The organism is Haloferax sp. S2CR25 (genome assembly GCF_031624535.1).
GTDB lineage: Archaea > Halobacteriota > Halobacteria > Halobacteriales > Haloferacaceae > Haloferax > Haloferax massiliensis.
Genome location: NZ_JAMQOO010000007.1, coordinates 1 through 113,473 on the forward strand (window position 1 = coordinate 1; position 113,473 = coordinate 113,473).

General features: G+C 66.3%; 102 protein-coding genes and 2 pseudogenes (1 of these 104 cut by a window edge). 59 read left to right on the forward strand and 45 right to left on the reverse strand.

Annotated features, from left to right (window positions below; genetic code table 11):
* Together NDI65_RS15635 and NDI65_RS15640 are read right to left on the reverse strand one after the other, a co-directional pair.
* Window positions 1–68, reverse strand: a pseudogene (locus tag NDI65_RS15635) (IS6 family transposase); the annotation flags it as partial.
* Window positions 69–531: 463 nt separating this feature from the next.
* The gene (locus NDI65_RS15640; protein WP_089776737.1) at window positions 532–813 is read right to left on the reverse strand and encodes an HPr family phosphocarrier protein; all 282 of its coding nucleotides are present in this window, start codon (window positions 811–813) and stop codon (window positions 532–534) included.
* Between the two features lie 128 nt (window positions 814–941).
* Here NDI65_RS15640 and ptsP point away from each other — a divergent pair, with 128 nt between their 5' ends.
* Entirely contained in the window at window positions 942–2,624 is a 1,683-nt protein-coding gene (gene ptsP / locus NDI65_RS15645; RefSeq protein ID WP_310893833.1) for a phosphoenolpyruvate--protein phosphotransferase, read from the forward strand.
* Window positions 2,625–2,681: 57 nt separating this feature from the next.
* Here ptsP and NDI65_RS15650 read toward each other — a convergent pair whose 3' ends face one another.
* The 6 genes from NDI65_RS15650 to NDI65_RS15675 all read right to left on the reverse strand — a co-directional run bounded on the left by NDI65_RS15650 (window position 2,682) and on the right by NDI65_RS15675 (window position 7,190).
* A complete protein-coding gene (locus NDI65_RS15650) occupies window positions 2,682–3,143 on the reverse strand; it encodes a PTS sugar transporter subunit IIA (RefSeq protein ID WP_042666454.1) in 462 nt (153 codons plus the stop codon).
* 115 nt (window positions 3,144–3,258) lie between these two features.
* The gene (locus NDI65_RS15655; RefSeq protein ID WP_089776735.1) at window positions 3,259–4,701 is read right to left on the reverse strand and encodes a PTS transporter subunit IIC; all 1,443 of its coding nucleotides are present in this window, start codon (window positions 4,699–4,701) and stop codon (window positions 3,259–3,261) included.
* 179 nt (window positions 4,702–4,880) lie between these two features.
* A complete protein-coding gene (locus tag NDI65_RS15660; RefSeq protein WP_089776734.1) occupies window positions 4,881–5,177 on the reverse strand; it encodes a PTS sugar transporter subunit IIB in 297 nt (98 codons plus the stop codon).
* 102 nt (window positions 5,178–5,279) lie between these two features.
* Complete coding sequence (locus NDI65_RS15665; RefSeq protein ID WP_089776733.1) at window positions 5,280–5,957, reverse strand: triose-phosphate isomerase; 678 nt, start codon at window positions 5,955–5,957, stop codon at window positions 5,280–5,282.
* Between the two features lie 28 nt (window positions 5,958–5,985).
* Window positions 5,986–6,762 carry a fructose-bisphosphate aldolase gene (locus NDI65_RS15670; protein WP_042666448.1) on the reverse strand — a complete coding sequence of 259 codons (777 nt, stop codon included), beginning with the start codon at window positions 6,760–6,762 and terminating at the stop codon, window positions 5,986–5,988.
* A 2-nt stretch (window positions 6,763–6,764) separates the two neighbouring features.
* Window positions 6,765–7,190, reverse strand: coding sequence for a secondary thiamine-phosphate synthase enzyme YjbQ (locus NDI65_RS15675; protein WP_004967184.1), 426 nt, complete (start codon window positions 7,188–7,190; stop codon window positions 6,765–6,767).
* 212 nt (window positions 7,191–7,402) lie between these two features.
* On the opposite strand from NDI65_RS15675, the gene NDI65_RS15680 reads away from it, so the two are divergent.
* The 3 genes from NDI65_RS15680 to NDI65_RS15690 all read left to right on the forward strand — a co-directional run bounded on the left by NDI65_RS15680 (window position 7,403) and on the right by NDI65_RS15690 (window position 11,447).
* On the forward strand, window positions 7,403–8,164 hold the full coding sequence (locus NDI65_RS15680) for an IclR family transcriptional regulator (protein ID WP_042666446.1): 762 nt from the start codon (window positions 7,403–7,405) through the stop codon (window positions 8,162–8,164).
* A 347-nt stretch (window positions 8,165–8,511) separates the two neighbouring features.
* Window positions 8,512–9,972 (forward strand): FGGY family carbohydrate kinase, encoded by a 1,461-nt coding sequence (locus NDI65_RS15685; protein ID WP_089776732.1) that lies wholly within the window; start codon window positions 8,512–8,514, stop codon window positions 9,970–9,972.
* Window positions 9,973–10,682: 710 nt separating this feature from the next.
* Complete coding sequence (locus tag NDI65_RS15690; protein ID WP_042666443.1) at window positions 10,683–11,447, forward strand: IclR family transcriptional regulator; 765 nt, start codon at window positions 10,683–10,685, stop codon at window positions 11,445–11,447.
* 69 nt (window positions 11,448–11,516) lie between these two features.
* Here NDI65_RS15690 and pdxA read toward each other — a convergent pair whose 3' ends face one another.
* A complete protein-coding gene (gene pdxA / locus NDI65_RS15695; RefSeq protein WP_089776731.1) occupies window positions 11,517–12,524 on the reverse strand; it encodes a 4-hydroxythreonine-4-phosphate dehydrogenase PdxA in 1,008 nt (335 codons plus the stop codon).
* Window positions 12,524–13,762 carry a four-carbon acid sugar kinase family protein gene (locus NDI65_RS15700; protein WP_089776730.1) on the reverse strand — a complete coding sequence of 413 codons (1,239 nt, stop codon included), beginning with the start codon at window positions 13,760–13,762 and terminating at the stop codon, window positions 12,524–12,526. The genes pdxA and NDI65_RS15700 overlap by 1 nt, the downstream gene beginning before the upstream one ends.
* 102 nt (window positions 13,763–13,864) lie before the next feature.
* Between NDI65_RS15700 and NDI65_RS15705 the strand changes: the two genes are divergently transcribed.
* Both NDI65_RS15705 and NDI65_RS15710 read left to right on the forward strand, forming a co-directional pair.
* On the forward strand, window positions 13,865–15,280 hold the full coding sequence (locus tag NDI65_RS15705; RefSeq protein ID WP_226908655.1) for an extracellular solute-binding protein: 1,416 nt from the start codon (window positions 13,865–13,867) through the stop codon (window positions 15,278–15,280).
* Between the two features lie 133 nt (window positions 15,281–15,413).
* Window positions 15,414–16,349: a dihydrodipicolinate synthase family protein gene (locus NDI65_RS15710; protein ID WP_089776728.1), complete on the forward strand. Its 936-nt coding sequence runs from the start codon at window positions 15,414–15,416 to the stop codon at window positions 16,347–16,349.
* A 238-nt stretch (window positions 16,350–16,587) separates the two neighbouring features.
* On the opposite strand, the gene NDI65_RS15715 is transcribed toward NDI65_RS15710, so the two are convergent.
* A complete protein-coding gene (locus NDI65_RS15715; RefSeq protein WP_089776727.1) occupies window positions 16,588–17,385 on the reverse strand; it encodes an aldo/keto reductase in 798 nt (265 codons plus the stop codon).
* A 158-nt stretch (window positions 17,386–17,543) separates the two neighbouring features.
* On the opposite strand from NDI65_RS15715, the gene NDI65_RS15720 reads away from it, so the two are divergent.
* The 5 genes from NDI65_RS15720 (at window position 17,544) to NDI65_RS15740 (ending at window position 22,698) form a co-directional block, all read left to right on the forward strand.
* The gene (locus NDI65_RS15720) at window positions 17,544–18,488 is read left to right on the forward strand and encodes a sugar ABC transporter permease (RefSeq protein WP_042666432.1); all 945 of its coding nucleotides are present in this window, start codon (window positions 17,544–17,546) and stop codon (window positions 18,486–18,488) included.
* Window positions 18,485–19,405, forward strand: coding sequence for a carbohydrate ABC transporter permease (locus NDI65_RS15725; RefSeq protein ID WP_004967173.1), 921 nt, complete (start codon window positions 18,485–18,487; stop codon window positions 19,403–19,405). The genes NDI65_RS15720 and NDI65_RS15725 overlap by 4 nt, the downstream gene beginning before the upstream one ends.
* A 124-nt stretch (window positions 19,406–19,529) precedes the next feature.
* The gene (locus NDI65_RS15730; RefSeq protein ID WP_042666467.1) at window positions 19,530–20,633 is read left to right on the forward strand and encodes an ABC transporter ATP-binding protein; all 1,104 of its coding nucleotides are present in this window, start codon (window positions 19,530–19,532) and stop codon (window positions 20,631–20,633) included.
* 11 nt (window positions 20,634–20,644) lie between these two features.
* Window positions 20,645–21,478, forward strand: coding sequence for a hypothetical protein (locus NDI65_RS15735; protein ID WP_226908654.1), 834 nt, complete (start codon window positions 20,645–20,647; stop codon window positions 21,476–21,478).
* Between the two features lie 62 nt (window positions 21,479–21,540).
* Complete coding sequence (locus NDI65_RS15740; RefSeq protein ID WP_310893834.1) at window positions 21,541–22,698, forward strand: sialidase family protein; 1,158 nt, start codon at window positions 21,541–21,543, stop codon at window positions 22,696–22,698.
* 544 nt (window positions 22,699–23,242) lie between these two features.
* Here NDI65_RS15740 and NDI65_RS15745 read toward each other — a convergent pair.
* The 6 genes from NDI65_RS15745 to NDI65_RS15770 form a co-directional block, all read right to left on the reverse strand.
* Window positions 23,243–23,452: a hypothetical protein gene (locus NDI65_RS15745; protein ID WP_089776725.1), complete on the reverse strand. Its 210-nt coding sequence runs from the start codon at window positions 23,450–23,452 to the stop codon at window positions 23,243–23,245.
* The gene (locus tag NDI65_RS15750; protein ID WP_089776724.1) at window positions 23,449–24,555 is read right to left on the reverse strand and encodes a dipeptide ABC transporter ATP-binding protein; all 1,107 of its coding nucleotides are present in this window, start codon (window positions 24,553–24,555) and stop codon (window positions 23,449–23,451) included. Before NDI65_RS15750 ends, NDI65_RS15745 begins: the two co-directional genes overlap by 4 nt.
* A complete protein-coding gene (locus NDI65_RS15755) occupies window positions 24,552–25,628 on the reverse strand; it encodes an ABC transporter ATP-binding protein (protein ID WP_089776723.1) in 1,077 nt (358 codons plus the stop codon). The genes NDI65_RS15750 and NDI65_RS15755 overlap by 4 nt, the downstream gene beginning before the upstream one ends.
* Complete coding sequence (locus tag NDI65_RS15760; RefSeq protein WP_089776722.1) at window positions 25,625–26,629, reverse strand: ABC transporter permease; 1,005 nt, start codon at window positions 26,627–26,629, stop codon at window positions 25,625–25,627. The genes NDI65_RS15755 and NDI65_RS15760 overlap by 4 nt, the downstream gene beginning before the upstream one ends.
* Window position 26,630: 1 nt before the next feature.
* Window positions 26,631–27,590 (reverse strand): ABC transporter permease, encoded by a 960-nt coding sequence (locus NDI65_RS15765; protein WP_007275956.1) that lies wholly within the window; start codon window positions 27,588–27,590, stop codon window positions 26,631–26,633.
* Between the two features lie 75 nt (window positions 27,591–27,665).
* Window positions 27,666–29,417, reverse strand: a complete 1,752-nt coding sequence (locus tag NDI65_RS15770; protein WP_089776721.1) for an ABC transporter substrate-binding protein — start codon at window positions 29,415–29,417, stop codon at window positions 27,666–27,668.
* 185 nt (window positions 29,418–29,602) lie between these two features.
* Between NDI65_RS15770 and NDI65_RS15775 the strand changes: the two genes are divergently transcribed.
* From NDI65_RS15775 to NDI65_RS15785, 3 genes are all read left to right on the forward strand, one after another.
* A complete protein-coding gene (locus NDI65_RS15775; protein ID WP_089776720.1) occupies window positions 29,603–30,865 on the forward strand; it encodes an amidohydrolase in 1,263 nt (420 codons plus the stop codon).
* Between the two features lie 129 nt (window positions 30,866–30,994).
* Window positions 30,995–32,251: a hydantoinase/carbamoylase family amidase gene (locus tag NDI65_RS15780; protein WP_089776719.1), complete on the forward strand. Its 1,257-nt coding sequence runs from the start codon at window positions 30,995–30,997 to the stop codon at window positions 32,249–32,251.
* A gap of 611 nt (window positions 32,252–32,862) precedes the next feature.
* Window positions 32,863–33,681: an IclR family transcriptional regulator gene (locus NDI65_RS15785; RefSeq protein WP_089776718.1), complete on the forward strand. Its 819-nt coding sequence runs from the start codon at window positions 32,863–32,865 to the stop codon at window positions 33,679–33,681.
* A 239-nt stretch (window positions 33,682–33,920) separates the two neighbouring features.
* On the opposite strand, the gene NDI65_RS15790 is transcribed toward NDI65_RS15785, so the two are convergent.
* Together NDI65_RS15790 and NDI65_RS15795 are read right to left on the reverse strand one after the other, a co-directional pair.
* Complete coding sequence (locus NDI65_RS15790; protein WP_089776717.1) at window positions 33,921–35,018, reverse strand: TrmB family transcriptional regulator; 1,098 nt, start codon at window positions 35,016–35,018, stop codon at window positions 33,921–33,923.
* A gap of 995 nt (window positions 35,019–36,013) precedes the next feature.
* On the reverse strand, window positions 36,014–38,245 hold the full coding sequence (locus NDI65_RS15795; RefSeq protein ID WP_226908653.1) for a glycoside hydrolase family 3 N-terminal domain-containing protein: 2,232 nt from the start codon (window positions 38,243–38,245) through the stop codon (window positions 36,014–36,016).
* Between the two features lie 517 nt (window positions 38,246–38,762).
* Between NDI65_RS15795 and NDI65_RS15800 the strand changes: the two genes are divergently transcribed.
* The 6 genes from NDI65_RS15800 (at window position 38,763) to NDI65_RS15825 (ending at window position 45,005) form a co-directional block, all read left to right on the forward strand.
* Window positions 38,763–40,361: an ABC transporter substrate-binding protein gene (locus NDI65_RS15800; protein WP_089776716.1), complete on the forward strand. Its 1,599-nt coding sequence runs from the start codon at window positions 38,763–38,765 to the stop codon at window positions 40,359–40,361.
* A gap of 21 nt (window positions 40,362–40,382) precedes the next feature.
* The gene (locus tag NDI65_RS15805; RefSeq protein WP_089776715.1) at window positions 40,383–41,387 is read left to right on the forward strand and encodes an ABC transporter permease; all 1,005 of its coding nucleotides are present in this window, start codon (window positions 40,383–40,385) and stop codon (window positions 41,385–41,387) included.
* 100 nt (window positions 41,388–41,487) lie between these two features.
* Window positions 41,488–42,450, forward strand: coding sequence for an ABC transporter permease (locus NDI65_RS15810; protein WP_089776714.1), 963 nt, complete (start codon window positions 41,488–41,490; stop codon window positions 42,448–42,450).
* A 42-nt stretch (window positions 42,451–42,492) separates the two neighbouring features.
* The gene (locus NDI65_RS15815) at window positions 42,493–43,539 is read left to right on the forward strand and encodes an ABC transporter ATP-binding protein (protein ID WP_089776713.1); all 1,047 of its coding nucleotides are present in this window, start codon (window positions 42,493–42,495) and stop codon (window positions 43,537–43,539) included.
* Window positions 43,536–44,639, forward strand: coding sequence for an oligopeptide/dipeptide ABC transporter ATP-binding protein (locus tag NDI65_RS15820; RefSeq protein ID WP_089776712.1), 1,104 nt, complete (start codon window positions 43,536–43,538; stop codon window positions 44,637–44,639). Before NDI65_RS15815 ends, NDI65_RS15820 begins: the two co-directional genes overlap by 4 nt.
* Before the next feature lie 132 nt (window positions 44,640–44,771).
* Window positions 44,772–45,005, forward strand: a complete 234-nt coding sequence (locus NDI65_RS15825; protein WP_089776711.1) for a hypothetical protein — start codon at window positions 44,772–44,774, stop codon at window positions 45,003–45,005.
* Window positions 45,006–45,867: 862 nt separating this feature from the next.
* Here NDI65_RS15825 and NDI65_RS15830 read toward each other — a convergent pair.
* Together NDI65_RS15830 and NDI65_RS15835 are read right to left on the reverse strand one after the other, a co-directional pair.
* Window positions 45,868–46,737, reverse strand: coding sequence for a class 1 fructose-bisphosphatase (locus NDI65_RS15830; RefSeq protein ID WP_089776710.1), 870 nt, complete (start codon window positions 46,735–46,737; stop codon window positions 45,868–45,870).
* 957 nt (window positions 46,738–47,694) lie between these two features.
* Window positions 47,695–48,861, reverse strand: a complete 1,167-nt coding sequence (locus NDI65_RS15835) for an AAA family ATPase (protein WP_310893835.1) — start codon at window positions 48,859–48,861, stop codon at window positions 47,695–47,697.
* Between the two features lie 244 nt (window positions 48,862–49,105).
* Between NDI65_RS15835 and NDI65_RS15840 the strand changes: the two genes are divergently transcribed.
* Together NDI65_RS15840 and NDI65_RS15845 are read left to right on the forward strand one after the other, a co-directional pair.
* Complete coding sequence (locus NDI65_RS15840; RefSeq protein WP_042663631.1) at window positions 49,106–49,339, forward strand: DUF2249 domain-containing protein; 234 nt, start codon at window positions 49,106–49,108, stop codon at window positions 49,337–49,339.
* A gap of 102 nt (window positions 49,340–49,441) precedes the next feature.
* Window positions 49,442–50,782, forward strand: coding sequence for a hypothetical protein (locus NDI65_RS15845; RefSeq protein ID WP_089776708.1), 1,341 nt, complete (start codon window positions 49,442–49,444; stop codon window positions 50,780–50,782).
* Between the two features lie 32 nt (window positions 50,783–50,814).
* Here the strand turns inward: NDI65_RS15845 and NDI65_RS15850 are convergent, their stop codons facing one another.
* Window positions 50,815–51,114: a hypothetical protein gene (locus tag NDI65_RS15850; RefSeq protein ID WP_089776707.1), complete on the reverse strand. Its 300-nt coding sequence runs from the start codon at window positions 51,112–51,114 to the stop codon at window positions 50,815–50,817.
* A 142-nt stretch (window positions 51,115–51,256) separates the two neighbouring features.
* Here NDI65_RS15850 and NDI65_RS15855 point away from each other — a divergent pair, with 142 nt between their 5' ends.
* The gene (locus NDI65_RS15855) at window positions 51,257–51,562 is read left to right on the forward strand and encodes a cupin domain-containing protein (protein WP_089776706.1); all 306 of its coding nucleotides are present in this window, start codon (window positions 51,257–51,259) and stop codon (window positions 51,560–51,562) included.
* 35 nt (window positions 51,563–51,597) lie between these two features.
* Here NDI65_RS15855 and NDI65_RS15860 read toward each other — a convergent pair whose 3' ends face one another.
* The gene (locus NDI65_RS15860; RefSeq protein WP_089776705.1) at window positions 51,598–52,209 is read right to left on the reverse strand and encodes a hypothetical protein; all 612 of its coding nucleotides are present in this window, start codon (window positions 52,207–52,209) and stop codon (window positions 51,598–51,600) included.
* Between the two features lie 206 nt (window positions 52,210–52,415).
* On the opposite strand from NDI65_RS15860, the gene NDI65_RS15865 reads away from it, so the two are divergent.
* Window positions 52,416–52,649 carry a hypothetical protein gene (locus tag NDI65_RS15865; RefSeq protein ID WP_226908652.1) on the forward strand — a complete coding sequence of 78 codons (234 nt, stop codon included), beginning with the start codon at window positions 52,416–52,418 and terminating at the stop codon, window positions 52,647–52,649.
* Window positions 52,650–53,181: 532 nt separating this feature from the next.
* Here NDI65_RS15865 and NDI65_RS15870 read toward each other — a convergent pair.
* The 4 genes and pseudogenes from NDI65_RS15870 to NDI65_RS15885 form a co-directional block, all read right to left on the reverse strand.
* Window positions 53,182–53,502 carry a hypothetical protein gene (locus NDI65_RS15870; protein ID WP_089776703.1) on the reverse strand — a complete coding sequence of 107 codons (321 nt, stop codon included), beginning with the start codon at window positions 53,500–53,502 and terminating at the stop codon, window positions 53,182–53,184.
* 153 nt (window positions 53,503–53,655) lie between these two features.
* Window positions 53,656–54,729, reverse strand: coding sequence for a copper-containing nitrite reductase (nirK, locus tag NDI65_RS15875; RefSeq protein WP_089777276.1), 1,074 nt, complete (start codon window positions 54,727–54,729; stop codon window positions 53,656–53,658).
* A 168-nt stretch (window positions 54,730–54,897) separates the two neighbouring features.
* The gene (locus NDI65_RS15880) at window positions 54,898–55,050 is read right to left on the reverse strand and encodes an HVO_2142 family zinc finger protein (RefSeq protein ID WP_167344076.1); all 153 of its coding nucleotides are present in this window, start codon (window positions 55,048–55,050) and stop codon (window positions 54,898–54,900) included.
* Window positions 55,051–55,204: 154 nt separating this feature from the next.
* Window positions 55,205–55,565: pseudogene (locus NDI65_RS15885) on the reverse strand (DUF2249 domain-containing protein).
* A gap of 32 nt (window positions 55,566–55,597) precedes the next feature.
* On the opposite strand from NDI65_RS15885, the gene NDI65_RS15890 reads away from it, so the two are divergent.
* The 3 genes from NDI65_RS15890 to NDI65_RS15900 all read left to right on the forward strand — a co-directional run bounded on the left by NDI65_RS15890 (window position 55,598) and on the right by NDI65_RS15900 (window position 58,052).
* On the forward strand, window positions 55,598–56,770 hold the full coding sequence (locus NDI65_RS15890; RefSeq protein ID WP_089776701.1) for a TIGR04053 family radical SAM/SPASM domain-containing protein: 1,173 nt from the start codon (window positions 55,598–55,600) through the stop codon (window positions 56,768–56,770).
* A gap of 87 nt (window positions 56,771–56,857) precedes the next feature.
* The gene (locus tag NDI65_RS15895; protein WP_089776700.1) at window positions 56,858–57,424 is read left to right on the forward strand and encodes a halocyanin domain-containing protein; all 567 of its coding nucleotides are present in this window, start codon (window positions 56,858–56,860) and stop codon (window positions 57,422–57,424) included.
* Window positions 57,425–57,518: 94 nt separating this feature from the next.
* Complete coding sequence (locus tag NDI65_RS15900) at window positions 57,519–58,052, forward strand: hypothetical protein (RefSeq protein ID WP_089776699.1); 534 nt, start codon at window positions 57,519–57,521, stop codon at window positions 58,050–58,052.
* 130 nt (window positions 58,053–58,182) lie between these two features.
* Here the strand turns inward: NDI65_RS15900 and NDI65_RS15905 are convergent, their stop codons facing one another.
* Complete coding sequence (locus NDI65_RS15905) at window positions 58,183–60,465, reverse strand: cbb3-type cytochrome c oxidase subunit I (protein WP_089776698.1); 2,283 nt, start codon at window positions 60,463–60,465, stop codon at window positions 58,183–58,185.
* Between the two features lie 118 nt (window positions 60,466–60,583).
* Here NDI65_RS15905 and NDI65_RS15910 point away from each other — a divergent pair, with 118 nt between their 5' ends.
* Together NDI65_RS15910 and NDI65_RS15915 are read left to right on the forward strand one after the other, a co-directional pair.
* Window positions 60,584–60,904: a CGCGG family rSAM-modified RiPP protein gene (locus NDI65_RS15910; RefSeq protein ID WP_089776697.1), complete on the forward strand. Its 321-nt coding sequence runs from the start codon at window positions 60,584–60,586 to the stop codon at window positions 60,902–60,904.
* 84 nt (window positions 60,905–60,988) lie between these two features.
* A complete protein-coding gene (locus tag NDI65_RS15915; protein ID WP_089776696.1) occupies window positions 60,989–61,186 on the forward strand; it encodes a DUF1427 family protein in 198 nt (65 codons plus the stop codon).
* Between the two features lie 58 nt (window positions 61,187–61,244).
* Here the strand turns inward: NDI65_RS15915 and NDI65_RS15920 are convergent, their stop codons facing one another.
* Window positions 61,245–62,342, reverse strand: coding sequence for a halocyanin domain-containing protein (locus tag NDI65_RS15920; RefSeq protein WP_089776695.1), 1,098 nt, complete (start codon window positions 62,340–62,342; stop codon window positions 61,245–61,247).
* 156 nt (window positions 62,343–62,498) lie between these two features.
* Between NDI65_RS15920 and NDI65_RS15925 the strand changes: the two genes are divergently transcribed.
* Window positions 62,499–63,140, forward strand: a complete 642-nt coding sequence (locus NDI65_RS15925) for a helix-turn-helix domain-containing protein (protein ID WP_089776694.1) — start codon at window positions 62,499–62,501, stop codon at window positions 63,138–63,140.
* Between the two features lie 4 nt (window positions 63,141–63,144).
* On the opposite strand, the gene NDI65_RS15930 is transcribed toward NDI65_RS15925, so the two are convergent.
* Window positions 63,145–63,513, reverse strand: coding sequence for a helix-turn-helix domain-containing protein (locus NDI65_RS15930; RefSeq protein ID WP_089776693.1), 369 nt, complete (start codon window positions 63,511–63,513; stop codon window positions 63,145–63,147).
* 258 nt (window positions 63,514–63,771) lie between these two features.
* Between NDI65_RS15930 and NDI65_RS15935 the strand changes: the two genes are divergently transcribed.
* Both NDI65_RS15935 and NDI65_RS15940 read left to right on the forward strand, forming a co-directional pair.
* Entirely contained in the window at window positions 63,772–64,926 is a 1,155-nt protein-coding gene (locus NDI65_RS15935) for a multicopper oxidase domain-containing protein (protein WP_089776692.1), read from the forward strand.
* A gap of 392 nt (window positions 64,927–65,318) precedes the next feature.
* A complete protein-coding gene (locus NDI65_RS15940; protein WP_089777275.1) occupies window positions 65,319–66,296 on the forward strand; it encodes an ABC transporter substrate-binding protein in 978 nt (325 codons plus the stop codon).
* A gap of 97 nt (window positions 66,297–66,393) precedes the next feature.
* Here the strand turns inward: NDI65_RS15940 and NDI65_RS15945 are convergent, their stop codons facing one another.
* Window positions 66,394–66,594 carry a hypothetical protein gene (locus NDI65_RS15945; RefSeq protein WP_089776691.1) on the reverse strand — a complete coding sequence of 67 codons (201 nt, stop codon included), beginning with the start codon at window positions 66,592–66,594 and terminating at the stop codon, window positions 66,394–66,396.
* Between the two features lie 176 nt (window positions 66,595–66,770).
* Between NDI65_RS15945 and thiC the strand changes: the two genes are divergently transcribed.
* Together thiC and NDI65_RS15955 are read left to right on the forward strand one after the other, a co-directional pair.
* Entirely contained in the window at window positions 66,771–68,219 is a 1,449-nt protein-coding gene (gene thiC / locus NDI65_RS15950; RefSeq protein ID WP_089776690.1) for a phosphomethylpyrimidine synthase ThiC, read from the forward strand.
* Window positions 68,220–68,340: 121 nt separating this feature from the next.
* Window positions 68,341–69,375: a sodium:calcium antiporter gene (locus tag NDI65_RS15955; RefSeq protein WP_089776689.1), complete on the forward strand. Its 1,035-nt coding sequence runs from the start codon at window positions 68,341–68,343 to the stop codon at window positions 69,373–69,375.
* Window positions 69,376–69,421: 46 nt separating this feature from the next.
* Here the strand turns inward: NDI65_RS15955 and NDI65_RS15960 are convergent, their stop codons facing one another.
* The 5 genes from NDI65_RS15960 to NDI65_RS15980 all read right to left on the reverse strand — a co-directional run bounded on the left by NDI65_RS15960 (window position 69,422) and on the right by NDI65_RS15980 (window position 74,111).
* The gene (locus NDI65_RS15960) at window positions 69,422–70,324 is read right to left on the reverse strand and encodes a universal stress protein (protein WP_089776688.1); all 903 of its coding nucleotides are present in this window, start codon (window positions 70,322–70,324) and stop codon (window positions 69,422–69,424) included.
* Window positions 70,325–70,401: 77 nt separating this feature from the next.
* A complete protein-coding gene (locus tag NDI65_RS15965) occupies window positions 70,402–70,599 on the reverse strand; it encodes a hypothetical protein (protein WP_004967129.1) in 198 nt (65 codons plus the stop codon).
* A 102-nt stretch (window positions 70,600–70,701) separates the two neighbouring features.
* On the reverse strand, window positions 70,702–72,957 hold the full coding sequence (locus NDI65_RS15970) for an NADP-dependent malic enzyme (RefSeq protein ID WP_089776687.1): 2,256 nt from the start codon (window positions 72,955–72,957) through the stop codon (window positions 70,702–70,704).
* A gap of 177 nt (window positions 72,958–73,134) precedes the next feature.
* Window positions 73,135–73,425, reverse strand: a complete 291-nt coding sequence (locus tag NDI65_RS15975; protein ID WP_089776686.1) for a hypothetical protein — start codon at window positions 73,423–73,425, stop codon at window positions 73,135–73,137.
* Between the two features lie 434 nt (window positions 73,426–73,859).
* Entirely contained in the window at window positions 73,860–74,111 is a 252-nt protein-coding gene (locus NDI65_RS15980) for a hypothetical protein (protein WP_089776685.1), read from the reverse strand.
* 514 nt (window positions 74,112–74,625) lie between these two features.
* Here NDI65_RS15980 and NDI65_RS15985 point away from each other — a divergent pair.
* Together NDI65_RS15985 and NDI65_RS15990 are read left to right on the forward strand one after the other, a co-directional pair.
* Window positions 74,626–81,339, forward strand: a complete 6,714-nt coding sequence (locus NDI65_RS15985) for a PGF-pre-PGF domain-containing protein (protein WP_310893849.1) — start codon at window positions 74,626–74,628, stop codon at window positions 81,337–81,339.
* A gap of 112 nt (window positions 81,340–81,451) precedes the next feature.
* Window positions 81,452–82,567, forward strand: coding sequence for a cell surface protein (locus NDI65_RS15990; protein WP_089776684.1), 1,116 nt, complete (start codon window positions 81,452–81,454; stop codon window positions 82,565–82,567).
* Window positions 82,568–82,612: 45 nt separating this feature from the next.
* On the opposite strand, the gene NDI65_RS15995 is transcribed toward NDI65_RS15990, so the two are convergent.
* Entirely contained in the window at window positions 82,613–83,140 is a 528-nt protein-coding gene (locus NDI65_RS15995; RefSeq protein WP_089776683.1) for a metal-dependent hydrolase, read from the reverse strand.
* A 157-nt stretch (window positions 83,141–83,297) separates the two neighbouring features.
* Here NDI65_RS15995 and NDI65_RS16000 point away from each other — a divergent pair, with 157 nt between their 5' ends.
* The 6 genes from NDI65_RS16000 to NDI65_RS16025 all read left to right on the forward strand — a co-directional run bounded on the left by NDI65_RS16000 (window position 83,298) and on the right by NDI65_RS16025 (window position 88,927).
* Entirely contained in the window at window positions 83,298–84,047 is a 750-nt protein-coding gene (locus NDI65_RS16000; protein ID WP_089776682.1) for an ABC transporter ATP-binding protein, read from the forward strand.
* Window positions 84,040–85,275 (forward strand): FtsX-like permease family protein, encoded by a 1,236-nt coding sequence (locus NDI65_RS16005; protein WP_310893836.1) that lies wholly within the window; start codon window positions 84,040–84,042, stop codon window positions 85,273–85,275. The genes NDI65_RS16000 and NDI65_RS16005 overlap by 8 nt, the downstream gene beginning before the upstream one ends.
* A complete protein-coding gene (locus NDI65_RS16010; protein WP_089776680.1) occupies window positions 85,268–86,575 on the forward strand; it encodes an ABC transporter permease in 1,308 nt (435 codons plus the stop codon). Before NDI65_RS16005 ends, NDI65_RS16010 begins: the two co-directional genes overlap by 8 nt.
* Window positions 86,576–86,651: 76 nt before the next feature.
* Complete coding sequence (locus tag NDI65_RS16015; protein ID WP_089776679.1) at window positions 86,652–86,927, forward strand: hypothetical protein; 276 nt, start codon at window positions 86,652–86,654, stop codon at window positions 86,925–86,927.
* Window positions 86,928–87,833, forward strand: a complete 906-nt coding sequence (locus NDI65_RS16020) for a DUF4350 domain-containing protein (protein ID WP_310893837.1) — start codon at window positions 86,928–86,930, stop codon at window positions 87,831–87,833.
* Between the two features lie 104 nt (window positions 87,834–87,937).
* Complete coding sequence (locus NDI65_RS16025; protein WP_089777273.1) at window positions 87,938–88,927, forward strand: MoxR family ATPase; 990 nt, start codon at window positions 87,938–87,940, stop codon at window positions 88,925–88,927.
* 15 nt (window positions 88,928–88,942) lie between these two features.
* Here NDI65_RS16025 and NDI65_RS16030 read toward each other — a convergent pair whose 3' ends face one another.
* From NDI65_RS16030 to NDI65_RS16040, 3 genes are read right to left on the reverse strand one after another with little or no spacing between them, the layout of a single operon-like run.
* Window positions 88,943–89,986: a hypothetical protein gene (locus NDI65_RS16030; protein ID WP_089776678.1), complete on the reverse strand. Its 1,044-nt coding sequence runs from the start codon at window positions 89,984–89,986 to the stop codon at window positions 88,943–88,945.
* A complete protein-coding gene (locus NDI65_RS16035) occupies window positions 89,983–90,477 on the reverse strand; it encodes a hypothetical protein (protein ID WP_089776677.1) in 495 nt (164 codons plus the stop codon). The genes NDI65_RS16030 and NDI65_RS16035 overlap by 4 nt, the downstream gene beginning before the upstream one ends.
* A gap of 18 nt (window positions 90,478–90,495) precedes the next feature.
* Complete coding sequence (locus NDI65_RS16040) at window positions 90,496–91,941, reverse strand: DUF58 domain-containing protein (protein WP_089776676.1); 1,446 nt, start codon at window positions 91,939–91,941, stop codon at window positions 90,496–90,498.
* Window positions 91,942–92,200: 259 nt separating this feature from the next.
* Here NDI65_RS16040 and NDI65_RS16045 point away from each other — a divergent pair, with 259 nt between their 5' ends.
* The 12 genes from NDI65_RS16045 (at window position 92,201) to NDI65_RS16100 (ending at window position 102,719) form a co-directional block, all read left to right on the forward strand.
* Window positions 92,201–94,378, forward strand: a complete 2,178-nt coding sequence (locus tag NDI65_RS16045) for a DUF4129 domain-containing protein (protein ID WP_310893850.1) — start codon at window positions 92,201–92,203, stop codon at window positions 94,376–94,378.
* Between the two features lie 62 nt (window positions 94,379–94,440).
* On the forward strand, window positions 94,441–95,448 hold the full coding sequence (locus tag NDI65_RS16050; RefSeq protein ID WP_310893838.1) for a DUF1616 domain-containing protein: 1,008 nt from the start codon (window positions 94,441–94,443) through the stop codon (window positions 95,446–95,448).
* A 191-nt stretch (window positions 95,449–95,639) separates the two neighbouring features.
* Window positions 95,640–96,284, forward strand: a complete 645-nt coding sequence (rdfA, locus tag NDI65_RS16055; RefSeq protein WP_089776674.1) for a rod-determining factor RdfA — start codon at window positions 95,640–95,642, stop codon at window positions 96,282–96,284.
* Between the two features lie 35 nt (window positions 96,285–96,319).
* Window positions 96,320–98,281 (forward strand): archaea-specific SMC-related protein, encoded by a 1,962-nt coding sequence (locus tag NDI65_RS16060; protein WP_089776673.1) that lies wholly within the window; start codon window positions 96,320–96,322, stop codon window positions 98,279–98,281.
* Window positions 98,282–98,637: 356 nt separating this feature from the next.
* Window positions 98,638–98,937: a HalOD1 output domain-containing protein gene (locus NDI65_RS16065; protein ID WP_167344098.1), complete on the forward strand. Its 300-nt coding sequence runs from the start codon at window positions 98,638–98,640 to the stop codon at window positions 98,935–98,937.
* A gap of 269 nt (window positions 98,938–99,206) precedes the next feature.
* Window positions 99,207–99,485 (forward strand): ubiquitin-like modifier protein SAMP3, encoded by a 279-nt coding sequence (gene samp3, locus NDI65_RS16070; RefSeq protein WP_089776671.1) that lies wholly within the window; start codon window positions 99,207–99,209, stop codon window positions 99,483–99,485.
* A gap of 1 nt (window position 99,486) precedes the next feature.
* A complete protein-coding gene (locus NDI65_RS16075; protein WP_089776670.1) occupies window positions 99,487–99,744 on the forward strand; it encodes a hypothetical protein in 258 nt (85 codons plus the stop codon).
* On the forward strand, window positions 99,741–100,181 hold the full coding sequence (locus tag NDI65_RS16080; RefSeq protein WP_089776669.1) for a hypothetical protein: 441 nt from the start codon (window positions 99,741–99,743) through the stop codon (window positions 100,179–100,181). Before NDI65_RS16075 ends, NDI65_RS16080 begins: the two co-directional genes overlap by 4 nt.
* Before the next feature lie 67 nt (window positions 100,182–100,248).
* Complete coding sequence (locus tag NDI65_RS16085) at window positions 100,249–100,944, forward strand: AzlC family ABC transporter permease (RefSeq protein WP_089776668.1); 696 nt, start codon at window positions 100,249–100,251, stop codon at window positions 100,942–100,944.
* The gene (locus tag NDI65_RS16090) at window positions 100,945–101,283 is read left to right on the forward strand and encodes an AzlD domain-containing protein (protein WP_089776667.1); all 339 of its coding nucleotides are present in this window, start codon (window positions 100,945–100,947) and stop codon (window positions 101,281–101,283) included.
* 75 nt (window positions 101,284–101,358) lie between these two features.
* The gene (locus NDI65_RS16095; protein WP_089776666.1) at window positions 101,359–102,042 is read left to right on the forward strand and encodes a hypothetical protein; all 684 of its coding nucleotides are present in this window, start codon (window positions 101,359–101,361) and stop codon (window positions 102,040–102,042) included.
* A gap of 50 nt (window positions 102,043–102,092) precedes the next feature.
* Window positions 102,093–102,719 carry a hypothetical protein gene (locus NDI65_RS16100; protein WP_089776665.1) on the forward strand — a complete coding sequence of 209 codons (627 nt, stop codon included), beginning with the start codon at window positions 102,093–102,095 and terminating at the stop codon, window positions 102,717–102,719.
* 14 nt (window positions 102,720–102,733) lie between these two features.
* Here NDI65_RS16100 and NDI65_RS16105 read toward each other — a convergent pair whose 3' ends face one another.
* The gene (locus NDI65_RS16105; RefSeq protein ID WP_089776664.1) at window positions 102,734–104,665 is read right to left on the reverse strand and encodes an aldehyde ferredoxin oxidoreductase family protein; all 1,932 of its coding nucleotides are present in this window, start codon (window positions 104,663–104,665) and stop codon (window positions 102,734–102,736) included.
* A 126-nt stretch (window positions 104,666–104,791) separates the two neighbouring features.
* Window positions 104,792–105,871 (reverse strand): hypothetical protein, encoded by a 1,080-nt coding sequence (locus NDI65_RS16110; protein WP_310893839.1) that lies wholly within the window; start codon window positions 105,869–105,871, stop codon window positions 104,792–104,794.
* 115 nt (window positions 105,872–105,986) lie between these two features.
* Between NDI65_RS16110 and NDI65_RS16115 the strand changes: the two genes are divergently transcribed.
* Both NDI65_RS16115 and NDI65_RS16120 read left to right on the forward strand, forming a co-directional pair.
* Entirely contained in the window at window positions 105,987–106,853 is an 867-nt protein-coding gene (locus NDI65_RS16115; protein ID WP_089776662.1) for a DICT sensory domain-containing protein, read from the forward strand.
* Window positions 106,854–106,931: 78 nt separating this feature from the next.
* The gene (locus NDI65_RS16120) at window positions 106,932–108,014 is read left to right on the forward strand and encodes an archaeosine biosynthesis radical SAM protein RaSEA (protein WP_089776661.1); all 1,083 of its coding nucleotides are present in this window, start codon (window positions 106,932–106,934) and stop codon (window positions 108,012–108,014) included.
* 488 nt (window positions 108,015–108,502) lie between these two features.
* On the opposite strand, the gene purQ is transcribed toward NDI65_RS16120, so the two are convergent.
* The gene (purQ, locus tag NDI65_RS16125; protein WP_089776660.1) at window positions 108,503–109,177 is read right to left on the reverse strand and encodes a phosphoribosylformylglycinamidine synthase I; all 675 of its coding nucleotides are present in this window, start codon (window positions 109,175–109,177) and stop codon (window positions 108,503–108,505) included.
* 1 nt (window position 109,178) lies between these two features.
* Window positions 109,179–109,430, reverse strand: coding sequence for a phosphoribosylformylglycinamidine synthase subunit PurS (gene purS, locus NDI65_RS16130; protein ID WP_004969187.1), 252 nt, complete (start codon window positions 109,428–109,430; stop codon window positions 109,179–109,181).
* A gap of 278 nt (window positions 109,431–109,708) precedes the next feature.
* Here purS and NDI65_RS16135 point away from each other — a divergent pair, with 278 nt between their 5' ends.
* From NDI65_RS16135 to NDI65_RS16145, 3 genes are all read left to right on the forward strand, one after another.
* Window positions 109,709–111,130: a gluconate:H+ symporter gene (locus NDI65_RS16135; RefSeq protein WP_089776659.1), complete on the forward strand. Its 1,422-nt coding sequence runs from the start codon at window positions 109,709–109,711 to the stop codon at window positions 111,128–111,130.
* A 145-nt stretch (window positions 111,131–111,275) separates the two neighbouring features.
* Window positions 111,276–112,259 carry a formyltetrahydrofolate deformylase gene (locus tag NDI65_RS16140; RefSeq protein ID WP_089776658.1) on the forward strand — a complete coding sequence of 328 codons (984 nt, stop codon included), beginning with the start codon at window positions 111,276–111,278 and terminating at the stop codon, window positions 112,257–112,259.
* 61 nt (window positions 112,260–112,320) lie between these two features.
* A complete protein-coding gene (locus tag NDI65_RS16145; protein WP_089776657.1) occupies window positions 112,321–112,536 on the forward strand; it encodes a hypothetical protein in 216 nt (71 codons plus the stop codon).
* A gap of 42 nt (window positions 112,537–112,578) precedes the next feature.
* Here the strand turns inward: NDI65_RS16145 and NDI65_RS16150 are convergent, their stop codons facing one another.
* Window positions 112,579–113,473, reverse strand: the 3' portion of a protein-coding gene (locus NDI65_RS16150; protein ID WP_089776656.1) for a phosphoribosylaminoimidazolesuccinocarboxamide synthase. The gene runs 125 nt beyond the window's last position; 895 of the gene's 1,020 nt are visible here — the last part of the coding sequence; its start codon lies beyond the right edge, outside the window; its stop codon occupies window positions 112,579–112,581.

Consider the following 113,473-nt stretch of genomic DNA (forward strand, 5'->3'; position numbering starts at 1 on the left):
GTCCGCTCACGCTCCCAAGTTTCTTCTAAATCCGTCGCAAAGCACTCGCTGAGCAGGTCTGCGAGCATCTTGACCAACTAACTCAACGACCTGCTCGTTCCTCAAACTGGCTTAACTAGACAGTGCCTATAGTTGAAATATTTAATCGACGTAGTACCTACAGTTGAGACATTGATTCGCCGAGATAGCTTCTCAGGTGCGTCGCTCGCGTTCTCGAATCAAACTGCGATTCGAAACTGACGACACACGAGCTGAAAGAGCAGTTTGCGTGCTGTTCGAAGTAATATCTCAACTACCATCTCGACACATATGTTCGTTGTTACGACTGTTGAATACTCAAAATACTGTCTTGAATACGCGGCCCGTGCGACGGTGTTCACGCCGGGCGACAGCGGCGGCAACAGCTCACAGTAGAACCACAATTGTCGACCGTCAGGAGAGGCGGAGCATCGTCCTGACGGCGATGCTCAGCTGTCGTCGTCACTCCGGCCGTCGGTCGCGAGCGTCGCGGTCGGTGGCGAGTTCGGTTGTCTACTGATCGAGGTCGAAGTCGTTCTCGACGAGTTTGACGAGTCGCTCGACGGCCTGCTCGCCGTCGCTGCCGTCGGCGGTGATGACGATTTCCTCGTCCGGGCCGACGCCGAGCGAGAGAACGGCGATGCTGCTTTTCGCGTCTACTTCCGTCTCCCCGCCGGCTTTCCGCACGGAGATGTCCGTCTCGAACTTCGACGCCGTCTGGACGAACATCGACGCGGGTCGTGCGTGGAGACCGGTCTCGTGCTCTACGACTACTGTCGCTGATTTCGCTGCCATCCGTGCCACCATTTCCCACGCCGGTACTAAGGCCTTTCCGCTTGGCGAGCGTTTTTGCCGGCGGACGTGGACTAGTCGCGTGCCATGTTCGCAAGCGCAGCGTATCCAGCGGTAGCTACGAGGGACCGATGAGCGACTGCATAATCTCGGGCGTCGGCGTGACGCCGCTACGCGGTGTCGGCACGGTCGTCCAGTACGATTCGACGGTCGACCTCGACGACGACGAACGGTCGGCGGCCGACCCCGAAACTGAGCTTCAGCGGTTCGAAGAGGCACGGGAGACGGCGGCGGACGAACTCGCCCGCGAGCGGTCTCGGACGGCCGAGCGCGTCGGCACCGAAGAGGCGGAGATATTCGACGCGCACCAGCAGTTCCTCGGCGACCCGCAGATCACCGGGGGCGTCGAAGCCGCGGTCAGCGAAGGCGGCGTCACCGCCGAACGAGCCGTCTCGCGGGCGTTCGAGGATCCAATCGCCACGTTCGAGGGGGCAGACGGGATGTTCGCCGAGCGCGCGGACGACCTTCGCGACGTCCGCGACCGAGTGCTCCGTATTCTGCTCGACCGCGACCGGGTCGACCTCTCGGCGCTCCCCGAGGGAACCGTGCTCGTCGCGGAGCGACTCACCCCGAGCGACACCGCACAGTTAGACCCCGACGCAGTCGCCGGGTTCGTCACGGTCGAGGGGGGCCGCACCTCGCACGCCGCCATCATGGCTCGGTCGCTGGCGATTCCGGCGGTGGTCGGCGTCGCCCCCGACGCGCTCGACCTCGCCGACGATACGCGTCTCGTCGTCGACGGCACCACGGGCGACGTGACCGTCGACCCGGACGACGACGCCGTCGCCGCGGCGCGAGAATCGGGCGGTGCGACGGTTCACCACGACCCCGTCACGACGGCCGACGGCCGGCACGTCGAAGTCGCCGCGAACGTCGGAACGCCGCGGGAAGCGGTGGCGGCCGCCGAACGCGGTGCGGACGGCGTCGGGCTCTTTCGAACGGAGTTCCTCTTTCTCGACCGGGAGACGCCGCCGGACGAAGACGAGCAGTACGAGGCGCTCCACGAGGTGTGCGAGGCGTTCGCCGGGTCGCGCGTGGTCGTCCGAACGCTCGATATCGGGGGCGACAAGCCGATTCCGTACGTCGACTCTGCCCCCGGCGACAACCCGTTTCTCGGCGTTCGCGGCGTCCGGTTCGCACCGGGCGAGCGGCCCGAACTGTTCGAGGAACACGTCCGCGCGATTCTGCGCGCGGCCGCCGGCCCGGCGCAGCTCGCCGTGATGTTCCCGCTGGTGTCGACGGTGACTGAGCTCGACGCGCTCCTCGACGAAGTGAGCGCAATCGCCGCGGACCTCGACGACGCGGGCGTCGACTACGCGGTCCCCGAACTCGGCGCGATGGTCGAGACGCCGGCGTCGGTCTTCCTCGCCCGCGAGTTCGCCGACCGCCTCGACTTCCTCAGTATCGGGACGAACGACCTCACCCAGTACGTGATGGCCGCGGCCCGCGACGACGACCGCGTCGCCTCGTTACACGACCCGCTTCACCCGCCGGTCCTCCGCGCCATCGCGCGGACGGTCGAGGCCGCCCACGAGGGCGACGCCTGGGTCGGCATGTGCGGCGAGATGGCCGGCGACCCGGACCTCACCGAACTGCTCGTCGGACTCGGTCTCGACGAACTGAGCATGAGCGCCGTGACGATTCCCGACGTGAAGGCGGGCGTCCGGGACGTCGACGACGAGTCGGCGGCGGCGCTCTCCGAGGCGGCCCTCAGCGTCGAGACCCGCGAGGACGCGCGAGCACTCATCGACTGAGCGACCGACGACCGGGCGCTCGTCCGGGGAGAACCGGCCGCCCGCAGCGTGTTTTTCTCAGCCGTCGAAATCGACACAGCGCTCGACGACGAGGTCGAGCAGGCCGTCGGCGTCGCGGCGCTTCGTCAGCTCGGCGAACTCCTCGGCCTGAAAGAGTTTGGCGAGGTTCGAGAGGAACGACGAGTAGCCCTCGGTGTCTGTCACCAGGAGCAACACGACGACTTCGGCGTCGACGCGCTCGTCGGGGTTGTCCATGCTCCGGAAGGCGACCGACTCGCCCGCGGGCGGCAGTCCGAGGAGCACGGCCTGTTCGGAGACGTGGTCGGGGTCGGCGTGGGGGATGGCGATGCCGAAGCCCATCGTCGGGATGTCGAGCCCCGTCGGGTAGTCGGCTTCGCGTGCCAAGAGGGCGTCCGCGTAGCTCTCGTCGGCCCAGCCTCGGTCGTAGGCGTACGCGCCGAGTTCCGTGAGGACCGCTTCGTCCGTCTCGCCAGTCAGTTCGAGGCTTTCGGTTCGCATCGATGAGTCGTACGCGGGTCTCCGAGAAAAGTGTTGGTACCGGTTCGCCGACGGTTCGGCGAAGCACGGTGGCTCGTCGCGGTCGGGCCGCGGACGCCAACGGGGAACTGTCCGGTCAGTCGTCGGAGCGATTCTCCGCGCCCGCCGTGTCGACGGTCGAGCCGAGTTTGTTGGGAAGGAGGCCGCCGCCCTTGCCGGTGTGACGACGCTCGACGGTCTCCCGCGCCTTCTCTTCGGACGCGCCGGCGACCATGTACATCCGCTGGGGCCACATCCGGAGTGCGACCCAGATACCGAGGACGATGACGAGTCCGACCGCGAGGGCGACCGGCGCCGGGATGAGCGCCAGGATGCCCGTCGCGGGCGACCCCGCGTCAGCGACGGGCGACGTGATGAGCCCGCGACCACCGAGGTCGAAGCCCGCGCTCCCAGCCGCCTGCGTCAGGAGCGGAGCCACCGCGGAGGAGATGTAGTGCAGCGGAATCAGCAGGATGGTCCCCGTGACGACCATCTTCACGATGTTGCCGTTCATGATGGGGACCATCAGCGCGAAGAAGAACGGGAACGTCGCCAGGTCGATGCCCCACAGCACGTCGTTGCCGGGGAGGATGATCGACATCACGATGGCGATGGGGACGATGAGCAGGCTGGACGCGATGACCGACTCGTGGCCGATGAGGATGGCCGAGTCGAGGCCGATTGCCATGTCGCGGTCTTCGAACCGCGAGGTCATGTAGTTCCGAATCGACTCCGAAAGCGGCGTCAGCCCCTCCATGAGGATACCGACCATCATCGGGAGGATGTGCATCACCGCGGCGAACGAGATGCCGGCGGTGAGGATGGCGTACCAGCTCTCGGCGACGAAGAGCGCGTTACTGTAGGCGGCGATACCGATGACGAGCCCGATAGCGAGGCCGACGAAGATGGGCTCGCCGAGGATGCCGAACCGGTCTTGAATCGCGTCGGGGTCGGCTTCGATGTTTCCGAGGGGCGTCTTGTCGACCGCCCAGTGAATCGGAATCGCGGCGACGGCGTACGGCGCCGAGGTCCCGTGCGGGATGGAGATACCGGGCGTATCGAACGTCTCTTCGACGGCCGGTTGCGTCCAGTCCGCGGCCACGAGGACGAACAGCCCCAGCGTCAGCCCGACTGCAACCGAGTACAGCCAGTTGTTCGTGCTCATGTAGACCAGCCCGCCGATGAAGGCGAAGTGCCAGTAGTTCCAGATGTCCACGTTGAGCGTGTAGGTGAACCCGATTGCGAAGAGGACGAGGTTCATCACGACGAACAGCGGAATCATCCAGACGCCGAGTTCCGCGATACCGAAGGCGATGGCGGCGGCGGCGGGCCAGCCGACGTCGACCGCCGGAAGCGTGATGCCGGTCACCTCGACCATCTGTTGGGCCAGCGGGCTGATGTTCTCGCTGAACAGCCCGATGACGAGATTGATTCCGATGAAACCGATACCGATGAGGATGGACGAACGCGCCGCCTTCAACACGTCCACCCGGAACGCGAGCGCGATGAGGAAGATGATTATCGGAAGGAGGACGCTCACGCCCAACGATTGGATTACGCTGTTGATGGAATTCAACAGGGAGCTTACACCACTCTGTAAGAATACGTCTGGTACTACCATGTTATTAACTCACAACCCTGTCTCAGGATGAGGGCGTTCCCACATAAATATTACTATCGTTCGTGAAAAATCGGTGTCATCGTCGACTCGCCAACCCGTCAGTCTTCGAGCGCCGCGGCGATGTCGTCGAGGACCTCGTCTTGGCCGATGCCGGTCATGAACGCCGTCGTGTGGATGACCGGAATGTCGAACTTGTCTTCGTTGAGTTGCGTCGTGGTGACGATGAGGTCGAAGTTCCCCGAAGAGACCTTGCCGGGGGCCTCCGTCGCCTTCGCCTTGGCGATGGTTCCGATGTCGAGGCCACGCTCCGGGAGCTTCTCTTTCAGCGCTTCCTTGACGACCGTCGACGTCGCGACCGATGTGCCACACACTACGAGGATATTCTTGGTTGTCATTGACGTGTATTGCACATCATCGATGATCACTAAAAAGATTGCGCCGGTCCGCCGCGCCGCAGTCGCCGAGCGGAGCGGCGCGTCCCGCCGTTGGCGGTCGTCTCAGGGGAAACTCGCTGCGATGTCGCGGAGGAGTGACTCCGGGTCCGACGCGAGCGACACGGCCGACGCGGCACCGGTCGCGTGGCCACCTTGTTCGAAGGCGAGGCGGACGTCTTCGGCGGTGGAGATGCCGCCGCCGACGAGGACGCGAGTGCGCGGGTTCTCCGTCTCGACCATCGCCACGAAGTCGCGAACGCGGTCGGGGTGGGTCTGCGTGATCGCTCGGTCCGACGAGATGTCTTCGGGCATCTCGTATATCATCGAGTCGGGGTCGAACTCCGCGACTGCGCGACCCATCTCGATGCTGTCGACGCAGACGACCGAGTCGAGATCGAGGTCGCGACAGCGCTCGATTTTCCACACGAGGTCGGACAGCGTGTCGCGGTTCTCCGCGTGGTTGATGACGACGCCGTCGGCCCCCGCGTCTGCGACGGTCTCCGGGAGGATTTTCCCCATCCCGCGACCGGGCTCGACGGCGTCCATCGCGGGCGCGGTGACGGCGAGGTCGGTGTGCTCGGTTATCAGCCGGATGTCCGGCAGTTGCGGCGTCAACACGAAGCGCGCGTCGGTCTCCGCCTCTATCGTTTCGAGCATCCGCGCGAACGACAGCGCGTCCTCGCCGCTCGTGTTCGGATACACCTTGAAGTTGACCTGAAAGTGGGGGTACGGGAGGTTCATGGGCGGGTTCGGGTGGTGCTTCGGGAAGTCATAGCAGCGTCTCCGCCTCCTCGATGGTCGCGCCCTCGTGGACGATGGCCGAGAGCGCGTCGATGATGGCCGCGGGGTCGTCCCGCTGCCAGACGTTGCGGCCGAACATCACGCCCTGCGAGCCGGCTTCGACGGCACCGTGAACCATCTCCAGTACCTCTCGGTCCGTCTCGACGGCGGGACCCCCGGCGATGTACGTCGGCACCGGCGCGTTGTGCACGATGCGCTCGAAGCCCGTCGGCGGGTACGGCGTCTTCAGGATGTCCGCGCCGAGTTCGAAGCCCAGACGGTTGGCGTTGACGAGGTAGTCGGTGTCGAACTCGTCGTCGGCGCGCTGGCCCCAGAGGGTCGGCTCGACGATGAGCGGAATCCCCGCGTCGTCGCAGTCTTCGGCCGCGGCGGCGACGAACTCGGCGTTCTCCTTCAGCACGTCGGGGCTCTCCCGTCCGAAGACGAGCGCGACCTTCGCGGCGTCGGCCACGTCGGCGCAGTCCTCGACGCTGAACACCTGGGAGTGGATTTCTGCGTTCTCGATGTCGCCCGGCATCGTCGAGTCGTACAGGAGGTCGAGCGTGCCGATGGTGTGGACGTCGGCGGCGTCGATTCGGTCCTCGAAGCGCTTCAGGAACGGCACGCTCGCCAAGATGCCGTCGGGGCCGGCGTCCAACACCGTATCGAGGAGCGCCGCGGGGTCCTCGAACCCTTCGAGGGAGCCCCAATGGAGGCCGTGGTCGATAGCGACAGTCACCGATCGTCCGAGTGGTTGGTCCGTCATGGCTATTGGAGAATCGTCGTGGTAATCGTTCGCTCGCGCGGGCCGCACAGTTCGAAGAACATGACCTCCTCCCAGGTCCCGAGGTCGAGCTCCCCGTCGCGGAGGACGAGAAGGACCGGCCGCTTGATCATCGCGGAGATGAGGTGCGCGTGGGCGTTCGGCTGCTCGCCCGCGGTGATGTGGTCGAGGTCGTGGTAGTAGCCCTCGTCCGGGGGGGCTATCTCCTTGAACTTGTCAATCATGTCGTCGAGGAGCTTCTCTTCGTACTCGTTGGTCGAGAGCGCCGCAGACGTGTGCGGCGTCGACACGTACACGAGTCCATCGGTCACGCCGAGGTCCTCGATGGTCGCTTCCACCTCGGGAGTGACGCTCAGAATCTCGAACCTGCTGTGGCTCTCGATGGAGAAGCTCTCTGTCTGTATCTCCATACTCCGTAGCTCAGAGAGTGAGCGTAAATAGTTTTTGCCGCCCTGTCCCCGAATACGCCACAGCGACCCTATTTCCCCCGATTTCCAGCGCTGACAGTTTTACGCCCGCCGTTCGAACGGTGTCGCCGGTCCGTCCCACCGTCGCTCCGAGCCGAACAATCGTTCTACTGAGTAGAACAAACTATTTAGGACCGTCTCGACGACACACAGTCATGACAGAGAACGCGCCCCACCGGGTCGAAACGAGTCGGAAGACGATTCAGATTCTCGACGCGCTTCGAGAACACGGGTCGAGCAGCGTGACGTTCATCGCGCGGGAACTCGAAATGAACAAGAGCACGGTCCACAACCACCTCAGCACGCTCGAAGCCGAGAAGTTCGTCGTCCGCAACGGGACCGATTACGAACTCAGTCTCCGCCTGCTCGGGTTCGGAGGGTACGTACAGCACCGCCACCCGCTGTATCAGGTGGCGAAGCGCGAGGTCCACCGATTGGCGTCCCAGACCGGCGAGCTGGCGAACCTGATGGTCGAGGAGTACGGACAGGGCGTCTACCTCGCCTCCGAACAGGGCGAGCAGGCGGTCGATTTGGACATCTACCCCGGTCTCAGACGGCCGCTACACGCCATCGGCCTCGGAAAGGCGATACTGGCGCACCTCCCGTCCGAGCGCGTCGACGAAATCGTCGAGGAACACGGCCTTCCCGCGGAGACCGACCAGACCATCACCGACAGAGCGGAACTCGACGCGCAGTTGGCGACGGTCCGTGACCGCGGCTACGCCGTCGACAACGAGGAACTCATCCGAGGACTCCGGTGCGTCGGTGCGCCCATCATCGCGAAAGACGGGACCGTGCTGGGTGCAATCAGCGTCTCACAACCCGTCAGCCGCACGAACAGCGAACACTTCACCGACGAGGTTCCCGATATCGTTCAGAGCGCCGCGAACGTCATCGAACTTCACGCGAACCACTGAAGATTACGGACCTATATCTGTAATCTACATCTTGGCGACCGCTGCCCGTCTGCGGGGGGCTTCGTCCACACAGTTCATCTGAAGTGAACGACCGTTCCCAGATATAGAATACTATGGTGGCCGCCGGAGATTGGCGTTTGTCCGCTAACTGCACCGAACGTCGTCAATTATCGTGAAATAGCGGCGTCTTCGCTTCGTCTGTCAATCGAACGCGATTCCAGGCCCACCATGTGACAATCGTTACCAATCGAACGTCGTTGCGGCCGACCGGCCGGACTGCGCCCTCGCGCGCTCGTTGGGGTACCATCCTCGGAAGGATTTAATTGCATCCTGTGTGACGGCGTGGTATGGAGAGCCCGCAACTGGTCGGCGTTCATCTCGGTACCGCGAGCGTGCATGTCGATGTGTACAGCACCGACGGCGAACGACTCGCCGGCGGCGAGGCACCCGTGGCCGAGCAGACGACGCTCGCGTGGGAGCGAGCGCTCCACGAAGCGGCGCCGGCGCTCCCGCAGACCGGCATCGGCTCGGTCGCGAGTACGTCGGGGACCGCCGTGCTCGTCGATAAGTACGGCGAGCCGGTGTTTCCCCCGCAGATGTACTTCGATTCCGCGCCCGAACAGGCGTCGAAGCTCCAGGACCTCGACCTCTCCGACCTCTCGATTAACCAGAACATCGCGTTTTCTCCGACCAGTCCGCTTCCGAAGATTCTGAAGCTGCGGGCGGAGTATCCCGACAAGTTCCAGACGGTCGAGTGGATTCTCAGCCCGACGACGTGGCTGTTGTACCGGCTCCGGTTCGACGCGTCGACGCCGTGGCGCGATATCGAGACCGACTGGACGAACGCGCTGAAGTTCGGTGCCGACGTGACGACGCCCCTGCCCACGTGGTTCGAGTCGCTGTTCGAGACGCTCGACCTGCCTCGGTCGCTCTTTCCGGCGATTCGACCACCCGGCTCGTTCATCGGCGTCGCCGACGGCCAGTTGGCCGAGCGGACCGGCTTCGACGGCATCAAACTCTTTCAGGGGCTCACTGACGGCAATGCCTCGGTGCTGGCGAACGGCGGCGTCAAACCCGGGGACTTCAGCATCACCTTCGGCGCCTCGAGCGTCGTCAAGTACGTCTCGGAGTCCGTCTCGCCGCACCCGGCGCTGTACTACCACCGTCACCCTATCGACGGCTACCTGCCCGGCGCGTCGTTCGACACCGGCAACCTCCTTCGGTGGTTCTTCGACCGCGTCCTCAACTGCACGCCGGAGCGCGGGCTCGAACTCGCCCGGCAAGTCCCGAGTGGCCACGGCTACGAGGTGTTCCTCAAGGGCAACCGAAGCCCGTTTTTCGACGCCGACGTCGCGGGGTCGCTCCTCGGCCTCAACTACGACAACTCCCTGTCGACCGAGGAGGTCCACGGCCGACTGGCGCGCGGGCTCATCACCGGCATCATCCTGACCGAGTGGACGTACATCTCGCTGGTCGAAGAGCACTTCGACACCGACATCGACCGCGTGCTCGTCATCAACGACGGGACGCCGACGCTCGACGGCAACTACGACTGGTGGAACACGCTCCGGGCGTCGATATGGGACCGCCCGGTCGTCGAGATGGAGCCGCGGACGACTGCCGGCGCGGTCATGGCTCCCGCGCTCATCACGTCGATTTACAGCGACGTCGAGACGGCGGCGGAAAACCTCCTCCGGGAGCGCGACGTTATCGAACCGGACCCGTCGGTCGGCGCGGACTTCGATACCCAGAAAGAGACGTACTTCGACCGCTGGCGGGACATCGCGGAGTTCTATCAACGGGAGTGACCCCGACCGCGACGGCGTAGCCCGCCGACTGGACGACAATCGGCCGCGTCGGTGGCACGGACGCGGGAACCGTAGACGACCACGTCGCACGCGTGCCGATGCGATCGAGCGCGTTCTGCGTTTCGTGACCTGACTCCCGGAGTGTTACAAGCGTATATCTGTAATCTATGCTGTCCATCGCGCATCCGAGCGAAGCACGTGACCGCCCGGTCCGAAACGGTTTCCAACCCACATGGAAAGTGATGCACACCGACCCCGACCAGCGGCGACCATTCCAACCGGCGTTGCGGTTCCGCTGGTCGCCCGCTCGCCGCCGAGCCACTCCAACGACGCTCAAAACGTGCGCTCGCGCGGTTATCGCGGACCAAGTCCCCGCGCAGTGCACCCGACACGTCTAGTGCTTTCACCCGGAGTGGAAACGCAAGCATCGACCCAAAACGCTCGTAATCGTGGCATTACAACGCAGAGGACGCCGGAGATGTCCACTTGTCGCACACAGAGGCGGACGTTCAGAAAGCGGTTCCCCGCGTGCAACGGTTCCGTTTCGAGGCGGAGACGCAGAGCCCTCCGCCGAACGGTGGCCGGCGAGACAGCCGACAACCCGTCCCAGGGTCACGTTCTCGACCAGCGTTCGATTCAGCAGTCGCGACCGTGCTAACCCACGCCCCAAACCCAAATATTTAATCAGGGTGGAAATAGTGTGTTATCGTATGGCAACCAACGAACCACGAACGCTTGAGGCGGTTGAGCGGACCCTCGAACTCGTCGAGGCGCTGGTGGAGGAGGACTCGCTGGGGGTAACGGAACTGTCGGAGCGAACCGGACTTCCGACGAGCACCGTCTACGTCCACCTACAGACGCTCCGAGAGAACGATTACGTCGTCAAGGAGGGCAGCAAGTACCGACTCTCGCTTCAGTTCCTCCACTACGGGGGCAAGATCAGAGAGCGGCTTCCGGTCTACCGACACGGGCGAAAGGTCGTCCACGACCTGGCGAAAGAGACCGGTGAACTGGTCAATCTCGCAATCGAGGAGAACGGTCGCGGCGTCGTGATATTCATGGCGCGCGGCGACAACGCCGCCGTCGACCTCGCGCCCGTGGGGAAGCACTCGTACCTCCATCGACCGGCATTCGGGCGGGCCATCCTCTCGTGTTTCTCGGACGACGAGGTGAACGACATCGTCGACAAGTGGGGGCTTCGAGCGGTCACCGAAAACACCGTCCGCACGCGCGAGGCGCTCTTCGAGGAACTCGACGCCACGCGGGAACGCGGGTACGCTATCGAGCGAGACGAAGGCGACGTCGGCATCAGCTGTGTCGGCGCGCCGATTCAGGACATCGAGGGCAACCCCGTCGGCGCGATCAGCGTGACCGTCCCGTCGAACAAGCTCCGGGACGACCGCGTCGAAGAGGAACTCTCACACAAGATCCTCAACGGGACCAACATCATCGAACTCAAGATAGAACACGCGTAACCGACGACACGATGTTTCCACGTCAGTTGGAAACGCCACCGAAACCACTCGACGGGTTCTCCGCGTTCGTCACGCTCGCTCGACGGCGACGCGGGCGGCGGTCCGAATCGCGTCGACCATGCTCGACTCGGATGCGATGCCCTGCCCCGCGATGTCGAACGCCGTGCCGTGGTCGACGCTCGTCCTGATAATCGGCAGTCCGACCGTCATGTTGACGCCGCTGACGGTGTCGGTACTGTCGAAGCCGAGCATCTTGATGGGGATGTGTCCCTGGTCGTGGTACATCGAGACGACGCAGTCGTAGTCGCCGGCGGCCGCCTTGACGTAGACGGTGTCCGGCGGAATGGGGCCTTCGGCGTCGATGCCCGCCTCGCAAGCCTGTTCGACCGCCGGTTCGATGGCGTCGTCGTCCTCCGTGCCGAGGAGTCCGCCCTCTCCGGCGTGGGGATTCAAGCCGGCGACGGCTATCGTCGGGTCGTCGATTCCCAGGTCGTGCAACCCCTGAGCGGTGACCGTGATGGTGTCGAGGACGTTCTCCGTCGTCACGAGGTCGCAGGCCTCGCGGAGCGGGACGTGCGTGCTCACGTGCGTGACGCGCAGTCCCCCCTCGATGAGCATCATCGAGTAGTTGTCCGTCTCGGTGTACGCCGCGAGCATTCCGGTGTGGCCCGCGAATTCGCTTCCGGCCCGTGCCGTCGCCTGCTTGTGAATCGGAGCCGTCGCGATGGCGTCGATGTCGCCTTCGATGGCGAGTTCGATGGCGCGTTCGATGTACTCCAGCGAGGCTCGTCCGTACGCTTCGTCGATTTCGCCGTGGGCGAGCGACGCGACGTTGTCGAGGTCGAGGACGGACAGCGTCGACGGGTCGACTCGAACGTCAGCGACGGTGTCAACCCCCTCGACGGTTAGGTCGCTCTCACACTGCGCTACCGCGTCCCGGACCACGTCTGCGTCACCGATGACGACGAGGTCCGCGTCGTCGGTCACCTGCGGTGCTGCTTTGACGATTATCTCGCTTCCGATACCACCGGGGTCTCCCATCGTCACGCCGACGAGGGGTCTCTCTCTTGCCGTCATCACCGCGTACCGATGAAGTCGAGGCAATTAACTATTGTCGTCGGGTCACCGAACGACCCCGCCTTGGTCACAAGCAACGTCTCGTCCGCCGGTCCGCCGCGAACTCTAGTGAGCGGAACCCCCTCCGCGAGTTCGATTCCCGTCAGGTCGAGCGACGTCACGTCGAGTTCGTCGAGCACCGCGATGGTCGTCGAGCCGCCGGTCGTGAACAGGCCGGTCAGCGGCCGCGACTCGTGGACTGTTCGGACGGTCGCGCGCAACGCCGCCGCGATTCGGTCTTTGACGGCGGCTTCGTCGAGTCCGAGCGCGTCCGCGGTCCGATTCACCGCATCGACGGCCTCGGGAGACGCGGCCGACGCGACGACAGCGAAGCCGTGGACGCACTGTGCGTCGAGAAGCAGCCCGAGCGCAGAGGCCGCGGCTTCTTCGGGGCGTTCGAGCATCGCCTCGGGGTCCAGCGCCACGAGCGCGTCGTCCGGGACTGCGGCGAGTTGCTCGAACGACGTCTCGCTGATGCTCCCAGCGACGCCGAGTACCGCACCCTCGCCCCCGCCCGAGGGTGAGAGCGATAGCGCCCCCGCGAGTCCGCCGCTCCCCGCGTAGGCCACGCCGGCGGTGAGTTGGTCGGCCCCCTCGGCGAGCAACCGAAGGTGCGTCTGAGATGTCGCGTCGGCGACGACGACGGTCGGCTCGTCGTGGCGTCCGTGTATCTCGGTGAGTCGCGACCGGACGGCCTGCCGTCCCGCGTCTACGATGTCCGTGTGCACCGTTTCGACGGGATACGGAACCGACGAGAGCAACTCTACGACGGATGACGTCGAGGGGAGGTTCTCCGAGTCGGTGAGCGTCCGGAGGACCGGTTTACCGTCGACCAGTTGGACGCCGCCTTCCGTCGTCCGTCCGTTCGCGGGGAACGCCGGCGCGAGCAACAGCAGGTCCGGTGTCGCGGCGTCGAGGAGCGCCGTCAGTTCGTCAGCGACGTTCCCCCGGAGCGTCGAGTCGAGTTTCTTGTACAGGACGGGCGCGTCGTGCGCTGTCACGGCGGTTCGAACCGAGTCGTACGCCTCCGTCGGCGGCGCTTCCCGCGTCTCCGTGTCGACGACGAGAACGTCACAGTCCGCCGGTGTGCTCGGGTCGAACACGACGTTCGTCCGATACCCCCGACTGGCGAACTGACTTCCGGTGTCGTTCGCTCCGGTGATGTCGTCTGCGATGACGACGGCATTCAAATCGGCCATACCGTCCGGTTCCGCCCCGCCCCCATGAATGTTCGGCCGTTCTGTGCCACATGTCAACAATAGTTAGAAATGTATTTACATTACAATCATGAAGCAGATTCCATGGCATCGAACGAATGCCGAGACAGCGAGAGGAGTGTCACCCGACGCAGGAACGTCCTGAGAGCCGTCGGCGGCTCAGCGGTCGCCGGGCTAGCGGGGTGTATCGGCGGCGGCGGCGGTGGCGGCTCAGGGTCGACGTCGACAGAAGGAAGCACGACCGGTTCGGTACAGGAAAACGGTTGGCCGGACTACAGCGGGCGCGAGATGCGCGTCGTCACCGACGAGTGTTCGGACGTGTTCAAGCGCGTCTGGGAGGACGCGTTCGCCGAGTTCGAAAACAAGACGGGCGCGTCCGTCACCCTCGAATGCGGCGCAGAGGGCCAGAGCATCCAAGAGCGTATCATTCAGCTCATTCAGTCCGGCAACCCGCCGGAGCTGTTCCCGACGTCGGTGACGCAGTCGACGCAACTCCAGAACCAGGGGACGCTCGCGCCGATGACCGACTTGGTCGAGACGGTCACGGACCGACTGGGTATGCCCCACGAGCGGTCGTTCCTCGAACGCGACGGCGAGCACTACACGATTCCCTTCTTCGCGATTCCGTACCTGCAGTGGTACCGAGAGGACGTCGCCGAGTCGACGCCGGACTCCTGGGAGAACATGCTCGGCTGGATGGAGGAAGCCAGCAACTCTGACGAGGTGACCGACGCGACGCTGCTCCCGTGGTCGACGCACTACTGTAGCGAACTCGTCGCTCAGTGCTTCCTCCGGAGTAACGGCGCGAACATGGCGACCCGGAACGACGACGGCGAGGTCGTGGTCTCTATCGACCAGGGAGAGAACCGCGAGCGCTGGATCGAGATGCTCGAATTCCGCAAACAGCTCCAGCCGTACACGGGACCCGGCTCGGACATCGGCTGCGAGGAGCGAATCAACGCGCTTCACACCGAGTCGTCGGCGCACACGACGTACGGCGGTGCGCGGCCGAAGATTCAGTCGATCGAACGCGACCGCGACTTCCACCAACACATCCGCGCCGAGCCGATTCCGGGCCCCGACGGCCCCGGGGAGTTCTTCGGCGTCATCAAGTCCATCTGCTCGTTCCAGGGGTCGAACACGGACATGGCGAAGACGTTCCTCGACCAGTTCATCTTCCAGCCGGAGTACTACGAGCGCTACATCAACATCCAGAACGCGCCGCTGTACCCGAAACAAAAAGAGGAGATCGACATGCGGGAGAAGCTCCCGGACTCCTACACCGACGAGGATATCGCGGCGTGGAAGTCCGTGACCGACGCGATTCCGCCGGCGCACGAGACCAGCCCACCGAACCCCTACGTCGATTCCATCTTCACGACGCGACCGGGGTCGACCGCCATCTCGCTCGTGATCAGCGAGGACATGGACCCAGGAGAGGCGGTCGACCAAGTCGCCGAGAGCGCCCGCGAGTCGCTGAAACAGGCGAAAGGGCCGTAACGACGCGTGAATCTCATCACAGACGCCGACGCCGGGGTCCGTCGTCTCGACGTGCCGAAGGCCCCGTAACCACGACAGCGGACCAGGTTACATTCCGAACGACACACCGATTCAAACACGATTCCAACAACAGATGACCAACGAACTTCACGGCGTAAACCCCCCGCTTATCACCCCGCTCGACGCTGACGGCCAACTGAAAGACGACGCGTTCAGAGACGAGATTCGCTACCATCTCGACGCCGGCGTTTCCGGCGTCGTCGTCGGCGGAAGCACCGGCGAAGGAATGCGGATGAGCAACGACCAGCTCCAGCACCTCTACGAGGTCGCGGTCGACGAAGTCGACGGCGCGGTTCCCGTGGTCGCGGGGGTCATCGCGCGGCAGACGCACGAGGCCACCACGAAAGCGGGACTCGCCCGCGATGCTGGCGCCGACTTCCTCATGGTGATGCCACCGACGGGGTACGCCGGCTCGCATATGGCTGACAACGACTCGATTCGCGACTACTATCGCGCGATTGCGGACGTCTCCGAGCTTCCGATCGTCATTTACGACGTCATGGCGTTGCTCGACCTCGACGCGGAACTCGTCGGCGACCTCGTCCGGGACATCCCGGAAGTCGCCGGCATCAAGGTCAGCAGCACGCTCGGCAACTTGACGCACTACCTCCGAGCCATCGGCGACGACGGCTTCGTGCTCGGCGGGATGAGCATCGCGCAGTTCCCGACGTACACGCTGGGCGTCAACGGCGGTATCGTGGGTATCAGCAGCGTCTGCCCGCGCGTCTCCGTCCAAATCTGGGAAGCCACGCAGCGCGGCGACTACGACCGCGCCCGCGAGCTTCACCTCTCTATCGTGCCGCTCATCCGCGCCGCGATGGAGGACTACGAGTCGAACTTCCCCGCCGGCGAAAAAGCCGCCATCGACGTCCTCGGGCGCGACGCGGGCCATCTCTTCCCCCCGTTCGACGAGGTGGCGAACAGCGACGAGAAACGCGCGGCGATCGAGCAGGCCGTCGCACACATGCACGAACGAGGAACCAGAGAAATGGTCCCCGCCGACGATTAGGGCGGTCCCGCGTCACGGACCAGTCTGCCATCCAACCGCGACGCAGACGCCGGTGCCGTCCTGCCTGCGACGACCCGGCGTACGGTCAGCGTCCCCTGCCGGCTTCCCTTCTGTATCACTCACGTACCGTTTCCGACGCGTGTCCGGTTCGGACCCCGATGCGCTCGTCACCTCGTGTGTCACGTCACTGCCGGTGACTCTCCCAGACGGTTCGTAAAATCCCGCTCTCGGGTCGGCGTTACCAGTCGACCCAGTCTCGGTCGGCGATTCGTAGCTCGCGGTCGATATCGTCGATGCGAGCGAGTTCCTCCGACGCGAGTTCGATGTCCGCGGCGTCGAGGTTTCCTCGGATGTGGTCTTCGCTCGACGCCTTCGGGATGGGGTGGACCCCGTCTTTCGAGAGCAGCCACGCGATGGCGACCTGCGCCTCGCTGAGCCCGTTCTCGCGGGCGATATCGGTTATCTCCGGAATCTCGAAGACCTCGCCGCGGGCGAGCGGTGAGTAGGCGACGACCTCGATATCGTGACCGCGACAGTACTCGATGAGCTCCGGTTGCGGGAGCAGCGGATGCAGTTCGACCTGATTGACGGCGATTGGAACGTCGCAGGCGGCCCGCGCCTCGTCGAGCAGGTCGGTGGTGAAGTTACTCACGCCGACGTTCCGAATCAGGCCCTCGTCCCGGAGTTCGGAAAACGCGCCGAGCGTGTCGGCGGGGTCGTAGTCCTTCGCCGGCCAGTGCACGTAGAGGACGTCGACGTAGTCCACGCCGAGGCGGTCGAGGCTCTCGGAGACCGCTTCGGGGACGCGGTCGGACGCGAGGTCGCCCGGCCAGAGCTTCGTCCCCAGCGTTATCTCCTCGCGGTCGACGTCCGCCCGTTCGATTCCGTCGCCCACGTAGGCCTCGTTGTCGTACAGTTGCGCCGTGTCGATGTGGCGGTAGCCCATCTCCAGCGCCGTTCGGACGCTCTCCGCACAGGCGTCCGGGTCGGTGTTCTGCCACGTTCCGAAGCCGACTCTCGGCTCTCCAAATACCATGGTCGTCAGTACGTTCTCGCATACTCCTACAATAATCTATGGGGGAGGATACGCCTTCGAGGGTCGCGCTCCGCCCGCTTTCGTCCCGTTCACCCGCTCCGACGACTGCGGTGATGGGAAGATTTTTACCGTTGGTTCATGAAGAATTGGCACGTTCCATGAGTACAATCAACAAGCATGGCTCTCGGGCTCGGGAACTACGAGACGAGGTGTTCGAGTTCCTCTCGAAAAAGAAGGTACTGGCCGCGCTGACGATTCTCCCGCCGATGTTGCTCTTCACGTTCGTGAATCTCGTTCCGATTGTCGGCGTCATCGGCGCGAGTTTCTTCAGCATCAACGCCTTCTCGAACGAGTGGCAGTGGATCGGCGTCGCCAACTTCGAGACGCTCTTGTCGAGCGATTCGTTTTACGATGCGCTCAGCCGGTCGGTCGTCTACGCGGGCGGCTCGGTCGTCATTCAGGTGGTCTTCGGCACCACCCTCGCGTTGCTACTCAACCGGTCGTTCAAGTTCGTCAACATCGCGCGGACGTTCGCGATTCTCCCGTATCTCATCCCGAACGCGGTCATCGGCTTCATGGCGCTCTGGATGCTGAACTCGCAGTGGGGAATCGTCAACCAACTCGCCGTCCAGATCGGCCTCATCCAAGGCTACGTGTCGTTCTTCGGAAGCCAGGAGTCGGCGATGCTCGCGGCGATTCTCACGAGTAGTTGGAAGGACTCCATCTTCGTCACGGTGATGGTGCTCGCTCGACTGCAGGCCATCCCGGAGAGCTTCTACGAAGCCGCGAAGATGTCCGGCGCGACGGCGTACCAGCGCTTCCGTGACATCACCTTACCGAACCTGAAGGGCGTGTTCTTCATCGTGCTGCTGCTGCGTGCGGTGTGGATGTTCAACACCTTCGACTACATCTGGGTCCTCACGCAGGGCGGCCCCCGCGGGGCGACGACGACCGCACCCATCTACGCGTACAACGTCGCCTTCGGGACGAGTCGGCTCGGTATCGCGGCGGCCGTCTCGACCGTGTTGTTCATCGTGTTGTTGGTCGCGGCGGTGTTGTACTTCCGCATCTTCGAACCGTCCGCGGAGGTGCGTGCAGAATGAGCATCCGAAACGACATCGGGCAGAAGTGGTCGAGCGTCAAGCAGCGGACCGTCGACAAGCCGTGGAACCCGTTGACGCACCTCTCGCACCAGGGTCGGTCGAGAGGGTGGAACCTGCTTTTGAACGCCCTGTTGGTGCTGCTGCTGTTCGTCGTCATCTTCCCGATCTTCTGGATGGTCAGCACGGCGCTGCGGCCGACCGACATGATCTACAACGTTCCGCAGACGCTGTTGCCGCAGGCCTTCTCTGTCGAGAACTTCGTCAACACGTTCGAGGGGACGAACTTCCCGACGTACTTCACGAACAGCATGATTCTCTCGGTCGGCGTCGTCGGCGTCACGACGTCGATGTCGACGCTCGCGGGCTACGGGCTCACGCGCATCGACATCCCGCACAAGAAGACGTTCGCGAGGATCATCCTCTTTGGGTACATGTTCCCGCAGATCCTCCTCGCGATTCCGATGTTCATCTTCTGGAGTCGCATCGGTCTCATCAACAGCCACCTCGGTCTCATCCTCGCGGTCACGGCGACGGCGCTTCCGTTCGGTATCTGGCTGATGTGGAAGTTCTTCCAGAACGTCCCCATCTCGTTGGAGGAGTCCGCCCAGATGGCGGGCGCGTCGCCGTTCCGCGCGTTCTACGAAATCGCACTTCCGATGGCGAAACCCGGCGTTATCGCGGTCGCCATCTTCTCGTACGCGACGGCGTGGGGCGCGTACACGATTCCCCGCATCATCATGCCGACCAGTGAGAACTGGCCGCTGACCGTCGGTATCCACATGTTCACGATTCAGAAACAGACGCTCTGGGGAGAGGTGATGGCCGCGAGCGTCATGATGGTGATTCCGGCGTTCATCTTCGTCTTCGCGCTCCAGAAGTACCTCCTCGAAGGGTTCGAAGTCGGCGGGCAGATGTGACGCTCGGCCGACCCCCCTCTCCGACGTAACCTCGATCTCTTCTCCTCTCGTTTCGAAACCGAGAATCTGCATCCACCGAAACGTATAATGGTAACGTCTCTCAATCTGTATGTGGTTGTCAATCATGACTATTGAGGTCAGCTCCCTGCGGAAAGAGTTCAGTTCGCCGTCCGGCACGATAACGGCCGTCGATGGCATCGACTTCAGCATCGACGAGGGTGATTTCTTCACGTTCGTCGGTCCCTCCGGGTGTGGGAAGACGACGACGCTCCGCTGTATCGCGGGGCTCGAAACGCCGACGAGCGGGAGCATCCGATTCGATGGCGAGGACATGACGGGGAAACCGGCTCACAAGCGGAACTTAGCGATGATGTTCCAGAACATCGCTCTCTACCCGCACATGAAGGTGAAAGAGAACATCTCCTACCCGCTGAAAGTCCGGAACGTTCCGAAGCAAGAGCGATACGAGAACGCCGAGGAAGCCGCGGACATCATGCAGATTCGCGAGTTGCTGGAGAAGTACCCCGGCGAACTCAGCGGTGGCCAGCAACAGCGAGCGGCCTTAGCGCGAACCATCGTCCACGAACCGGAAGCGTTCCTGATGGACGAGCCGCTGAGCGACCTCGACGCGAAGCTCAAAGTCGAGATTCGCAAGGAGATTCAGCGCGTCCACGACCGCGTGAAGAAGCCGACGATCTACGTGACCCACGACCAGGAGGAGGCGATGACGATGAGCGACCGTATCGCGGTGTTCAACGACGGCGGCATCGAGCAGATCGGGACGCCGGACGAACTCTACCAGCGGCCGACGAACCGGTTCGTGGCGAACTTCATCGGCAACCCGTCGATGAACTTCTTCGACGGCACCGTAGACCGCGCGAGCGGCGAGACGGTCGTCGTGTCGGTCGACGGCCGAGAGGTCGAGCTTCAGGTGGTCGATTCCACGGCGGTCGGCGTCGGCGACGAAGTCACGATTGGCGTCCGGCCCGAAGACGTCAGACTCGACCGGAACGGCGGTGATCTCGAAGGCGAAGTCACCCTCATCGAGCGGATCGGAAAGCAGATGCTGGCGACCATCGAGGGCCCGCAGGGCGAAGTCAGGGTGACGCTCCCGGCCGACAACTCCTACGAAAAAGGCGAGGTGATCCGCCTCGCCATCGAGGCTCGGGCGACGCATCTCTTCGATTCCGGCTCCGACGATGTCGTGACTCGCGGTCCGGACGTGTGACGAGGTGACCGATGAACTGGCTGCGTCACCGCGATTCGACCGTGCTCGACCGAGTCAGGAACCCAGCGTACACGGGTGACAATCGGTGTCTCCCCTGTACCGGCGTGAACGCCGTCTTCGCCGTCGCCCTCGCCGGAGTCGTCGCGTGGGTGGGGTCGCCGCTCTTGGGTGCTGTCGCACTCGCGGCGTCGGCCGCGGCCATCGGCCTCCGGGGGTATCTGATACCGGGGACACCGACGCTGACACAGCGGTACCTCCCCTCGCGGGCGATGGCGTATTTCGAACACGGGCCGGAACAGACGGCCGTCGATTCGCACCCGGAATCAGTCGACGTGACAGACGGCGACCGCGACAACGTCCTCGTCGAAAACGGCGTGCTTGTGCCGTGCGACGGCGGGGCCGATTTCTGTCTGACGGACGCCGTTCGTCGTGCGTGGACGGACGCAATCGACGCCATCGATGCCGACGTAGACACCGCGCTCTCGGAGTCCGCGCTCGTCGATGCCGAGCCGTCAGAGTTCGTCGTTGACGAATCGGCCGGCGACTTCGCCGTCTCCGTCGACGGGGCGCACGCCGGTCGGTGGCCCTCGCGCGAAGCGTTCCTCGCCGACGCGGCCGGTGCGGTTGCGTTGGCTGACGAACTCCCGGGCTGGCACGGGCTGTCTTCGAGAACGCGCGGCATCGCCCTCGGCGAACTTCGACTGTTCCTCGACCGCTGTCCGACCTGCGGCGGCGAACCCGATTTTCAGCATCGAACCGAAGAGACGTGCTGTCGGACGCGAACCGTCACGACGATGCGATGTGCGGACTGCGACGCCTCGTTCGTCGAAGTCGTCGGCGCGTGACCCGTTTCGCTACCGCCTGCGGTATCTTTAATATCCCCGCCCCAACTCTGTGAAACAGACGCATGCTAGCTTCACCCAAGAGAGTCGAGAGTGCCGAACACACCGTCGTCTACCACGGTGACGACGAGTTCTCGGCGTGGCCTTTCAACGGCGGGATGTGGAAGACCGATGACGGCGTGGTCGTCGCGTTCATCAACCACGACTGCGACTACTCGGTGCCGGAAAACCTCCACGACGCCAAGGTCGTTCGCTACGGGAGCGTCGTCTCCCCGACCGAGAACAAACAGAACCAGCTGAGCCACGCGCGCATCGAGACCTACGGCGCTATCCGTGCGATGCGAACCACCGACGGCGGCGACACGTGGACGGACGACGGCGTCATCTCGGATAACGTCGAGACCTCCGAACAGGTGCTCTACAACGAGATTCCGGACGTCGAACCCCACGACTTCTCGAACCGGGATACCCTCATGGCCTGTTGGTCGTCGCCGCATTCGGCCGCCTCGGACGCGGTTCCCTGGGTGAAACTGTCCGACGACGGTGGTGACTCCTGGAGCGACGCGAAGCGCCTCCCGATGTTCGACTTCGAGCGAATACAGGGCCGTCCGTCGTACATCACTCGCGAAGACGGCACGCTCCTGTTGATGCTGACGGGAAAAACGGCCACGGACCCCCACGACGTGCCGATCGTGTACGCGTCGTTCGATGGGGGACAGAACTGGTCGTTCCTGTCGCAGATCGACGGGAGCGAGAAGTACCGCATGCTGTGTCCCTCGCCGGTGCTGCTCGACGACGGGACGCTCGTCGCGGCCGTTCGGTGTAAAATCTCAGTCGACTGCGAGTGGACCGAGATCTACCGCTCGACCGACGACGGGCGCAACTGGTCGTTCGTCTCGCGCGTGAACGACCTCGGCGCACCGAGCAAACTCCTGGAGTACGACGGGTCGCTCGTGTGCATCTACGGCTACCGCCACCCGCCGTACGGCATCCGCGCCCGCGTCAGCCACGACGACGGTGCCACGTGGAGCCGAGAATGGATTCTCCGGGACGACGGCGCGAACTACGACCTCGGCTACCCGCGGGCGGCCGTGCTCGACGACGGGACCATCCTCGCCACGTACTATTTCAACAAACGGGACGACGACGTCGCCGTCGACGGGGGTCCACGACACATCGCGGCCACCAGATTCGACCCGACAGAACTTCTCGCCGAGCGATGACCGCCCTGCGAACGACCTCGTAACCGCGCTTTTGCCACTAGCCGTGGCACCGTCTCGTCAGATGAGTCGCCGTTTCGATGTATCCCGACTAGTGGCTCGCTCGTCGTCCGCGGCGCAGTCCGCGGGAACTGCTATCGTCCCCGAGTAGGCATGCGACGAAAACACAGAAGACGTGATTTCGACAACAATGCATTGCTTTAAATATACAATATTGTTCCTGTGCTGACTCTCTATCTGATTTGGGGCAACGTTAATATCGAACCCAAATAGAATTTTATTATGATTCTAACCCGAATATTAACACATATTGTTTATATACCGACTATATCCGCTATCGCACGCGATTAGGTCCATTTAGTTAGTCGATTCGAATCGATGCGCCAGCCGATTTCCACGATGTGTTCTTGTCTATTTCACACTATATCGTTCGATGCTATCGGGAAATCGACTTCGCCATACGCTACCTGTGGTAGCTCGAAGCGAACGCTATCCACCCGGTCGCGCGCGACGGTCCCCGGCGGCTACCGAGGCGAGAGAGCCCCCGCTACGTGCGGTCGAACTCGTCGTCTATCATCGCCAGCGTCCCGCCGGAGTTGAAAAGCAGGCGGCTCACGACCACCCACGTCGGCACCGCGAGGACGACCAGCGCGACGGTGCTCGCCACGGGCGACAGCGGCGGCAACAGCCCGCGGTAGAACCACACGATGGCGAACGTCAGGACGATGCGAAGCATCGGTTTGACGGCGACGTTCATCTGTCGTCGTCGCCCCGGCCGTCGGTCACGAGCGTCGGTTCGGCGTCGAAGTTCTCGATGCTGAACCGCTCGTCGACGTCCTGCGCGGCGCTCGGGACGCCCGCGCCGGTCTCGAACTCGTCGACGTGGATGCAGGCGGCCTTGTGGCCGCCGGTCGCGCCCGCCACGTCGTCGAGCGTCGGATCGACCGACGCGCACTCTTCTGTCGCCTCGGGGCACCGCGGGTTGAACGAACAGCCCGACGGCGGGTCGAGCGGCGAGGGGACCTCGCCTTCGAGCACCTGTCGCTGCCGCGCGAGCTCCGGCACCGGCTGCGGAATCGCCCCCAACAGCGCCCGCGTGTAGGGGTGTTGGGGGTTCGAGAACAGCTCGTCGGCGTCCGCGAGTTCGACGATTTCGCCGAGGTACATCACGGCGACGCGGTCGCAGACGTGGCGAATCACGCTGAGGTCGTGAGCGATGAACAGAAGCGTCAGGTCGAACTCCTCCTGCAGGTCGTCGAGGAGGTTGAGAATCTGCGCCTGAATCGACACGTCGAGCGCGGAGACGGGCTCGTCGGCGACGATGAAGTCGGGGTCGACAGCGAGCGCGCGGGCGATGCCGACGCGCTGGCGCTGGCCGCCGGAGAACTCGTGGGGGTAGCGGTTGGAGTACTGCGGCGGCAGGCCGACCGTCTCCATGAGTTCGTCCACGCGGGCGTCGCGTTCGCCCTCGTAGAGGCCGTGAATCTCCATCGGCTGTTTGATTATCTGGCCGACGGTCTTCCGGCGGTTGAGACTCGACGCGGGGTCCTGGAAGACGATTTGGATGCGCTTTCGCATCTCCGTCATCTCCCGGTCCGACAGCGCCGTCAGGTCCGTGCCGTCGTAGCTGACCGTCCCCTCCGTGGGCTCGTCCAGTCGGAGGACCGACCGCGCCGTCGTCGACTTGCCGGAGCCCGACTCGCCGACGAGTCCGAGCGTCTCGCCGCGCTCGATGTCGAAGCTGACGCCGTTGACGGCCTTCACCGTCTCGTCGGCTCCGAGCAGGCGGTCGATGAAGCCGTCGTTCTGCGTGAAGTGCTTGTGGAGCCCCGAGACGGACAACAGCGGCTCGTCGCTCATTGCGACTCACCTCCGTCGGTCGCGGGGGCCGTGGGGCGTCCGCCGTCCGCCTCCGCGCGCTCCGTCTCGATGGCCGACGGCGAGAGGTCGTAGCCGCGGGCGTGGAGACACGCCGCCTCCCGGCCGGGTTCGACCGCCCGCAGTTCGGGGTCGTACGACTCGCACTCGGCGGTCGCGTGGGGACACCGTGGATGGAACGAACAGCCCGACGGCAGGTCGGTGAGGTTCGGCACGTCGCCCTCGACGGGCGTCAGCCGGTCGGTGTCGTCGGTGAGCCGCGGAATCGACCGCATGAGGCCGCGGGTGTAGGGATGCCGCGGGTTCTCGAAGAGGTCGTCCACGCCGGCGCGCTCGACGACCCGGCCGCCGTAGGCGACGGCGACGCGGTCGCAGGTCCCGGCGACGACGCCGAGGTCGTGCGTGATGAGGATAATGCTCATCCCGTACTTCTCCTGCAGTCTGTCGAGGACGTTGAATATCTGCGTCTCGATGGTCACGTCGAGCGCCGTCGTCGGCTCGTCGGCGATGAGCACGTCCGGTTCGCAGGAGATGGCCATCGCCAGCAGCGCGCGCTGACGCATCCCGCCGGAGAACTGGTGGGGGTAGTTGTCCACGCGCGAGGTCGGTTCGGGGATGCCCACGTCGGCCATGAGTTCGATGGTCCGCTCGCGGGCCGCCGCGTCCGACACGTCCTGATGGGTCTTGATGACCCGGCTGATCTGGTCGCCGACGGTGAACACGGGGTTGAGGCTCGTCATCGGGTCCTGAAACATCATCGCGATGTCGTTGCCCCGAATCGACCGCATTTCGGCCTCGCTTTTTTCGAGCAGGTCGTCGCCGCGGTAGCGGACGCTCCCGCCCTCGATGCGACCGGGGGAGTCGACGAGTTGGAGCATCGACAGCGCGGTCACGGACTTGCCGGAGCCCGACTCGCCGACGATGCCCAGCGTCTCGCCCTCGTAGAGGTCGAACGACGAGCCGTCGACGGCCTTGACGGTTCCCTCGTCGGTGTAGAATCGCGTGACGAGGTCGCGGATTTCGAGCACGGGCTGTTCGTCCGGTTCGGCGCTCATCGCTCGCCTCCGTCGTTGCGGGGGTCGAGCGCGTCGCGCAGGCCGTCGCCGAGCAGGTTGAACCCGAGGATGGTGACGACGATGACGAGGCCGGGGAACACCGAGTACCACCACTCGCCGCTGTAGAGGTAGCCGCGGGCGTTCGACAGCATCAGCCCGAGGCTCGCGTTCGGCGGTTGGATGCCGAGCCCGAGGAACGACAGCGCGGCGCTGGCGAGGACGGCCGTCCCCATGTAGAGCGTCCCCTGGACCACGACGGTCGGCAGGGTGTTGACGGCGATGTCCTTCACGAGGATGTGTCGGTCGCTCGCGCCGAGGGACTTCGCGGCGTCGATGTAGTCCTCTTCCATCTCCTTGAGGACTGAGCCGCGCATGACGCGCGCGAAACTCGGGATGTAGACGACGCCGATGACGGCGATGACTTTCACGATGTTCGGGAGGGTGAACGAGCCGTACTCCGTGCTTCCCACCCCGAGGACGCCGAGCACCGCGATGGCGAGGATGAGACTCGGGAAGGAAAACAGGATGTCCATGAAGCGCATGATGATCTCGTCGACCCACGTGTTGCGGTAGTAGCCGGCGATTGCGCCGGCGGTCACGCCGAGCGCCATCGCGAAGCCGACGACGCCGAGCGAGACGGTCATCAGCGTCCGCAACCCGTAGATGATGCGCGAGAGGATGTCCCGGCCGTGGTGGTCGGTGCCGAGGTAGGCCGTCGTCGTGCCGACGACCTCGCCGGCGTCGTTCTCGACGAGCATCTCGGTGCCCATCGGCATCGGGTTGTGTTCGCCGTCCGGTGCCTCGAACTGCGTCGTCGGGTCGTGGGGGGCGAGAAACGGCGCGAACAGCGCGGTCAGGAGCATCGTGAGGATGATCGCGCTCCCCACGAGCGAGAGGGTGTTCCGGCGGAACTCCTTCCAGAACATCTCGAACTGACTGTGGTGCGTGCCGGGGGCTTGCGCGGCCGGCACCGCCTCGTCCGTCTGGTCTGTCGTTGCCATGTTAGTTTCCATCGTGTCTGATGCGGGGGTCGAGGTAGGCGTACAGCACGTCCACCGCGAGGTTCGCGAAGACGAACACGCTCGCGATGAACAGGATGAGCGCCTGGATGATGCGGTAGTCGCGACGGTCGATGGCCAGTATCAGGAGCTTCCCGATACCGGGGAGGTTGAACACCGTCTCGGTCAGAATCGCGCCGTTCATGAGTTGGCCGAGTCCGACGCCGATGACCGTCACGACGGGGATGAGCGCGTTCTTCGAGGCGTCCTTGAGGACGATTTCGCGCGCGCCGATGCCCATCGCGCGGGCGGTCTTGACGTAGTCCTGACTGAGCGTGTCCAGCATCTCCGAGCGCATCATCCGGGCGATGAGCGCGGAGTAGGCCGTCCCGAGCGTGATGACCGGGAGGAACAACTGCTGGAGGTTCGCCACCGGGTCGACCCACGGCGGCGTCCAGCCGCCGGTCGCCCACGGGAACGAAAACTGCACCGCGAAGATCATGATGAGGATGATGCCCAGCCAGAAGTCGGGAATCGAGATGCCCGACAGCGCGGCGATGCGCGCGGCGTGGTCAGCGGGCTTGTCCTTGCGGACGGCGCTGATGATGCCCGCCGGGATGGCGATGAGCACGGCCGTAATCATGCTGAGAATCGACAGCTCGACCGTCAGCGGGATGCGCTCGACGATGATGTCGGTCACGGGCGTCCCCTGTTGGACCGTCCACGACACGCCGAAGTCGCCCTGCAGTGCGTCCAGCACCCACATACCGTACTGGACGTACAGCGGGCGGTTGAGCCCCATCTCCAGGCGAATCTGTCTGACGAGCTCTTCGTTGCTGAGCGGGCCGAGCATCACCCGGACCGGCCCGCCCGGCGCGAGGTGAACGAGTGCGAAGACGACGACGCTCACCCCGAGGAGGACGGGAATGCTCAACAGCAGGCGCTTGAGGACGAACCGGGACATGCTCACGGCTGAGTCACCTCCTCGGTCGCCGCCGGCGGTCGACGAGTCCGACGCGAACGCGTGTGCATCGGCTCCTCACTCACCCTTCGAGACGAAGCGGTAGTTGTCTTGGAACGTGCCCACCTCGTAGTCGTTGACGGCGTTGCGCCACGCTTCGAGTTTGTTCACGTAGGCGATGTCGATCTGGATGCCGTGTTCGACGAGGTACTCCTCCAGTTCCCAGACGATTTCCTTCTGTTCCTGTTCGTCCGTCGACGCCTGCGCCTCGCGGAGCTTCGAGACGTACCACTCGTGGCCGTTCGAGAAGTCGCCCTCGACGTCTTCGGGCGCGTCGGGGCCGCTCGGCGCGTAGATGTCTTCGAGGTCCTCGGACGGGTGGTGCCAGTTGTTGTGGTTGTGGTTGTTGTCGGCGTAGCCGGCGTCGAGCCACGACGTGGCGACCGGAATCGACTGCGCCCAGTCCTCCATCGCGGCGTGCCACGAATCGGTGCTGTACACCTGATTGAGGAGCGTGGACTTGTCGACGGCGGTGACGCTGGCCTCGATGCCGATTTTCGACAGCTGGTTCTGGATGACGACGGCCTCGTCTTTGAACCACGACCCCTTGGTGGCGATGATGTCCATCTCGAAGCCGTCGGGGTTGCCCGCGAGTTCGAGTTCTTTCTTGGCCTTCTCGGGGTCGTACATCTGCATCTCCTTGAGCTTCGGCGAGGTCCAGTCGCTTTCAGGGTACCACGGTCCCTTCTGGACCGCACCCTGCCCGTAGAACACCTCGTCGAGAATCTCCTCGCGGTCGATGCCGAACAGCACCGCGCGGCGGTTGTGCCGGTTGCTCATCGGGTTCCCCTCGGATTCCATCAGGTTCACGTACAGCACCTGCGTGAAGTTGCCGGGGACGGACTCGGTCGTGATGTCCGGCTGGCCGCTGAGGCTCTCGAAGTCCTTCGGGGGGACCTTGTCGGTCAGGTCGAGTTGGCCCGAACGGAGGTTCGCGAGGCGCGTGGAGTCTTCGCCGATGAAGTCGAACCTGAACTCGTCGACGGCGGGCGCGCCGTCCTTCCAGTAGTCCTCGTTCTTTTCGAGGAGGACGTGACTGCCGCTTTTCCACTCGACGAATTTGAACGCGCCGGTGCCCGCGCCGGAGGGGTCCTGCGTGAGGTCGGTCGCGAGGCCGCTCGGACCTTTGCCCTCCGCGGTGTCGCCGCGGGAGCCCTCGGGGACGATGCCTTCGAGCCCGCGCGTGAGCCACCAGTTGAGCGTCCCGAACGGCTGGGAGAGGTTGAGCCGGAGCGTCCGGTCGCTGACGATTTCGGTGTCCTCGACGAACGGGAGGCGACTCTTGACCGGCGAGTTGTTGTCGGGGTTGAGAATCCAGTCGACGGAGTACTTGAAGTCCTCGACGGTCACCTCGTCGCCGTTGTGGAACGTGATACCCTCGCGGAGCGTGTACTCGAACGCGGTCCCGCCGTCGACGGGGTCGGGAACCTCGGTCACGAGTCCGGGCTGGAGTTCGGAGTCGGGCGTCAGCTCGATGACCTCGTCGTAGATGAGGCCGCCGATGGTGCTGGTCGCGGTGTCCGTCCAGAGCGCGGGGTCGAAGTTCCACGGCTCCGCGGCGAGCGCGACGTTGACGCGGACGGTCTCCCCCGAGTCGCCCGACGAACTGCTCTCGGTGCTTCCACCGCTCGTTTCGGTCCCGTCGGAGCCACCGGAGCCACCGGAGTCACCGCCGGTGCAGCCCGCGAACGCCGTCGCGCCGACCGCACTCGCGGCCGCGATAAATTGCCGTCTGTCCATGTTTACCTCGGTAATGTTGTCGTCTGCCATTGTTTTCTGGAGCTACGTACACACCCTTGTAGCGGTACGCGTGATACCTTAGCTCATGAAACACCGTTATTTATATCTTTGCCAAACTCTCACAATCTTGGCACTATTTCTCACTATGGTCCGGTCGAGTTCGTTGTGCTACCGCTTCCCAAACAGTTTAACGGGGTGGTTGCAATGTCGGGGGCATGGCGTACGCCAGCACGCTCTCCCTGCGAGAGTTACGACAGGACCTTCACGCCCATCCGGAGTCCGGGTGGAAGGAGTTCCGCACGACCGCACTCATCGCCGCCGCGCTCGACGAGCGCGAGTTCACGCTCCACCTCGGTTCCGACGCCGTCGCCGAAGACGAGCGCCTCGGAGTCCCCGACGACGACGCGGTCGCGGCCGCAGTCGAACGAGCACGCGAAGAAGGCGCACCCGAGGCCTACCTCGACCGGATGGACGGCGTCACGGGTCTCGTCGCCGAGAAGCGGTTCGGCGACGGGCCGACCGTCGGCGTCCGCGTCGACATGGACGCCCTCGAACGCACCGAGTCGAGCGACGAGGCACACCGCCCCGCGAAGGTCGGCTTCGCGAGCACGCACCCCAACGAGATGCACGCGTGCGGCCACGACGGCCACACCGCCATCGGCCTCGGCATCGCCCGCGACATCGACGACGACGGCGGGTTCGACGGCACGCTCCGGCTGTTCTTCCAGCCCGCGGAAGAGGGCGGGCGCGGCGGCAAGCCGATGAGCGAGACCGACCTGCTTTCCGACATCGACTACTTCCTCGCGCTCCACCTCGGCCTCGGCAACCCCACGGGGACCGTCATCGCCGCCTACGAGAACCCGCTTTCGAACGCGAAGCTCGACGTGACCTTCGAGGGCGCGCCGAGCCACGCGGGCAACGCGCCCAACGAGGGGCGCAACGCGCTGCACGCGGCGACCGCCGCGGTCCAGAACCTCTACGGGATTCCGCGCCACGCCGACGGCGCGACCCGCATCAACGTCGGGAAGTTCGAGTCGCCCAACCCCCAGAACATCATCGCCGAGGAGGCGCGCCTCCGCGTCGAGGTTCGCGGCGGGACCGCCGAGTTGAACGAGTACATGCTCGACAAGGCCCGGCGCGTGCTCGACCACGCCGCGGGCATGCACGACGTGTCCGTCGAGACGGGGCTGTACGGGAAGACGGCGACGTTCACGGCCGACGACGAGATGATAGAGGCCGTCCTCGCGTCGGCGGCCGACCTCGACGACGTGACCGAGACGGTCCCGCGACTCGACATCGGCGGCAGCGAAGACGCCTCCTACCTCATCCGGCGCGTGCAGGAACACGGCGGGAAGGCGACCTACGTCGGCATCGGCGCGAGCAACGAGTTCGGCCACCACACCTCGCGGTTCGACATCGACGAGGACGCCCTCGACATCGGCGTCGACGTTGTGTGTCGGACGATTCGAACGCTCTAACGCGGCGACTCGACCCGGCTGTTCGACCCCGACCAGCCGCGCGTCTCGCCCGCTGTCGCCGCCAGTACCCCGTAGAACCTGCCACGAACACGCACAATTAATAGACGCCGTTTGTGAGTTGAGCCGCATATGCAGGCCTCCCAGCAACGACTCCGCGAGGACATCGAAGCGAACGCCCGCTTCGGCGACATCGACGTGCCGGCGGGACGCGGCCGCACCGTCCTGACCGGGAGCGACGCCGACCGCCGCGCCCGCGAATACTTCGTCGAGCGACTGCGCGACGCCGGCCTCTCGGTCCGCGTCGACGCCGTGGGCAACGTCGCCGGCCGGTGGGTTCCCGAGGGGGCCGACCCCGACGCGGCCCCCGTCGCCGCCGGCAGTCACCTCGACTCGGTCCCCGAGGGCGGTATCTTCGACGGCCCGCTCGGCGTCTACGCGGCGCTCGAAGCGGTCCGGTCGCTCCAAGAACGGCAAGCGGACCTCGCGCTCGACCGCCCCATCGACGTCGTCTCGTTCACCGAGGAGGAGGGCGCGCGCTTCTCCCACGGCCTGCTCGGGTCGTCGGTGGCGACGGGGACGCGCGACGCCGCCGACGCGCTCGCGTTCCGCGACGCCGACGGCACGACCCTCGAAGCCCATCTCGACGCTATCGACTTCCGCGGGACCGACACCGTCGACGCCGCGGCGTGGGACGCGTGGGCCGAACTCCACATCGAACAGGGGACGGTGCTGGAGTCCGCGGGCGCGTCGGTCGGCGTCGTCGACGCCATCACCGGCATCACGACCTGCGCGGCCGACATCGTCGGCGAGGCCGACCACGCGGGCGCGACGCCGATGGACGAGCGCCGCGACGCGCTGGTCGCCGCGAGCGAGTTCGTCGTGGCGTTTCGAGCCGCGGCCGACGACGTGGCGCAGAATCGGAGTTCGACCGCCGTGGGGACCGTCGGCCAGTTCGACGTGGCCCCGAACGCCCGCAACATCGTCCCCGGGGAGGTCGCCCTGCAGATGGACATCCGCGACGTGGACTACCGCGCGATGGACGCCATCGCCGAGCGGGCCGCCGCCGCCCTCGACGAGCTCGAAGCCGCCCACCCGGTCGAGACGAACTTCGACCGCTACCGCGACCAGCGCCCCAGCCAGATGGCCGACGACTGCGTCGCCGCCGCCCTCGACGCCGCCGCGGCCGAGGATATCGACGCGAAACGGATGCACTCCGCGGCGATGCACGATACTGCAAATGTTGCCGACGTCACCGATGCCGTGCTCCTGTTCGCTCCGTCGGCGGACGGCCTCTCGCACAACCCCCGCGAATGGACCGATTGGGAGGACTGTGCGACCGCGGCGACGGTTCTCGCGGGGACGCTCGCTCGCCTCGCCGGCGCGTGAGCCGCGGCCGGCGGCCCGCCTCGTCGTGAACTAGTTCTCCGTTTTCACACATTTCACGGCCATATTTGCGTCTCTACCGCGGTTTCGTCGCGACCGCGGCACCTGTCTCGATATGTAACACGCGACACTGGGTCAGCCCGTGTCGCGGGCGGACGCTCGTGTACCAGCGTCTGGGGCGCGCTCGAACGCGAACCGCGGCTTTCCGTGCCGCTCCGGTCGAACCCTCGCCCCGAGAGTTATCGAGTTCCCCCCGCGAAACCTGCGGCTACTCGCTCTGTCCCGGGCGTTGTCATCAAATACAACGACTCTCCGGGACGTGTGCGGTGCGACCGCGAACAGCGCCGCCGAGCGGCCGGATATCGAGGGCGACGCTGATTCCGCGTATCTGGCAATCAATGGGGTTCGAGCGACGGGCGTCGCTTCGGGTGCGTCACGGGTCGCGCGCTCGTTCACGCAAGTCGGGACCCGGTCGTCTCACGGCCCCGTCGCTTGCTGGACAATTATCGAGTGATATCCGCTTCGAGCCCCGGTCTCAACACCGATTTCCCTCATCCCATTTCGATTGCAAGATATTCGGAACAGCTATGACACCAGATGGACGTTCTCGTAGCATGCCCGAGAACCCCAACACCGATGCGCCGTCCCGCACGCTGAGCACGGTGGACACGGCGGTCAGCGTCGTCCGGGCGCTCGAAGAGTTGAACGGGGCGCGCGTCGCCGAGTTAGTCGACTACCTGGACCTCTCGAAGTCCACGGTGTACAACCACCTCGCGACCCTGCGGAAGAACAACCTCGTCGCCAAGGACGGCGACAGCTACCATCTTAGCCTCCAGTTCCTGCTTCTGGGCGAGTACGTGCGCAACCAGCAGATACTCTACCAGGTCGGCAAGGAGGAAGTCGAGGCGCTCGCGGAGAAGACCGGCGAGTACGCCCACCTCTCGACCGAACAGCACGGCCTGCGCATCAGTCTGCTCAAGGTGCGCGGCGAGCGCGCGGTCGGCAGCCAGTACCAGCGCTCGAAGATTCAGCGCCCGGACAACCTCCACGCGTCGTCGACCGGGAAGGCCATCCTCGCGTTCCTCCCGCGCAGTCGGGTCGGGGAAATCGTCGACCAACACGGCCTGCCGGCGAAGACCGACGCGACCATCACCGACCGCGACGCGCTGTTCGACGAACTCGACGCCATTCGGGAGCGGGGATACGCCTGCAACGACGAGGAGGAAATCGAGGGCCTCCGCGCGGTCGGCGCGCCGATTCGAGACCGCAACGGCACCGTCCTCGGCGCGCTGAGCGTCTCGGGGCCGACGAGTCGCATCAAAGGCGAGCAGTTCCGCGACACCATCCCCGAGATGGTCACGAGCACGGCCAACATCATCGAGGTGAACATGAACATGGCGGCGCGGAGTTCCAACGCCGGGCGCTTCGACTGAACCGCCAACCCCCGACGGCCATGACACAGATATGCCCGTAATCTTTTGTGGCATCTCTCTCGATTTCAGGGTGTTCGGTCGGGCGATTCGGTGCTCTGACCGTCGTCCCGACCGTTACACCGGGGATAATCCTCGCACCATCTTCGAAAATATCATGTGTTTGAACACTGTCGGTGTTGTGATTCGAAGAGCCGTCCCGCGGCCGTCGTCCGCCGCTCGAAGGGGGAAGAACTGAACCGTCAGTCCCGTCTCTCGTGGGTGAACGGTGTCTCTCCGATGTCGACACGCTCCAAGGTAATCGTCCGTATCTCCATGTCTTCCAAGACAGCGCCCCACCCGCCGACGACGGCCGTTTCATCGCCCGTATCGAGCGTGAGGTTCTTGTACGCTCCCAGGTCGGACAGTGCCAATCGCGACGGCGGTCGCTCGTCTCCGTAGAACGAGATGTCGGCGACGCTCCCTTCGACAGTCGTCTCTCCTCCATCCGCGAGGTCGACACCTTCGACAGTGACCCCGAGTTCGAACCCGCTTTCCCAAAGCGGGACGATATCCCGAATGAACTCTTCGATGGTGACGTAGGTGAACTGATCTTCGGCGTCGAGGTAGACGGTCGGGTAGAGGTTCCACAGGCAGGTGAGGAAGAACCAGTGAAAGACAAACGGCAGGATACGGTCGTAGACGAGGACGCCGTAGTCTTCGTCGGAGCGCGTGTTCGGTCCGAAACACGTCCGGTTTCGGTCGATGACGACGAGGAGCGGTCCCGGAATGGTACACACGCGAAGCTCTGAGAGCACCCCACTCGGGTCGAACGCTGCGGGTGGTTCATCACCCCGGTCGATGTAGACGGACGCACGGACGACGACACCTCGGTCGCGGGCCTCTCGAAGCGCCGGGGAAAGCGACTGGAGCTGTTCGAACGACCCGGCGACCTCCACGACGGTTTCTGCGTCGTCGATGAGGTCCTGTGCGTTCTCGACTGCTGTGTCGACACGCTTGGTGACGCCGACTCGGGCGTCCATCCGCTCGGGAGTTCGGTACCGCTCGCGGACCGCTTCGGCGGCATCGTGGAGGAGTTCACCCCTGGACTCTAGGTCCGCCATCGCCGCCTCCGGGTCGCACGGCTGGACGTACAGTTTCTCTCGTTCGATCGTTTCGACGTATCCCTTCGATTCGAGGCCCCGGAGAACGTCGTACACTTGCGAGACGGGGACCGCGCTCTCACGGCCCACCTCGATAGCAGGTGAGACGCCCATCTTGAGGAGTGTGAGATAGGCGTCAGCTTGGTACGACGTGAGGTCCGCGTATTCGAGGGCTTTCGTCAGCGTTTCGCGGTCCATACCCGCACCCACACAATCGTTCACAATGAATACTTCGCTGATGCCCGACCCCGGCTCGGGGGGTCGCTTGCGTTCGACCGGGACGTGGTAAGACGCCTGTGTGGGGGATTTCGACCGCCTCAAAGCGACTGCCGTCGCCCGCGAACAGTTCACCGTTCGGATTTCTCAGTAATAGTTGAACATCTGTCACTTCTTCGGACGTCGTTGGTGGGCGATATACTACATCCGGGACCCGTCAGAGACACCGCTCCCGAGATCACGACTCACCCAGGCCAGTCGAACGTACGATGCCTGTCTCGAACCACGAGTCAACTGCCGAGTGACTGTCCCCGATCTCTCTTGAGGGAACGCTACGAACGGAGGGCACCGCCGGACATTACGGCAGTAATTTTGTAATAGATGCGTCGGTCCCGCCCCATAAATACTCTAGAGTATGATAGCTAAGCCGGTGACGAGACTCCGTGTACCGACCGAGAATCGAATCGATTCTGCCGTCACTCCCAGACACGCCGTTAGAAGCCCTCCAGAAGGGGTTTAGGATGTCGGCGAACTTATTTTTCATCGTCCTATACAGAAAATCTGCTCGTATTCGGCATCTTACCTCATGGGACTAGTTGAAACAGAAAATCGATTTCCATCCGCTCTAATGTCGATTTTAGGGAGGAAAGAATTCTCGACAACCTTATTCTCAGCTGATTTGTTTTCTCAATCTATAATTGATATGACCTGATGGGTGAGATATGTGTGTTGCATGTGGCCGAATGTCAGACAATAGCTCCCCGCAGGATACCGAACGACGGCTCGAAGGTCGTCCGTGAGAGCTTCACGAAACACGGGGCGACGGCTCAACAGGAGACAGCTCCGTGTCTGTTCTCGCCGTAGCGTCGAGCGGGAGGACACGTGTTGGCGGGGCTCTCTCCACGGAGCGCCGCCGGGAGGAATATCGCCGCCGAAACCCCGCTCGAAACGGGGTCCTCAGTCCGCGACGGGGTCGGTCAGTTGGATTTCGGTTCGACGGTAATCGTGACGTCTTGCTCGCCGACACGAAGGGTGTACTCACCCGGAACCGCCGACACCCTCCCAGTTTCGTCGACGCGCCCGATCGATGCCGCATCGATGGGGACCGATACCGTCTCCGTGACGCCGGGGTCGAGCGAGACGCGCTCGAATCCACAGAGTTCCCTGACGGGGGTTACGCGCGTTCCGGCCTGGTCGGTGACGTACACCTGCACGACGGTCGAACCGCGTCGGTCCCCGACGTTCTCCACGGGGAGTTCGACTGTCGTGGTCCCGTGGGGTGAAATCCGTTCGTTCGTCACGGTCATCGAGCCGAACTCGAACGCAGTATAACTCAGCCCGTGACCGAATTCGAAGAGCGGGTCGTACGACGGGAGATGCTCGTCGGGACCGATCGGTGCCGGATGCGAGAAGTGATTGAACCGAGTCGGAAGGTGACTCGCGGACCGAGGGAACGAAATCGGTAACCGCCCGCCGGGGTCGCACGCCCCGAAGAGCGTCTCCGCGACGGCTTGACCACCCATCGTCCCCGGGTAGTACGCCAGCAGCAGCGAGGGAAGATTCTCCGCCATCCACTCCACGGCCAGCGGTCGACCGGTGACGAGGACGCCAACGACGGGCGTCCCCGTCTCGTGTAACGCTGTCACGAGCTCGCGCTGCGCATCGGGGAGTTCGAGCGTGGTTCGGTTCGGAAACTCGTCGGGAGCGGTACCGCTCTCCGCGGTCGGCCCGAACTCGTGGATATACCAGTTTTCTCCGACGGCGACCACCGCGACGTCCGCATCCTTCGCGGCTTCGACCGCGGCGTCGATATCGTCTGCTTCGGTTATCGTCGTCCCCCGCTCGTAGGTCACCGTCCCATCGCACACGGATTCGATTCCGTCTTTGATTGTGATGACGTCGGTGCCCGCTTCGTCGGGGACGCTCCAGCCACCGAGTTGGTGAACGGGGGTGTCTGCGTTCGGTCCAGCGACGAGAACGTCGGCACCGGGGTCCAACGGGAGCGTGTCGTCGTTCTGCAGGAGCGTCATCGACTTCCGCGCGGTCGCTAACGCGTCGGCCCGATGGGCATCGGCACCGACGACGTCCCGCGCCTCGTTCGCATCGACGAACGCGTCTTCGAAGAGCCCGAGCCGGAATTTGAGGTCGAGGACGCGCCTGACGCTCTCGTCGAGGGCGTGCTCTGCGACCGCCCCCGCTTCGACGAGCGACACGAGATGGTCCGCGTGCGCGACCGCATCGACTGACGCGACATCGAGTCCAGCGTTGCGGGTCATCCGGACCGACTCGCGGTGGTCGCTCGCGACGTGGTGGTCTTCGTGGAGCATCCGGACCCCGTTCCAATCAGAGACGACGGTTCCATCGAATCCGAGTTTCCCTCGCAGAAGCTCCGTGAGATATTCGCGTGAGCCGTGTGCGGGTTTCCCGTCGATCGCGCTGTAGCAGGGCATAACGGACGCGACGCCCTCGTCGATCGCGTCGACGAACGACGGTAAGAAGACGTTTCGAAGGAGGTACGAGGACACTTCGACGGGGGCAGTATCCTCCCCCCGTGCGGGCTCGCTATAGGCCGGGAAGTGCTTCGCGGTTGCCGCCACGGAGTTGGGGTCGTCGAGACCGTCGCCCTGGTATCCACGTACCATCGCACCTGCCATCCGCCCGCACAAGAATGGACTCTCGCCGAACGTCTCGAAGGTGCGACCCCACCGCGGCTCTCGGGCAACGTCACACGTGGGCGAGTAGTTCTGCTGTGCCCCCGATTTTCGGACTTCGGTTGCAGTGACCGCTGCTGCGCTCTCGACGCAGTCTTCGTCCCACGTTGCCGCCATCCCGAGTCCGTTCGGGAACGCCGTCCCTTCGGCGACGTACGCGTGACCGTGGACAGCATCCACGTTGAACAACAGCGGGACGCCGAGTCGGGTCTTCGACAGCGCGACTTCTTGCAGGTGGTTGACCGTCTCGACCACGTCGTCGATTCGAGAGTCGAGCGCCCCGGCCCATCCGAACGACGCGACAGCGCCGACTCCGGATTCGACGATTTCGTCTTCGACCGTTTCGACCGATTTGAACTCGTCGAGCTCTCCCGCCCACGTGCCGACGAGTTGCCCGACTTTCTCTTCGACCGTCATTCGGTCGAGAAGGTCCTCGATGCGCTTGTCGGTCGGGAGAGTCTCATCTCTGTAAGGGGGGTGCTTGCTTTCTGACTGCATACGGCGAAGAGAAAGCCGCTACTACTTATACATTTGCCAACGCATGAGTAGCGCCGCTCAGGCGGCCGTGTTTCGCGACGAGAGCGTGACCGTGCCGCGTTCTCCGACTCCGAATCCGAATCCGACTCCGAATCCGAATCCGAATCCGACTCCGAATCCGAATCCGACTCCGAATCCGAATCCGACTCCGACGTGTTCGGTGTGGCCCTCTTGGGAGAAGTGTTACCGCAGACAACTGCTACACCCAACCAAATATTTATTAACAATGGGTGTGGTTTGTTATCAGTACGTCATGTCAGACAGTACTGGCCGCTTTAGCGACTTGATTAGCCGGCGCAGTTTCGTCGAACTAACCGGTGCAACCGGAATCGCAGCCCTTGCGGGGTGTAGTGGTGCTTCCACCGGAGGGGGAACGACCGACGACGGTGGCTCGAACGGGGACACGACCGGGTCCAATGGAGGCGAGACCGGCGGTGACGATTCCGAGACGCGTGGGGCGACTGTCCTCGACAAGAAGATGGTCGGTGCCACGAACAACGGCGTCCCGACGAACCTCCACCTGAACCCGGAAGCGACGCAGAACTACGACCCACGAGCAGGGAACTTCGTCTTCGAACGGTTCGCCGCCTACAACTTTTCGACCGGTGAGTTCGAGTTAGCCGCGCTCGACTCGTGGTCCATCGACGGGCAGACGGTGACGCTCACGCTCCGGGACGACCTGCTGTGGGATACCGGCGAGGACGTGACCGCGCGTGACGTCCTGACCCAGTTCCGCCTGATGAAGAAGATGAACACGTCGCTTTGGGACTTCACCGAGAGCGTCGAACGGGGCGAAGACGACAAGACCGTCGTTCTCAACCTCAAGCGACCGTCCAACCCGGAGGTCATCAAACACACGCTCGCCAACGGGTCGCTCCGACTGTTCGCGTACCATCCGACCTTCGAACGGTTCCTCGACAAAGACGCCGAGGCGCTCCAGCAGTTCAAATACGAAGGCGACGTGGTCGCGAGCGGTCCCTTCTCGGTCGCGTCGAAGTCGAAGCAGTCGTGGGAACTCACGAGGAACCCCGAATACTACGGCGCTGATAACGTCAACTTCGCGGGCATCTCGCTTCTCTCGCGGGCGGACAACACCGCACTCCAACAGGGTCTGATGGGCCGCGAACTCGACTTCGTCACGAGCCTCTTCGCGCCGCCGAAAATCGTCAACAACTTCCCCGACTCCGTCGAAGAGGTCACCATCTCTGCGAAGTGGGGGTACGGCGTCCTGTTCAATCACGACGACCCCGACTTCGGGAAGCGAAACGTCCGGCAAGCCGTCGCTCACGTCATCAATCGCCAGCAGGTCGTTGAGAATGCAGGGCCACGAACGAAAGCACCCGCACCGAAGGTTACTGGCATCGCCCCGGACGACCAGGAATCGTGGCTCGGTGACGCGTACGACACCTTCGAGAGTTACGGCATGGCGGCGTCTCAGACAGACAAAGCCGCGTCTCTCCTTCGGGAGGCTGGCTACTCGAAGGAAGATGGCACGTGGACGCACAGCAGCGGTCGAACCCTCGGTGGGACGTACTACACGCCCGCCGGCTGGACGGACTGGACCACGGCGACGAACACTGTCGTCGACCAGTTGAACGCGTTCGGCTTCGACTTCGAAATCAGCCAGAAGCCAACGGGAGACTTCTTCGGCGGCTACATCGAATCCAACTTCAAGATCGGCGCGTTCTACTGGATGCCCGGTGGTGCCCGGTCGTCGTTCCCGTACTTCCCGCTCCGCTGGCAGCTCACTAACCCGGACATCGACGGCGGTCACAACTTCCCGGAGGGCGAACAGACTGTCCCCGGGATGGACGGCGGCGAGACGACTATCGACCCACTCTCGGTGGTGCAGGAGATTTCGACCACGCAGGACCGAGCCGCGACGGAGGAACTCATCAAACGTGTCGCGTGGCACCACAACCAGAACCTCCCAGTACTGGGACTGGTTGCGAAGTTCGAACAGTCGTGGCTCACCACCGACGAGTGGGACGTCCCGGCGGAGGGGAGCGACGACCGAGCAATCAAGTGGCCAAGCGAGTGGCTCCCACGCCAGGGGCAGCTCACGGCCGAGCGGTAATCGGAGTGGAGCAACGCAACCATGAGTAACTACTACGTCCGTCGGACGGCCAGGGTGTTCGCGACCATCTTCGCGGTCGCGACGCTCACGTTCGGACTGATTCGGCTCCTTCCAGGCGGCCCCTTCACGCAGTTGCGCGCGCAACTGCTTCGGCAGGGCGTTCCGGCATCGGAGGTCGACGCTCGGATTTCGAATCTCCAGAACATCAACCCCAACGCGCCGCTTTGGCGGCAGTACCTGGACTACATGGGCTCCGTCGCACAGGGGAACTTCGGCGAGTCGATTTCGCTGGGCGAACCGGTGGCACAGGTCATCGCCGAAGCGGTGCCGTGGACGGTGTTCGTCGTCCTGGTGTCCACGATTCTCATGTTCACCGTCGGTATCTTCCTCGGGTCGTTACAGGCCTACTGGGAGGGTTCACGGTTCGACAAGGGGTTCAGTGGCCTTTCGATCGGCCTCATGTCCGTCCCCTTCTACGTCGTCGCCGTCATCTCGCTGTACGTCTTCGCGTACCAGTGGGGATGGTTGCCGACGGCGGGAACAGTCGGGACCAACGTCGAGAAGGAACTGAGCGTCCCGTTCTTGCTCAGCGCACTCGAACACAGTCTCTTGCCCATCTTCTCGTACGCGCTGGGCGGAATCGGCGGGCAGGCGTTGGCCATGCGGGGGAACAGTATCCAGGTGCTCGGTAACGACTACGTCCGTGTCGCGAGGCTCCGGGGACTCGCCGACCGTCGTATCGCAACTCGGTACGTCGCGAGGAACGCCATCCTTCCGATGTACACCGGGTTCCTGCTGCTCCTCGGATTCCGCCTGTCGGGGACCGTCATTCTGGAGCAGATATTCTCGTACACCGGACTCGGCTACTACATGTTCGCCGCGCTGAAGGCGAACGACTACCCGCTCATGATGGCGACGTTCCTCGTCATCACCGTCGCGCTCGTCGTCGGCGTCTACATCGCCGACCTGACCTACAGCAAGATCGACCCGCGAATCAGTTCCGGAGGTTCTGATGAAGCGTACTGAGAGAGCGGAATCCAGCGAATCCGAATCCAGCGAATCGGTGTCTAGCGCAGCGGTTACGGACGGTGCCGGCGTCGACTGGCGAGGGTCGGCCTCGTCGTCGATGACGGTGACTCGTGAGGAGCGACTTCGAGAGTTCTACGAGGAAACCGTCTTGGAACCGATGCTCGTCGCGTGGTCGGACAGCAGAACCCGACTCGGACTGCTCGTCATCGGTTTCTACGTGGCGTTGGCGCTCGTGGCCGTCTTCGGTCTCTGGCGAGAGCCCTCGACGAGTCAGGCCCCTCGGTATCTGACGCTGTTCGAGAGCATGCAGTACCCGCTCGGGACGACTGCGTCGGGGACTGACCTCGCCGCACTCATCATCCACTCGACCCCGGACATCTTGTTGATGGTCACCTCGGGTGGACTCTGGGCGACCGGTATCGCCGTCCTCGTCGGGACCGTCGCTGGGTACAAGGGCGGTTCGGTCGGACGCGCGTTGATGTCGGTGTCGGACTTCGTCATGGCCATCCCCGGACTCCCGCTGGTGATGATTCTCGCGATTACGTTCAATCCAAAGAACCCGATCCTGCTCGGCATCGTCATCAACATCAACTACTGGGCTGGCCTCGGCCGGTCGATCCACTCGCAGGTGCTGACGATTCGGGAGAACAACTACGTCGAAGCCTCGCGGACGATGGGCGTGAGCACGCCGCGAATCATCCTGAAGGACGTGATTCCGAACATCATGCCGTACGTGACGGTCAACTTCGTGTTCGCCGCGCGGTACGTCGTGTTCGCGTCGATCGGGCTGTTCTTCCTCGGCGTGTTGCCGTACTCCGACCAGAACTGGGGCGTCACCCTGAACTTCGCGTACAATGGTGGTGCCCTGTTCTCTTGGGGCGCCGCACACTGGCTTCTCGTTCCGATGGCCGCGATTATCGGCCTCTCGGTCGGACTCATCCTCCTCGGACAGGGGATGGACCGCGTGTTCAACCCGCGCGTTCGGACTCGTCTGACGGGGGAGTCAGCGTCGACCGCTTCGACCGACGAGAAAGACACCGGGATGACGGAGGTACTGTAGATGACTGCCAAACGGCGCGGAACGACAACCCCTACGACAGCTATGACGACAGACGACCCAATCATCGAGATTAACGACGCGGCCGTCACGTACGACGGCGGCGAGACGTTCGTGTTGGACCACGTGAGCATGTCTATCGAACGTGGCGAGATTCTCGGCATCGTGGGCGAGAGCGGAAGCGGCAAGTCGATGTTCGCCGACTCGATGCTGGACGCCATTCCCGACCCCGGACGACTGTCCGGTGAGATACTCTACCACCGCGACGATGGGACCACGGTCGACGTGCTCGAACTCTCCGACGACGAACGTCGAGAGTTCCGGTGGGAGGAGGTGTCGATGGTCTTCCAGGGCGCGATGAGTTCGTTCAACCCGACGATGAAGATCGGCGGGCACTTCAGAGAGACGCTGAAGGCCCACGACGCCGACGTCACGTCGGGAATGGAGTTCGCCCGTGAACTCCTCTCTGACCTGTACCTCGACCCGGAGCGCGTGCTGACGTCGTACCCGCACGAGCTCTCCGGCGGGATGCAGCAGCGGGCACTCATCGCCCTGTCGCTCGTTCTCGAACCCGAGGTGCTGGTGATGGACGAACCGACCGCCGCACTCGACCTCCTGATGCAGCGTTCGATTCTGACGCTCCTCGAAGACCTACAGGAGAAGTACGATCTGACGATGGTGTTCATCACCCACGACCTGCCACTGGTCGCCGAGCTCGCCGACCGGATGGCCGTCATGTACGCCTTCCAACTCATCGAGGTCGGCGACCGTGAGCAACTCATCGGGAACAGTGGGCACCCATACACGCGAGCGTTGCTCAATGCGACGCCGGACATCGAAGCACCGCTCGAAGAGATGCGACCGATCGAAGGCCAGAGTCCAGCACCCGTCAACGTTCCGCAGGGGTGTTCGTTCGCACCGCGATGTCCGCTTGCGACCGATGAGTGCCGAGCTGAAGACCCGGCGTCCACGCAACTCGAAGCCGGCCACGCCGTGGCTTGTCACCACGCGGAAGACGCGCGAGACGAGATTGCGCTGCACTTCGACCGTTCCGAGGAGTTCGTTCCGGTCTCGGGAGGTGGTGGGTCGTGAGCCGCGCCGACGAACCGTCGGCTGAGTTCGACCAACGCGACGAGCCACTCATCTCACTCGAAAACGTCGAAGTCAACTTCGAAAAAGACCAAGGGCTGTTCGACCTCTTCGAGGAGCCAGACGTGGTCAAAGCGGTCGACGGCGTCTCGCTCGACATCGAGGAGAACGACGTCCTCGCACTCGTCGGGGAAAGCGGATGTGGAAAGACCACACTCGGGAAGACGACCATCGGACTCCAGCGACCGACGGGCGGGACGGTGACGTACAAAGGACAGGACATCTGGGCCGCCAAAGACGGCGACGGAGAGATTCCGTTCGACGAGATTCGGTCGTCGCTCCAGATCATCCATCAGGACCCTGGGAGCTCGCTCAACCCAAACCGGCGGATTCTGAACATCCTCGCGGAGCCGATCAAGCTCACTCACCCGGAGGCCGGGACCAGCGAACGCCGCGAGCGGATTCACGCGCTTCTCGAACGCGTCGGTATGAACCCCCCATCGGACTTCGCGGACCGGTACCCACACCAGCTCAGCGGCGGGGAGAAACAGCGCGTGGCGCTCTGTCGCGCCCTCTTGATGAATCCCGACGTAATCCTCGCTGACGAGGCGATAAGCGCACTCGACGTCTCCTTACGGGTCGAAATGATGGACCTGATGCTCGATTTGCAGTCGGAGTTCGACACCTCGTTCGTGTTCGTCTCGCACGACCTCTCGAACGCGCGGTACTTCGCGGAACACGGAGACGGTCGAATCGGTGTGATGTATCTCGGAAATCTGGTCGAAGTCGGTCCAGCAGACCAACTCATCGGCGACCCCAGTCACCCGTACACGAACGTCCTCCGCTGGGCGACGCCGAACCTGTCCCGACAGTCGGGCGAGGCCGGTGAGCCGCCGATGCGGAGGATAGACATCCCAGACCCGGTCAACCCACCGAGCGGGTGCCGTTTCCACACGCGCTGTCCCGAAGCCCGTGAGGCGTGCCGAGAGGTGCCACGACTCCAACAGTCCGGCGAGGCCGCTGGCCACCGCGTCGCCTGCTTCAGAGACGACCCGAACCACTCCTATTGGGATAGCGACCCGCTGACGGAGGAGGGCGACTGATGTGAGTGGTTGGTCGTCGCCGCCGCGTCACTCGCTTGTCACCGGTTCGAACCCGCCGTTCCATCTCGACCGAAGCCTGACCGGTATCGGTCGAATCGGGAACTTGATAATCAGTGCGAAAAACGGTACCGTATGGCACAGATAGAGACGGTTGTCGACGTTATCTGCGACCAGCGCGACCGGTTCCCGCTGTTCGTCGCAATCGGCATCGTGATGGGGCTCCTGCTCGGGTTCTCGCTGTTGTATCTCGAACCGGGAACCGCCGCGTACGCGATTGCGCTCGTCGACGTTGGCCTCGTTGCGGTCACGGTGGTCGGGTTTGGCGGCGGCTTTTGGCTCTGTACGAAGCGCTCGGTAGAGGAGTGACACGGTACTGACGACGGCGCTGAGCACTCGGCGAGGGAGCGGCCGGCCGGTCTCACGAGAAGCGCGCTGCCTGCGCGACACCCGGCCGCCGCTGAGTAAGTCGAGCCGGCAAAGCACCCAACCGCTCCCTAGAGACACCAGCCAGGTGGTCTCCGTTCGGCCCCACGGAAGCGGTTAACCGTGTAAACAAAATAGATAGAAACCCAGTATGACAACTATAGTATATTAAACGGTCAGTCCGATGACCGCGGACGACTCACCTGAGATGACAGCGAGGTCAGCGATCGACTCACCAACTATGCTCGGATTTGATGTGGCAATTGTGTTCTAATACTACAATAATGTGCCGGTCGGTTCTTGACCCCAAATCAGTCGGACACCGTGGGACCGCTCTGAGTACGCTGTCCCGCTCCCACCAGAGACACGATCTCTCGCACGATTCCCTCGTGGTTGACCGTGGGTGTCGGACCCTTTCCCGAATTCCCCGGTCAACTCGATTCGATCACGTTGAACAGAACCTCGTGAAGACTCGGTTTCGCACGCGTGGGAGCTGTTTTGACCAAGTCCCTCCTCCTGCGAGTGGAAGTCACCTGAGCTGCGACATAAGTTAATAAATAAAACAATACTGTGTGCCTCGAATCGCATCGACAGTTGACTGACGAGTCAAGTTGCAGGCGTTGTGATCTAGAGACTGAGACTGCTAAACGGAATTTTAAATTGAATATTAGCGAAAATGATAAATTATCCGCGGTCGGAACGGGGGTGTCACCCACGCGGTAGCGAGCGCGTTGCTCGGTTCGGTGGGTGTCGGTGAGGCACGCTCGTATCGGACCGCCGCTCCGTCACCGCGTGGGTCGGACCGTCAGTCCAGTCGCGCTTCCAGCGACTCGACGAGCGAGTCGTTGCCGATGTAGACCGGGACGCGGTCGTGGATACCGTCGGGCGTCCCCGAGAGAAGCGACACCTCGCCGTCGGACGACCGCCCGCCCGCGCACTCAATGATGTAGCCGATGGGGAAGCCCTCGAACTGCTGGCGGAGTTTCCCGCTCGGTGCGTCGGTCTGGGCGGGGTACGCGAAGACGCCGCCGTAGTGGAGAATCTGGTTCACGTCGCCGATCATCGACCCGCCGTAGCGGAGCTTCATCCCCTCGGTCCGCTCGGTCTCGCTGGCGAACGCCTCGAACTCGTCGAACCAGCGGTTGACGCGGCCGCCGAAGCTGAAGATGGCCGGGTCGTCGGGCAGCGTCAGTTCCTCGCGGAGCGGGCGCTTGACGCCCGATTCGAGGATGTACTCGCTGACGACGCCGTCGCGGGCGGCCACGAGCGTCGTCACCGGGCCGTAGAGGATGTAGCCCGCGGCGAGCAGGTTCTCGCCGCCCGTGGGGAGCGGTTCGTCGTAGACGCTGTAGAGCGTCCCCATCACGTTGTTCGGCTTCAGGTTCGTCGACCCGTCGAGCGGGTCGAGCGCGACCGAGACGCCCTCGCCGACGTCGATGACGTCGGGGCGCTCCTCGCTGGCGTACTCGCCGACGCCTTCGAGGGGGCGAAGCCGCTTCAACAGCAGTTCGTCGGCGTACGTGTCGGCCTCCATCTGGCGCTCGCCGCTCGGGTTCGTCCCATCCTCGTAGACGCGCCGGCCGGGCAGTCCCGCCCGAATCGACGGCGCGGCCGCACAGAGTGTCTCGACGACGGCGTCGACCACGTCGTCCTCCCGACTCGATGCGTCTGTCATGCGGTCGATACACCCCGCGGAGGCGCGGGCGCGCCGAAGCGGTTCGACGGAGCGCCGACGGGCGATGCACGGACGGGCGTCGGGGTGGTCGTCATTACCTACTGGTCCCGTGGGCGAAGTATAGTTCTGTCCCCGCGCGTAAGCGTTGCACGACGCCGACGGCGGAGTTGGCGGCGGGTTTTCGACTCCGGCTCTGTTGATGCCTTCGCTGGTGGCGGTTGTTGGATTCGTGCTGAATACAGGCGCGAGTCGGTTATCGGTTCAGCACTCAATGTGGACAGCTCAAATCGCTACGTACAGAAGAACCGCTTTTCGCCTCGGGTTTCCTCGCTTCGCTGCGGGGACCGCTCGGCGAAACCCCGCTCATGCCAAAAAGCCGGTCTCGGTTCGCTCGACCGCTGAATCGCGCTCACTACCGGGTCCTTCGGACCGCTCGTTCGCGCGAATGCTTTTCGTTCACTACGCACGCGCCACTGAGCGGTTAGTTCAGCGTCGGTACGATGGAATAACGAGGCCCCCGTGAGAGCTACACCGTCTGTCTGTTTCACACTCTTTTTGACAGATTTCCAGTCATCGGTTGAAACTGACGGCTCTAGTGATGCACCAACGCCGGGGCAAGGACCATCACGCATCTGTTAGAGAGAACAGATAGAGAAACAGGAGAATCGAACTGCCAAACGTCAATGCGCCGTACAGAGGCAGAGACTTCCACGAGGCGGTTCGGCTGAACCGATTCGACACGAGAGCTCCGACTGCTGACAGTCCCAGAAGGCCATACACGACCGGCAGTCCCTCTAACGAGAGATAGCCGCCGATAACCTCCACAGCGATCATCGTCGAAAGGAGTCCACAACAGAGAGCGAGGATGCCAGCGGTGGACCGTCGGTTACTAGTCAGTCCCATACCGAGTTGTGACAACCAGTTGTACTAAATTCTTTGTCGATAAGTGGAAACGGATTACTGAGCGGCGAACAGCCGTTCGAACACGACCGTCGGGAACTGCGGTTCGAGTCGGCTCGGCGGCCGCCCCTTCCGGTCGACGCGCTCCGCCGTGACTCGGCGGGTGATGCCGTCTTCGGCGAGTTCGTAGAGGATTCGCTTGACCGTCGTCGCCGAGAGGTCGACCGATTTGGCGATGTGCTGGCTCGCCGCCTGTACCGACTCCTGTTGGTCGGGGCGCAACGCGAGGAGTTCGTGGAGCACCTGCTGGCGGTTCTCCGGGAGCGCGAGCACGCGGCCGAGCGAGACGCAGGGTTGGGGGACCGCGGCGATGCCCGCGGCGACGTCGGCGGCCGTGATGCTCCGGTGTCTGTTGCGGACCGCCTCGTCGGCCGCGCCGAACAGCGCCGCGAGCGCGTCGTGGGCGTCGCCGTCGGCCCACTCGGCGATGTCGCGGGCGAGGCGGTGGTCGAGCGTCCGCCGCGACCCGGCCGCCGACGCCCGCGTCATCAGCACGTCGATGAGCACCTGGCTCTGGTAGGACTCGAACTGAATCTCGTCTGCCGTGTAATCGGTCAGCACCGTCTCGTCGGGCGGCGCGCGCCCGATGGCCAGCCAACTGACCTTGCTCGGAAGCCCGGCACAGAGGTCGACGAACGCCTCGCCGTCGAGCGTCCCCGGCTCTCCGAGGTGGTCGACGGCGACGACGGCACCCGTCTGGGGGGCGTCGAGCGTCGCTTTGAGCCGCGACTGGAGCGCCTCGGTCTTGATGCCCTGCTTCGGCACCGACTCGTCGACGAGCGCGTCGAGCACGGCGTGGTAGAACGCGAACGCGCTCGTCGTCTCGCGCGCGTCGACGTAGACGAACCGCGGCGCGAACGTCGCCTGCACGCGGGTCGTCGTGTGGATGGCGGCGTTGCTGACGCTCGACGCGCGGACGAGGTGGTCGAAAAGCGCCGTCACGACCGCCGACTTCCCCGACCCCTTCGGGCCGTAGACGTAGGCGTTCGGCGGCAAATGCCCGTCGAACACGGGGTCGAGGTAGTCGAGCAGTCGCTCCAACACCGGCCCGCAGTTCACCGGGTCGTCGGCGTGTGCGACCGGCGAGAGCGAGTCGTAATCGACGAGGAGGCGAGGCGTCCCGTCTCGACGTTGCCGACGTTTAATCCTCGCTTCGATGTCCATATCCTAGTGGTAGTTCCGAAATGAGCGATATATGAGTTCTGACTGCTTACGGGCGCGCCGCCGTGTCGACCGCGGGAAACGCGCCGGCGATGGCCATCTCGGCGGCGACACGGTCGTCTCCGCGGCCGCCACTCACGAATCGCTCTCCCGGGCGCTCGACTGCGGGCGGTCCCGCCGCGGCCGCCCCGGAGGCGAACGTGTTCGGGGTAACCGACTCGGTGGTCCCCCGCGAGGTACGACGTGTATGGCAGACACCATCCTCGACGTGCGCGACCTCCCCCCGGCGGAGCGCCATCCGAAGATTCACGCCGCCTTCGACGACCTCGACGCCGGCGAGTCGCTGACGATTCTCAACGACCACGACCCGAAACCGCTGTTCTACGAGATGCAGGCGGAAGTCGACGCCTTCGACGCCGACAACTACGCGGTCGAGAAACAGGGTCCGAACGAGTTCGCGGCGACGTTCCCGAAGCAGTAGCGGCGCGGACGGCGGCCAACCTCGGTTCACACCTTCCGTTCTCCATCCTCGGCGAATATGTTCGGCGTCACCGGTAGGGCTCCGCGCCGCGCTAGTTCGCGTATGAGCGCCATTCCCGCCGACATCGACACGGCCCGACAGCCACCGATGACGATTCCGCTCCGGCACTTCGTCGTCGCGCTCGGCTTCCTCGCTGCCGCGGTGGGCCTCCGAGTCGGCCTCGCCGCCGGCGTCGTCGCCGGAACCGCCCGTCTCGCGCACGTCCACCTCCTGCTCGCGGGGTGGGTCTGCGTCACCATCATGGGCGCGATGACGCAGTTCGTCCCGGTCTGGTCCGGCGTCGACCTCTACTCCCGGCGACTCGCGACCGCGCAGTTGTGGGCCGTCGGCGTCGGCGTCGGCGGCCTCGCGGCGTGCTTCCTCCTCGGCGCGTTCGCGTGGCTCCCGCTTTTCGGTGCCGCCGCGCTCCTCGGCTTCTGGACGTTCGCCTACAACGTCGCGCGCACGCTCTCCCGACTCGACGACTACGACGTGACCGAGCGCCACTTCGGCCTCGCACTCGGCTTTCTCGCGGTCGCCACCGCGCTCGGCTTCCTGCTCGCGGTCGACTTCACGCGCCCGCTTTTCGCCGGCGTCGGCGTGACTCACGCGAGCGTCCGCGCGGCCCACGTCACGCTCGCCGTCTTCGGCGTCGTCGTGACGACCGTCGTCGGCGCGCTCTACCAACTCGCGACGATGTTCACCCAGACGAAGCTCCGCGGCGTCGACGTGTGGCTCCGCCGCGTCGAGGAGGTCGGCTACCCGCTTGGCGTCGTCGCGCTCGCCGGCGGCCGACTCGTCTCGAACCCGACGCTCGCGCGGGTCGGCGGCGCGCTCGTCGCCCTCTCGCTCCTCGGCGTCGCCGCGATTCTCGCGCGCCGCCTCGTCGAGTCGTCGGTCGACTGGACGCCCATGCTCACCCGGTACGCCGTCGCGGCCGTCGCGCTCGCCGGCTGGGCCGTCCTGACGCTCCCCGCGTGGCTCGCGGCCCCGCTGGCCGGCGACCGCCTGTTCGGCGCGCCGGGAGCCGACTCGCTGTTCCTCCTCGGGTTCGTCGGGTTCGTCGTGCTCGGGACGCTCTACCACGTCGTCCCCTTCATCGTCTGGGTCCACCGCTACAGCGACCGCCTCGGCCTCGAACCCGTGCCGATGCTCGACGACCTCTACGGCGCTCGCCTCGCTCGCCTCGACTTCGGCCTCGTCGTCGCCGGCGTCGCCGCCGTCGTCGCGGGCGACCTCGCCGGGCTCTCGTCGACCGTCGAGACGGCGGGCTGGACGCTCGTGCTCGTCGGCGTCGCGGCGTTCGCCGCGAATCTCCTGCGGGTCATCTGGGTCCACAGCCCGCAGTCGTTGGTCGGCGGCGCGGCCGCGTCGACTGTCGACGCGGACGACGGCGCGGACTGAGCCAGGTCGTCAGAGACGCGTCTCGGACGCGGTCACTCCATGAGCAGTTCGGGCGCGAGAAAGAGAACCGCGAGCAGGCACGTCAGGACGAGAACCGCCGCGAGACGCAGGACGCCCGCTTCCCGCCGTCGATTGTTCGGAAGCGACTCGGCGACCCCGGACAGCGCGGTCCCCGCTATCATGAACAGGAGCCAGTTGCCAGACATGGACTGTTCCACGACGGCGTACTGCCAGTAGAGACCCGACATGACGAGCGCGCCGCAGAGCTGAACGACCGGAAAGAGGCCGCCGGAGGGCTCGCTGAACACGGTTTTGTCAACTATGGAGGGCATCGAACGCACCATCGCCCGCGAAGAACAAAATAGCACCTACCGTCGCCCACCTCGACGGCCGTGCGCTCAGTCACTTCCAGTCGCGCCCCCGAACGGGTTCGGCCGCAGGCTTACCGACCGCGCGGCCGACGACTCACCCGTGATGCCAGAACACGCCGCGCTCGCCGACCTCCCGGCGCAGACGCACACGCCCGTCTTCGAGACCGACCGCCCGAAAACCGTCAGACTCCGCCTCGAAGCCGGCGACGAGGTGCCGGCGCACTCCCACCCCGGCTTCGACATCGTCTTTCACGTCGTCGCCGGCCGGATGGAACTCGCGCTCGACGGCGAGACATACGAAGTCGCGGCGGGGGAGTTGATGCGCTTCGGCGGCGACCGCGACATCTCGCCGCGCGCGCCGGTCGACAGTAGCGCAGTGCTCGTGTTCGCGCCGGCCGCCGACGACTGAACCGCGGGGCCGACCACGCGGGGAAAACGGACCTACTACTTTTCGCTCGACAACCGCTGCAACGCCGCCTCGAACTCCTCGGACAGCGAGACCGCTCCCGACTCGGATTCGCCGTCGTCGTCGCCCGCCGGCGTCTCGCCGTTGCGGTCCGACTCGCCGGTCGCCTGCGAGTCGGCCGCGTCCATCGCGTCGAGTTCCGCGTTGATGGCCGCCGCGTGGTGGTGCATGGGTGCGACGCGGACCCGGACGCGGTCGTAGTCGTGTCGGTCGGCGAGGCCGTTCCACGCCCGGAACGCGCCGACGGTGAGTGTCTTCGACTGCGGGCAAAACGGCGTCGTCGGCGTGAACTCCGCGAGGAGGACCGACGGGTCGTCCCGGTCTTCCGCGTAACGAAAGCCCGCCTCGGGGTGGCGTCGGTCGAGGTTCAGCCGCGCGAGGTTGTAGCCGAACGTCACGTCGTAGACCCCGCGGTCCTCGAACAGGTCGCGGGCGACCCGGTGGACGGCGACGTGGTCCTCGCCGTCGAGGACGCGGTGACCGTCGAGGAAGACGTCCGGGTCGGGCAAGTGCTCCGGGACGAACTGGTCGATATCGTCGAAGCGGTCGGCCCGCGACCCGCCGCCGAACAGGGATGGGATGTCTGGCATGGTCCGAAATAGGGTCGCCACGGGCGTAGGCCCACCCCCGAACACGTTCATCTCACTGTCGGGGTGCTGTCGCTCCGGTTGGCTCGGGGCGGTGGATTACGCACTGAACCACCCACCAGTCTCGAAGTGGCTTTATCTGTGGTCTCCAGTTACTATACGCTACTCAGGGAACGATGAGTTCTAACCAATCGCTCGAAATTCTTGCCGTGGCGATTCTCTATCTGTGCGTGTTTGTGATGGTCGTCGGACCAGCTATCGAGTCGATACTCGGTTTTGAGACGCTCTCGGTGGACGCCACAAGAGGCGGTGAACGCGCGTGGGACTTAGTCTCGAAGCCGCAGGGCTGGGTTTTCTGCCTCGGCTACGTCCCAGTTCATTTCGCGTACCTGTTCGTCCGCGCACGACTCGCTGGCGAATCGATTGACAGCTATTGGGACTGAAACGTCAGTACGTTTTACTGTGCCATCTGCATCTTGTACGCCGCTTCTGACAGCGTTCAGTGAGGTTTCTGCGGGCGCGCTGAAGACAGCGCGCGAGTCGGTCAAAACGGTTTGATGAATTGAGCACGGTCAGACGCCTGTCCGAGACAAGTATTTCACAACCGCACTCACAAAATGCTTGATTGTACAACACATCATATACTGCAGAATATGGTCTCCGAGAAGACGAAACTAATCGCCCTCGCACTGCTAACGGGATACCTGTTCAGATCGGCTGGCTCCCAAAGACCGTTTTCACCTATCTGGTTGGGGCTTTTCTTTGGCTGTTTGCTCAGTGGTGTGTTTCTTATCAGGGTTCTCCGGCAGTACCAGTCTACCTGAATGATGGCTCCGCACACTGGGCTACGTAAGTCGTACGACTATGAGTCTCGGCCACGGAAGGAGGTCCTGATGTGGTCGGGCCCAAGAGCGGACGCGTCTCGGAACGCAGGGTATCAAAATATCGCCACGACAGAGACGGCTTCGGACGCACTTATCTTCGATTGATCAATCGCTGTATCCGGTCGCGAACGTCGTCCGCGGAGTCGTATATTTCGTTGTCGACCGAAGCGAGCACCTCGTCGATTGGTTTCCACCCGCCTTGTGTTTCGACCTCGTAGTCGCCGTAGTTCTCGACGAGTTGCTCCGTCGTGGTCGGATAGTCCTGAACCTCAAGCGCGTCGTCGAGGTCCCCGAGTTGCTTCCCCGGTTCGGGTTCGTCGGCGCGGTCACGCGCCTCTCGGAGCGCTCGCTCGCGCTGGCGCTGTTCTTCCTTGGCCGCTTGCTTATCTCGGCCCTGTTTGTCGTCAGGCATCCTTGGCTTCGCATTTTGAAAGCGAACGGCATAACGCTGTGGTCGCTTCTCGGGGCGGTCGCTTCCGGCGCACCGCCGCTCAGCGACGACGCCTCTCGAAAGAGCCAGATAGAAAAAAGCGGACAGCGATGATTGCCGGTCGCTGCGGCGGCGCTACTGCGGGTCGGGGTCGAATATTTCGGGGTCCTCCGGCCCCTCGGCGCGGATGACGGCCATACAGCCCTTGCGGACGACGCGGGACAGCGAGTGGTCGACGAGTTTGAAGTCGCCGGGCACGGGCGAACTCATCGTCGCGATGGTCGTGCTTCCCGGCGGCACGAGCCGCGTCTGGATGTGGCTCTGCGGTTCGGTCGTCAGCGACCCGTCTGGGTAGAGCGTCTCCCAGACGCTCCCGATGGGGTGGAAGCTGCTGGAGAGGTTCGGCCCGCCGTCGACGAAGTACACCCGGACCGTCTCGTCGGTGCCGACCGTCGCGGCCGGTCCTCGGCCGTTGGGCGTCCACGCGTACTTCTCGCCGTTCATGAGGACGTACGTCGGGTCCTCGTTCCGCATGGACTCGTAGTCGAAGGTGTGCTGGCCCTCCTCGCCGGCGGCCTTGTCGGTGTAGAGTTCGTGCTGGCCGAGGTATATCTCGTGGTCGACTTCCGGAAGCCCCTCCGGCGGCTCGACGAGGATGAGCCCGAACATCCCGGCGCTGATGTGCATGTCCATGTTCGGCACGGCGCAGTGGTAGATGTACGCGCCGGGGTAGGTCGCCTTGAACCGCAGGTGTGCCGTCTCACCGGGGTTCGTCATCGTCGCCTCCGCGCCGCCGCCGGGGCCGGCGACCGCGTGGAAGTCGACGTTGTGCGGCATGGTGTTCTCCTCGGGGTTCTCGAACGTCAGGTTCACCGTGTCCCCCTGCCGGACGCGGACGAGCGGGCCGGGAACCTGCCCGTTGTAGGTCGTGTACGTGAACGTCACGCCGGGTTCGACCTCGGCGGTGACCTCCTCCGGCCGGAGCGTCACGTCGACTTCCGCGGGTTCGCTTCGGTCGATGGGACCGGGAATATCAGTCGGGTCGGCCGCGACCTGGTCGACGATGTTCGTCGGACTCTGTTGTGTCGGTTCCTCCGTCCCGTCGAGCGACTGCGCGGCGGTCGGCGCTTTCGTCGCACAGCCGGCCAGCGAGGCGGCACCGCCGAGACCGAGCCACTGGAGCGTCCGCCGCCGAGTCGTAGATAGCATGTTGTCTCCCTCCGGTTGAATCGAGTGTCCGAACACGGGTATAAACGAACAATGATTGCACGGTTTGGAGACGCGCTCCGAACATCTTCGCGAGTCGTACCACTCCGTGAGACCCGAGGACGGCCACCGCTCCCGGGCGTGCGAGTCTGTAGAAATCGCGCGGACGGTTCAGTCGTCGCCGACGAAGCGGTCGCGGCGGTACCGACACTGCTCGCAGAAGAACTGTGCGAGCCCCGCCGGCTGCGTGCCGGTGAAGGCCATCTTCGAACCGCAGTCCGGACACCACTCGGAGTGGGTGGTATTCGTGTGGTCTGAACTCATACCACGTACAAACGCGTGGGTTGTTATTACATTAACGATTATACCAAATTAGGGTGGGTTGATAGCTTTCGGGACGCAAGCGGTGCCGACACCGCCGCTCGCGGGGGATTGACTGGATGGGATTGACTGGAAGAGATTCGGCGACTACGCCGACTCAGGGTTCCCAAATCGCGGTGACGACGCCGTCCTCGCGCTCGGTCGAGCAGTAGGCGAACCCTCGGTCGTCGAGCTTCGGGTAGAGGAACTTCGGCTCGCGGTCGTTGAGCTGGACGAACACCGTCTCGCCGTCGAGGTCGGCGAGGCTGTTCATCGTCTCGGTGAGCGGCTCCGGCGGCGGCAACTCCCGCACGTCGAGGAAATCCACCGTTCGGTCGGTCGGTGCGTCGAGTCCGTCGAGGTACGCCTCGTGCTCCATATGCGAGTCGTGGGGGCGACAGCGCAGGAAGTTCACCCCGAACGTGTTCGTCTCGGTTTCCCCCGACCAGTCGGCCGAACAGGTTCGGGGTGTGACTCACCGTCCGCGCCGTCGAACCAGCCGACCAGAGCCATGTCTCGACCGCCACACGTCGACACCGACACGAGCGAGGGGAGCGACGCGGACGCGCCGTCGACGGCGACCGCCCCGCCGGACCCGTCGAGCATCGACACCTCGCGGCGACCGTTCGTCCTCGTCTGGGAGGTGACGCAGGCGTGCGACCTCGCGTGCGACCACTGCCGGGCGGACGCGACGCCCGCGCGACACCCCGACGAACTGACGACGGCGGAGGGCAAACGCCTGCTCGACCAGGCCCGCGAGTTCGGACCGGGGCAACTCGTCGTCCTCTCCGGCGGCGACCCGCTGGCCCGCCCGGACCTCGTGGACCTCGTCGAGTACGGAACCGACCTCGGCCTCCGCATGACGCTCACTCCGAGCGGAACGTCGTCGCTGACGCCCGAGACGGTCGCCGACCTCGCCGACGCGGGCGTCAGGCGCATGGCGCTCAGCCTCGACGGCGCGACCGCAGCGTCACACGACGTCTTCCGGGGAGAGGACGGGAGTTTCGAACAGACCGTCGCGGCCGCCCGCGCGGCCCGCGACGCCGGCCTCCCGCTTCAGATAAACACGACCGTCTGCGCCGAGACGGTGGACGAACTCCCCGCGCTCTGCGACCTCGTGGCCGACCTCGGCGCGGTGCTCTGGTCCGTGTTCTTCCTCGTCCCCGTCGGGCGCGGGCGCGTCCTCGACCCGATTTCCCCGGAGCGCGCCGAGCGCGTCATGGAGTGGCTGACCGAGGTGAGCGAGGAAGCCCCCTTCGGCGTCAAGACGACCGAAGCGCCCCACTACCGTCGGGTCGCCATCCAGCGCCGTCGTGACGCGAGCGACGCGCCCCCGACCGACGGCATCGGCCGCCGACTCGGCATCACCGCGGGTGACGGGTTCGCCTTCGTCAGCCACACCGGCGAGCTGTTCCCGTCGGGCTTTCTCCCCGCGTCCGCCGGCCCCGTCCGCGACGGCGGGCTCGTCGAGCGATACCGCGAGAGCGACCTCTTCCGGTCGCTCCGGGACCCCGACGCCCTCCGCGGGAAGTGCGGCGCGTGCGAGTTCCGCCACGTCTGCGGCGGCAGTCGCTCGCGGGCGTACGCCCACACCGGCGACCCGCTGGCCAGCGACCCGCTCTGCGGGTACGTGCCCGCCGACTACGACGGCCCGATGCCCGCGACCCGACCGGCGGGCGACTGACGCCCCGTAGCCCGTCGCGGCTTGCTGGAATCTCCCCGAACACGTTCGGGGTAACCGCTTGCTTTCGTCGCCGCCGAGGTACACCTGATGACGCGCGATTCCAATCTCACGAGACGGCGCTTTACCGCACTGACCGCGACGGCGGCGCTGTCGACGGCGCTCGCCGGCTGTTCCGGCTCCGGCGGCGACGCCGCGAACGCGGCCGAGGCGGACGGCGACGACGCGACGACCGCCGAATCGACCGCGGAGCCGACGACCGAGTCCGGTGAAACGACCGGCGCGGATAGCGGTTCCGGCGGCGGGAGCGCCCCGCAGTTCGACGGCTGGTTCGACAACGTCGGCAACTACGACGGGGTGGTGGACGAGACGGGGAGTTCGACGGTGACGGTGACGGTTGGCGCGCAGGCCAACGGCGGCGCGTTCGGCTTCGGTCCCGCGGCGATTCGCGTCTCTCCGGGTACCACGGTCGTCTGGGAGTGGAACGGCGAGGGCGGGTCGCACAACGTCGCCGCCGCCGACGGCTCCTTCGAATCGGAGTTGGCGGGCAGTAGCGGTCACACGTTCGAACACACCTTCGAGGCGACCGGGACGTACACCTACGCCTGTACGCCCCACGAGACGCTCGGGATGAAGGGCGCGGTCGTCGTCGAGTAGCGTCCGACCGCGCCGTTTCCGGTCTGTTTTCGCCCGTTGTCGGCCGATTCACGACTTCCGCGAACTTCTTCTCCCGGTGCAACGAATCTCTCGTATGCCTCGGTTCTCGCTCCTCGCCGCCGCGCGCCGTCGCCCCTCGATGACGTTCGCCCTCGCGGGCGGCGCGTTCGCGCTCTGGTACGTTCTCGCCGACCCGGTGGTCGCGTTGGTGACCGGCGACGACCCGGCCGTCCCCACCGCGCCGCTGGTGGTGCTCGTCGCCGGGGGCTTTCTCGGCGGCGGTCTGCTCGCCAGCCTGCTCTGGCGGCGACTCGGCGGGGCGAACTCCCGGGTTCGCGGCACGCTCGTCGGCGGGCTCGTGGGATTGCTCGCGCTCCCCGTCCCGATGTACCTGCTCGAACTCGCGGTGGTCGTGATGGAGGGCAATCCGTTCGAAACGCCGGTCGGGGTGGGGGCGGTGGCGGCGCTCGTGAGAGGTGTGGTCCTGTTTCTCGTCGTTCCGCTGTTCCTCGGGGCGCTGGGCGTGATTGCGACGCTCGGCGGGACGGTCGTCGTCGGGGCCGTGACGGGGTTGGTGCTCGCGTGGGAGAGTCGGGAGTCCACCGGCGGTGAAAAATCGGGAACGTGAATCAGCCGTCAGTGGCTCTGTTGAATTCCGCTTCTTCGACGGGTCTGGCGCGACAGTGACGCGTGCGCGTACAACAGAAGTCGGTCTCAACAAGCGAGCAGAAAAGAAGCGGTTCGACAGCGCTCGACCGTTAGTCGTCGCCCAGGATGCCCTCGGCGACGGCCATGTCCTCGACGCTCGGGTCGTCGGCGGACTGCCGGAGGACGAACCGCTTTCTGACGAGGTCGGCCGCGTAGATGACCGTCCCGAGGATGATGAGCGTGTCGCCGGGGAGCCGCGCCCAGAACAGCGTCTGAATCAGCGGCCGGTTGTAGAAGGCGACGCTCCGGGCGGCGGCGTAGCTCCCGGTGAACGCCGTCTCCAGTTGGAGGAAGCCGACTGGGAGGACGGAGACGAACACCATCAACACGAGGCCGACGTTCCAACACCAGAAGGCGGCGCGCAGCCACGAGCCGTCCCAGCGGTCGGCGTCGATGGAGAGCTGGAGCATGTAGGTGACCATGCCGAGCGCGAGGAAGCCGAACGCGCCGAACATCGCGGCGTGGGCGTGGCCGACCGTCAGGTACGTCCCGTGCTCGTAGTAGTTGATGAGCGGGAGGTTGATGAAGAAGCCGAGCACGCCCGCGCCGACGAAGTTCCAGACGCCGCTGGCGACGATGAACATGAACGGCAGGCGGTACGGGAACGACTCGCCCGACATCGCGCGGTACTGCCCGAGCGCCTCGTAGAGGATGAACACCAGCGGGATGAGTTCGAGCGTCGAGAACACGCTCCCGATGGGCACCCACATGTCGGGCATGCCGACCCACCAGTAGTGGTGCGAGACGCCGATGATGCCCGTCCCCATGACGAGGAGCGCCTGAAGCATGACGGCCTTCTCGGCGCTCCGGCGACTGAGGAGGTTCATCGACACCAGCGTCAGGCCGACGATGGCGACGATGAAGAACTCGAAGGCCCCCTCGACCCACATGTGGACGACCCACCAGCGCCAGAACTCCGTGACGGCGATGTTCGTCTCGGGGGTAAAGAGGAAGCCCGCGGTAAACAGGAGGGCGATAGAGCCGCCGGCGTACAGAATCATGTGCGCCAGTCCGTACGGCGCTTCCTTGTCGAGAAGCGGCTTCAGGCCGCGGACCGCCAGCCCCGCCCAGATGAGGAAGCCGGCGAGGATGCCGAACTGCCAGAGCTTCCCGACTTCGAGGTATTCGAGCCCCTCGTTGCCGAGAATCCACCACAGCGAGCCGTCGATGTAGCCGTTCGCGCCCAGCCAGATACCCGACATGCCGCCGACCACGACGACGACGATGGCGCCGAGGAGGACGTTGATGTACGTCGACTGCTTCGGCGGCTCGTAGCCGGTCAGAAGCGGCGGGAGGAACAGCCCCGCGCCGAGCCACGTCGCGGCGATCCAGAGGATGCCGAGGTCGATGTGCCACGTCTTGGCGATGGCGAACGGGAGCAGTTGCAGGATGGGCACGCCGAATATCGACTCGACGCCGAAGAAGCCGGCGCGCTCGATGTAGAAGTGCGCGAGCAGGCCGCCCAACAGCACTTGTGCCAAGAACAGCCCCGCGGCGACCGGGATGAACCGGAGCGCCGCCCGCTGGCTCGGGAAGACGCTCACGTCACCGGGTTCGGGCACCGTGATGTCCTCGGCCGACGGCTCGGGGAGTTCGACCGACTTGTACAGCCAGATGCCGAGGCCCGCGCCCGCGACGAGGAGCACCATGGCGACGACGCTCCACGTCATCGAGGCGGCGGTGGCGTCGTTCCCCGCGCCGGGCTGGTACGGCCAGTCGTTCGTGTACGAGTGCGTGCCGCCGGGGCGGTCGGTGTGTGAGAACCACGCCGTCCACATGGCGAAGTCAGCGAACGCCCGCGCCTCCTCCTCGGAGTCGATCATGTCCACGGGGACGCCGCGCTCGTGGTCGCCCTCGTGGTATCGCTCGACGTACTCCTGGCGGACCTGCTCGTGGGCGTACACCTCGGCCGCGGTGTACCGAATCGCGCCGCCCTCGTAGCTGTCGTCGAGGTCGTTTTTCACCACGTCGGCGACGGCGGCCTGGTCGGCGGAGTCGAGTCGGTCGTAGGACTCACCGTACCGTTCTTGGGCGTAGTAGTTCCGCATGAACTGGACTTTCAAGTCCAGCGCGTCGGCGGTGTAGTCCGCGCCGTAGTACGCGCCGTTGCCCAGTATCGACCCGTGATTCATCAGGCCGTCTTTCTGGAACACGGTCTTGCCCTCTCGAATCGCGTCGCCGCTGACGACGACGTCGCCGTCGGGTCCGACAACTTCGTCGGGGATGGGCGGGGCCTCCTGATAGGCGAACCACGCGCCCGCACCCATCACGACGAGGTTGAAGACGAACACGACGACGATTGCCTTCGCGATGGTCTTGCGTTGAATCTCCATACACGTCGTGGTTCACACGCCTGCTATAGGCTACACGCGCCGCTTCCCGGCCTCGCACAGTCGGGACGAACATGTTCGGATTGTCGCTCTTTGAGTCGGAAGTCGTCTCTCGAACTGTATGACGACCGACTCGCTCCCCGCCGACCACGACCACGAAACGCCCGATTCGGCGACCGACCGCGTCCACGACACCTCGTGGTCGGCGAACCTCGAACTCCCGCGACACGCCGCCGACCGCGACCTCGTGATTTCGGAGGCCGTCGACGCGGTCGAACACACGACCGCCGGCCACCACGTCAACCTCGTCACCCACGGCGACCACGGCCACCCGGAGACGTACCTCTACGACGCGCTCGCGGCGCGGTTCGACGGCGTGGAGTACGAGTACGTCGAACAGTGCGGTTGCGGGGGACACGTGACGCGGGTGTACGTGGAGTAGTCCCGTCTCGAACCGTGGGTGGGCTGTCCCCGCGCTCGCGTCGATTACTGTACCTATTTATCCCAGAACTTGGATGGCACGACTATGGCCTCGCAACTCGTTTTGGCCCTGCTGGCAGGCGTCTTCGCCGGAGCCCTGTTCGGCCTCATAGAAACACCTATTCCGGCCCCGCCCAACCTCGCCGGAATCTTGGGTATCGTGGGAATCTACCTCGGATACAAGGGAATCCAGCGGTTGGGTCTCCACGTCGATATCTCGGGGGTGCTCGCGTCGCTGTTCTGAGCGCGCACGCGAGAAATCGAACTGCTACCCCGGAAAATTCATCCGCCCCTCAGACGCGTTACTCCGACTTCCCCTTCGGATACGTCTCGCCCGCCGACTCGCCGCCCTCGCCTTTGAGCCACATGAACGCGCCGAACAGCGCGGGCGACGCCAGCATCGCGCCGAACGTCCCGGCCAGCGCGATGCCGCCGAGGCGCTCCGTTCCGGAGTCGCCGAACGGCTCGGCCACCTGCGCGTTCGACCCGCCCTCGTCGTCGGTGACGACGACTGCGCCCTTCATGCCGAGCGTCTTGTGCGGGGTACAGGCGTAGGTGTACGTCCCGGCCTCCTCGAAGGTGTGTTCGAACGCGTGGCCGCTGTCGCCGACCAGCTCGGACTCGAAGCTCCCGTCCTCGGCGACGACGTTGTGCGACCCGCCCTCGCCGGTCCACGTCCACGCGACGGTCGTGCCCTTCGAGACGCGAATCGCCGCGGGACCGAAGCCGAACGCGCCGCCGTTGGCCTGCGCCCCGACGTCGACGGTCACGCGCTGGAGGCCGGTCTGCGCCTCGACGCCGTCGAAGTTGGTGGTGTTTTCGAACCACGCGTCGAGGTCGGCGTCCCCCTCGCCGGCGCTGTCAGTGGCCGCCTCCGATTCGCCCTCGCCGGTCGAGTCGGCCGCCTCGGTCGCGGTCGCGCCGCCGGCGTCGCCGACGACGATTGCGCCCTTCATCCCGATGGTCTCGTGGGGCGTACAGACGTATTTGTAGACGCCCGCCGCGTCGAACGTGTGCTCGAACGTGTGGCCGCTGTCGCCGACGAGGTCGGACTCGAAGCTCCCGTCCTCGGCGGCGACGTTGTGCGACCCGCCCTTCCCGGACCACTCCCAGACGACGGTCGTTCCGGGGTCGACGCGCAGGGCGGCCGGGCCGAAGCCGAACGCGCCGCCGTTGGCCTGCGCCCCGACCGTCACTGTCACCGTCGAACTTCCCGTCTCGTCCACCACCCCGTCGTAGTTCGAGGTCTGAGCGAACCACGAATCGAGGTCGGTCCCCGACTGCGCTCGCGCGGCGTCGGCGGCGCCTCCCAGCGCGGTCGCGGAGACGGCCGCGCCGCCGAGGAGTCGAAGTACGGTTCGCCGGCCGAGCGTCGGAGATGTGGTGTCGTTCGGGTTCATGATTGAAGGTGGCGAGGCGGCGGTCCCGCCTCGCTCGACACTCGACGGTCGGTGGTCCGGTGAAAAACCCGTCTCGGTGGTTCCCGAAACGCGGCCGAAGGGCGAACATGTTCGGAACTATCTTTGTCCGGGAGGAATAAGTTCGTTTCACTACCGATGCCCCGCGCAACACTCTCCATCACGCTCCCCGATCAGGTCTGGGTTTCCGACCTCTCGGGACGGTATCCGGACGCCGAGTTCACCGTCCTCGCGGCGATGCCGGCCGACGAGACGGGCGTCGGCCTCGTCGAGATACGGACGGCCGACATCGAGCCGGTCGTCACGACCATCGACGAGTACGACTCGGTCGTCTCGGTGACGATTCTCGAAGCGCAGCCGGAGCGCGCGCTCGTGCAGTTCGAGACGACCGAACCGCTTTTGATTCTCACGCTCAGCGAGGTGGGAATCCCGCTGGAGCTGCCCATCACCATCGTCGACGGCGAGGTGACAGTCGAGGTGACCGCGCCGCGCGAGAACCTCTCGGAGCTGGGCGAACAGCTCACGCAGTTCGGCATCCCGTTCGACCTCGTCTCCATCCACCAGTCGATAGACACGGAGTCGCTTCTCACCGACGACCAGTACGACCTCCTCGAAACGGCCGTCGCCGAGGGGTACTACGACACGCCGCGGACGTGCACGCTCACCGGGCTCGCCGAGGCCGTGGGGCTGGCGAAGTCGACGACGAGCGAGAAGCTCCACCGGGCGGAGGGGAAGGTCATGAAGGCGTTTCTCGCGCGGGACGACGCGACGGTCGGGTAAGGTCTCAGTCGCCGGCCTGGTCGCCGACGGCCGACCACAGAGACGACAGTTGGTCCGAGGCCGACCGCGACGGCGACGACACCGAAATCGAGAGGTCGCCCGGTTCGCGCGTCACGACCACCTCCTCGAAGCCGACCGCGTAGCGAGCGGCGTCGCGGCCGCGGTCGCGTTTTTCGAGGAGCCCCGCCTCGACCATCTGTTCGAGCTTTCGGTACACCGTCGACCGCGGGAGGTCACACGCGGCGGCGATGTCCGAGGCGGTCATCGGGCCGTCGAGCTGCTTGAGCACGGCCCGGCACTGCGGACTGGTGAGGGCGTCGAACACCGTCTCGAAGTCCGGTTCGAGCGCGTCTGAGAGTGGATTGGTCGACATCTGCGTGGGAGTGGGTTGCTCGACGGCGACCCGCGCGCCGTCGGTTCGGTTTCCGGTACGCCGCCGGGGCGTATGAAAGTCGCGGGGTACCAGCGTCGGGTTCGGTCGAACCGATGGCCGTCGATTCGGACTGGTACGCCCGACTCGACTGTTCACCGGCCCGGTACGTAGCGACCGTGCCGAACATGTTCGTCATGCTCCTGTGCGTCGGGAACTGGCGAGACGGTATTCCATCCCCCCGGGTAACGACCGACTGTAATGCGAAACTACGTTGGTGCACCCGGTTCGACGGTGTCGCGTCGCGAATTCCTCGCCGCCACTGGAAGCGTCGGAGCGCTCGGTCTCGCGGGGTGCGCCGCGCCCACGAACGGGGACTCGGCCGCCGTCGGCGCGGACGAGACGACGGTCGCCCAGACGAGCGAGTCGGCGCTGCCGTACACCAGTCCGCCGGAGGTCGTACAGGTCGACGAGCAGGGCGGACAGGTCACCCTCAAGAGCGCGCCGGCGCGCCACGCGGCCCACCCCCTCGAAACGATGGGCGGGCCGGTCGAACTCCCGCAGGTGTGGGCGTTCAGCGCCGACGACGGAAATCCGAGCGTCCCCGGGCCGATTCTCCGGACGACCGAGGGCAACGACATGGAGGTCACGCTCGACAACACCGACGGGATGCGCCCCCACACGGTCCACTTCCACGGCGTGCGCAAGGCCTGGAAGGACGACGGCGTGCCGACGACGACGGGCATCCGCGTCGACCCCGGCGAGAAACACACCTACACCATCCCGGCGAACGTCCCCGGGACGCACCTCTACCACTGCCACTACCAGACCCACCGGCACATCGAGATGGGGATGTACGGCATCCTCCGCGTCGACCCGGAGGGGTACGAACCGGCCGACAGGGAGTACTTCATGACCGTCCGCGACTGGGACTCGCGGCTCCCGCGGCAGATGGCTGGCGAGAACGTGACCTACGACCCCCGGAACCGGAAGCCGGACGTGTTCACCGTCAACGGCAAGAGCGCGCCGCGGACGCTCCACCCCGAAGACGGCTCGCCCATCATCGTCGAACAGGGTGACACCGTCCGCATTCACTACGTCAACGCGGGCTACATGAGCCACCCGATGCACATCCACAACCACCGCTTCCAACTGGTGGAAAAGGACGGCGGCGTCATCCCCGAGGCCGCCCGCTACGACATGGACGTGACGAACATCGCGCCCGCGGAGCGCCACACGGTCGAGTTCACCGCCGACGCCCAACCCGGCATCTACCTCATGCACTGCCACAAGGTCAACCACGTCATGAACGGGAACTTCTACCCCGGCGGCATGCTCAGCGGCGTCGTCTACAAGGAGGTTATGGACACCGACATCTTCGCGAAACTGATGGAGTACGCCGGCTACGAGGGGTAAGGAAACGGACCGAGAGCGGCGGTGTGTCCGCTCGTCTCGACGTTCGGCGGCTCTTTTCGTGTTCGACTACTGGTGCCAAAACCGCCGGATGGACCGGGATTCACCGCCCGTAACATGGACAGACAACGGACCGAAAACCGCTATTGTTTTAGGCTAGCCTAATTTTTGGCTTCTTAATGCGTCGGAGCAACTCAACGCGTAGAGAACTGCTGGGAAGTGGCGCTGCCCTCGGCACCGCGCTCTTCGCAGGGTGTCTCGGTGGCGGCGAGAACGGAACTGGCGGGACGACCGACAGTTCGACCAGCGACCCGAACACCACGAAAGCGACATCCACCGACGAGTCGAGCGCCGCGAGCGACACCGGCGGGTCGTACACTGTCTCGATCGAACCGATGGGTCCGGTCGAGTTCGACGAACCGCCGGAGCGATGGACCGCGCTGTTACCGACCCTCGCGGACATGGGGTTCGCACTCGGCGGGGGACAAACGCTCGGCATTCAGAACCACGCGCGCTTTGCGAACGAGGCGTTCGAATCACTGCCCGGCGTCGAGTTCGACGCGGACGCTATCGTGGAGTTGGTCGGAGACGGCGTGCCGAAAGAGTTGGTGTACGAACTGAACGCCGACGCTCACCTCCTGGACCCCAATCTACTGGTGAACTGGTACGGCTGGGACCGCAGCGACGTCGAGGAAGTCCGAACCGAAATCGGTCCCTTCTTCGGGAATTTCAGTCGCAAGCACAGCTCGGAGTGGCACGACGGCTACCGCTACTACGAACTCTACGAGATGTTCGAACTGGTCGCCGACGTGTTTCAGGCCCGGCCGCGGTACGAGGCGTTTGTCGACCTCCACGAGGAGATGCTCGACACGATAGACGAGCGAATCCCGCCGGCCGACCAGCGCCCGACCGCACTGCTGGTCTATCCGGCCGGTCAAGAGGGTGATGAGTTCTATCCGTTCCGCTTCGATGACGGCGGAATCAGCACCAAGCAGTGGCGAGAACTGCGGCTGCAAGACGCGCTCGCGGGGACGGACATCGAACATTTCAGCGGGACCAACAACAGCACAATCGACCTGGAGGCTATGCTCGAAGTCGACCCCGAGGTACTGCTCGTCCGCAACTACGGTGGTGCGTCCGAGTCGGAGTTCCGAGAGGCCGTGGTCGAACCGTTGCAGGACGACCCGGTCGCGAGCGAGGTCCGAGCCGTTCAGGACGGGGCGGTCTACCCCGCTGGATATCTCGACCAAGGACCCATCATCAACTTCTATCACACCGAACAGGCGGCCTTGAACATCTACCCGGACGCCTTCGAGGGCGCAACCCTGTTCGACCGCGAACGCGTCGCCGACATCGTCACCGGCGATTTCTAATCGTCGTCGAGGAACACTCTCGCCGTTCGCGCGGCGACTGATTTCCTCCGCCACTGATAGTTTGCTGAGACCGTGCTGCATACAGGGCGCGAGTCGGTCACAGGAGGCGACGAGCAAGTTCGTAGGCGACAGTAGCAGGCAGCGTAGTAACGAGAACAACGAAGACTATCTCATCAACAGTTGGGCCAGACTGCGTGAGCGAACTGTAGAACACTAATGCGGCCACTGAAAGAACGCCAACCACCGTTGCGACATACTCCGGATTCGTCCATCGAACCGGCCCGCTGTTGGAGGACATATGATTATTTATTCACATTACACGTCTAATCTTTGTGGTTATCTGCTCTGTTCTACAGGCGTCAGTGCTGAACCCACCCTCTGAGTGTTGCACGTCGATTCTGTCAGTTTCCGAGGGATTCAACCGACCCGCGGCTGTCACAACTGTTATTAGCTAGTTGTATCACTAGGTAATCAATGGCGTCGACACAACTCCAACACGCCCGAGCGGGACGCGTCACCCCGGCGATGGAACGAGTCGCCGAGCGCGAGAACCGCGACCCCGAGTTCGTCAGGAAGCAGGTCGCCGAGGGGCAGGCGGTCGTCCCCGCGAACCGCAACCACGACTCGCTCGACCCGATGATTATCGGCCGCGAGTTCGCCACGAAGGTCAACGCGAACATCGGCAACAGCGAGACCACAAGCGACCTCACAGAAGAGTTGGAAAAGCTCCACACCGCGGTCCACTACGGTGCGGACACGGTGATGGACCTCTCGACGGGGTCGAACCTCGACGAGATTCGCGAGGCGAACGTCGCGTACTCGCCGGTCCCCATCGGCACCGTCCCCATCTACGAGGCGGTCAAGCGCGTCGACAGCCCCGAGGACATCACCCGCGACCTGCTCCTCGACGTCATCGAGAAGCAGGCCGAGCAAGGCGTCGACTACATGACGATTCACGCGGGCGTGCTGATGGAACACCTCGCCCTGACCGACGGCCGGAAGACGGGCATCGTCTCCCGCGGCGGCTCTATCCTCGCCCAGTGGATGGAGGAACGCGGCGAGCAGAACCCCCTGTACGTCGCGTTCGAGGATATCTGCGACATCTTCGCCGAACACGACGTGACGTTCTCGCTCGGCGACGGCCTCCGACCCGGCTGTCTGGCTGACGCCGGCGACGACGCGCAGTTCGCCGAACTCGACACGCTGGGCGAACTCACGCGGACCGCGTGGGACTACGGCGTGCAGGTGATGGTCGAAGGTCCCGGCCACGTCCCGATGGACCAGATTGCCGAGAACGTCGAGCGCCAACAGCAGGTTTGCGACGGCGCGCCGTTCTACGTCCTCGGCCCGCTCGTGACCGACGTGGCTCCGGGCTACGACCACATCACGAGCGCCATCGGTGCGACCGAGGCCGGCCGCGCCGGCGCGGCGATGCTGTGTTACGTCACGCCCAAGGAACACCTCGGGCTCCCCGACCGCGAGGACGTGCGCGAGGGGCTCGCCGCCTACCGAATCGCCGCCCACGCGGCCGACGTGGCGAACGACCTTCCCGGCGCGCGCGACTGGGACGACGCGCTCTCGGAGGCGCGCTACGAGTTCGACTGGGCGCGGCAGTTCGACCTCGCGCTCGACCCCGAGCGGGCGCGGTCGTATCACGACCAGACGCTCCCCGGTGACAACTACAAGGAGGCGCGCTTCTGTTCGATGTGCGGCGTGGAGTTCTGTTCGATGCGCATCGACCAGGACGCCCGCGACGCCGACGGCGAGATGACGGCAATCGAGTCCGCGACCGACCTCGACGCGTCGCTCTCGGCCGACGCGAACCTCCCGCCGGTCGGCGCGCACGACACCGACCGCGTCCCCGACGAAATCGAAATCGGCGGCGTCACGTTCACGCCCGAATCGGCCCACGGCGACGACTGACGACCCGCCGCGTCCGCGGCCCACCGACCAACCGACCCCGCGGGCCATCGACCGAGCCCACCGCGCGGGCGACCACCCCGTGTCGGTGGCTTCTTTTTCCGCGTCGCTGAACGGGCTTCCAATGGTCCTCGGTAGTCTCCTCCCGTCGTCGCCGCTCGCGAACGTCGCCGTGATTCTCCTGACGACCGGGCTCATCTGGATCGGCAGCGGCTGGCTCGAAGAATCGGCCGACCACCTCGCGTCCTACTACGGCCTCCCGGCGGTCGTCCAGGGCTCGATTATCGTCGCCCTCGGGTCGAGTTTCCCCGAGTTCGCCAGCGTCGCCATCGCCGCGACCGCGGGCGTCTTCGACATGGGCGTCGGCGCAATCGTCGGCTCGGCCATCTTCAACATCCTCGTGATTCCGGCGCTGTCGGGGCTGGCCACCGACGGCGACCTCGAAACCAGCCGCCTCGTCGTCTACAAGGAGGCGCAGTTCTACATGGTCGCCGTCGCCACGCTCGTCGTCACGTTCTCGCTGGCGGTCATCTACTTCCCCGTGCCCGACGGCCCGGCGCTGACGGGACAGCTCACCCGGCCCGTCGCGCTCATTCCCATGCTTCTCTACGGCCTCTATCTGTTCATCCAGTGGCAGGACGTTTCGGAGTACGAAAGCGAGGAGGCGGGCGTCGCCGACGGCATCGGCCGCGAGTGGGCGCGGCTCCTCGGCGGCCTCCTCGTCATCCTGGTCGGCGTCGAGCAACTGGTCGGGGGCGTCGAGTCGCTCAGCGCGACGTTCGGCGTCCCGACGTTCCTCGCGGGGGTCACCGTCGTCGCCGCCGCGACGAGCCTCCCCGACACGCTCGTCAGCGTCCGCTCGGCCGCCGACGGCAACAGCGCGACGAGCCTCGGCAACGTCCTCGGATCGAACACGTTCGACCTGCTCGTCGCCATCCCGGTGGGCGTCCTCATCGTCGGGAGCGTCCCGGTCGACTTCGCCGTCGCCGTCCCCATGCTGGGCGTGCTGACGCTGGCAACCGTCCTGCTTTTCGGCCTGCTCCGGACGGACCTGTCGCTCTCGCGGCTGGAGTGCTACGCGCTCGGCGCGGCGTATCTCGTCTTCGTGGGGTGGATTATCGCCGAGACCGCGGGCGTCACGGGTCTGCTTCGGAACTGACGGGCGGTGGCGGGGACCGCGACCGCCGGTCTGCGCCGACCGCCGATTACTCGTCTCGCGGCTCTCTGACCGTCACGACCGGCACCGGCGAGGTCCGGACCAGTTTCTCGGCGACGCTCCCGAGCATGTAGCGGTCGAAGCCGGTGTGGCCGTGGGTTCCCATCACCACGATGTCCACGTCGTGTTCGTCGATGTACGCGAGGATGCCGTCGTGAATCGACACGTCGCGGCCGACCGACTTCCTGACCGTCTCGACGCCCAGCGCGGCCGCCGTGTCGCTCGCCGCGTCGACCGCGTCGCTCGCCCGCGCTTCGAGTTCGTCGATGAGGAGCGGGCCGCGGATGTCCGCGCCGAAGGCGGCGACGTTGACGACCGACACCGCGTGGAGCGTCGCGTCGGTCGCCGCGGCCAACTCGCCGCCGAACGTGACCGCGGCGGTCGCGCAGGCGCTCCCGTCGGTGGGCGTCAGCACGTCGGCGTAGGGGTACGCGAGGTCGGTCGCCGCGCCCGGTCGGACGGTGAGCACGGGCACGTCCGACCGACGGACGACGCGCTCCGTGGTGCTCCCGAGGAGCAGTCGGCTCAGCCCCGTCCGCCCGTGGGTCGGCATGACGACGAGGTCGACGTCCCGTTCGGTCGCGTACTCGGTGATGACCCGATACGGCTCGCCGCGTTCGACGCTCGTCACGACCGACACGCCGGACTGCGACGCGCGGGCCGCGGCGTCGCTCACGAACCGCTCGCCGTCGCTTCGGCGGCGCTCGGTGGGGTCGGAACCGTCGGCGTCGTCGCCCTCGCCGCGCAGACTCGGGCGGCGCTCGGGGTCCGCCGGGGCGACGTGCAGTAGGTGGAGGGTCGCGTCCGAGGCGGCGGCGATGTCGACGACGTGGTCGAGGACGGCGTCCGCGCCGTCGCTCCCGTCGGTCGGAAAGAGGAGTCGGTCGAACATGGCTCGGTATTCTCAGCGAACTCACAAAAGCGGGGCGGGTGGCCGCCGCGGGGTGAGAATTCGACCGCGCCCCGCGGTCAGCGCCGGAGCGCCCAGACCGCCAGTCCGATGGCCTCCCGAAGCGTCACGCCCGCCGCGAACACGTACACCGTCTGCAGCGGGAGTTCGAGGAAGTCGATAGCCGCCACCGCGAGCGACATCACGATGGCCATCCCGACCCATCCGAGTGCGAACCGGCGTTCCGACGCCGACGTGTGTGTACCCAACTCGACCATACTCCCTGACTCGACCGAATATATTTAATCTCTCGTGCTGGCGCGACCGAGCGGGCGGCCGCGGTGTGACGTCGACCGCCGAGCTACTCCGGTCGGAGCGCGCTACTCGGCTTGGGCGTCCACCACGGCGACGCCTGCCAGATTGACGATGTCTTTGACCTCGTCGCCGCGCTGGAGGACGTGGACGGGTTTGTCCATGCCGACGAGCATCGGGCCGATCGCCTCCGCACCGCCGAGGCGCTGGAGGAGCTTGTAGCCGATGTTACCCGCTTCGAGGTTCGGGAACACGAGGACGTTCGCGGGGTCGTCGAGTTCAGCGAAGTCGTACGTGTCGGTCAACATCTCCTCGACGAGGGCGGTGTCGGCCTGCATCTCGCCGTCGACCGGGAAGTCCACGTCGGGGTCGGCGTGCAGTTGTTCGACCGCGTCGCGGGGCTTGCGCGTCCCCTCGTTCGTGACGCTCCCGAAGTCCGAGTACGAGAGCAGCGCCGCGCGCGGCTCGACGTTGAAGCGCCGCGCGAGTTCGGCGGTGTGTTTCGTCACCTCGGCGAGCACGTTCTCGTCGGGGTCGAGGTTGACCGTCGCGTCGGCGCAGAAGATGACGCGGTTCCGGAACGTCAGCATGTAGACGCCGGCGGCGTAGTCGGCGTCGTCGGCGGTGCCGATAATCTGCAGCGGCGGGCGGAGCGCCGAGGGGTAGTGGTGAGTCAGCCCCGTCAGCATCGCGTCCGCGTCGTCCATCGAGACCATCACGCTGGCGAAGTAGTTCGAGTCGCCCCGCACGAGTTCGGCCGCCTCCGTCCGGGTGAGGCCCTTGCGCTGGCGGCGCTCGTAGAGGTGGTCGACGTAGTGGTTCCACTCGCCGCTTTCGGGGTCGGCGATGGTCGGGTCGAAGTCGAGACCCAGCTCCTCGGCGGTCCGGAGAATCTCCTTCGTCCGGCCGACGAGGATGGGTTCGGCGATGCCCTCTTCGACCAACTGGCTCGCGGCGCGAATCATCTTCTCGTCTTCGCCCTCGGCGAGGACGACCCGCTTGGGGTTCGTCGCCGCCTTGTTGAGGACGACGCGCATCATCTCGCGGGACTTCCCGAGGCGCGCCTCCAGCTCCTCGCGGTAGGCGTCGAGGTCGCGCTCGCGGCGGGCCGCGCCGCTCTCCATGGCCGCCTCGGCGACGGCCGGCGTCACCTCGTAGAGGACGCGCTGGTCGAGCGGCTTGGGGATGAGGTAGTCGGGGCCGAACTGCAGCGGGCCGTCGCCGTAGGCCTTGACGACCGCGTCCGGAACGTCCTGTCGGGCGAGGTTCGCCAGCGCCTCGGCGGCCGCGCGCTTCATCTCCTCGTTGATCTCGGTCGCGCGCACGTCGAGCGCGCCGCGGAAGATGAACGGGAACCCGAGGACGTTGTTGACTTGGTTCGGGTAGTCCGAGCGACCCGTCGCCATGATGACCGTGTCCTCGCGGGCCTCCTTCGCGTCCTCGTAGGCGATTTCGGGCTCCGGGTTCGCCATGGCGAAGATGATGGGGTTGTCGGCCATCGACCGCACCATCTCCCGACTCACGATGCCGCCGACCGAGAGGCCGACGAGCACGTCCGCGCCCTCGATTGCGTCTTCGAGGTCGCCGTCGTCGACGCCGCGGGCGAACGGTTCCGCGTACTCGTCGAGTTCGCCGGCCTCGGCCCTCGACTCCGAGAGGACGCCGTCGATGTCGCACAGCGTGATGTTCTCGTGGGGGATGCCGAGCGAGACGTAGAACCGCGCCGTCGCGGTCGCGGCCGCGCCCGCGCCCGAGAAGGTGACGTTCAGCGACGACAGCTCCTTGTCGGCGATGTCGGCGGCGTTGAGGAGCGCCGCGCCGGAGATGATGGCCGTGCCGTGCTGGTCGTCGTGGAACACGGGGATGTCCATCCGGTCGCGCAGGGACTCCTCGATTTCGAAGCACTCGGGCGCGCGAATGTCCTCTAAGTTGATGCCGCCGAACGTCGGCTCCATCGCGGCGACCGACTCCACGAACGCCTGCGGGTCGTCGTGGTCGAACTCGACGTCGAACACGTCGATGTCGGCGAAGCGCTTGAACAGCACGCCCTTGCCCTCCATCACCGGCTTCGACGCCTGCGCCCCGATGTCGCCGAGACCGAGCACGGCGGAGCCGTTCGAGACGACGCCGACGAGGTTGCCCTTCGCCGTGTACTCGTAGGCGGCGTTCTCGTCGTCGGCGATGTCGAGACACGGCGCGGCCACGCCCGGCGAGTACGCCAGACTCAGGTCGCGTTGAGTGTTCGTCGGCTTCGTCGTCGCTATCTCCACTTTCCCCGCGGGCGGACGCCGATGGTAGTCTCGGGCGTCGTCTTCGAGCGTCATTGCTCGTGATGGGTACGGTCAGGTAAGTAGACCCTTCGCTCCGACAGCGCCTCGCCAACGGGAGTCACACACGGCGCAGTCGCTCGTCGCGCCGTTTCCCCGCCGAGGCCATCAGTGTACGGGTCTGGCGGTGGCGTTCACGCGCGACAGCGCCGTTGGCACGTCCCACCGACGCGCTCAACGGAGCGCTTCGTGCGGCATCGTGTAGAGCCGAACGTTCTCCGCTATCGACACCTCCTCGAACTGGCTCTCCGTCGCGAACAGGTCCGAAACCGCGTCGACTTGCTCGATGGGATAGATGTGTTTCGCGTCCCCGTAGCCGCGGTACATCTCGACCGGCACGGCGAACGCGACCTCTCCCTCGCCGACTTCGACTGTCGCGCCGAACGTCGGCTCGTCGTTCTCATCGGCAACTGTACAGATAGTTGATGGTACCGCGTCCCCCGCGTCGTATCTCTCTTTGACCATCCGTTGACAACCCACACTATTTTTCATTATCTTGAGCAGTGCCTCTCCCCGCCCACTCTTCGGGAACACACTGTTCAAGTTTCAGCCATATGTCCAACGAGCACCGTGATAACTATTACTCAACCTCCGAGACTATATGTATAGTTGACACGTTTGGCGGCGCGTCGACTCGCGTGCGTCGAGTCACTGCGTCGGAACCGAACCGCTGGCCCTCGACCGCTGACTGACGCCACAGTGTGCCTCTTCGCCAGTTTAGACGGGACGAACTCGAAAGTCGGAGCTCCCGGCTCGAACGAGGACCGACGCGTCGCCGAGGGGACAGTCTGCCAGCTGTCTAGTCGGCTTACTGGTACATCGTCGCGCGTTCGTCCGGATAGTCGACCGTCAGCTCACGGACAGTTCGCCTCTCAGACGCCCGGGGCGCGGCGTCGCGCTCAGCGGAGGGCGTCGTGCGGAATCGTGTAGAGGCGAACCTCGTCTGCGACGGTCATCTCGTCGGGGTCACCGTCCGTGGCGAACAGGTCAGAGATGCGCTCGATCTGTTCTGTCGGATAGACGTGCTTTGCGCTCCCGTAGCCGTGGTAGACCTCGACCGGAACGGCGAACGTCAGCGCATCCTCGGCAGCGGGAGCCGAGCAGATATCCGTCGGTACGTTCTCTCCTGCTTCGTATCGCTTGTTAACCATTCGTTGACAACCCACACTCTGTAGCGGCTCCGAGCAGTATCTCACCCACCTCTTGAGATATCCTGTCGAGTTTCGACTACAACTCCAACGACCAACATGATAATCGTTACCCAACAAGCGAGACGGGTGTCTTCGCGCGCTCGCGGACGCATTCAGACGGCGGCCGCCCCGAAGTGTGATGGGTATATGCCCGTTACACCTCCGCCGATTACTCGAACGTCTCCCGTCGTTGTCGCCTCGCGGCGCTCCCTCGCCGCGGGTGAGACGACGCGGTTCCGATGCCGCCGCTATTGTAACTGACAGTATCAGTAGTTGCGCGACGCCGATGGGCACGCTGTGGGCCCGCGTCGACGGGGAGTGATTTCGACCGCGTGAGGGTCGTCCGTGACTACGAGTCGATTTTTCAGAAAGTTTTACATTCAAAAGTATTATGGCGTTCGTATTTGTTGAGTGAGATATGAGTCGTTACCGCAGGCTCTCCCAACAGGGGTTGAGTCTCGCACTCGCGCTCATCGTGGTATTCTCGGTTATCGCAGGGCCAGTATCTGCGAGCGTCGGGACCACCACAGGTGAGGCACAACTGGGTGGACCGCCCGTTAACCAACTCGACACGGTCGACGACGACCAACTGACGCAGGCGTCGGAGAACATCAGCGTCTGGGACGGCGCGTTCCTGACGCTCCGGCCGGACACGACCGATTCCCGATTCGACTCGGCCGCGGCGTACCAGGTCCAGTCGACTAACACGTACGTACAGGTAGACGGGCAGGAACAGTCCCTCCGGAAGAACCCGATGTACGTGTACGACGTGGGACGGGAAGTCCCGTTCACGTTCTCCGGTTCGAGCGCCGGTGCTCCCCGAGCCATCCAAGACCAAGATGTCCAACTCGTCGCGGCCAAACTCGAACGAGGCGCGTCGGTTCCGCGGAGCATCTCCGGCGTCGCTGAGACGCTCACGAGCGACGACAGCGTGAGCGCCTCGGTCGTCAGCGAGACCACGGGAACGGAAAACGACAACTCGTTCGCGTTCACGCCCGACGAGTCCGGCATGTGGATGCTCGCCGTCGTCACCGTCGACGACGGGAGCGGCTTTTCGGACGCCGACGGCGACGGGAACCTCGAAACCGACGGCAACGTCACCTTCGTCGGCGTCGACGCCCTCCCGGTCCAGCAGGGGTCGTCGTCGGTGAGCACGCCGTCGCTCGCGGGCAACGGCCAGAACGTGACGGTCACCGTGGACGCCTCGTCGCTCGACGCGACCGAGGTCAGCCACACCGTCGCAATCTTCAACGAGTCTGACCTCTCGAACTACGAGCAGACCATCAACGCGACCGACCGGTCGAACATCGCGCTCGAAACGCAGATCGCGCGGGTGAACGGCACCGGAAAGCTGTCGACGGACGCGAACGTCATGGGCGTCACGCCCGGTTCGCGGTCGTTCGTCGGGAGCCAGACGGCGGTGTCGATTTTCGACCGCTTCAACGACAGCACGTCGCGGTTCGACGACGTGACCGTCGTCGACCCCGGCGCGACCGTCTACGGTTCGGTCGTGACCACGGTCGCGGGGAACCGGACGACAGTCGAGGTCCCCGTCCCCGACGGTGCCACGCCCGGCGACTACGTCGTGATGCACGTGGCGACGAACCTGTCGGGCACCGAGTCGGTGACGAACCGCGCGCCGCTGCAGGTCGCCCAGAGCGTCCAACTGAACCTGACGGCCAACACGACCACGCCCGTCGCGGGCGAGGACGTGGCGTTCACCGTCACGCGCGAGGACACCGGCGCGGCCGTGCAGAACGCGACGGTCACCGTCGGCGACACGACCGTCCAGACTGACGCCAACGGCGTCGCGGTCGCCACCGTCTCGACGGCCGGCGAGTACGACGCCACCGCGTCGAAGAACGCGACGAACGGCGAGGCGTTCGCCGACGCCACGCTCGCGCTCGACGTGTTCGAGCCGGCGACCTTCGAGTACAGCAACCTCACCGTCGAGCCCCAGCAGGTCCTTCCCGGGGGCGACGTGGTCGCCAACGCGACCGTCGAGAACGTCGGTGACGTCAACGGGAGCTACGAGGCGGCGCTCACCGTCGACGGCGAGGCGCAGTCGCCGTCCGACACCGGCGGGCTCCAGCCCGGCGAGTCGACCGAGGTGAGCTTCACGACCTCGTTCGACGACCCCGGAATCTACAACGTCTCCATCGACGAGCTCTCGACCGACGACGCCGAACTCGTCTCGCGGACCGTCCGCGTCATCTCGCCCGCGAACACGAGCGTGACCGACGTCAGCGTCGAGCCGACGAGCATCAACACGACCGAGCGGTACACCGTCTCGGCGACCGTCGAGAACACCGGTGGTCGCTCCGACCTGGTCCGGCTCACGTACACGACGACCGACGACGAGGGTAACACGGAGGTCTACAACACCACCCGAACCGTCGTCGTGGGGGCCGACTCCACGGTCACGCGGAACGTGACCGCGCTCGGCTCCGACGACGTCGGGAACTTCACCGTCGCCGTCAACGGCGTCGAGGCCGACTCGACGCTGACGGTCACGAGGCGCGACCGGCTCCCGCCGCACGTCACGCTTCCGGAACCCGCACAGGGTGCGGTACCCTTCGGAACGGACCTCACGCTCAACGTGGGCGACGAGTCGAACATCCGTCGTGCGACCTACAACTTCGGTAACGGACCGCAGCCGCTCTCGCTCGACGCAGACGGCAGCGCGACCGTCCCGACGGACGAACTCGACGAGGGACGGACGACGCTGACGGTCAACGCGACCGACGCGGTCGGGAACACGATCACCCGGACGTTCACGTTCGACTTCGTCTCCTCGCCGCGCGTCACGAGCGTCGCGCCGACCGACGTCGCCGGCCCGTCGAGCACCATCACGGCGTCCTTCGCGGACGACCGCAACGGTGCGGCGGAGTCCGGAATCAACGCCAGCGCGACGACGCTCGTCGTCGACGGCACGACCGTCGATCTCTCGGGCGCGACGACGAACGACAACTCGACGCTCGAAATCAACGTCTCCGAACTCGGCGTCTCGCTCGACGAGGGGCCGACGACCGCGAGACTGACCGTCGTCGACGAGGCCGGCCACGCCACCTCGCGGCTGTTCGAGTTCGAGTACGACGAGACCGCGCCGACCGCGAGTCTCGCGCTCGACCCCGACTACGTCGAGGACGACGAGGACGTGAGCGCGAACAACCCCATCGACATCACGCTCGACAGCGCCGACGACAACCTCGAATCCGCGGCGTTCGTCGTCCGTAACGACGACGGGGACGAGGTGTACACGCGCGACGTGACCTCGCTCGCCCGCTCGACCGGCGAGTTCGAAATCGAGTGGGACGGCACGAACGACGACGGCGAGACCGTCTCCAGTTGTTCCTACAACCTCACGCTCGTGGGCACGGACGCCGGCGGGAACATCGGCGTCGACAACGCCACGGTCTGCGTGGACAACGAGGAGCCGACCTACGACGTGTCGGCCGTCGACGGGACGACCGACGACGTCCACACGAACGGCAGCGTCGACGTCACCTACAGCACCTCGGAGAGCGTCACCGTCGAGTACGCGTTCGAGTCCGACTCGGGCGTGACGGCGACGTTCGAACGGACGCCCGACCAGGGGACCGGAAACCACACGCTCGACGTGGCGTCGGCGCTCCCCGACGGGAACTACACGATGACGGCGACCGCCACCGACCTCGGTGACAACGACGTCACCGTGGAACGGAGCGCCCCCGTCGTGGTCGACACGACCGACCCCGGACTCACCGCGACGCTCAACACGACCGCGTCCGGTAGTCTCTCGGTCACCGTGGCGAGCACGGAATCGCTCGCCGGCACTCCCGACGCGACACTCACCGACCCGAACAGCGACGTCGAGTCGCTGAACCTCACGGAGCAGGACTCGACGACGTGGACCGCCGAACTCGACACGGCCGAGTCCGGCGAGTACGAACTCGACGTGACTGGGACCGACCTCGCCGGCAACACGGCGAGCGACTCCAGTACGGCGAACGTCACGAGCCACAACTTCTCGGAGGAGTCGTCGGTGCTGCTCGTGAGCGCGAGCGGCGACACGTTCATTCGAATCAACGCCAGCGACGACGCGGACCTGCCCGCCGGGCAGACCGTCGTCACGCTGACGGACACGAACGTCCCGCCGAACGCGCTCTCGCAGGGCACGGCGGCGACGAAGTACCTCGAAGCCAACGCCGGACTCACCGAAGACCAGATCGAGAGCGTAACCTACGGCTTCAGCGAAAACCTCGACACCACCGGCAACGGCTTCTACATCGTCTACATCGAGCGCGGCGGCACCCGAGTGCTGCCGACGACGCTGCAGACCGACCCGGTCCCGGGCGTCACGGGCGACTACTACGTGGCGACCCGAACCGGCCTGTCGACCTACGGCGCGGTCGAAAACGACACCGAAGCGCCGACCATCAGCTACGACGACCCGACGGAGGGCGCTGCGTTCTCCGAGGTCAACAACACGGTGTCGGTGAACGCGACGCTCTCCGACAACGTGGAGGTCAACGCGTCTACGGTGTCGGTGACGCTCGACAGCGACGGACAGGTCAGCGACATGGACGTGACCGACGACGCGACCGTCACGAACGAGTCGGTCAACTACACCACGTCCGCGCTCCCGCCGGCGAACTACACCGTCACCGTCGAGGCGTCAGACACGAACCTGACCGCCAACACGGCGACAGAGCAGGTCAACTTCACCGTGCGGGACGACCGCGAATCGCCGACGGTCACGTCTATCGGCCCGGCCGACGGCACGACCTTCCCGTTCGGAACCGACGCGGTGGAACTCAACGCGACCTACGAGGAGGCGAGCGACGCGGTGAACGACACCGGCATCGACACGGAGAACGTCACCGTCCTGTACGACGGACAGGACATCACGTCCGCGACGACGCTCGATTCGACCGGGTTCAACACGACCGTCGCGGTTGGCGACAACGAGACGCACAACCTGACGGTTCGCGTGCCCGACGGGGCCGGCAACGCGGCCGTCCGCACGACGAACTTCAGCGTCGCGGGTGACGACGTCGAACCGGCGGTCGAGATTTCGACCCCCGCCGAGGGCGACGAACTCTCGAACACGACGACCTCGGTCAACGTGACCGCGAGCGTCGACGACGCCGAAAGCGGCGTCAACCTCAGCAGCGTGACCGTCACCTTCGACGGGACCGACGTCACGAGCGAGGCGAACCTCGACGACCTCTCGAACGTCCGGCTCAACGAGACCGGTCTCGAACCGGGCACCAACCACACGGTGTCCGTCTCGGCGGCCGACGAGAGCGGGAACGAGAACGCCTCGACGGTGAACTTCACCGTCGCGCCCGACCTGACGGCACCGAACGTCACGCGGGTCAGTTCCCAGAACGCCACCTTCGAGAGCAGTGCCGACTTCTCGGTCGAAGTGAACTACACCGACCCCGAGAGCGGCATCGACGCCTCCGCGGTGACGCTTCTGGTCGACGGCGAGGACGTGACCGACGACGCGACGGTGTTCCCGAACCCCGGCGCGACGCTCGAACTCAACTCGTCCGAGATCGACTCGGGCGAACACCAACTCAGCGTTCGCGTCACCAACAACAACGGCGACACGACCACGAACGACACGACGTTCTCGGTCAATCAGGGTCCGGACATCGCAGTGACGTCCGTCGAACTCAACGCGACCAGCGTGCAGACCGGTGACCCGGTCGAGGTGACCGCGCGGGCCGAGAACTTCGGCGACGAGTCCGGTTCGCTCGACGTCGGCGTCACCGGCACCAGTCAGGCTGGCACCACCGACTTCGGCGTCACGAAGCCTGTGGCCCTCGCCGCCGGTGCGAACCAGTCCGTGAGCTTCGTCATCGAGCCGACGAACGCGGGCACCTACACCGTCGCGGTCAACGGTACGACAGCGACGAACGCGCTCGACGTGAGTTCGCCGACCGCCGACATCCAACTGCTCAGCGACTCGTCGGTCAGTCCGACGTCGCTCGTCGACGGCGAGCAGGCGACCGTCACGGTCAAACTCGGCAACCTCGGCGGCGCGAGCGGCAACGTCTCCGGCACCGTGACCCGGAACGGGACGGCGGTCGGGAACATCTCGACCTCGCTCGCCTCCGGCGCACAGCGGACGTTCACCTTCACCGACACCCCGCCGGGAACCGGCGATTACGTCTACGCGTTCGACGGCACGACCATCGACACGGTCTCCGTCTCGGAGCGTGCCCCGGCGTTCAGCATCGACGCGGGCGCGAGTTCCATCTCGCAGGCGACCGTGGACACCGACGAGACGTTCACGGTCAGGGTGCGCGTGAACAACACCGGCACCGCGGAGGGGACGTACACCAGAGCGCTTACGGCCGGCAGTACGACGCTGGCCACCGAGAGCGTCACCGTCGGCCCCGGCTCCTCCGGCACGCTGACGTACTCCGTCTCCATCGATGACGCCGGCACGTACGACCTGCAGGTCGACGGCGTCACGATCGGCAGCATCACCGTCGAAGAGGCGAACGTCGGCGGCGGCGGCGGTGGCGGTGGCGGCGGCGGTAGCGGCCTCCCCCACGACGACACGACCGACAGCGACCGGCTGTTCTCGGCTCGCGGCTTCGACGCCCAGTTCGACGGCGGACAGGGCGTCTCCGCGGTGAGCATCACGTTCAGCCAGCAGACGACCGGCGAGGTCATCGTCAGCGAACGCTCGGGAGTCCCCGGCAGCGTGGGACAGCCCGGCGGCACGGCCGTCAGCTACGTGCGCATCGACGTTCCCGACAGCGCGCGCGACCGCCAGTCGACCCTCCGGTTCACCGTCAGACAGAGCCGGCTCGACGAACTCGGCATCGAGTCGTCCGACCTCGTGGTCCGGCGGTTCAACGAGGACGCCGGTTCGTGGGAAGACCTCGAAACCCGCGTCGTCAACAGCGGTGACGGCGCGGTCGTCATCGAGGCCGACACGCCCGGCTTCTCGTACTTCGCCGTGACGTCGCGGCAGGTCGTCACGACGACGCCGACCGACGACGACGACGCGACGACGACGCCGGCCGACGACGACACCACCACGGCGTCCAGTACGCCCGGCTTCGACGACGACACGACGACCGCCGCGAGCAGCACGACGGATTCCCCGATTCCCGGATTCGGCGCGGCGCTCGCCGTGGTCGCGCTCCTCGCGGCCGCGCTCCTCGCGGTCCGCCGGAACGACTAACGACCGCGCCGCGCGGTTCGTCTCTCCTTCATCTTTCGACCCGACCAGCGACGCCCGCGGATAGTGCGACGAACTGCCTACAAGCTTTTACCACAGGTGGGCAAAACGAACGATGATGCTACGACCTCGCGTCTCGATCTCCGTTCTCGTGGTCACCGCGATGCTTCTCGCGGCCGTCGCGCCCCCGGCCGTGGGGGCCAACGGCGACTACGATATCGATATCGACGGCTCCATCGACACCGTCGACAGAACCGTCTCGACCTCGCAAGGCGAGTTCACCGTCACCCAAGTCGGCCGCGCCGACGCCGGCGACACCGTTTCGGTCTCCGTGGACGCGCCGAGCGGCAGCAACTACACGATCACGATTCTCGACTCCGAACAGCGAATCCGGCGGTCCGCGCCCGCGACCGGCGACGCGACCGAAGAGTTCGGAACCGGTGGACTCGAACCCGGAACCTACGCCGTCGTGGTCGGCAACCAGTCGACCGAGGAAGTCTACGCCGGCGAACCCCTCGTGATTCGCGCCTACGCGGTCTCGACACAGGCCGCCGAGAGCGTCGAGCGGTCCGACGACCTCGACGTGACCGTCGAACTCGACGAGGTCGAGTCGGGCGAATCCGCCGAGGCCGTGCAGGTCGTCCTCGCGGACGACTCCGAGAACGTCCGCGTCGACGCCTCGTCGGTCAACGACACGCACTACTCGGCGTCCGTCTCCACCGACGACTTGGACGCCGGCGACTACTCGCTGTACGCGGTCGTCCGCGGCGACGACCAGGCGCTCGGCGAGGACGAACTCATCGGCGTGAGCGACGCCTCGACGGTCGAAGTGACCGAACAGTCGTCAGACTCGGACGACACGGCGACGCCCGACGACGACGATGACGACGACGGTGACACGGACGACACCGCGACGACCACGTCCGACTCCGACGACACGTCGACGTCGGCGACCGACACCGCCGACTCGACGGACGACTCCTCCGACTCGACGGACGACTCCTCCGACTCGACGGACGACTCCTCCGATTCGGCGGACGACTCCTCCGATTCGACGGACGACTCCACCGACTCGACGGCGACCACGACGACCGACAGCGTCGTGACGCCCAGCGAGTCCACGACGGCGACGGCCCAGACGACGACCTCTTCGGAAGTCCCGAACACGGCACCGTACCTCCTGTTCGGCGCGCTCGTCGTCTTCGCGGTCGGTCGGCGACTCGTCAGCTAATCGGAACCCGCGTCACCCGCCGCTTTTCTTCGCCGCCCCGCTGGTCTAGCGCTCCGCTCGCGCTCGCCGACGGTCGAGTCGGTTGATCAGCCAGATGCCGAACGCGACGACCGCGAGCGCGTACTGGAGGTTGTACCGCGGGTCGCCCAGCGATTCGAGGACGCGGACCCACGGCGGAATCGAGTCCGCGGGGTAGTCGGTCGCCGGGAACAGGGGCCACAGGAGGAACTGCATCGCGCTCCAGTCGCCGGCGAGAAGCGCCCGGTAGGTGTCGCCGAGGTAGTGCGAGAGCGTCGCGACGACGAGGGCGGTCGCGTGCTCGTCGTAGCCCAGCCGATAGCCGACGCCGACGATGACGACGAGGACGGGCAGCATCACGAGAAGCGAGTGACCGAGCGAGCGGCCGCTGACGAGGACGCCGTAGTACGCGAGCGGTTTGTCGATGAGGTCGGGCAACTGCGAGCCGACGAGCGCGGCGGCCAGCGTCCACTCGGTCGGAAGCGGGCGGCGACGGCCGACCCGGAAGAGCGCGACCGAGAGATATCCGAGGGCGAGGTGGCCGATTGGGAACACTACCGAGGTGGACGACGCCGAGGCTATTCAACCGTGGGGACGACGCGAGCCGACGCCGCCCCGCGAATCTGGACGTTCGTCGAGTCGCGTCGGCGTCGCCCCGCCGGCGCGGCGACCACGCACCAAGTATATGTCACGTCGGGGACCACGTGGCAGTATGTCTGATTCGGTCTCCGAACACCGTCCTCCCGCCGCGGCGGACTCGGCGGCGACCCTCCGCTGCGAGCGGGTCGTCCGCGAGTACACCCGCGGCTCCGACTCGTTTTTCTCCCGCGGGTCCGACGCCCCGACGGTCCGCGCGCTCGACGGCGTCTCGATTTCGGTCTCGACGGGCGAGTTCGTCGCCATCGCCGGCCCGAGCGGGAGCGGCAAGTCCACGCTGTTGCACCTCCTCGCCGCGCTCGACACGCCCACCCGCGGCGACGTCCGCGTCGCGGGCACCGACGTCCGGTCGCTGTCGAACCGCGGGCGGACGAAACTCCGCCGGGACACCATCGGCATCGTCTTCCAGCACTTCCACCTGCTTCCCTCGCTTTCGGCCCGCGGCAACGTCGCGCTCCCGCTCATCGAGCGCGGCGTGTCGAAGCGCGACCGACGCGCCCGCGCCGAGGACCTCCTCGAACAGGTAGGGCTCGGCGACCGCGCCGGCCACAAGCCGGGCGAACTCTCCGGCGGCGAGCAACAGCGCGTCGCCATCGCCCGCGCGCTGGTCTCCGACCCCGCGGTGCTCATCGCCGACGAGCCGACCGGCGAGTTGGACACCGAGACGGGCCAGCGCGTCCTCGACTACATCGAACAGACCGCCACGGAGCGGGCGGTCGTCGTCGCCACGCACGACGAACACGTCATCGAGCGGGCCGACCGCGTCGTCCGCCTCCGCGACGGCCACGTGGTGAGCGATGGCTAGGCGACACCGGCTGTTCGGCGTCGTCGGCCTCGCGGGCCGGCGCGTCCTCGGTCGGCTGCGGACCTCCTCCTCGAAGCAGGTGCTGTTGAGCGTCCTCGGCGTCGCCCTCGCCGTGACGCTCATGACGACCGTCAGCGGCATCGCCCTCGGCCTCGGCGCGGAAAACGCCATCCAGAGCGAGGGCGTCGACTACTGGGTCGTCCCCGAGGCCAGCACGGCCTCGTCGGTCGCCGTCTCGGTCGGCGGCCCCCAACTCGGCGACACCCACGCGATAACCGACCGGCTCGCCCGCGACGACCGGGTGGACTACGCCACGCCGGTCCAGACGCAGTTGGTGACGCTCGCGCCCGAAGACGGCTCGACCGACGAGTACGTCCTCGCGGCGGGCATCATCCCGCCCGAGGAACCGACCTCGGTCGTCGGCGTCTCGACGGCGTCGCTCGCGCCGGGGGACCCCCACTACGCGAACGGGAGCTACGACGGCCCCCGAACCGGCGAACTCGTCCTCAACGACGCCGCCGCGGAGCTGCTCGGCGTCTCGGCCGGCGACGAGGTGACCGCGAGCGTCGGCGGCTCGCGGGCCGCGTTCACCGTCGCCGACGTCCGCGAGGGGTCGCTGTCGTCGGGCGTCGGGCCCGTCCCGGTCGCGCTCGTCCACCTCTCGGAACTGCAGACGATGACCGGAGCCACCGAGGGTGACCTCGCGGACCAACTGCTCGTCAGCACCGACTCGGCGGGCGTTCGGTCCGACATCGAGACGCTCTACCCGCGGACCTCGGTCGTCACGCAGACCGGTCTCGCCGTCCGCGGCGCGTCGACCTCAAGCCTCCCGCTGGCGATGGCCGCCGTCTCGCTCGTCGTCGCCGTCCTCGTCGGCGTCCTGTTCGTCGCCACGATGATGGGGCTCGAAGTCAACGCGGACCGCCGCAATCTCGCCGTGCTCTCGGCGATGGGCTACCGGACGAGTTCGCAGATGCTGCTCGTCGTCGCCGAGACGGTGGTCGTCGCCACCGTCGGCGGCGTCGTCGGCGTCGCGGCCGGCATCGGCGGCATCCACCTGACGAACGCCATCACGCGGGAGCTACTCGGGGTGCAGGTCGCGCTGTTCGACCCGGTGCTCGTCGGCTACAGCGTCGCGGTCGCGGCGCTCATCGGCCTCGTCTCCTCGGTGTACCCGGCGTGGCTCACCTGGCGGACGCCCACTCTGGAGGCGATGTCGCATGACTGAGGACGCCGACTCGAACCGGGGTTCGGACGCGACGGCGAACGGGAACCGTCGGGCGACCCCGAAGTCGTCGCGGTTCCCGCGGCTCTCCCGCGTCCGCGCGTCGGCGGGAATCGCGTTCTCGCAGCTCTCTCACGCCCGCGGGCGGACGGTCCTGACCGTCCTCGGTATCACGCTCGCGGTCCTCGCGGCGACGCTCTTGGCGGGGACGGGAATCGGCGTGATGCAGACGGGCCAACAGCAGTTCGACGCGGCGGGCCGCGACGTGTGGATTACCGGCGGTCCGGTCCGGTTCTCGCCGACCGGCGTCGGCGGCTTCGAGAACACCATCGTCGACGCCCACGGGTTAGACGCCGAGCTGGAGGCCCGCGAGGACGTGAAACTCGTCACGCCGATGTCGTTCCAGACGGTGTACGTCAGGTCCAACGAGTCCGACTACGAGACGCTCGTCGGCGTCGGCGCGCCCGCCCGCGGCGGGTCGGTCCAGATTACGAACGGCACGGGGTTCAATCAGACGGACGTCCACTACGCCGGCGGCAACTACACCGGGCCGATGACTCACGAGGTCGTCATCGACCAGCGGACCGCCGAGATGATGAACGTCTCCGTCGGCGACTCGCTGTACGTCGGCGGCACCACGGGCATCGCCCGCGAAAACGAGTTCACCGTCGTCGGTATCTCGCCGACGTTCTCGCGGTTCCTCGGCACGCCGAGCGTCGTGGTCCACCTGAGCGAGCTTCAGGAGGTGACGGGCTCGACCGGCGCGGACACGGCCACGCTCATGACGCTCACCGTCGCCGACGGGGCCGACCCCGAGGCGGTCGCCGCCGACATCCAAGCGGACTATCCGGACTACGACGTGCGGACGAATCAGGAACAGCTCGCGGAGATTCTGCGCGACCAGGCGGTCATCATGGCCGCCGGCGGGAGCCTCGTCTTCCTCGCGCTCCTCGCGGGGCTGGCGCTCAGCGTGAACGTCCTGCTGTCGCACGTCTACCACCAAACGCGGGAGCTCGCCGCGCTGAAGGCGCTCGGCACGTCGTCGTCGACGCTGTCGCTGACGCTCGCGGCGCAGGCGCTCGTCCTCGGGACGCTCGGCGGCCTGCTCGGGGTGGCGCTTTCGTTCCCGGCGGCGGGCGGCCTGAACCGACTGGCCCGGCTCCTCGTCGGCTTCGGCGACGTGGTCGTCCTCCCGGAGACGGTCCTCGTCGGCGGCTTCGCCATCGCGTTCGTGATGAGCCTCGTCTCGTCGCTCGCGGTCAGCCGGCAGATAGCCGGCATCCGACCGCTCGACCACCTGTAGTCGCGGCGGGGCGTCCGGGGGTCGACCGACCCCCGCAAGCGATAGTTTAGTTATCCCGCCCCGTCCACGACCGTACATGGCAACGGCACGACGCGAGCGGTTCGTCCGCGCCCAACTCGCTTGGATGCTCGGCGCGACCCTCGTCTTGGTCCTCCTCGACGCGCTGTCCTACGAGTTGGTGTTCGTCGTGTCCCTCATCGGCTTCCTCGTCGTCGTCGAACTCACCGCGCCGGTCGCGGTGACGCCCGCGTGGCGGCGACGGCTCCTGTGGCTCATCGGCGGCGGCCTCGTCGCCTTCGGCTACATCGTGGTCAGACGCGTCCTCGACATCCTCCCGCCGGGGGTGTTCTGAGTGCGTCTCGGCTCCCGCGAGGTCGGCTATCCGCACCTGTTGGCCGCGGCGCTCCTCGTCGCGATGCTCGTCGGCGTCGGCGTCGGCGCGGGCACCTCGTCGTCCACCTACGGCGCGTTCAACGCCGCGTGGGACGGCGGCTCCGGCGTCCGCGGGGTCGCGGCCGACGCGGGCGCAGAGACCGAGGTCGTCTACAACACCACCGAGTACGACGCGGTCGACCCGGCGGGCACCGTCGCGTTCGTCATCTCGCCCGAACGGGGTTACACCGACGCCGAGGCCGCCCGCATCGAGTCGTTCGTCCGCGCCGGCGGGACCGTCGTCGTCGCCGACGACTTCAGACCGCACGGCAACGACCTGCTCGCCCGACTGGGCGCGTCGGCGCGCATCGACCGGACGCCGCTCCGCGACGATCGCCACCAGTACCGCTCCGGCGCGCTCCCGGTCGCCACGCGCGTCGCCGCCGACCCGCTGACCCGAAACGTGACGCAACTCACGCTGAACCACCCGGCGACGGTGACGGCGAACGAGAGCACCGTCCTCGTCCGCTCGTCGAACTTCTCGTATCTCGACCGCGACGACGACGGCGAACTGGACGACGCCGAGACGCTCCGGTCGCATCCCGTCGTGACCACGGAGCGCCTCGGCGCGGGCGACGTGGTCGTCGTGAGCGACCCGAGCGTGTTCATCAACGCGATGCTCGACCGGCCGGACAACCGGGCGTTCGCGGCGGCGCTCGCGGCCGACCGACAGACCGTCGTGTTGGACTTCTCGCACGCCGAGGAGCGCCCGCCCCTGCAGGTCGCGCTTCGGGCGCTCCGGGGGTCGGCGGGACTGCAACTCCTGTTCGGCGGCCTCGCCGTCGGCGGGGTCGCGCTCGTCGCCCGTCGGGGACGGTTCTGGTAGGCCGTCGAGGCGCTCGGCATGCTCGCCGCGGTCGGCCCGCCGCCCGCCTCGCCGGGCGACCGAGACCGCAGTTATATGTGGCCGCCGTTCCGAGTGAGTGCTATATGAGTGCTCCCGAAGAGGTCTACGAGGCCATCCTGGACGAGACGTCGCAACTCCTCGTCGGGAACGAAGACGCGATGGAGGCGCTCACCATCGCGTTACTGACGAACGGGCACGTCCTCCTCGAAGGGGTTCCGGGCGTGGCCAAGACGACGATTGCCAACCTGTTCGCGCACGCCGCGAACCTCGACTACCAGCGGATTCAGATGACGCCCGACGTGCTGCCGGCCGACATCACGGGCACTCACATCTACCGCGAGAACCTCGGCGAGTTCGAACTCCAGCGGGGGCCGGTGTTCTCGAACGTCGTCCTCGCCGACGAGATAAACCGGGCGACGCCGAAGACCCAGTCCGCGCTCCTCGAAGCGATGGAGGAGGGGCAGGTGACAATCGAGGGCGAGACGCTCAAGCTCCCCTACCCGTTCATGGTCGTCGCCACGCAGAACCCCATCGAGTACGAGGGGACGTTCAACCTCCCGGAGGCCCAGCGCGACCGCTTCCAGTTCAAGGTCGTCGTCGACCTCCCGGAGCGGGCCGAAGAGCGGGAGATTCTCGAACGGTTCGACCGCTCGCCGTCGCTCAAGCCCTCGGACATCTCGAACGTCATCGACGACGCCGACATCGGGAAGGCCCGACAGGTCGTCACGGACGTCCACGTCGACGACAAGGTGTTCGACTACATCCTCGACCTCGTCGGCGCGACGCGGACGCACGCCGCGGTCGATTTCGGCGCGTCGCCCCGCGCCTCGCTGGCCTTCCTGCGGGCCGGCAAGGCCGCCGCGGCGATTCGCGGCCGCGACTACGTGATTCCGGACGACGTGAAGCGACTGGCTCCCATCATCATGTCGCACCGCCTCGTCCTCGGGACCGAGGCGGACATCAGCGGGCGCGACCCCCGGGACGTCGTCGAGGAGGTCGTCGACACCGTGCCGACGCCCGAAGTCAGTCTCGACGGGTCGACGACGCCCTCGGTCGTGGGCGACGACGACTGAGCGCGACCCGGCGACCTATCGGCGCTCGTCGGCTTCTGCTTCTCCGGTCACCGATTCTTCGGCCTCGTTTCCCGTCTCCGACGCCGCGTCGGCTGACGGCTCATCGCTGTTGCCGTCGCCGTCCCTATCGCCGTCACTGTCTTCGACCTCCCACCGGCAGGTGACGGCGAAGTCCATCTCCTCGCCGGCGGCGACCTCGGTGACGACCGGCGCGTCGAGGCCGTGAGCGACGACCACGGCGACGAACGACGCGACGGGCGTGTCGAACGTCTCGGCCGAGGCGAACCGGCAGTCCTCGACGCGGACCGTCAGGCGACCGTCCGCGGCGTCCGTCTCGGCGGTCGCGGTCTCGGCGAGTTCGAACAGTTCCACGAGGGCGTCGGTCGCCTGTCGCGCCAGCGCGTCGGGGTCGTCGCCGAGCGGGCCGTCGAGGCTCCGTGCGAACTCGTCGAACAGGCCGCCGCCGCTCGGGTCGAACGCGACGCCGCGGGCGTCGTCGTCGTCGGTGACGACGAAGGTGTCGCGGAGCGCCTCGGCGTCGGGGAGCGCGTAGTCGCGGTGCTCCGGGACGAACAGGCGAACGCCGTCGCGGTCGGCGTCGGGGACGTAGACGGCCGCGTCCTGCAGGCCGAGTTCGTCGACGACGGCGGCGTGGTTGCGCGCGTGCGCGCCGAACACGGCCGACCCGACGCCGACGGGGATGAACCGCTCGGGGCTCAGATAGCGCGTCACCGCGGCGGCGAACAGCCCGATAGCGCCGAGGACGACGAGCGTCTCCCGGACGGGCGGAAACAGCGCGCCGCCGAGCAGGCCGGCGACGCCGAGCGCGGCCAGCGCGACGGCGGTCTGTCGGTATCGGCCCCTTCTGAGCTCCTCGTAGCGCTGTCTGAGTCGGGCGTTCTCGCGCCGGAGGTCGACGAGTTCGGCGCGGGCGCTCCCCGCCTCGTCGGCGTCCGGTCGACGCTCGCCGCCGTCGTCGGTCGCGGCCGAAACGACGGCGCGGGCTTCACCGTTCAACGCCGACTCCCGGTTCCGCTCGCGGGCGTCGTCCGCGCTCATCGCTCGGCCTCCGTCGCGCCGACGAGGCCGAGCGCGACGCGCTCGTAGCGGTGGAGTCCGTAGGCGACCGCCGCCGCGAGGACGGCGGCGACCAGCGCGGCCTGCCACGCCCACCGGAGCGTCGTCCAGAGCGCCCACGCGACCCCGAGGGCGACGACGTAGCCCGCCGCCAGTCGAGCGAGCCGAGCGCGGTCCGGCGGCCACGCGCACGCGGCGCTCGCGAGGAGCGGGAACGCGGCGAGATGCGCGGCTCCGACCGCGACGAGACCCGCGTCTCCGAACAGCGAGACGGCGGTCAGTTGAGCGACGACGAACGCGAGCGGCCCCTCGCTCGCCGCCGCCGCGGCGAGGACGAGGACGCCCCCGGCGACGCCCCACAGCCCGTCCGTCAGGCTCACCGCGAGGGTGAAACAGAGGACGCCCGCCGCGTCCATCGGTGTGAGTTCGTTCGCGTCCAACACGGTTCGAATCGTCCGTTCGCTCTGGTTCACAGGTGTCTCCATCGGTGTTCACTCCGCTGCGGTGGCCCGTCCCGTCGCCAGTTCAATCGAGCCCTTCGGGGCGACCTCGTAGGCGGTGACGTTCGGCAGGCGTTCGAGGCGCTTTCTGAACTCCTCGAAGGCGACGAACCCGGTCGCGTCGCCCGCGCCGCCCGCGTCGACGGTCTCGCCTTCGGCCGCGTCGTCGAAGAACGTCGTCGGCGTGAGGAAGACGCTCGTCTGACTGGTCCGCTTCGACGCGACGACGACCGCCTCGTACGTCTCGACTTTCGCCGAGTCGTCCGTCACGAGCACGAGGTGGTCCTGTCGGTCAGACCGCGAGCACGCGGACTTCACCGCGTCGAAAAGCGGCCGGTCGCTGACCCGCGAGACGTAGCTCTCGCCGTCTTTGAGGTACGGGCGGAGCGTCTCCGCGAACGCCGAGTCGTCGCCGTCGAGGCGGCGGCTCCGCTTGCGGGCGTCTTCCGGCGCGACCGGCCGGGACGCGCCGACCGGGCGGTGCGGGCTGGCGGTCGGCGCTATCGAGAGCAGTCGCCGCCGGACCGTCTGGTAGGCGTTCGACGACGAGGAGGGGCCGAACTCCCACGTCGTCGCGGCGTCCCCGACGAACTGCGCCGAGACGGGGTCCGCGTGGGACTCCGCGGCGTCGACGAGGCCGAGCGCGACCTCGCGCGCGTACGACAGCATCGTTCGCCCGGTCGGCCCGCGGTTCATGTGCGACCCGCAGTCGACCACGAGCGACAGCAGGTAGTCGGACTCCGATTCGAACTCGCGGATGTACGGGTGGTTCATCCGCGCGGTGGTCTTCCAGTCGACCTGCGAGAGCGTGTCGCCGGGGAGGTACTGCCGGGTCTCGTGGGGGACGTGGCCTGGGCCGGTCTGGTCGCTGGCGTGGTCGCCGAAGGTCGCGCCGACCAGTTCGCCGCCGCGGCCGACGTGGATGCCCTCGGGGGCCGGCGGTTCGACCAGACAGCGGGCGTCGAGGTCGAGCGTCACCGTCTCGGTGAAGAGGCCGGCGCGGCCCTCGATGTCGACGGCGGCCTCGTCGAACGCGATTCGACCGGCGACGGGGAACTCGACACTGCACGTGACCGACCCCTCGGTGTCGCCGGGGTCGAACGCGACCGCCCGGCGGGACCGCTCCGGCGCGTTCACGCTCGGCGGCGCGACGAGTTCGACCCTGACCGGCGCGTCGACGGCCTCGGGCAGCGACGCCGTCAGCGTCACCGCGGCGCGGTCGCCGACGGAGACCGACGTGGGGTCGACCGAGACGGTCGCCGAGAGGTCGCGGTCGACCGCCCGCATCGTCCTGACGGCGTCGACCTGCGCGACGACGAGCCACGCGGCGAGGCCGCAGGCGGCGACGAGCGGCGTCGGTTCGTCGAGAACGACCGCGTAAACGGCGAGAAAGCAGGCGACGCCTGCGAGCGCGGCCCACCGGCGGGTCGGAAGCATCGTGGATTCGATTCGTGCCGGCCAAGTTGAATGTTTGTGTTGGCGCGGGCCGCTGTCGGCCGCGTGGCCCCCGACGAGTCGGGGCTGACCCGAGGGGTCAATCAACCGTTAAATCGGTTGTTAACCCCGCGCAGTCTGCGAATCACGTGACTCGCCCGTCCGCGGAGCGTCAGCCGAATGCCAAAACCCATTAGCTCCCCCCGTCTGGCTACGGGTAGTGCGTGGAGAATCGGGCCGCCCCGCGCGGTTGCTTTGGACGATGTTCGTCGTCGCCTGTCTCGTCGCGACAGCGCCCGTGACCGTGGTTTCCGCGGGCGCGGTTCCCGCTGCGTCCGGGGACGGGGCGGCCGCACCGGCGTCTCTCGGCCCGGACACCGGCCGCGTTTCGGCGCTCGGGCCGGCCGCGGGGCCGCCGCGACAGACCGCCAACGAGACGAACAACAGCACCGGCGTCCTCCACGAGAACCCCGACGAGGTCGGCGACGAGAACGAACTCGACCGCCTGCTTTCGTACCTCTCGGGCGAGCTCAACGGCGACATCAGCGCGAGCAGCCTGCGACTCAGCCGAGGCGAGTACGAGGCCGCGAGGGCGGCGCTCGGCGACGACTACGACGACTCGCTGGCCAAGTACGTCGACGTTGAGGGCGAGGCCGGCGGCGACGGCGCGGGCGAGGAGTACCGCACCGTCGGGGAGACCCAACGGGAGTACGTCGACACCGTCAGCGAGTTCCGCGAGACGCGCCGCGAGTACGAGGCGGCGAGGCAGGCGGGAGACGACGAGCGCGCCCGCGAACTCGCCCGCGAACTGACGCGCCTCGCCGAGGACGGCGAAACGCAGTCCGACCGACTGTTGGCGGCGTTCGACGCGATTTCGAACCGAACCGACAGCGACCTGACCGACAGCAGCGCCCAAATCGAGGCGGTGCAGGCGAACGTCTCCGAACGGCGCGAGGAGATCGTCTCCCGCGAGTTCGTCGCCACCCGTCTCGGCGTCGACGACTACGACCGGGACATCTCCTTTGTCGACCCGCTCGTCCTCTCGGGGTCGCTCGTCGCAGATAACGGCACGCCGGTACAGGCGACGACCGCCCGCTTCGCGGTCGGCGGGCAGACGGTTCGAGCCGCGGTCGACGCCGACGGCTCGTTCGAACTGACCTACCGGCCGACGCGAATTCCGGCCGGTACCTCGTCGCTCGTGGTCCGGTACCTCCCGAACGACACGTCGATGTATCAGGCGACGGAGCGGGCCGTCCCCGTCGCCGTCTCGCAGGTGAACGCGACCGCGGACCTCTCGGAGCCGTCCGCGTCGCCCTACGGCTACGCCGACGCCGTCTCGGCCCGCGCGACGATTCGCGTGAACGGGTCGCCGGTGACCGACTACCCGCTTTCCGCGACGTTCGCCGGGTCGCCGGCGACCGCGGCGGCGACGGACGCGAGCGGCCAGTCGACCGTCTCGGCGACCGTCCCGGCGACCGCGACGGGGGCGGCCTCGCTCCGCGTCGCGCCCGACGGCGACGGCAGGGCGGTCACGTTCGCCCCCGCGACGGCGTCGGTCCCGCTCGAAACCGAGGGGACGGCGCTCGACGCGAGCGCCCGCGGGACCGGGAACGGGACGGTCGTCGTCGACGGCCGCCTCGAAACCGACGAGGGCGAGGCCGTGCGCGGTCGGACGGTCGCCGTCAGCGTCGACGGACGCGCGGTCGCGTCGGCGACGACCGGCCAGTCGGGCGCGTACCGGGCGACGTTCGATCTCCCGAGCGACGCCAGCGCCGAGAACGCGACCGTCTCGGCCGCGTTCGACGGCGGGGGGACGAACCTCGAATCGTCGGCCGCGACGGCGAGTATCCGGCTTTCGAACGGGGCCGCGGCCGGAAGCGACGCGTCCGGCGGACTTCCGTTCGACCCGCTCGACCTCGCGTGGGTCGTCGCCGGACTCGCGGTGGTCGGTCTCGCCGCCGCCGCTCTCCTCCGACGGAACGGCGCTGGCGACTCGGTGCGGACGGCGGTCGCCGACGAGTCGGCCGCGTCGGCCGACGACGACGCGGGCGACTCGGAACCGGTGGCGACGAGGACGCCGACGCTGGAGTCGGCGGTCGACGCCCTCGACGCCGGCCGGCCGAACGACGCGGTGGTCGTCGCCTACGCGGGCGTCCGGGCGTCGCTCGGAACCGCCGCGGGGGTGGACGACGCCGCGACCCACTGGGAGTTCTGCGACCGCTGCGTCGACGCCGACGTCGCGTCAGCCGACGCGCTCGAATCGCTGACCGCGGGCTACGAGCGCGCGGCCTACAGCGGGCTCTCGGTGAGCGACGAACACGCCGCCGAACTGGTCGAGACGGCCCGCTCGCTCGCCGACCCGACCGGGTCCGACGCGCTCGAATCGCCCGATTCGGCCGGCGATGCGGACGCGTCGGAAGCGGTCGGCGCGGCCGAGTAGCGCGGCCGCGGACGCCGCGGCTGACAAATGATTTTTGTGCTCGTGTCTCCCACCTCGAATAGATGTCGCAGCGCCACGACTGGCGGTTGTTCCTCCCCGAACCCCTCCGCAGCCTCCCGGCCGACCTCGCGGCCGTCGTCGCGGGGGTCGCGCTCACGCTCGTCGCGACGCTCACGCCCGGACTGGCGGGGACGCCGCTCCGGGACGTCGTCGGCCTCGCGTTCTTGCTTTTCGCCCCCGGCTACGCGCTCATCGCGGCGCTGTTCCCCGAGCGCGGCCCGCCGATAGACGCCGATGAGGGCCACGAGCGGATTGACGGTATCGACGGCATCGAGCGGGTGGCGCTGTCGTTCGGGACGAGCATCGCGGTCGTCCCGCTTTTCGGTCTCGTCCTCAACTTCACGCCGTGGGGGATTCGACTCGTTCCCATCCTCGTCGTCGTGTGCGGCTTCGCGCTCGTCGCCACGGCGTTCGCGGCGGCCCGGCGGTCGGCGCTCCCCGAGGACGAGCGGCTCGTGGTCCCGTACGAGCGCTGGGTCGCCGCCGCGCGCGACGAACTGTTCGAGCCGGCGTCGCGGACGGACGCGATGCTGAACGTCGTCCTCGTGGTGAGCGTGGTCCTCGCGTCCGCCAGCGTCGGCTACGCGGTGGCGGTGCCGAAAAACGGCGAGTCGTTCACCGAGCTGTACCTCCTGACCCAAGACGGTGACAGCGAACTCACCGCCGACAGCTACCCGGAGGAACTCGTCCGCGGCGAGTCCGCGTCGCTCGTCCTCGGCGTCGGCAATCGGGAACATCGGGCGATGAACTACACCGTCGTCGCGATGCTCCAGCGCGTCGAGGTGTCGAACAACTCGACGACCGTCGTGGAGTCCGAGCGGCTCCGGACGTTCACTCCCCGGCTCGAACGCAACGAGACGTGGCACGAGCCACACGAGGTTCGCCCGACGATGACGGGCGAGCGCCTGCGACTGACGTACCTCCTCTACGAGGGCGCGCCGCCGGCGTCGCCGACGGTCGACAACGCCTACCGGGAGGTCCACCTCTGGGTGACAGTTCGCGAGAACTGACGGCCGAACTCGACCGCGGTCGGGCGGCGCGCGGTTTCCCAGCCCGCTGACGTTTCTCTGTATCTCTCCGAAATCCGTGAGAACCGGAGCGTAGCTCGTGTAAATCGCTTGTGTTCTAGTTTTATCATCTCTGATAATCCATAAGTAACGTTTAGGGTGTTGCACCCCAAGCTTTTGCCAGCGAGGCCACAATGCGAGACTCTGGAAGGACGGTATCCCGCCGCGGCGGCCGAGGTCCGAAGATAGAACGCATCGCGGACCGGTACGGGCTCGACGGCCTCGGCGACGACCTCGTCGACGCGTGGCTCGGCGAGGGGCGACCACAACGGAGCCTCCGCGAACTGGAAGGCGACGTGAACGAGCGACTCGTCCGGGCCGCGCTCGACGAGGCCGGCGCGCACGTCCTCGAAGGGGAGGCGGAGAACTTCTACCGACTCCTGACGAGCGACGACGTGACCGCGGGGAGCCGCACCGACGCGCGGAACACGCTCCGCGAGCGCGGCGTCGATGTCGAGCAGTTAGAGGCCGACATCATCTCCTACCAGTCGGTGTACAACTACCTCAAGCGACACCGAAACGTCGAACGCGACGACACCGACGACGAGACGGATGCGACCGAGTCGGGACTCGCGACGGTTCGAAAGCTCCGGTCCCGACTTCGCACCGTGACTATCGACGTTATCGACCGCCTAGTGAAGGCCGAGGAGGTCTTCATCGGCGCGTACGAGGTCGAAGTCGACATCAGAGTCACCTGTACCGACTGCGACACGCGAATGACCCCGACGGCGCTCCTCTCATCCGGGCACTGCGACTGCGACCACGACGGAGACGAGTAGCGGTTCGGGCTCTCCAACACACCAACATCCGACACATGAACGATTCAGAGGCACTTCAGGCAGCGACTGTCCGCATACGAAACATCGGCGGTATCGACGAGCGGACCGTCAGACTCGACCCCGGCGTCACCGTTCTCACCGGCCGCAACGCGACGAACCGAACGTCCTTCCTTCGCGCGCTCATGGGAGCGTGCGGGAGCGACGCGGTCAGTCTCAAGGGCGACGCCGACGAGGGGACGGTCGAACTCGAACTCGACGGCCGGACGTACACCCGCATCCTCTCGCGCGAGAACGGTACGGTCTCGACCGACGGGACGCCGTACCTGCGAGACACGACGACGGCGGACCGCTTTGCGTTCCTCCTCGGCTCGAACGAGGCGCGTCGGGCGGTCGTCGCCGAGCGCGACCTCCACGACGTCATCATGGCCCCGGTCGACACCGAGGCCATCGAGGCCGAAATCGAGCGTCTCCGGTCGCGACGCTCGCAGGTCGAAACGCGACTCGACTCGCTCGACTCGCTCGAAGCCGACCGGCGGTCGCTCGAATCGAAACGCGACGACCTCGAAGCCGAAATCGAGGAGTTCGAAGCCGAGCGCGACGACCTCGAAGCCGAAATCGAGGCCGAAGACCGGACGGTCGAGACCCAGCGCGAGAATCAGGCGGCGTTGGACGAGGTGCTGTCCGATCTCCAGTCGGCGCGGTCGGACCTCGAAACCGTCCGCTTCCGCCTGCAAAGCGAGCGCGAGAGCGTCGAATCGCTCCGCGAGGAGCGCGGCGAGCTACAGACGGAGCTCGATTCGTTCGACGCCGAGGCGGTCGACCCCGGCGAGGCGAGCGACCGCATCGAGTCGATTCGGTCGCGCATCGAGTCGCTCAACTCGACGATTTCGGAGCTCCAGACCGTCGTCCAGTACACGGAGGACGTGCTCGACGGGAAGGCCGACCTCGTCGAGGACTCGCTCGGCCGGGTCGGCGGCGACGGCTCGGTGACCGACCGGCTCGTCTCGTCGGAGACCACCACCTGCTGGACCTGCGGCACCGAGGTCGACCGCGACCAGATTCGGGGGACGACCGACCGCCTCCGCGAGGTCAGAGACGAAAAACGCGAGGAGCGCGCCGAACTCCGCCGCGAACTCGACGAACTCGAACGGTCGATGCGGGCCGCCGAACGGGCCGAGCGCGACCGCCGGAACCTCCGCGACAAGCTCCGGCGACTCGAAGACGAACTCGACCGCCGGACCGGGCAGATCGAGTCGCTGACCGAGCGGCGCGAGGAGCTCGCCGAGCGGGTCGAAGCGCTCGAAGCCGACGCGTCGGACCTCCGCGGACAGGCCGAGGGGAACCTCATCGAACTCCACAAGGAGCTCAACGAGGTCGAGTTCGCGCTCGACCGGAAGCGCGACGAACTCGCGTCCGTTCACGACGACCTCGACGCGCTCGACGCCCGGTTCGACGAGCGCGAGGAACTCGAAACCGAACGCGCGCAGGTGGACGAGGAACTCGAAACCGCGCGGACCCGAATCCGCTCGCTCACGACCGCGGCGGTCGAGTCGTTCAACGAGGAGATGGAGACGGTGCTCGGTCTCCTCGGCTACGACAACATCGAGCGCGTCTGGCTGGAGCGGGTCGAACGCCGGGTCCGCGAGGGCCGTCGCAAGGTCGACAAGACCCAGTTCGAACTCCACATCGTCCGCGCGTCGGACTCCGGCGCGGTGTACGAGGACTCCATCGACCACCTCAGCGAGAGCGAGCGCGAGGTCGTCGGCCTCGTGTTCGCCCTCGCGGGCTACCTCGTCCACGAGGTGTACGAGACCGTCCCGTTCATGCTCCTCGACTCGGTCGAGGCCATCGACGCCGAGCGCATCGCCGCGCTGGTCGACCACTTCGAGCAGTACTCGACGTTCCTCGTCGCGGCGCTCCTCCCGGAGGACGCCCAGGCCCTCGACGCGTCGTACCGTCGCGTCACGTGGGGCACCGACGTGACGCCGACCGCCTGACCCCACCGGACCGTGACCGCGGGCAGTCCGCGCCGCGTTCCGCGTCTCCGCTTCGTTTTGCTCCCGTCCGACTGCGTCTCGCTCGGTTCCCGTCGAACCCCATCCTGCGACAGGAGCGGCGTGACACAGACAGCGGGCGCGATAGACTCGCGGCGACGTGTCCCGTGACCGTTTCGACCGCTCCCTCGGCTCGACCGCCTCGGTGATTCGCCCCGCTCGAACCGTTCAGTACCGTCTCCCGAATTTTAGTATTGTGCTATTTTATCACCATCGCGGGCACATACCGATAGTACGCAAGAAATATAACAGATAGAGGAGACATATCGAACAGACGATACTGGGGGGACGAAGCTATCATCAAATCTGACACGCAGCTCCGAGACGAGTTCGAACCGACACGGGTTTGGTACGACTGCGAGCGTACCGAGCCCGTCTCTGAGGCGGTCGTCGCGGCCGTGAACGAACACACCCGCCGCGACGCGGAGTTACCGCCGCTCACAGAGCACGTAGACACCGACGCCCTCGACGCCCTGTTCGGCTGCGACACGCCCGGTGCGCCGCGCGTATCGGGCGCGTCGCTCGAATTCGACTACGCCGACCTCGTCGTCACCGTCGAGTCCGTCGGCCGCATCGAAGTCCGCGACGCGGGACGGTAATCGGGCGGCCCGCTCGGCACCAACTCGGGACGGGCCGACCGTCGCCGAACGGACCGACCATCTCGCCTCGATTCACCCCGAATCGGTATCAAAGCCGTTTGAGAAGTGCGTTTTTCCGAAACGTTTCTCGGCCCGAACGACTTAGTTGGTTGAGAACGTCCCGACACCATAATTGTGATTTATATGCATTTCTGTCTCCGGTGACGATGCTTGGATTTCCTCGCGCCTCCGCGACGTACCTTTTTGTCTCGGGGACGCCGAAAAGGGGTATGGAACTCGAATTGCGCTTCTTTGCGACGTTTCGGGAGGTGGTCGGCCAGAAGTCCATCTCGTGGCGGGTCGACGACGACGCGACGGTCGGCGACGTCCTCCGGTCGCTGGAAGCGGAGTACGACGGCCTCGCCGGGCGACTCATCGAAGACGGCGAGGTCAAACCGCACGTGAACGTGCTGAAAAACGGGCGCGAGGTGGTTCACCTCGACGGGATGGCCACGACGCTCGACGACGGGGACGCCGTGAGCGTCTTCCCGCCGGTCGCGGGGGGCTGACGTGGCGCGCCGACAGCGGGCGTTTCGCGGCATCTCCACCCGACTCGCGATTCAGTACCTCGAAGGACTCGGGGGCGAAGCCGACGGCGACGGCCGCGTGGTCGGTCCCGACTGGGCCGTCGATATCGAGACCGAGGAGGTCACGATAACGAGCAGTATCCAACTCACCGAGGTACAGCTCTCGTTCGAGGGCGACGAGGAGACGCTCGACGACCTCGTCGAGCGGTTCGCGCAGAAAGCGATGCGCGCGGGGGGATGACCGTGGGAGCAGACGGTGAGCGGCAACCGGGGCGCGAACGACTCAGCGAACGCCTCGCGCCGGACGGCGACGACGGCGCGCCCCGCGGCGGTGCCCTCGACGGCACGGCCATCATGCTCGCGGCCGCGAAGGCGAGCGTCCCAGCCAGCAATCTCCCGCTGTTGCTCGACCGGGCGCAGGCGTATCTCGACGGGCGTGCCGGCGAGTACGCACAGGAGTTCGAATGCGTCCACGAGGACGACGAGACGGCGGTGTACCTCGTCCCGCTCGGCCACTGGGACACGAAGGGACTCGACCTCGACTTCTCGCACCGCGAGGTCGACGCCGTCCGCCGGGCACACGCCGAGCACCTCCGGCGCGTCGGCGCGGACGCCGACCGCCGCGACGAGTTCGAGACGGCGCTCGAAATCCGCGAGGTCGCCGTCGTCAGTCGGTAGGCGGAAAAGCCGGCAATCCGCCCGACGATAGACGCCTATTTCGGGGACGACGACCTGCTACCGACAGATGCCAACCGTTTCTTCCGACCTCCTCGACGGCGTTCGGGCCGCGGGGCCGCTCCAACTCGGCATCGCGCCGTTCGGCCTCGTCGCCGGCGTCGCGGCCGTCGAACAGGGGTTGTCGGTCGCGCACGCCCTCGGCTTCTCCAGCCTCGTCTTCGCGGGCGCGTCGCAACTCGCCATGATAGAACTCCTCGGCGCGGACGCGCCGCTGGCCATCGTCGTCGGAACGGCGGTCGTCATCAACCTCCGGACGATGATGTACTCGGCCTCCATCGCGCCGTACTTCCGCGACCTGACCGCCCGGTCGAAGGCGCTCGCGTCGTACCTCCTGACCGACCAGGCGTACGCGGTGTCCATCGCCCGCTACGGCCGCGACGGCGAGACCGACCGCTTCGCGTACTATTTCGGCGCGGGCGCGTCGCTGTGGCTCGTCTGGCAGGTGACGACCGTCGCCGGCGCGCTCCTCGGCTCCGGACTCCCGCCGGAGTGGGGGTTCGACTTCGCCGCACCGCTGGTCTTTCTCGCCCTGCTCGTCCCCACGCTGAAGGACCGCGCGTCCGGCGCGTCGTGTCTGGTCGGCGGCCTCGTCGCCACCGGCGTCGTCGTCGCGGGCGTCCCGTTCCACCTCGACATCATCGTCGCGGCCGTCGTCGGCGTCCTCGCCGGCCTCGCGGTCGAATCGCGCGGAGGCGACGCCTGAATGCCGACCGGCTACGACTCGGCGACCGTCTGGCTCGTCATCGCCCTCGCGGGCGTCCTCACGTTCGCCATCCGCGGCTCGTTCATCTACCTGTTCGGCCGCATCGACGACGTGCCGCCGACGGTCGAATCGGCGCTGGAGTACGTCCCCGCGGCGGTGTTCGCGGCGCTCGTCTTCCCCGCGCTCCTCGCCCCGTCCGGCGACCTCGCGGTCTCCGTCGGCAACGAGAAACTCCTCGCCGGCGCGTTGGCCGCGCTCGCCGCGTGGTACACCGAACGCGTGCTCGCCACCATCCTCGTCGGCATGGGCGCGCTCTGGATTCTCCGGTTCGTCGTCTGAGCGCCGTCGCCCCCCGCTCGTCTTGACCCGTCGCCCCCCAAGATACTCGTCTCGCGGGCGACCACGGCCACACGTATGCCCTCCCCGTCCCCGCGCCGCTACTCGCTCCCCAGCGACGAGGGTCGCGCCCTTCTCCCGACCGGGTTCGCCGCCGGCGTCGCCGCGTTCGTCGTCGGCACGCTCGCGGTCGCCGGCTGGGTCGCCCTCGCCACCGACGGCTCGTTTTCCACGCTCGACGCCGCGACCGAGATGACCGCCGGAAAACCCGTCCCGTCCGTGTTCGTCCCCGTCTGGACGTTCGGCGGCGCGATGGGCCTGCCCGTTCGACTCGTCGAGACGACCGGCTCCGGTCGCGCGGTCGTCCTCCGAAACCTCGTCGATGGACTCGACGGCCCCGCCGACCCGTGGTACTGGCTGGGCGCGCTCCCGCCCGCCTGCCTCTTTCTCGCCGGCGTCGTCACGGCGCGCCTTACGGCGTGGTCCCGACGCCCCGCCGAGGGGTTCGCCACCGGGTCGTCTGTCGCCTTCGGCTTCGCCGCCGCAGTCGCCGTCGCCGCGCTCGTCGCCCGCGTCGGCCTCGGCGACGCGCCACCGAACGCGGAGGGGTTCGTCCGCGTCGGTTCGACCGGCTTTCACCCGACCGACCTCGACGGCGACTCGGTCGGCCTCCCGCTTTGGGGGGCGTTCTCCGGGCTGGTGTACGGCGTCGTCTTCGGCGGACTCGGTGGGGCGGCGGCCTCGCTTCGCCAGTTCTGGTAGCCGGCGTCGACCCCAGAAGACATTCACCGCTTTGCTCACTCAGGGCCTCTATGTCCCGGCGACTCGTCGTCTCGGCCTTCGCGCTCCTCGTCGCCCTCTCGCTCGTCGGCGCGCCGGTGACGATGGCCGACTGGTCGGAGCAGGTGTCGTTCTCCGCGTCGGAAATCGACGCGTCGCAGGTCCGAGACGAGACGCCCGTGCTCCGATACGACGAACTCGACGCCGACGCACAGGACGCGGTTCGGCAGGCCGTCGAGTCGCCCGACGGCTCCCACGTCGTCTACGGCGACGAGGACTGGCCGGACCGCTTTTTCTACAGTGACTACACGGCGCCCGGACAGGGGCTGTACGCCGTCGTCTACGAGGGCGACTACTACCGGCTCTACACCTTCGCCGCCGGCGGCTTCCCGGTGATTTACTGGCTGTACGAACTCCCGTTCGTCGCCTACGGCCTCGCGCTCGGACGCGTCGGGACGCGGGCGTACCGCGAGGAGGGTTCGGTTCGGCTCGCCACCGGCGCGGCGGTCGTCGGTGCCGCGTTCCATCTCGTTGGGCCGGTCTTCGACTTCCCGGTCGGCTCGCCGACGACGTTCGTCGGTCTCGGCGTCGTCGCCGCCGCGGCGCTCGTCGGGGGAGTCGTCGCTACTGCGGTTCGCAATCGGTCGAAAAAGGCGTGATTCGGGCGGTCAGCTCAGTCGTCGGCGGGCGCGGGCGAGTCGCCGCGGGAGACGCCCGTGCCGGGGCCGATGTCGATTTCGAGCTCGGCGAGACGCTCGTCGGGGACGACGCCGTCGACCCACTGGCGGCGAGCGTAGTACTCCTCTTTCATCTCGTCGAGTTCGCACAGCTGGCCCTCGGACGCGCCCTGTCCGGGCATCGCCTCGTCGCCCTCGACGAAGCGTCCCGGCAGCGAGTCGTCGGCGCCGTCGAAGCCGGCGAGGTTGTTGTAGTACCGCTCTAACGTGTAGATGCGGTCGCCGGTTTCGAGCAGTTCCTCCTCGGTCACGTCGCGGCCGGTCATGCCGTTGTACTGCAGGACGTACTCCTCGATGCCCTCCGCGAACGCGTTGAACTTGCAGATGTCGAACGAGTCCGAGATGGCGTGCATGTCCTGGAACAGCGCCACGAGTTCGCCCTTCCCGCGCCACTCGTGGGGGTCGTGTTTCTCCGGGATGCCGAGAATCTCGGCGGACGGCGTGTAGCCGCGGAGGTGACACGCGCCGCGGTTGGAGGTGGCGTAGCCGATGCCCATGCCCTTCATGCAGCGCGGGTCGTACGCCGCGATGGTCTGGCCCTTGACGGCCAGCGAGTTGTCGTGGGCGTCGAAGCGCTCGGCGAGGCCGTTTGCGCCCTCCGCGAGGGCGTCGGCGAGGTCGCCGTCGCGGTTGGCGACCTCGGTGATGAGGTCGATCATGCGCTCGGTGTCGCCCCAGTCGAGCTGTTCGCTCAGGTCGTCGAGCTTGCCCTGTTCGGACATCTCCATGGCCATCGCCATTATGTTCCCCATCTCGATGGTGTCGACGCCCATGTCGTTACAGCGGTCGATCATGACGGCGATTTCGTCGCGCTCGGTGTGTCCGGAGTTCGGGCCCAGCGCGTAGGCGGACTCGTACTCGTAGGACTCGCCGCGGACGTTCAGCTCCTCGCCTTTGTGCATCACCGACACCTCGACTTCCTTCTTACAGGCGACGGGACAGGAGTGACACGTCGGCTCGTCGACGAGGATGTTCTCGCGGACGTTCTCGCCGGAGACGCGCTCGGAGTCGATGTCCGCGCCCTCGGCGTCTCGCATCGCCGCGGTCGAGGTGTACTTCCCGTTTTTCGTCGGGAGGCCGTCGAGTTCCTCGCCCGCGTTCATCAGCACGTTCGTCCCGTACAGCGACAGGCCGCCCTCGTTGGGCGCGGTGACCTCGGACTCGCGGATGAGCTGCATCGCCTGCTGGTAGCCCTGCTTGAACGTGTCGGCGTCGGCGGGCTTCGGCATCCGCGTGCCGGACTTCACGACGACCGCCTTGAGGTTCTTCGAGCCCATGACCGCACCCGTGCCGCCGCGGCCGGACGCGCGGTCGTCCTCGTTGATGATACAGCCGTATCTGACCTCGTTTTCGCCGCCGGGGCCGATGGCCATTATCGAGAGGTTCTTGCCGAGGCTGCCGTCGACCTCGCCTTCGAGCGTCTCGATGGTCTCGTGGACGCCCTTGCCCCAGACGTGTTCGGCGTCGTGAAGCGTCAGTTCGCCGTCTTCGATGACCGCGTAGACCGGGTGGTCGGCCTTGCCTTCGAACAGCAGGCCGTCGAAGCCGGACCACTTGAGGCGCGCGCCGCTCCAGCCGCCGTGGTGCGAGTCGGTGACAGTCCCCGTGAGCGGGGATTTCGTCACGACCGCGATTCGGCCGCTCATCACGGTCTGCGTGCCGGTGAGCGGGCCGGTCATGAACGCGAGGAGGTTGTCCGGTCCCAGCGGGTCCACGTCCGGTCCCTGGTCGAAGACGTACTTCACGCCGAGGCCGCGGGCCCCGATGTACTTCTTTGCGTCCTCGTCGTCGATTCCCTCGTACGCGATGTCGCCTGACGACAGGTCCACCCGAGCGACCCTGTCGTGATAACCACCGAGTTCAGTCATTGTAATCCTCGTTAGTTATATACGGTCGCTGTCGGGTTAGTGATTCCCACCTCAGTGTAACCGCTAGTGGTTACGCCGGCGCGAACCGACGCCGGACCGTCACGGGATTGCGGCAATCCGTGCGACTCATCCCGGTTGCGGGCCGGCAGCCCGCAGCGCGAGGGTTCCGGTGGCGTCGACGACGACGCTCGCGGGGCCGCGCGGCGGACAGGACCACCACGTTCCCGAGGCCGCCGCGCCGGTTTCGAGGCTCGCCGAGACGGCGTGGCCCCCGGAGGTCGTCACGGGGACGAGTTCGCGGACCTCGCCGGGGTCGAGCGCGAGCGTGCGGTCGAACGGCTCGCCGCCGTCCGCGGGGTCGACCCGGAGCGCGAGCCGGTGGGGTTCGCCGTCGCGGTTGGCGACCGTGAGCGTCGTGTTCGCCGGTCCGCACCCGGCCGTCCCGTTCGACACGTCGACGTACTTCGTCGGCTGGTCGGGCACCGGCCACGCCGCCTCGACGCGCCGGTCGTCGGTCTCGACGACCACGCGGTAGCTCCCGCTTCGGTACGTCACCGGCACCGACAGCCGCGCTCCCGTGGGGACGCGGTACGCGCGGTCGACCAGCGCCGTGTCACCGAGGTCGATGCGGAGGCGCGCGGTCGTCTCTGGGCCGGGGTTTTCGACGACGACGCCCGCGGGCGCGTACCACCGTGCTGAGCCATCGCCGACGAGCGGGAGGTCGATTCTCGGCCCGCCGTCGGGGGGCGACGCCGCGAGCGAACACTCCCCCCGCGCGTCGCACGAGACGGTCCGCCAAAACGCCGCGGCGTCCCGTCCGAGGACGACCTCCAGCCCCTCGAACGCCGGGTCGACGATCCACGTCGAGCGCGCCCGCAGGCCGGAGTCCGTCTCGACGAGCACCGCCGTCTCTCCGGTCGGGACCGCGACCGACAGCGCGGCGCGCTCGCCGGGCAGCAGGTCGCGGTTCTCGAAGAACACGTCGCGGTCGCCGCGGACGCCGACGACGGTCGTGAACACGGGGTCCGGCGTCGGGTTCCAGAGCGTCAGCGACCGCTCTACGCGCGCTTCGGTCGTCGGCGTCGCGGTCGGCGCGTCGGTCCCCTCCTCTGGCGTCGGCGTCTCCGTCTCTCCGTCCGGCGTCCCGCACCCGGCGAGTCCGGCGACGCCGCCCGCGAGAAGCGAGAGGAGCGTGCGGCGCTCCATACCTCGTCTACGGTCGCGACGCATATGAACGCCTGTCGCCGCGGCCGCCGAACCCGTCGCGGCTCCGGCCTCCAAAACAGCTATCTCGTCGGCGGTCAGTCGTTCTCACGACTAGATGGGTCTCGACAGCTACCTCGACGCGATTGACGCCGCGAGCCGGTCGCTTTCCGTGGTCAATCGCTCGGCTCCCGACCCAGTCCAGCGAATGCTCGAAACCACGTTCTCCGACCAGCCGGTCGACGTCGACGAGCTGTCCGACGACGCCCGCGGCGACGACGTGGTCGTGCTCTCCGAGCGGACGCCCGAGGGCCGCGAGGTGGTCGCGACCTCGCCGCTGGAGGAGGTGATGAACTCTATCCTCCTCGTGAACTCCGACCTCTACAAGACGGGACAGGCGAACCTCGCCGAGTTCGAACTCCCGTCGGTGCTCACCCGACTCGACGACGTGCCGTTCTCGCTCCGGGGCTACCCCGAATCTGACAAGGAGAAACTCCTTCTCGTGGCGATTTCGCGGTACATCGAGCGGCACGCGTGGCGCGCCGGGCGGGGGCGACTCCGGTCGTCGTTCCAGCGCCTCTCGCGCATCGAAGACGAGCGCGGAACGCGAGCGGTCTACCGGAAGGTCGCCGCGACAGACGTGCAGACGCACGTCTACGGGATTCCGGACTGGACGCCGCCGTCGAACTCCGAACTGCTGACGCACGGCGGTTACTCCGACGACTTCTACGACTCGTGGTTCGTCGTCTACACGCCGCCGGACGGCGACTCGGTCGAGTCGGACGAGTCGACCGCGGACGAGAGCGAGGCGACTGGTGCGACCGACGGGGGGCGACCGGGCGATGGGTGCGTCGACGGCGCGGCTCCGGGTCAGCCCGTCGCCCTCCTCGCGCTGGAGACCGAACCGAGGCGGTGGGAGGGCTACTGGACGTTCCGGCCGTCGCTCGTCGCCGACGTCGACCGCTACATCTCGCGGAACATGTGACGGCGGGACAGGCCGACGACCGCCGCCCGCCGACCCCAGACGAAGCCGCTTTACGCACCCGTCCGATACGGGTATCCAATGAGTAAGCCGAGCCCCGAGGTCTACGAACGGGGACGCGGGATGGACGCGCACAACAAGGTGATGCGCGACATCCGTTCGCGGAAGCAGAAGACCTACGACCCCCACGAGCCGACCCGGGTGTGGATTGACGAGGACAACACGCCCGACGGCGTCTACGACTCGCTGACGATTATCCTCAACACCGGCGGCTGTCGGTGGGCGCGCGCCGGCGGCTGTACGATGTGCGGCTACGTCGCCGAGTCCGTCGAGGGTGGCACCGTCGCCCACGAGGCGCTGATGGACCAGATTCAGGTCTGTCTCGACCACGAGGCCGAGGAGATGGACGACGGCGAGAAAGCCGGTCTCATCAAGATTTACACCTCCGGCTCGTTCCTCGACGAGCGCGAGGTGCCCGCCGAGACCCGCGACGCCATCGCCGAGACGTTCGCCGACCGCGACCGCGTGGTCGTCGAGTCGCTCCCGGACTTCGTCACGCGCGAGAAGCTCGCCGACTTCACCGACCGCGGCCTCGAAACCGACGTGGCGGTCGGCCTCGAAACCGCCACCGACCGCGTTCGCCACGACTGCGTGAACAAGTACTTCGACTTCGCGGACTTCGAGGACGCCTGCGAGGAGGCCGCCGCGGCCGGCGGCGGCGTCAAGGCGTACCTCCTGATGAAGCCGCCGTTCCTCTCGGAGCCCGAGGCGCTCGACGACATGAAGTCCTCCATCCGCCGGTGTGCGGCGGTCGACAACTGCCACACCGTCTCGATGAACCCGACGAACGTCCAGCGCTACACGATGGTCGACGAGCTGTTCTTCAACGGCGGTTATCGCCCGCCGTGGCTCTGGTCGGTCGCCGACGCGCTCCGCGAGACGGCCGACGTGGACGCCATCGTCGTCTCCGACCCCGTCGGCGGCGGACAGGAACGCGGCGCGCACAACTGCGGCGACTGCGACGAACTCGTGTTCAAGGCGGTCAAGGACTTCAACCTCCGACAGGACCCGAGCGTCTTCGAGCAGGTGTCCTGCGACTGCGAGGCGACGTGGGAGTTCGTCCTCGACAACGAGACGAGCTACAACATGCCGCTCGTCAAGTGAGCGCCGCGCGCTGAGCCCCCGAATCGCATCTCTCCGCGCGGCCCGACGCCCGCCGCGAACGGGGCCGTCCCGTCCCGAACCGGTGACTGTTCGTCCAGTATCTCCCCGAGTTTCCTCCGATTCGGCCGCGTTAGGGTGTGACGTCTCAGAGTAACTGACCCCTAACCGTCGAATAGGATATTCGTATCAAAGAGGGTGTGAGTCGTTGTCATATTCGGTGGTTCGGACGTGTCCATCCGAACCGCCCGCCATCATGACGAAACACACGTACAAGACCGTCTACTACGCGGATGGGTGGTTCGAGATACGCGAAGAGGAGAACACCGAGGCGTGGATCGCCACGGACGCTCCCTGCGCTCTCGCCCCATAGCACGCGGTACGCGGGCCGGAAACCTCGACACTCCAACATCGCTCATCGTGTACGCCGCTTCGCTCGCCAACCGGCCCCGTGCCGCCCGCCACCGCGGCGGACGGTCTTTTTTATACACCTACCCCTCGAAGCCAGCCAGCACGCCCCGACCGTCGGTGTTGCCGAGTTGCGGGAGCGACGCCCGCTCGGGGTGCGGCATCAGCACCGCGACGGACTCGCTGTCGCCGAGGACGCCCGCGACGTTCCCGAGCGAGCCGTTGGGGTTCGCCTCGTCGGTGACGTTGCCGTCCTCGTCGCAGTAGCGGAACAGAATCCGGTCGTCGGCTTCGAGCGCCTCGTAGCGCTCGGCGTCGAGTTCGAAGCGACCCTCGCCGTGGGCGATGGGGAGTTCGATGACCTCGCCTTCCTCGTACGCCGCGGTCCAGCGCGTGTCGGCGTTCTCGACGCGGAGGTAGACGTGTTCGCACTGGAAGCGGGCGCTCGCGTTCGTCGTGAACGCGCCGGGGGTGAGCCCGGACTCACAGCCGATCTGCGCGCCGTTGCAGACGCCGAGGACGGGGACGCCGTCGTCGGCCGCCTCGCGGACCGACTCCATGATGGGCGAGCGGGCGGCCATCGCGCCGCCGCGCAGGTAGTCGCCGTACGAGAAGCCGCCGGGGAGCACGATTCCCGTCGTCGCCTCGGGCAGGGGGTCTTCGTGCCAGACGCGCTCGGCCTCGAAGCCGAGGTCCGACAGCGCGCGCACGGCGTCGCGGTCGCAGTTCGAGCCGCCGAACTGCACGACTGCGATCATCTCAGGCCTCGGCGACCGCGACCTCGTAGTCGTGGATGGTCGGGTTCGCCAGCAAGCGTTCTGCCATCTCGTCGGCGCGGGCCTCGGCCTCGTCGGCGTCGGCCGCGTCGAGGTCCACCTCGTAGCGTTCGGTGAAGCGTAGCGCGTCGAGCTCGAACCCGAGTCGTTCCAGCGCGCGCTTCGTCGTCTCCGCCTCCGGGTCGAGCACGCCGCGCTTGAGGCGCACCGTCACCGTCGCGGTGTAAGTGGTCATCAGGTGGCGATGCGCGGTCATGTGCAAAAACGGTTTTGGGTCGTGTTTGATATACACAGATGTGCGTATCGTCGCCGAACCGGTGACGACGCTCCCGGAAACCGCGTTAGCTCGCGGATTCCGCGCGGTCTGCCCGTGAACTCTGCACCCGACCCCGCGTCTCCAATTCGGATGATTTGACAGAATCCATATTAATTATTTTCCAGCAGTTTAAAATAACAATTACATACGTAATATATGATAATAATTTTACGGCACGGTGATACGGTGTTTCACGTATGGCAATCGAGTTCGCACAGAGTCCGCTCTTGACGTTCGTAATCGGGCTCGCGTTGGTCGTGTTGCTACTGGTCGTGTTAGACCTCCCCGCGTTCGTCGGGTTGGCGATAGCCGCGTTCGCGGTCGGACTCGTCAACGCGGCGTTCGTCCCCGACTTCGCGCTCGCCGACGCGGCGACGAGAACGGCGACGGCGTTCGGCAACGGGATGGCCGGCATCGGGATTCCCATCCTGATGGCCGCCATCATCGGGAAGTCGATGCTCGAAAGCGGCTCCGCCCAGCGCATCGTCCGCTCCTTCCAGTCGCTCGTCGGGAGAGAAAACAGCGACATCGCGCTGTGGGGGAGCAGTACCGTGCTCGCCATCCCCGTGTTCTTCGACAGCGTGTTCTACCTCATGGCTCCCCTCGCGCGGTCGATGCGGGCTCGGATGGGAGACAACTACGCGCTCTACCTCGTCGTCGTCGGGGCCGGCGCGGCGACGGCCCACGTGTTCGTCCCGCCGACGCCCGGCCCGCTCGCGGTCGCCAGCGAGGTCGGAGCCGACATCGGCACCACGATGCTCATCGGCGTCACCGTCGCCGTCCCGTCGGCCACCATGGGCGGTCTCGTCTACGGCCGCTGGATAAACCGTCACATCGACATTCCCCTCCGCGACGCGATGGGAACGACCACGGACGAACTGAAGGAGCGCGCCCAGCGCGACGTGTCGTCCCTGCCGAGCTTCCTCGAAGCCACCGCGCCCATCGTCATCGCCGTCGCGCTCGTCGGCTCGCTCACCGTCGTCAACGCCCTCGAAGGCGTGACGGTGGCCGAACCGCTCCGGCCGTTCGTCGCGTTCGTCGTCGACAACCGTCCGTTCGTCGCGTTCATCGGCGACAAGAACGTCGCGCTCACGGTCGCCGCGCTCGCCGCGGCCTACACGTACTACCGCTGGTCCGACCTCTCGCGGTCCGACTGGGAAGACGAACTCACCGAGGCGCTCAAAAGCGGCGGTAACATCGCGGCAATCACCGCCATGGGCGGCGCGTTCGGTGCGCTCCTCGCGGCCTCCGGAATCGGCTCGTACCTCGCCAACGGGCTCGAAGGCTTCGGCATCCCGCTTCTCGTGACCGCGTGGCTCATCGCCGCCATCGTCCGCATCGCGCAGGGCTCCGCGACCGCGGCGATGCTCACGGCCGCCGGCATCATGGCCCCGCTCACCGGCCAGCTTCCGGTCAACACCGCGTATCTGGTGATGGTCATCGGCGCGGGCGGCAACATCTGTTCGTGGTACAACGACTCGGGCTTCTGGCTCGTCAAGGAAATCGGCGGCCTCACGCAGGCTGAGACGCTGAAGACGTGGACCGCGCTGACGACGATTATCTCCGTGACCGGTCTCGTCGTCGTTCTCGTCGTCTCGTCGGTGCTGCCGCTGGCGTAGGCGGTCTTACCGTCACATCGGCTTTTCCTTTGTGCGGGTGATTCACGGTCGTTCCCGAGAGATTCGCTTGCGGAGAACGACAGCGGTTTACCGTTCGCCGACGCAGGACGGGTATGTTCAGCTTCGAACAGCTGGAGGTGACGGTATGACTCGCGAACTCACCGAAATCACGGTCATCGGAGGAGACAAGACCGGACTCATCGCGAACGTGACCACCCTGCTGTTCGAGCGCGGAATCAACGTCGAGGACTTAGACCAGGCGGTCCGCGAGGGAATCTTCCGGATGACCCTCCACGCCGACACCGCGGAGATGACCTGCTCGCGCGACGAACTCCGCGAGGCGCTGTCCGACCTCGGCGACGACCTCGGCGTCGACGTGCAGGTCCGGTTCCCCTCGGACCGCGAGACCCGCGAAATCGCCGTCCTCGTCACGAAGGAGTCCCACTGCCTCGAAGCGCTGTTCGAGGCGTGGGCCAACGACGACCTCGGCGCTGATATCTCGGTCGTCATCGGCAACCACGACACGCTCGAACCGCTGGCGAGCCACTACGACGTTCCCTTCCACGACATCGGCGACCAGAAGGGCACCGCCAACGAACAGCGCCTGCTCGACCTCCTCGAACAGTACGACGTGGACCTCATCGTCCTCGCGCGCTATATGCGCATCCTCGGCCCGAACGTCGTCTTCCGCTACGAGGACCGCATCATCAACATCCACCCGTCGCTGCTCCCGGCGTTCCCCGGCGCGGCCGCCTACCGGCAGGCGAAAGAGGAGGGCGTCCGCATCGCCGGCGTCACCGCCCACTACGTGACGACCGACCTCGACCAGGGGCCCATCATCGCCCAGCGCGCCTTCGACGTGCCGGACGACGCCACCATCGACGAGATAAAAGAGCGCGGTCAGCCGCTGGAGGCCGACGCGCTCCTCGAAGCCGTGAAGCTCCACCTCAACAACGACGTCTCGGTCCACCGCGGGCGCACCAGCCTCCGCGAGAGCGCCGACCCCGAGCGCTACCAGCTCGGCCTCACCCGCGAAGCGCAGGCGTCGAATCCCGACCGCCCGGTCGATGGCATCATCGACGCCCTCGGCGAGCGCGAGGCGCTCGCGCCCGACCCGTCCGAGGACTGAGGCGACGCTGAGTGGGGCGACCCCCATCAGACCTATTTTGCCGCCGCCACGACTCGGAGCCGTGCCCGTCTCCCTCCGCCATCGCGTCGCGCTCGGCTGTTACGCGCTGTGGCTCGTGGCGACAGTCCTCCTCATCGCGCACCAACTCGGTTTCATCCCGCTCCTTCCCGGCGTCGAACCGGGCGTCGTGACCGGCGCGACGGTGTTTTTCGCGCTCGGCGTCGTCCAACTCCTCCGCCGAGGTTGGCGGTCCCTCGTCGGTGACGACGCGTCGTGAGAATGGAACAGACGAAAAACGGCGTGCTCGCTCGGCGGTCGACTACAGGTCCCGGACGCGAGCCACGGCGTCCTCGATGGCCGGCGCGTCGAACCAGTCGTGGTCGACGTAGGCGTTGGTGCCGGCGCAGTAGAGGTCCGACAGCGCCTCGACGATGTCGGCGGGCAGGTGGTCGGGTTCGACCGCGCAGTTCTCGCGCCAGTTCGGCTCGCCCGTCTCGATGGCCTCGGCCTTCGCGTCCTTCACGGCCGCGACCCACTCGGGCTGGACGCGCTTGTAGTACTGCCGGACGACCTCCTTCGAGACCTGCTGGCCGCCGTAGGAAAACCGGTTTTCGTCGAACGTGCCGACCACGTCGCCGACCTTGACGGTGCCGTCGTGGTAGAGACACTCGATTTTGCCGTCCTCGTGGTCGAATCCGGCTTTGTCGGCGCGCTCGGTCAGCACGTGGTTCACGGCGAGCGCCAGCTCTTCGAGGCGGTCGAGGTCGACCTTCCCGGCGATGTCGTCGGCCTCCTCGCGGGAGAGATACCGGTCCTGTTCTTCGTACTTCGTGGAGAACTCCACGACCGGCTCGGGGAGGGAGACGGCCTCGTCGGGCCACTCGTCGGCGTCGAGGCCGTACTCCGAGGGCTCGCCGCGCCGCCGGAGGCTCGACCCCACGGGGACGGTGTTGCGGAAGACGATTTCCAGCGGGATGAGGTAGTTGTCGCCGGCGGCCTCGTGGTAGGCGTCGTAGTCGTACGCGCCGTCCTCGTGGGGGAGGTCGGGCACCTGCGTGAGTTCGATGGCCATCTCCGTCGGCGGCGACTCGCACTCGCCGAGTTCCTTGACCTCGCCGTCTTCGACGACGCCGAGGTAGTGGGTCGGGACGTGGTTCACGTCGAGCAGTTCGAAGTTGTACGCGCCCATGAGACAGAGGCTCGCGCCCTTGTTC

Excerpts from the sequence above, each read along its gene's own strand:
- NDI65_RS16135 (WP_089776659.1), top strand. The coding sequence starts at position 109,709 with ATGGCAATCGAGTTCGCACAGAGTCCGCTCTTGACGTTCGTAATCGGG.
- NDI65_RS15710 (WP_089776728.1), top strand. The coding sequence starts at position 15,414 with ATGACCAACGAACTTCACGGCGTAAACCCCCCGCTTATCACCCCGCTC.
- thiC (WP_089776690.1), top strand. The coding sequence starts at position 66,771 with ATGGCGTCGACACAACTCCAACACGCCCGAGCGGGACGCGTCACCCCG.
- NDI65_RS15650 (WP_042666454.1), bottom strand. The coding sequence starts at position 3,143 with ATGCGAACCGAAAGCCTCGAACTGACTGGCGAGACGGACGAAGCGGTC.
- NDI65_RS15715 (WP_089776727.1), bottom strand. The coding sequence starts at position 17,385 with ATGGTATTTGGAGAGCCGAGAGTCGGCTTCGGAACGTGGCAGAACACC.
- NDI65_RS15765 (WP_007275956.1), bottom strand. The coding sequence starts at position 27,590 with ATGTCCCGGTTCGTCCTCAAGCGCCTGCTGTTGAGCATTCCCGTCCTC.
- NDI65_RS16120 (WP_089776661.1), top strand. The coding sequence starts at position 106,932 with ATGAGTAAGCCGAGCCCCGAGGTCTACGAACGGGGACGCGGGATGGAC.
- NDI65_RS15900 (WP_089776699.1), top strand. The coding sequence starts at position 57,519 with ATGCCTCGGTTCTCGCTCCTCGCCGCCGCGCGCCGTCGCCCCTCGATG.
- NDI65_RS15665 (WP_089776733.1), bottom strand. The coding sequence starts at position 5,957 with ATGAACCTCCCGTACCCCCACTTTCAGGTCAACTTCAAGGTGTATCCG.
- NDI65_RS15670 (WP_042666448.1), bottom strand. The coding sequence starts at position 6,762 with ATGACGGACCAACCACTCGGACGATCGGTGACTGTCGCTATCGACCAC.
- NDI65_RS15805 (WP_089776715.1), top strand. The coding sequence starts at position 40,383 with ATGAGTAACTACTACGTCCGTCGGACGGCCAGGGTGTTCGCGACCATC.
- NDI65_RS15915 (WP_089776696.1), top strand. The coding sequence starts at position 60,989 with ATGGCCTCGCAACTCGTTTTGGCCCTGCTGGCAGGCGTCTTCGCCGGA.
- NDI65_RS15795 (WP_226908653.1), bottom strand. The coding sequence starts at position 38,245 with ATGCAGTCAGAAAGCAAGCACCCCCCTTACAGAGATGAGACTCTCCCG.
- NDI65_RS15920 (WP_089776695.1), bottom strand. The coding sequence starts at position 62,342 with ATGAACCCGAACGACACCACATCTCCGACGCTCGGCCGGCGAACCGTA.
- samp3 (WP_089776671.1), top strand. The coding sequence starts at position 99,207 with ATGGAACTCGAATTGCGCTTCTTTGCGACGTTTCGGGAGGTGGTCGGC.
- NDI65_RS16115 (WP_089776662.1), top strand. The coding sequence starts at position 105,987 with ATGGGTCTCGACAGCTACCTCGACGCGATTGACGCCGCGAGCCGGTCG.
- NDI65_RS15945 (WP_089776691.1), bottom strand. The coding sequence starts at position 66,594 with ATGTCCTCCAACAGCGGGCCGGTTCGATGGACGAATCCGGAGTATGTC.
- NDI65_RS15785 (WP_089776718.1), top strand. The coding sequence starts at position 32,863 with ATGCCCGAGAACCCCAACACCGATGCGCCGTCCCGCACGCTGAGCACG.
- purQ (WP_089776660.1), bottom strand. The coding sequence starts at position 109,177 with ATGATCGCAGTCGTGCAGTTCGGCGGCTCGAACTGCGACCGCGACGCC.
- NDI65_RS15760 (WP_089776722.1), bottom strand. The coding sequence starts at position 26,629 with ATGGCAACGACAGACCAGACGGACGAGGCGGTGCCGGCCGCGCAAGCC.
- NDI65_RS15960 (WP_089776688.1), bottom strand. The coding sequence starts at position 70,324 with ATGTTCGACCGACTCCTCTTTCCGACCGACGGGAGCGACGGCGCGGAC.
- NDI65_RS15905 (WP_089776698.1), bottom strand. The coding sequence starts at position 60,465 with ATGGAGATTCAACGCAAGACCATCGCGAAGGCAATCGTCGTCGTGTTC.
- NDI65_RS16040 (WP_089776676.1), bottom strand. The coding sequence starts at position 91,941 with ATGCTTCCGACCCGCCGGTGGGCCGCGCTCGCAGGCGTCGCCTGCTTT.
- NDI65_RS16000 (WP_089776682.1), top strand. The coding sequence starts at position 83,298 with ATGTCTGATTCGGTCTCCGAACACCGTCCTCCCGCCGCGGCGGACTCG.
- NDI65_RS15940 (WP_089777275.1), top strand. The coding sequence starts at position 65,319 with ATGGGTCCGGTCGAGTTCGACGAACCGCCGGAGCGATGGACCGCGCTG.
- rdfA (WP_089776674.1), top strand. The coding sequence starts at position 95,640 with ATGCGAGACTCTGGAAGGACGGTATCCCGCCGCGGCGGCCGAGGTCCG.
- NDI65_RS15830 (WP_089776710.1), bottom strand. The coding sequence starts at position 46,737 with ATGACAGACGCATCGAGTCGGGAGGACGACGTGGTCGACGCCGTCGTC.
- NDI65_RS15955 (WP_089776689.1), top strand. The coding sequence starts at position 68,341 with ATGGTCCTCGGTAGTCTCCTCCCGTCGTCGCCGCTCGCGAACGTCGCC.
- NDI65_RS16085 (WP_089776668.1), top strand. The coding sequence starts at position 100,249 with ATGCCAACCGTTTCTTCCGACCTCCTCGACGGCGTTCGGGCCGCGGGG.
- NDI65_RS15910 (WP_089776697.1), top strand. The coding sequence starts at position 60,584 with ATGACGACCGACTCGCTCCCCGCCGACCACGACCACGAAACGCCCGAT.
- NDI65_RS16045 (WP_310893850.1), top strand. The coding sequence starts at position 92,201 with ATGTTCGTCGTCGCCTGTCTCGTCGCGACAGCGCCCGTGACCGTGGTT.
- NDI65_RS15895 (WP_089776700.1), top strand. The coding sequence starts at position 56,858 with ATGACGCGCGATTCCAATCTCACGAGACGGCGCTTTACCGCACTGACC.
- NDI65_RS15835 (WP_310893835.1), bottom strand. The coding sequence starts at position 48,861 with ATGGACATCGAAGCGAGGATTAAACGTCGGCAACGTCGAGACGGGACG.
- NDI65_RS15740 (WP_310893834.1), top strand. The coding sequence starts at position 21,541 with ATGCTAGCTTCACCCAAGAGAGTCGAGAGTGCCGAACACACCGTCGTC.
- NDI65_RS15860 (WP_089776705.1), bottom strand. The coding sequence starts at position 52,209 with ATGCCAGACATCCCATCCCTGTTCGGCGGCGGGTCGCGGGCCGACCGC.
- NDI65_RS15730 (WP_042666467.1), top strand. The coding sequence starts at position 19,530 with ATGACTATTGAGGTCAGCTCCCTGCGGAAAGAGTTCAGTTCGCCGTCC.
- NDI65_RS15890 (WP_089776701.1), top strand. The coding sequence starts at position 55,598 with ATGTCTCGACCGCCACACGTCGACACCGACACGAGCGAGGGGAGCGAC.
- NDI65_RS15735 (WP_226908654.1), top strand. The coding sequence starts at position 20,645 with ATGAACTGGCTGCGTCACCGCGATTCGACCGTGCTCGACCGAGTCAGG.
- NDI65_RS15970 (WP_089776687.1), bottom strand. The coding sequence starts at position 72,957 with ATGACGCTCGAAGACGACGCCCGAGACTACCATCGGCGTCCGCCCGCG.
- NDI65_RS15800 (WP_089776716.1), top strand. The coding sequence starts at position 38,763 with ATGGTCGGTGCCACGAACAACGGCGTCCCGACGAACCTCCACCTGAAC.
- NDI65_RS15965 (WP_004967129.1), bottom strand. The coding sequence starts at position 70,599 with ATGGTCGAGTTGGGTACACACACGTCGGCGTCGGAACGCCGGTTCGCA.
- NDI65_RS16110 (WP_310893839.1), bottom strand. The coding sequence starts at position 105,871 with ATGGAGCGCCGCACGCTCCTCTCGCTTCTCGCGGGCGGCGTCGCCGGA.
- NDI65_RS15925 (WP_089776694.1), top strand. The coding sequence starts at position 62,499 with ATGCCCCGCGCAACACTCTCCATCACGCTCCCCGATCAGGTCTGGGTT.
- NDI65_RS15840 (WP_042663631.1), top strand. The coding sequence starts at position 49,106 with ATGGCAGACACCATCCTCGACGTGCGCGACCTCCCCCCGGCGGAGCGC.
- NDI65_RS15935 (WP_089776692.1), top strand. The coding sequence starts at position 63,772 with ATGCGAAACTACGTTGGTGCACCCGGTTCGACGGTGTCGCGTCGCGAA.
- NDI65_RS15700 (WP_089776730.1), bottom strand. The coding sequence starts at position 13,762 with ATGGCCGATTTGAATGCCGTCGTCATCGCAGACGACATCACCGGAGCG.
- NDI65_RS15705 (WP_226908655.1), top strand. The coding sequence starts at position 13,865 with ATGGCATCGAACGAATGCCGAGACAGCGAGAGGAGTGTCACCCGACGC.
- NDI65_RS15675 (WP_004967184.1), bottom strand. The coding sequence starts at position 7,190 with ATGGAGATACAGACAGAGAGCTTCTCCATCGAGAGCCACAGCAGGTTC.
- NDI65_RS16060 (WP_089776673.1), top strand. The coding sequence starts at position 96,320 with ATGAACGATTCAGAGGCACTTCAGGCAGCGACTGTCCGCATACGAAAC.
- NDI65_RS15825 (WP_089776711.1), top strand. The coding sequence starts at position 44,772 with ATGGCACAGATAGAGACGGTTGTCGACGTTATCTGCGACCAGCGCGAC.
- NDI65_RS16090 (WP_089776667.1), top strand. The coding sequence starts at position 100,945 with ATGCCGACCGGCTACGACTCGGCGACCGTCTGGCTCGTCATCGCCCTC.
- NDI65_RS15790 (WP_089776717.1), bottom strand. The coding sequence starts at position 35,018 with ATGGACCGCGAAACGCTGACGAAAGCCCTCGAATACGCGGACCTCACG.
- ptsP (WP_310893833.1), top strand. The coding sequence starts at position 942 with ATGAGCGACTGCATAATCTCGGGCGTCGGCGTGACGCCGCTACGCGGT.
- NDI65_RS15930 (WP_089776693.1), bottom strand. The coding sequence starts at position 63,513 with ATGTCGACCAATCCACTCTCAGACGCGCTCGAACCGGACTTCGAGACG.
- NDI65_RS15680 (WP_042666446.1), top strand. The coding sequence starts at position 7,403 with ATGACAGAGAACGCGCCCCACCGGGTCGAAACGAGTCGGAAGACGATT.
- NDI65_RS15725 (WP_004967173.1), top strand. The coding sequence starts at position 18,485 with ATGAGCATCCGAAACGACATCGGGCAGAAGTGGTCGAGCGTCAAGCAG.
- NDI65_RS15855 (WP_089776706.1), top strand. The coding sequence starts at position 51,257 with ATGCCAGAACACGCCGCGCTCGCCGACCTCCCGGCGCAGACGCACACG.
- NDI65_RS16005 (WP_310893836.1), top strand. The coding sequence starts at position 84,040 with ATGGCTAGGCGACACCGGCTGTTCGGCGTCGTCGGCCTCGCGGGCCGG.
- NDI65_RS15660 (WP_089776734.1), bottom strand. The coding sequence starts at position 5,177 with ATGACAACCAAGAATATCCTCGTAGTGTGTGGCACATCGGTCGCGACG.
- NDI65_RS16080 (WP_089776669.1), top strand. The coding sequence starts at position 99,741 with ATGACCGTGGGAGCAGACGGTGAGCGGCAACCGGGGCGCGAACGACTC.
- NDI65_RS15975 (WP_089776686.1), bottom strand. The coding sequence starts at position 73,425 with ATGGTCAAAGAGAGATACGACGCGGGGGACGCGGTACCATCAACTATC.
- NDI65_RS16015 (WP_089776679.1), top strand. The coding sequence starts at position 86,652 with ATGGCAACGGCACGACGCGAGCGGTTCGTCCGCGCCCAACTCGCTTGG.
- NDI65_RS15640 (WP_089776737.1), bottom strand. The coding sequence starts at position 813 with ATGGCAGCGAAATCAGCGACAGTAGTCGTAGAGCACGAGACCGGTCTC.
- NDI65_RS16025 (WP_089777273.1), top strand. The coding sequence starts at position 87,938 with ATGAGTGCTCCCGAAGAGGTCTACGAGGCCATCCTGGACGAGACGTCG.
- NDI65_RS15850 (WP_089776707.1), bottom strand. The coding sequence starts at position 51,114 with ATGCCCTCCATAGTTGACAAAACCGTGTTCAGCGAGCCCTCCGGCGGC.
- NDI65_RS15720 (WP_042666432.1), top strand. The coding sequence starts at position 17,544 with ATGAGTACAATCAACAAGCATGGCTCTCGGGCTCGGGAACTACGAGAC.
- NDI65_RS15685 (WP_089776732.1), top strand. The coding sequence starts at position 8,512 with ATGGAGAGCCCGCAACTGGTCGGCGTTCATCTCGGTACCGCGAGCGTG.
- NDI65_RS15745 (WP_089776725.1), bottom strand. The coding sequence starts at position 23,452 with ATGAACGTCGCCGTCAAACCGATGCTTCGCATCGTCCTGACGTTCGCC.
- purS (WP_004969187.1), bottom strand. The coding sequence starts at position 109,430 with ATGACCACTTACACCGCGACGGTGACGGTGCGCCTCAAGCGCGGCGTG.
- NDI65_RS15980 (WP_089776685.1), bottom strand. The coding sequence starts at position 74,111 with ATGGTTAACAAGCGATACGAAGCAGGAGAGAACGTACCGACGGATATC.
- NDI65_RS15880 (WP_167344076.1), bottom strand. The coding sequence starts at position 55,050 with ATGAGTTCAGACCACACGAATACCACCCACTCCGAGTGGTGTCCGGAC.
- NDI65_RS15775 (WP_089776720.1), top strand. The coding sequence starts at position 29,603 with ATGGCGTACGCCAGCACGCTCTCCCTGCGAGAGTTACGACAGGACCTT.
- NDI65_RS15755 (WP_089776723.1), bottom strand. The coding sequence starts at position 25,628 with ATGAGCGCCGAACCGGACGAACAGCCCGTGCTCGAAATCCGCGACCTC.
- nirK (WP_089777276.1), bottom strand. The coding sequence starts at position 54,729 with ATGCTATCTACGACTCGGCGGCGGACGCTCCAGTGGCTCGGTCTCGGC.
- NDI65_RS16010 (WP_089776680.1), top strand. The coding sequence starts at position 85,268 with ATGACTGAGGACGCCGACTCGAACCGGGGTTCGGACGCGACGGCGAAC.
- NDI65_RS15780 (WP_089776719.1), top strand. The coding sequence starts at position 30,995 with ATGCAGGCCTCCCAGCAACGACTCCGCGAGGACATCGAAGCGAACGCC.
- NDI65_RS15770 (WP_089776721.1), bottom strand. The coding sequence starts at position 29,417 with ATGGCAGACGACAACATTACCGAGGTAAACATGGACAGACGGCAATTT.
- NDI65_RS15815 (WP_089776713.1), top strand. The coding sequence starts at position 42,493 with ATGACGACAGACGACCCAATCATCGAGATTAACGACGCGGCCGTCACG.
- NDI65_RS16100 (WP_089776665.1), top strand. The coding sequence starts at position 102,093 with ATGTCCCGGCGACTCGTCGTCTCGGCCTTCGCGCTCCTCGTCGCCCTC.
- NDI65_RS15870 (WP_089776703.1), bottom strand. The coding sequence starts at position 53,502 with ATGCCTGACGACAAACAGGGCCGAGATAAGCAAGCGGCCAAGGAAGAA.
- NDI65_RS15990 (WP_089776684.1), top strand. The coding sequence starts at position 81,452 with ATGATGCTACGACCTCGCGTCTCGATCTCCGTTCTCGTGGTCACCGCG.
- NDI65_RS15845 (WP_089776708.1), top strand. The coding sequence starts at position 49,442 with ATGAGCGCCATTCCCGCCGACATCGACACGGCCCGACAGCCACCGATG.
- NDI65_RS16105 (WP_089776664.1), bottom strand. The coding sequence starts at position 104,665 with ATGACTGAACTCGGTGGTTATCACGACAGGGTCGCTCGGGTGGACCTG.
- NDI65_RS16095 (WP_089776666.1), top strand. The coding sequence starts at position 101,359 with ATGCCCTCCCCGTCCCCGCGCCGCTACTCGCTCCCCAGCGACGAGGGT.
- NDI65_RS15810 (WP_089776714.1), top strand. The coding sequence starts at position 41,488 with ATGACGGTGACTCGTGAGGAGCGACTTCGAGAGTTCTACGAGGAAACC.
- NDI65_RS15690 (WP_042666443.1), top strand. The coding sequence starts at position 10,683 with ATGGCAACCAACGAACCACGAACGCTTGAGGCGGTTGAGCGGACCCTC.
- NDI65_RS16050 (WP_310893838.1), top strand. The coding sequence starts at position 94,441 with ATGTCGCAGCGCCACGACTGGCGGTTGTTCCTCCCCGAACCCCTCCGC.
- pdxA (WP_089776731.1), bottom strand. The coding sequence starts at position 12,524 with ATGACGGCAAGAGAGAGACCCCTCGTCGGCGTGACGATGGGAGACCCC.
- NDI65_RS15750 (WP_089776724.1), bottom strand. The coding sequence starts at position 24,555 with ATGAGCGACGAGCCGCTGTTGTCCGTCTCGGGGCTCCACAAGCACTTC.
- NDI65_RS16140 (WP_089776658.1), top strand. The coding sequence starts at position 111,276 with ATGACTCGCGAACTCACCGAAATCACGGTCATCGGAGGAGACAAGACC.
- NDI65_RS16030 (WP_089776678.1), bottom strand. The coding sequence starts at position 89,986 with ATGAGCGCGGACGACGCCCGCGAGCGGAACCGGGAGTCGGCGTTGAAC.